Origin of the sequence: Flavobacterium sp. JLP, from assembly GCF_015350755.1 — a bacterium.
In the GTDB taxonomy this organism is placed as follows: Bacteria; Bacteroidota; Bacteroidia; order Flavobacteriales; family Flavobacteriaceae; genus Flavobacterium.
This window is the reverse complement of the sequence record NZ_JADKPS010000005.1, coordinates 1-115,343: the sequence shown is the minus strand read 5'-3', so window position 1 is coordinate 115,343 and position 115,343 is coordinate 1. Positions and strand designations below refer to the sequence as shown.

The 115,343-nt window shown below is 33.2% G+C and carries 106 protein-coding genes (1 of these 106 running past the window's edge); 51 read left to right on the top strand and 55 right to left on the bottom strand.

Annotated elements, in window-relative coordinates; all coding sequences use genetic code 11:
- The 6 genes from IRZ83_RS13625 to IRZ83_RS13600 form a co-directional block, all read left to right on the top strand.
- A protein-coding gene (locus IRZ83_RS13625) for a sensor histidine kinase (protein WP_194569524.1) crosses the window boundary here: on the top strand, positions 1 to 179 show its 3' end. 1,447 nt of this gene lie to the left of the window's left edge; only the last 179 of its 1,626 coding nucleotides appear in the window; the start codon falls outside the window, past its left edge; its stop codon occupies positions 177 to 179.
- A 278-nt stretch (positions 180 to 457) separates the two neighbouring features.
- A complete protein-coding gene (locus IRZ83_RS13620; RefSeq protein WP_029272495.1) occupies positions 458 to 841 on the top strand; it encodes a response regulator in 384 nt (127 codons plus the stop codon).
- Positions 842 to 971: 130 nt separating this feature from the next.
- Entirely contained in the window at positions 972 to 2,420 is a 1,449-nt protein-coding gene (locus IRZ83_RS13615; protein WP_029272494.1) for an ATP-binding protein, read from the top strand.
- Positions 2,417 to 2,848 carry a response regulator gene (locus tag IRZ83_RS13610; RefSeq protein ID WP_194569522.1) on the top strand — a complete coding sequence of 144 codons (432 nt, stop codon included), beginning with the start codon at positions 2,417 to 2,419 and terminating at the stop codon, positions 2,846 to 2,848. The genes IRZ83_RS13615 and IRZ83_RS13610 overlap by 4 nt, the downstream gene beginning before the upstream one ends.
- Positions 2,849 to 2,918: 70 nt before the next feature.
- Positions 2,919 to 9,278 carry a HAMP domain-containing protein gene (locus IRZ83_RS13605; protein WP_194569520.1) on the top strand — a complete coding sequence of 2,120 codons (6,360 nt, stop codon included), beginning with the start codon at positions 2,919 to 2,921 and terminating at the stop codon, positions 9,276 to 9,278.
- Between the two features lie 20 nt (positions 9,279 to 9,298).
- Complete coding sequence (locus tag IRZ83_RS13600) at positions 9,299 to 10,525, top strand: sensor histidine kinase (protein WP_194569518.1); 1,227 nt, start codon at positions 9,299 to 9,301, stop codon at positions 10,523 to 10,525.
- A gap of 9 nt (positions 10,526 to 10,534) precedes the next feature.
- Here the strand turns inward: IRZ83_RS13600 and IRZ83_RS13595 are convergent, their stop codons facing one another.
- The gene (locus IRZ83_RS13595; protein WP_194569516.1) at positions 10,535 to 11,584 is read right to left on the bottom strand and encodes a glycoside hydrolase family 130 protein; all 1,050 of its coding nucleotides are present in this window, start codon (positions 11,582 to 11,584) and stop codon (positions 10,535 to 10,537) included.
- Between the two features lie 238 nt (positions 11,585 to 11,822).
- Between IRZ83_RS13595 and IRZ83_RS13590 the strand changes: the two genes are divergently transcribed.
- On the top strand, positions 11,823 to 11,993 hold the full coding sequence (locus IRZ83_RS13590) for a hypothetical protein (RefSeq protein WP_194569514.1): 171 nt from the start codon (positions 11,823 to 11,825) through the stop codon (positions 11,991 to 11,993).
- Between the two features lie 184 nt (positions 11,994 to 12,177).
- Entirely contained in the window at positions 12,178 to 13,506 is a 1,329-nt protein-coding gene (gene xylA / locus IRZ83_RS13585; RefSeq protein ID WP_194569512.1) for a xylose isomerase, read from the top strand.
- Between the two features lie 68 nt (positions 13,507 to 13,574).
- On the opposite strand, the gene IRZ83_RS13580 is transcribed toward xylA, so the two are convergent.
- Positions 13,575 to 15,155, bottom strand: a complete 1,581-nt coding sequence (locus IRZ83_RS13580) for a Na+/H+ antiporter (RefSeq protein WP_029272488.1) — start codon at positions 15,153 to 15,155, stop codon at positions 13,575 to 13,577.
- A gap of 158 nt (positions 15,156 to 15,313) precedes the next feature.
- Entirely contained in the window at positions 15,314 to 16,438 is a 1,125-nt protein-coding gene (nagA, locus tag IRZ83_RS13575; RefSeq protein ID WP_194569509.1) for an N-acetylglucosamine-6-phosphate deacetylase, read from the bottom strand.
- Positions 16,439 to 16,820: 382 nt separating this feature from the next.
- Between nagA and IRZ83_RS13570 the strand changes: the two genes are divergently transcribed.
- Both IRZ83_RS13570 and IRZ83_RS13565 read left to right on the top strand, forming a co-directional pair.
- On the top strand, positions 16,821 to 18,455 hold the full coding sequence (locus IRZ83_RS13570; protein WP_194569507.1) for an NADP-dependent glyceraldehyde-3-phosphate dehydrogenase: 1,635 nt from the start codon (positions 16,821 to 16,823) through the stop codon (positions 18,453 to 18,455).
- Positions 18,456 to 18,475: 20 nt separating this feature from the next.
- Positions 18,476 to 19,243, top strand: coding sequence for a methyltransferase domain-containing protein (locus tag IRZ83_RS13565; RefSeq protein WP_194569505.1), 768 nt, complete (start codon positions 18,476 to 18,478; stop codon positions 19,241 to 19,243).
- A gap of 60 nt (positions 19,244 to 19,303) precedes the next feature.
- On the opposite strand, the gene IRZ83_RS13560 is transcribed toward IRZ83_RS13565, so the two are convergent.
- Together IRZ83_RS13560 and IRZ83_RS13555 are read right to left on the bottom strand one after the other, a co-directional pair.
- Positions 19,304 to 19,498, bottom strand: a complete 195-nt coding sequence (locus tag IRZ83_RS13560; protein ID WP_194569503.1) for a hypothetical protein — start codon at positions 19,496 to 19,498, stop codon at positions 19,304 to 19,306.
- A 314-nt stretch (positions 19,499 to 19,812) separates the two neighbouring features.
- Entirely contained in the window at positions 19,813 to 20,751 is a 939-nt protein-coding gene (locus tag IRZ83_RS13555) for a ring-cleaving dioxygenase (protein WP_194569501.1), read from the bottom strand.
- A 312-nt stretch (positions 20,752 to 21,063) separates the two neighbouring features.
- On the opposite strand from IRZ83_RS13555, the gene IRZ83_RS13550 reads away from it, so the two are divergent.
- Positions 21,064 to 22,641 (top strand): sigma-54 interaction domain-containing protein, encoded by a 1,578-nt coding sequence (locus IRZ83_RS13550; RefSeq protein WP_194569499.1) that lies wholly within the window; start codon positions 21,064 to 21,066, stop codon positions 22,639 to 22,641.
- Between the two features lie 6 nt (positions 22,642 to 22,647).
- On the opposite strand, the gene IRZ83_RS13545 is transcribed toward IRZ83_RS13550, so the two are convergent.
- The 16 genes from IRZ83_RS13545 to IRZ83_RS13470 all read right to left on the bottom strand — a co-directional run bounded on the left by IRZ83_RS13545 (position 22,648) and on the right by IRZ83_RS13470 (position 37,796).
- The gene (locus IRZ83_RS13545; RefSeq protein ID WP_194569497.1) at positions 22,648 to 23,265 is read right to left on the bottom strand and encodes a TMEM175 family protein; all 618 of its coding nucleotides are present in this window, start codon (positions 23,263 to 23,265) and stop codon (positions 22,648 to 22,650) included.
- A 237-nt stretch (positions 23,266 to 23,502) separates the two neighbouring features.
- Positions 23,503 to 23,853, bottom strand: coding sequence for a hypothetical protein (locus IRZ83_RS13540; RefSeq protein ID WP_194569494.1), 351 nt, complete (start codon positions 23,851 to 23,853; stop codon positions 23,503 to 23,505).
- Positions 23,853 to 24,470, bottom strand: a complete 618-nt coding sequence (locus IRZ83_RS13535) for an alpha/beta hydrolase (protein WP_194569492.1) — start codon at positions 24,468 to 24,470, stop codon at positions 23,853 to 23,855. The genes IRZ83_RS13540 and IRZ83_RS13535 overlap by 1 nt, the downstream gene beginning before the upstream one ends.
- A gap of 333 nt (positions 24,471 to 24,803) precedes the next feature.
- On the bottom strand, positions 24,804 to 25,094 hold the full coding sequence (locus tag IRZ83_RS13530) for a GNAT family N-acetyltransferase (RefSeq protein ID WP_113678950.1): 291 nt from the start codon (positions 25,092 to 25,094) through the stop codon (positions 24,804 to 24,806).
- Between the two features lie 6 nt (positions 25,095 to 25,100).
- Entirely contained in the window at positions 25,101 to 26,459 is a 1,359-nt protein-coding gene (locus tag IRZ83_RS13525; protein WP_194569490.1) for a sigma-54-dependent transcriptional regulator, read from the bottom strand.
- A gap of 9 nt (positions 26,460 to 26,468) precedes the next feature.
- Positions 26,469 to 28,748 carry a histidine kinase dimerization/phosphoacceptor domain -containing protein gene (locus IRZ83_RS13520; protein WP_194569487.1) on the bottom strand — a complete coding sequence of 760 codons (2,280 nt, stop codon included), beginning with the start codon at positions 28,746 to 28,748 and terminating at the stop codon, positions 26,469 to 26,471.
- A gap of 55 nt (positions 28,749 to 28,803) precedes the next feature.
- The gene (locus IRZ83_RS13515) at positions 28,804 to 29,466 is read right to left on the bottom strand and encodes a YoaK family protein (protein ID WP_194569485.1); all 663 of its coding nucleotides are present in this window, start codon (positions 29,464 to 29,466) and stop codon (positions 28,804 to 28,806) included.
- Positions 29,467 to 29,471: 5 nt separating this feature from the next.
- A complete protein-coding gene (locus IRZ83_RS13510; protein WP_194569483.1) occupies positions 29,472 to 29,945 on the bottom strand; it encodes a Dps family protein in 474 nt (157 codons plus the stop codon).
- 193 nt (positions 29,946 to 30,138) lie between these two features.
- On the bottom strand, positions 30,139 to 30,573 hold the full coding sequence (locus tag IRZ83_RS13505) for a DoxX family protein (protein WP_194569481.1): 435 nt from the start codon (positions 30,571 to 30,573) through the stop codon (positions 30,139 to 30,141).
- A gap of 10 nt (positions 30,574 to 30,583) precedes the next feature.
- Complete coding sequence (locus IRZ83_RS13500) at positions 30,584 to 32,470, bottom strand: amidohydrolase (RefSeq protein ID WP_194569479.1); 1,887 nt, start codon at positions 32,468 to 32,470, stop codon at positions 30,584 to 30,586.
- A 2-nt stretch (positions 32,471 to 32,472) separates the two neighbouring features.
- On the bottom strand, positions 32,473 to 33,204 hold the full coding sequence (locus tag IRZ83_RS13495) for a M17 family peptidase N-terminal domain-containing protein (RefSeq protein WP_194569477.1): 732 nt from the start codon (positions 33,202 to 33,204) through the stop codon (positions 32,473 to 32,475).
- 198 nt (positions 33,205 to 33,402) lie between these two features.
- The gene (locus IRZ83_RS13490) at positions 33,403 to 34,791 is read right to left on the bottom strand and encodes an alginate export family protein (protein ID WP_228520697.1); all 1,389 of its coding nucleotides are present in this window, start codon (positions 34,789 to 34,791) and stop codon (positions 33,403 to 33,405) included.
- Between the two features lie 73 nt (positions 34,792 to 34,864).
- Entirely contained in the window at positions 34,865 to 35,497 is a 633-nt protein-coding gene (locus tag IRZ83_RS13485) for a hydrolase (RefSeq protein ID WP_194569475.1), read from the bottom strand.
- A 137-nt stretch (positions 35,498 to 35,634) separates the two neighbouring features.
- Complete coding sequence (locus tag IRZ83_RS13480) at positions 35,635 to 35,958, bottom strand: hypothetical protein (RefSeq protein ID WP_029272468.1); 324 nt, start codon at positions 35,956 to 35,958, stop codon at positions 35,635 to 35,637.
- Between the two features lie 64 nt (positions 35,959 to 36,022).
- Complete coding sequence (locus IRZ83_RS13475; protein WP_029272467.1) at positions 36,023 to 36,841, bottom strand: alpha/beta fold hydrolase; 819 nt, start codon at positions 36,839 to 36,841, stop codon at positions 36,023 to 36,025.
- Positions 36,842 to 37,541: 700 nt separating this feature from the next.
- Positions 37,542 to 37,796 carry a hypothetical protein gene (locus IRZ83_RS13470; protein ID WP_194569473.1) on the bottom strand — a complete coding sequence of 85 codons (255 nt, stop codon included), beginning with the start codon at positions 37,794 to 37,796 and terminating at the stop codon, positions 37,542 to 37,544.
- Positions 37,797 to 38,218: 422 nt separating this feature from the next.
- On the opposite strand from IRZ83_RS13470, the gene IRZ83_RS13465 reads away from it, so the two are divergent.
- From IRZ83_RS13465 to IRZ83_RS13390, 16 genes are all read left to right on the top strand, one after another.
- Positions 38,219 to 39,232, top strand: coding sequence for a LacI family DNA-binding transcriptional regulator (locus tag IRZ83_RS13465; protein ID WP_228515184.1), 1,014 nt, complete (start codon positions 38,219 to 38,221; stop codon positions 39,230 to 39,232).
- Positions 39,233 to 39,503: 271 nt separating this feature from the next.
- A complete protein-coding gene (locus IRZ83_RS13460; protein ID WP_194569470.1) occupies positions 39,504 to 42,830 on the top strand; it encodes a SusC/RagA family TonB-linked outer membrane protein in 3,327 nt (1,108 codons plus the stop codon).
- Positions 42,831 to 42,861: 31 nt separating this feature from the next.
- Positions 42,862 to 44,427 (top strand): SusD/RagB family nutrient-binding outer membrane lipoprotein, encoded by a 1,566-nt coding sequence (locus IRZ83_RS13455; RefSeq protein WP_194569468.1) that lies wholly within the window; start codon positions 42,862 to 42,864, stop codon positions 44,425 to 44,427.
- A gap of 170 nt (positions 44,428 to 44,597) precedes the next feature.
- Positions 44,598 to 45,167 (top strand): Crp/Fnr family transcriptional regulator, encoded by a 570-nt coding sequence (locus tag IRZ83_RS13450; RefSeq protein ID WP_194569466.1) that lies wholly within the window; start codon positions 44,598 to 44,600, stop codon positions 45,165 to 45,167.
- 130 nt (positions 45,168 to 45,297) lie between these two features.
- Positions 45,298 to 46,092: a type 1 glutamine amidotransferase domain-containing protein gene (locus IRZ83_RS13445; protein WP_228520696.1), complete on the top strand. Its 795-nt coding sequence runs from the start codon at positions 45,298 to 45,300 to the stop codon at positions 46,090 to 46,092.
- Positions 46,093 to 46,181: 89 nt separating this feature from the next.
- Complete coding sequence (locus tag IRZ83_RS13440) at positions 46,182 to 46,490, top strand: putative quinol monooxygenase (protein WP_194569464.1); 309 nt, start codon at positions 46,182 to 46,184, stop codon at positions 46,488 to 46,490.
- 140 nt (positions 46,491 to 46,630) lie between these two features.
- Positions 46,631 to 48,025 carry an aldehyde dehydrogenase family protein gene (locus tag IRZ83_RS13435; protein WP_194569462.1) on the top strand — a complete coding sequence of 465 codons (1,395 nt, stop codon included), beginning with the start codon at positions 46,631 to 46,633 and terminating at the stop codon, positions 48,023 to 48,025.
- 373 nt (positions 48,026 to 48,398) lie between these two features.
- Positions 48,399 to 50,117 carry an FAD/NAD(P)-binding protein gene (locus IRZ83_RS13430; RefSeq protein ID WP_194569460.1) on the top strand — a complete coding sequence of 573 codons (1,719 nt, stop codon included), beginning with the start codon at positions 48,399 to 48,401 and terminating at the stop codon, positions 50,115 to 50,117.
- A 235-nt stretch (positions 50,118 to 50,352) separates the two neighbouring features.
- The gene (locus IRZ83_RS13425) at positions 50,353 to 50,721 is read left to right on the top strand and encodes a hypothetical protein (RefSeq protein WP_194569458.1); all 369 of its coding nucleotides are present in this window, start codon (positions 50,353 to 50,355) and stop codon (positions 50,719 to 50,721) included.
- A gap of 163 nt (positions 50,722 to 50,884) precedes the next feature.
- Positions 50,885 to 51,712: a tetratricopeptide repeat protein gene (locus tag IRZ83_RS13420; RefSeq protein WP_194569456.1), complete on the top strand. Its 828-nt coding sequence runs from the start codon at positions 50,885 to 50,887 to the stop codon at positions 51,710 to 51,712.
- A 397-nt stretch (positions 51,713 to 52,109) separates the two neighbouring features.
- Positions 52,110 to 52,493 carry a hypothetical protein gene (locus tag IRZ83_RS13415; protein ID WP_194569454.1) on the top strand — a complete coding sequence of 128 codons (384 nt, stop codon included), beginning with the start codon at positions 52,110 to 52,112 and terminating at the stop codon, positions 52,491 to 52,493.
- Positions 52,494 to 52,959: 466 nt separating this feature from the next.
- On the top strand, positions 52,960 to 53,559 hold the full coding sequence (locus IRZ83_RS13410; RefSeq protein WP_194569452.1) for a hypothetical protein: 600 nt from the start codon (positions 52,960 to 52,962) through the stop codon (positions 53,557 to 53,559).
- Between the two features lie 358 nt (positions 53,560 to 53,917).
- On the top strand, positions 53,918 to 54,277 hold the full coding sequence (locus IRZ83_RS13405; RefSeq protein WP_194569450.1) for a hypothetical protein: 360 nt from the start codon (positions 53,918 to 53,920) through the stop codon (positions 54,275 to 54,277).
- Positions 54,278 to 54,837: 560 nt separating this feature from the next.
- The gene (locus IRZ83_RS13400) at positions 54,838 to 55,209 is read left to right on the top strand and encodes a hypothetical protein (protein ID WP_194569448.1); all 372 of its coding nucleotides are present in this window, start codon (positions 54,838 to 54,840) and stop codon (positions 55,207 to 55,209) included.
- Positions 55,210 to 55,540: 331 nt separating this feature from the next.
- Entirely contained in the window at positions 55,541 to 55,981 is a 441-nt protein-coding gene (locus IRZ83_RS13395) for a hypothetical protein (RefSeq protein ID WP_194569446.1), read from the top strand.
- 860 nt (positions 55,982 to 56,841) lie between these two features.
- On the top strand, positions 56,842 to 57,327 hold the full coding sequence (locus tag IRZ83_RS13390; RefSeq protein ID WP_194569444.1) for a hypothetical protein: 486 nt from the start codon (positions 56,842 to 56,844) through the stop codon (positions 57,325 to 57,327).
- Between the two features lie 89 nt (positions 57,328 to 57,416).
- Here IRZ83_RS13390 and IRZ83_RS13385 read toward each other — a convergent pair whose 3' ends face one another.
- The 3 genes from IRZ83_RS13385 to IRZ83_RS13375 all read right to left on the bottom strand — a co-directional run bounded on the left by IRZ83_RS13385 (position 57,417) and on the right by IRZ83_RS13375 (position 59,825).
- A complete protein-coding gene (locus IRZ83_RS13385; protein WP_194569442.1) occupies positions 57,417 to 57,704 on the bottom strand; it encodes a hypothetical protein in 288 nt (95 codons plus the stop codon).
- Positions 57,705 to 57,893: 189 nt separating this feature from the next.
- Positions 57,894 to 59,414 carry an ATP-binding protein gene (locus IRZ83_RS13380; RefSeq protein WP_194569440.1) on the bottom strand — a complete coding sequence of 507 codons (1,521 nt, stop codon included), beginning with the start codon at positions 59,412 to 59,414 and terminating at the stop codon, positions 57,894 to 57,896.
- Between the two features lie 114 nt (positions 59,415 to 59,528).
- A complete protein-coding gene (locus IRZ83_RS13375) occupies positions 59,529 to 59,825 on the bottom strand; it encodes a TIGR03643 family protein (protein ID WP_029272443.1) in 297 nt (98 codons plus the stop codon).
- 286 nt (positions 59,826 to 60,111) lie between these two features.
- Between IRZ83_RS13375 and IRZ83_RS13370 the strand changes: the two genes are divergently transcribed.
- Together IRZ83_RS13370 and IRZ83_RS13365 are read left to right on the top strand one after the other, a co-directional pair.
- Positions 60,112 to 60,795 carry an SDR family NAD(P)-dependent oxidoreductase gene (locus IRZ83_RS13370; protein WP_194569437.1) on the top strand — a complete coding sequence of 228 codons (684 nt, stop codon included), beginning with the start codon at positions 60,112 to 60,114 and terminating at the stop codon, positions 60,793 to 60,795.
- A gap of 14 nt (positions 60,796 to 60,809) precedes the next feature.
- Complete coding sequence (locus tag IRZ83_RS13365; protein ID WP_194569435.1) at positions 60,810 to 62,234, top strand: SDR family oxidoreductase; 1,425 nt, start codon at positions 60,810 to 60,812, stop codon at positions 62,232 to 62,234.
- 51 nt (positions 62,235 to 62,285) lie between these two features.
- Here the strand turns inward: IRZ83_RS13365 and IRZ83_RS13360 are convergent, their stop codons facing one another.
- From IRZ83_RS13360 to IRZ83_RS13350, 3 genes are all read right to left on the bottom strand, one after another.
- On the bottom strand, positions 62,286 to 62,615 hold the full coding sequence (locus IRZ83_RS13360; protein WP_029272440.1) for a YegP family protein: 330 nt from the start codon (positions 62,613 to 62,615) through the stop codon (positions 62,286 to 62,288).
- A gap of 113 nt (positions 62,616 to 62,728) precedes the next feature.
- Positions 62,729 to 63,379, bottom strand: a complete 651-nt coding sequence (locus IRZ83_RS13355) for a flavin reductase family protein (RefSeq protein ID WP_194569433.1) — start codon at positions 63,377 to 63,379, stop codon at positions 62,729 to 62,731.
- A gap of 15 nt (positions 63,380 to 63,394) precedes the next feature.
- Positions 63,395 to 63,811, bottom strand: a complete 417-nt coding sequence (locus tag IRZ83_RS13350) for a DUF2452 domain-containing protein (RefSeq protein ID WP_194569792.1) — start codon at positions 63,809 to 63,811, stop codon at positions 63,395 to 63,397.
- 578 nt (positions 63,812 to 64,389) lie between these two features.
- Here IRZ83_RS13350 and IRZ83_RS13345 point away from each other — a divergent pair.
- From IRZ83_RS13345 to IRZ83_RS13315, 7 genes are all read left to right on the top strand, one after another.
- Positions 64,390 to 65,175, top strand: a complete 786-nt coding sequence (locus IRZ83_RS13345) for a polysaccharide lyase (RefSeq protein ID WP_194569431.1) — start codon at positions 64,390 to 64,392, stop codon at positions 65,173 to 65,175.
- Between the two features lie 232 nt (positions 65,176 to 65,407).
- Positions 65,408 to 65,572, top strand: coding sequence for a hypothetical protein (locus IRZ83_RS13340; protein ID WP_194569429.1), 165 nt, complete (start codon positions 65,408 to 65,410; stop codon positions 65,570 to 65,572).
- Between the two features lie 91 nt (positions 65,573 to 65,663).
- Positions 65,664 to 66,176: a PRC-barrel domain-containing protein gene (locus tag IRZ83_RS13335; RefSeq protein WP_029272436.1), complete on the top strand. Its 513-nt coding sequence runs from the start codon at positions 65,664 to 65,666 to the stop codon at positions 66,174 to 66,176.
- Between the two features lie 419 nt (positions 66,177 to 66,595).
- Positions 66,596 to 67,255, top strand: coding sequence for a BON domain-containing protein (locus IRZ83_RS13330; protein WP_194569427.1), 660 nt, complete (start codon positions 66,596 to 66,598; stop codon positions 67,253 to 67,255).
- Between the two features lie 20 nt (positions 67,256 to 67,275).
- Complete coding sequence (locus IRZ83_RS13325; protein WP_194569425.1) at positions 67,276 to 67,947, top strand: BON domain-containing protein; 672 nt, start codon at positions 67,276 to 67,278, stop codon at positions 67,945 to 67,947.
- Between the two features lie 20 nt (positions 67,948 to 67,967).
- Positions 67,968 to 68,678, top strand: a complete 711-nt coding sequence (locus tag IRZ83_RS13320; RefSeq protein ID WP_029272433.1) for a TIGR00730 family Rossman fold protein — start codon at positions 67,968 to 67,970, stop codon at positions 68,676 to 68,678.
- 168 nt (positions 68,679 to 68,846) lie between these two features.
- Positions 68,847 to 69,296 (top strand): hypothetical protein, encoded by a 450-nt coding sequence (locus IRZ83_RS13315; protein WP_194569423.1) that lies wholly within the window; start codon positions 68,847 to 68,849, stop codon positions 69,294 to 69,296.
- 134 nt (positions 69,297 to 69,430) lie between these two features.
- On the opposite strand, the gene IRZ83_RS13310 is transcribed toward IRZ83_RS13315, so the two are convergent.
- The 5 genes from IRZ83_RS13310 to IRZ83_RS13290 all read right to left on the bottom strand — a co-directional run bounded on the left by IRZ83_RS13310 (position 69,431) and on the right by IRZ83_RS13290 (position 72,361).
- Complete coding sequence (locus tag IRZ83_RS13310; protein WP_194569421.1) at positions 69,431 to 70,261, bottom strand: universal stress protein; 831 nt, start codon at positions 70,259 to 70,261, stop codon at positions 69,431 to 69,433.
- A gap of 22 nt (positions 70,262 to 70,283) precedes the next feature.
- Entirely contained in the window at positions 70,284 to 70,763 is a 480-nt protein-coding gene (locus IRZ83_RS13305; protein ID WP_194569419.1) for a hypothetical protein, read from the bottom strand.
- A gap of 56 nt (positions 70,764 to 70,819) precedes the next feature.
- Entirely contained in the window at positions 70,820 to 70,984 is a 165-nt protein-coding gene (locus IRZ83_RS13300; RefSeq protein WP_157495070.1) for a hypothetical protein, read from the bottom strand.
- Positions 70,985 to 71,104: 120 nt separating this feature from the next.
- On the bottom strand, positions 71,105 to 71,773 hold the full coding sequence (locus IRZ83_RS13295; RefSeq protein ID WP_194569417.1) for a BON domain-containing protein: 669 nt from the start codon (positions 71,771 to 71,773) through the stop codon (positions 71,105 to 71,107).
- Between the two features lie 75 nt (positions 71,774 to 71,848).
- Entirely contained in the window at positions 71,849 to 72,361 is a 513-nt protein-coding gene (locus IRZ83_RS13290) for a general stress protein (RefSeq protein WP_194569416.1), read from the bottom strand.
- A gap of 332 nt (positions 72,362 to 72,693) precedes the next feature.
- On the opposite strand from IRZ83_RS13290, the gene IRZ83_RS13285 reads away from it, so the two are divergent.
- Positions 72,694 to 73,131, top strand: a complete 438-nt coding sequence (locus tag IRZ83_RS13285; RefSeq protein ID WP_194569414.1) for a hypothetical protein — start codon at positions 72,694 to 72,696, stop codon at positions 73,129 to 73,131.
- Positions 73,132 to 73,268: 137 nt separating this feature from the next.
- On the opposite strand, the gene IRZ83_RS13280 is transcribed toward IRZ83_RS13285, so the two are convergent.
- From IRZ83_RS13280 to ppsA, 6 genes are all read right to left on the bottom strand, one after another.
- A complete protein-coding gene (locus IRZ83_RS13280; RefSeq protein ID WP_194569412.1) occupies positions 73,269 to 74,624 on the bottom strand; it encodes an MBL fold metallo-hydrolase RNA specificity domain-containing protein in 1,356 nt (451 codons plus the stop codon).
- Between the two features lies 1 nt (position 74,625).
- A complete protein-coding gene (locus IRZ83_RS13275) occupies positions 74,626 to 75,456 on the bottom strand; it encodes an ATP cone domain-containing protein (RefSeq protein ID WP_194569410.1) in 831 nt (276 codons plus the stop codon).
- 71 nt (positions 75,457 to 75,527) lie between these two features.
- On the bottom strand, positions 75,528 to 75,977 hold the full coding sequence (locus IRZ83_RS13270) for an Hsp20/alpha crystallin family protein (RefSeq protein ID WP_194569409.1): 450 nt from the start codon (positions 75,975 to 75,977) through the stop codon (positions 75,528 to 75,530).
- A 117-nt stretch (positions 75,978 to 76,094) separates the two neighbouring features.
- Entirely contained in the window at positions 76,095 to 77,144 is a 1,050-nt protein-coding gene (locus tag IRZ83_RS13265) for a response regulator (RefSeq protein ID WP_194569407.1), read from the bottom strand.
- A complete protein-coding gene (locus IRZ83_RS13260; RefSeq protein WP_029272422.1) occupies positions 77,137 to 78,327 on the bottom strand; it encodes a PAS domain-containing sensor histidine kinase in 1,191 nt (396 codons plus the stop codon). The genes IRZ83_RS13265 and IRZ83_RS13260 overlap by 8 nt, the downstream gene beginning before the upstream one ends.
- 107 nt (positions 78,328 to 78,434) lie before the next feature.
- Positions 78,435 to 80,837 carry a phosphoenolpyruvate synthase gene (gene ppsA / locus IRZ83_RS13255; protein ID WP_194569405.1) on the bottom strand — a complete coding sequence of 801 codons (2,403 nt, stop codon included), beginning with the start codon at positions 80,835 to 80,837 and terminating at the stop codon, positions 78,435 to 78,437.
- A gap of 264 nt (positions 80,838 to 81,101) precedes the next feature.
- Here ppsA and dinD point away from each other — a divergent pair, with 264 nt between their 5' ends.
- The 4 genes from dinD to IRZ83_RS13235 all read left to right on the top strand — a co-directional run bounded on the left by dinD (position 81,102) and on the right by IRZ83_RS13235 (position 83,572).
- Positions 81,102 to 81,986, top strand: coding sequence for a DNA damage-inducible protein D (gene dinD, locus IRZ83_RS13250; RefSeq protein ID WP_194569403.1), 885 nt, complete (start codon positions 81,102 to 81,104; stop codon positions 81,984 to 81,986).
- Between the two features lie 41 nt (positions 81,987 to 82,027).
- The gene (locus tag IRZ83_RS13245) at positions 82,028 to 82,450 is read left to right on the top strand and encodes an MgtC/SapB family protein (RefSeq protein ID WP_029272419.1); all 423 of its coding nucleotides are present in this window, start codon (positions 82,028 to 82,030) and stop codon (positions 82,448 to 82,450) included.
- 89 nt (positions 82,451 to 82,539) lie between these two features.
- Entirely contained in the window at positions 82,540 to 82,980 is a 441-nt protein-coding gene (locus IRZ83_RS13240; RefSeq protein WP_194569401.1) for a hypothetical protein, read from the top strand.
- Positions 82,981 to 83,113: 133 nt separating this feature from the next.
- Positions 83,114 to 83,572, top strand: a complete 459-nt coding sequence (locus tag IRZ83_RS13235) for an RNA methyltransferase (RefSeq protein WP_194569399.1) — start codon at positions 83,114 to 83,116, stop codon at positions 83,570 to 83,572.
- Between the two features lie 76 nt (positions 83,573 to 83,648).
- Here IRZ83_RS13235 and IRZ83_RS13230 read toward each other — a convergent pair whose 3' ends face one another.
- The 3 genes from IRZ83_RS13230 to mnmE all read right to left on the bottom strand — a co-directional run bounded on the left by IRZ83_RS13230 (position 83,649) and on the right by mnmE (position 86,490).
- Positions 83,649 to 84,005: a hypothetical protein gene (locus tag IRZ83_RS13230; RefSeq protein WP_029272416.1), complete on the bottom strand. Its 357-nt coding sequence runs from the start codon at positions 84,003 to 84,005 to the stop codon at positions 83,649 to 83,651.
- A 266-nt stretch (positions 84,006 to 84,271) separates the two neighbouring features.
- Positions 84,272 to 84,904: a nitroreductase family protein gene (locus IRZ83_RS13225; protein ID WP_194569397.1), complete on the bottom strand. Its 633-nt coding sequence runs from the start codon at positions 84,902 to 84,904 to the stop codon at positions 84,272 to 84,274.
- Between the two features lie 185 nt (positions 84,905 to 85,089).
- Positions 85,090 to 86,490, bottom strand: a complete 1,401-nt coding sequence (mnmE, locus tag IRZ83_RS13220) for a tRNA uridine-5-carboxymethylaminomethyl(34) synthesis GTPase MnmE (protein ID WP_194569395.1) — start codon at positions 86,488 to 86,490, stop codon at positions 85,090 to 85,092.
- A gap of 184 nt (positions 86,491 to 86,674) precedes the next feature.
- Here mnmE and IRZ83_RS13215 point away from each other — a divergent pair, with 184 nt between their 5' ends.
- Positions 86,675 to 87,508, top strand: a complete 834-nt coding sequence (locus IRZ83_RS13215) for a universal stress protein (protein WP_194569392.1) — start codon at positions 86,675 to 86,677, stop codon at positions 87,506 to 87,508.
- A 66-nt stretch (positions 87,509 to 87,574) separates the two neighbouring features.
- Positions 87,575 to 89,347: a MutS-related protein gene (locus tag IRZ83_RS13210; protein ID WP_194569391.1), complete on the top strand. Its 1,773-nt coding sequence runs from the start codon at positions 87,575 to 87,577 to the stop codon at positions 89,345 to 89,347.
- Between the two features lie 169 nt (positions 89,348 to 89,516).
- Here IRZ83_RS13210 and IRZ83_RS13205 read toward each other — a convergent pair whose 3' ends face one another.
- From IRZ83_RS13205 to IRZ83_RS13180, 6 genes are all read right to left on the bottom strand, one after another.
- On the bottom strand, positions 89,517 to 90,146 hold the full coding sequence (locus IRZ83_RS13205) for a DsbA family protein (RefSeq protein WP_029272411.1): 630 nt from the start codon (positions 90,144 to 90,146) through the stop codon (positions 89,517 to 89,519).
- Between the two features lie 594 nt (positions 90,147 to 90,740).
- Positions 90,741 to 91,859 carry a DNA polymerase III subunit beta gene (gene dnaN, locus IRZ83_RS13200; RefSeq protein WP_026730732.1) on the bottom strand — a complete coding sequence of 373 codons (1,119 nt, stop codon included), beginning with the start codon at positions 91,857 to 91,859 and terminating at the stop codon, positions 90,741 to 90,743.
- Between the two features lie 107 nt (positions 91,860 to 91,966).
- Positions 91,967 to 93,652 carry a gliding motility-associated ABC transporter substrate-binding protein GldG gene (gene gldG, locus IRZ83_RS13195; protein WP_194569389.1) on the bottom strand — a complete coding sequence of 562 codons (1,686 nt, stop codon included), beginning with the start codon at positions 93,650 to 93,652 and terminating at the stop codon, positions 91,967 to 91,969.
- The gene (gene gldF / locus IRZ83_RS13190; protein ID WP_194569387.1) at positions 93,652 to 94,377 is read right to left on the bottom strand and encodes a gliding motility-associated ABC transporter permease subunit GldF; all 726 of its coding nucleotides are present in this window, start codon (positions 94,375 to 94,377) and stop codon (positions 93,652 to 93,654) included. The genes gldG and gldF overlap by 1 nt, the downstream gene beginning before the upstream one ends.
- 162 nt (positions 94,378 to 94,539) lie before the next feature.
- Complete coding sequence (locus tag IRZ83_RS13185; protein ID WP_194569385.1) at positions 94,540 to 94,836, bottom strand: putative quinol monooxygenase; 297 nt, start codon at positions 94,834 to 94,836, stop codon at positions 94,540 to 94,542.
- A 293-nt stretch (positions 94,837 to 95,129) separates the two neighbouring features.
- Entirely contained in the window at positions 95,130 to 95,957 is an 828-nt protein-coding gene (locus IRZ83_RS13180; protein ID WP_029272407.1) for an S-adenosyl-l-methionine hydroxide adenosyltransferase family protein, read from the bottom strand.
- A gap of 317 nt (positions 95,958 to 96,274) precedes the next feature.
- On the opposite strand from IRZ83_RS13180, the gene IRZ83_RS13175 reads away from it, so the two are divergent.
- From IRZ83_RS13175 to IRZ83_RS13155, 5 genes are all read left to right on the top strand, one after another.
- Positions 96,275 to 97,225: a PhoH family protein gene (locus IRZ83_RS13175; protein ID WP_026984005.1), complete on the top strand. Its 951-nt coding sequence runs from the start codon at positions 96,275 to 96,277 to the stop codon at positions 97,223 to 97,225.
- 151 nt (positions 97,226 to 97,376) lie between these two features.
- Complete coding sequence (locus IRZ83_RS13170; protein ID WP_194569383.1) at positions 97,377 to 97,859, top strand: hypothetical protein; 483 nt, start codon at positions 97,377 to 97,379, stop codon at positions 97,857 to 97,859.
- Between the two features lie 226 nt (positions 97,860 to 98,085).
- Complete coding sequence (locus IRZ83_RS13165) at positions 98,086 to 98,916, top strand: Cof-type HAD-IIB family hydrolase (protein WP_194569381.1); 831 nt, start codon at positions 98,086 to 98,088, stop codon at positions 98,914 to 98,916.
- 169 nt (positions 98,917 to 99,085) lie between these two features.
- Positions 99,086 to 101,434 (top strand): S9 family peptidase, encoded by a 2,349-nt coding sequence (locus IRZ83_RS13160; RefSeq protein ID WP_194569379.1) that lies wholly within the window; start codon positions 99,086 to 99,088, stop codon positions 101,432 to 101,434.
- A 152-nt stretch (positions 101,435 to 101,586) separates the two neighbouring features.
- On the top strand, positions 101,587 to 102,543 hold the full coding sequence (locus IRZ83_RS13155) for a phosphoribosylaminoimidazolesuccinocarboxamide synthase (protein ID WP_194569377.1): 957 nt from the start codon (positions 101,587 to 101,589) through the stop codon (positions 102,541 to 102,543).
- A gap of 63 nt (positions 102,544 to 102,606) precedes the next feature.
- Here IRZ83_RS13155 and IRZ83_RS13150 read toward each other — a convergent pair whose 3' ends face one another.
- The gene (locus IRZ83_RS13150; RefSeq protein ID WP_194569375.1) at positions 102,607 to 103,146 is read right to left on the bottom strand and encodes an SRPBCC family protein; all 540 of its coding nucleotides are present in this window, start codon (positions 103,144 to 103,146) and stop codon (positions 102,607 to 102,609) included.
- Positions 103,147 to 103,525: 379 nt separating this feature from the next.
- Here IRZ83_RS13150 and IRZ83_RS13145 point away from each other — a divergent pair, with 379 nt between their 5' ends.
- Entirely contained in the window at positions 103,526 to 103,909 is a 384-nt protein-coding gene (locus IRZ83_RS13145) for an ankyrin repeat domain-containing protein (RefSeq protein WP_029272401.1), read from the top strand.
- Positions 103,910 to 104,048: 139 nt separating this feature from the next.
- On the top strand, positions 104,049 to 104,546 hold the full coding sequence (locus IRZ83_RS13140) for a hypothetical protein (protein ID WP_194569373.1): 498 nt from the start codon (positions 104,049 to 104,051) through the stop codon (positions 104,544 to 104,546).
- A 3-nt stretch (positions 104,547 to 104,549) separates the two neighbouring features.
- Here the strand turns inward: IRZ83_RS13140 and IRZ83_RS13135 are convergent, their stop codons facing one another.
- The 7 genes from IRZ83_RS13135 to IRZ83_RS13105 form a co-directional block, all read right to left on the bottom strand.
- On the bottom strand, positions 104,550 to 105,152 hold the full coding sequence (locus IRZ83_RS13135) for a DUF2238 domain-containing protein (protein WP_194569371.1): 603 nt from the start codon (positions 105,150 to 105,152) through the stop codon (positions 104,550 to 104,552).
- 144 nt (positions 105,153 to 105,296) lie between these two features.
- Positions 105,297 to 108,395, bottom strand: a complete 3,099-nt coding sequence (locus tag IRZ83_RS13130) for an efflux RND transporter permease subunit (RefSeq protein WP_194569369.1) — start codon at positions 108,393 to 108,395, stop codon at positions 105,297 to 105,299.
- 3 nt (positions 108,396 to 108,398) lie between these two features.
- On the bottom strand, positions 108,399 to 109,484 hold the full coding sequence (locus IRZ83_RS13125) for an efflux RND transporter periplasmic adaptor subunit (protein WP_194569366.1): 1,086 nt from the start codon (positions 109,482 to 109,484) through the stop codon (positions 108,399 to 108,401).
- Positions 109,485 to 109,496: 12 nt separating this feature from the next.
- Positions 109,497 to 110,744, bottom strand: a complete 1,248-nt coding sequence (locus tag IRZ83_RS13120; RefSeq protein ID WP_029272396.1) for a TolC family protein — start codon at positions 110,742 to 110,744, stop codon at positions 109,497 to 109,499.
- Between the two features lie 129 nt (positions 110,745 to 110,873).
- On the bottom strand, positions 110,874 to 112,235 hold the full coding sequence (locus tag IRZ83_RS13115) for a sensor histidine kinase (RefSeq protein ID WP_194569365.1): 1,362 nt from the start codon (positions 112,233 to 112,235) through the stop codon (positions 110,874 to 110,876).
- A complete protein-coding gene (locus IRZ83_RS13110; RefSeq protein ID WP_194569363.1) occupies positions 112,232 to 112,912 on the bottom strand; it encodes a response regulator transcription factor in 681 nt (226 codons plus the stop codon). The genes IRZ83_RS13115 and IRZ83_RS13110 overlap by 4 nt, the downstream gene beginning before the upstream one ends.
- A 64-nt stretch (positions 112,913 to 112,976) precedes the next feature.
- The gene (locus IRZ83_RS13105) at positions 112,977 to 114,065 is read right to left on the bottom strand and encodes a M42 family metallopeptidase (protein WP_194569361.1); all 1,089 of its coding nucleotides are present in this window, start codon (positions 114,063 to 114,065) and stop codon (positions 112,977 to 112,979) included.
- Between the two features lie 81 nt (positions 114,066 to 114,146).
- Between IRZ83_RS13105 and IRZ83_RS13100 the strand changes: the two genes are divergently transcribed.
- A complete protein-coding gene (locus IRZ83_RS13100) occupies positions 114,147 to 114,827 on the top strand; it encodes a DUF4294 domain-containing protein (protein WP_194569359.1) in 681 nt (226 codons plus the stop codon).
- Positions 114,828 to 115,343: the final 516 nt, after the last annotated feature.

Genomic DNA, 115,343 nt, shown 5'->3' with positions numbered 1-115,343 from the left:
ATTCAGGACGTATTTTCGATATGTTTCAGCGACTGCATCAGAGGGATCAGTTTGGCGGTAACGGAATCGGACTTGCGTTATGCAAGCGAATTATAGAAAATCACGGCGGTGTTATAAATTTTACAAGTAAGCCCGACGAAGGAACAACTTTTTGGATTTACCTTCCAAAAAGAGATTGATAGTTGTAGGATGAAATTTAATGTTAGAAATTAATTTAACGATTTTTGTAAGTTTTACTTTAAAAATCATGAAATTAGAGTGCTTATTTCTAATACTTGAGTATTTTGTTGAGGTTTAAATTACTACATTTGAGTAAGTAAGATGCTATTTGTTTGTAATAATGCAATTTAGGCAAATGCAATTTTAAATAGCTAAACGATTTTCAAATAATGAAATTAACGTTTCTTGAAATGATTTAGCTGAAAATTTATTTTTAAAATTAAAAAAAATAAGCGTGATGACTTATAAAAATATACTTCAAATTGATGATGATTGTGACGATTGCGATTTGTTCATGGAAGCATTAAATGCTGTTTCTTCTGCGGCATATACAGCAATTTACAGTCCTGTTGAAGCATTGCGCAAATTGATGCAAAACGAAATTATGCCCGATGTTATTTTTCTTGATTTAAATATGCCAATTATGTCAGGACTGGAATTTATGACAGAAATAAAAAAGGAAGACAGACTTAAACAAATTCCTATTATTATCTTTTCGACCTCACAGTTAGATGATATTATTCAAGAGGCAAAAGAGCATGGAGCAGATGATTTTATTTCAAAGCCAAATAACTTTAACGACTTAAAAGAAATATTGAGCAGATATACTTACAGCGCATAATCTTTAGTATTGGTAATCTTTCGCAATACGTTATCTTATTAAAATTATTCAATGAACTTTTTGTTTTTTTTTTCTTATTTTTATTAAGAAATAAAGTGTCTGATATTCAGGCGTATGTTAATTGTTGCCGATGAAATTATCTACTCAAATTCTTTTAGCGTTTACTGTAATAATTTTATTGTCTGTGGCGGACTCGTATACAAATTATATGTTGTCTAAAAAGGTACAGCGCAACTCTCAGTTTCTTGCCAGATCTGAAGAAATTATTCGGACTTCAAATAAAACTCATAAAGCAATAATAGAGATGCAGAGTGCTTTTCGCGGTTATCTTCTTACAGACGATCAGACTTTTTTAGACTCTTATTTTAAAGGGCTTAAAATTGTGCCTTTATTAATAAAAGAACAACAGTTACGAATTGGAACTCATAACAAACAGCGTATTATTTTAGATTCTATTAACCTGCGTCATAACGACTGGCTGAAATATTCGGCACAGCTAATAGAAATGCGAAAAAAAGGACCTGATTCTTATCGAAATCTTTTTGAAAATACACTTAAAAAACATGTAGGGAAGAAAATAAATGATGAGATAGCCGGCAAGTTTTCTCGATTTGATAGAATTGAGTATAAGATGAGAAAACATCATACAGATATGCTTCTGACCTCAATCAAATACGCTCGTACATTTTCTTTAATTTTCTTGACACTAACGATTATCATCGGAGTAGGAAGCACTGTATTTATTGTTTTTCTTACGACTAAAAGAATTAGTTCGATGATTCATTTGGCAGAAAATATCTCAAAAGGTAAATTTACTATAGTTAAAGATACACGAAACGATGAATTGACTGCTTTAGAAATTTCACTCAACAGCATGTCTCTTAAATTAGATAAAAATATTCATGAGCTGAAAAATAGAAATGCAGAACTTAATAAATTTGCCTATGTTGTTTCGCATGATCTTAAGGCACCAATACGCGGTATTCATAATGTAGTAAGCTGGATAGAAGAAGATCATTCAGATGAACTTTCGCCTGAGCTTAAAAAATATCTTAATATTATTCCGCAGAAAACCAGACGTATGGAAGCTTTGATAAACGGTTTGCTCGATTATGCTAGACTTAATCTTAAAACTCCAGCCGAACATATCAATACAAATGCACTGGTTCATGAAATTGCAGATTCGATTGTTCCTAGAAATTTTAAATTAGAAATAGATGATCTTCCTGATTTGTTTACAGAACGAATAAAACTCGAACAAGTTTTTGCTAATTTAATTAGTAATGCAGTAAAATACATTCCGCAGGAGGAAGGCCATATTCACATAAGCTGTAAATATTTTTTACCTATTTATGAATTTTCTGTAAAGGATAATGGAATTGGAATTGCACCTGAATATCATCGAAAAATATTCGAAATTTTTCAGACATTGAGGGAACAGGATGAACAGGAAAGTACCGGAGTTGGACTGGCAATTGTAAAGAAAATAATTGATGATCAAGATGAAAGAATCATCGTTAAATCTGAATTAGGAAAGGGAGCTGAATTTATTTTTACTTGGAGAAATAATAAGTTATGAAAAAACCAACAATATTACTGGTAGAAGATGACGGGCTTGATATTATAAGTGTGGAGCGGTCTTTAAAAAAGTTAGAAAGTGAATACGTTCTTCATACGGCATATAACGGAATCGAAGCTTTGAAAATTTTACGAGATCCAAATGCAGGTTTGGTTCCGGATGTTATTCTCTTGGATATTAATATGCCAAGAATGAACGGAATAGAATTTTTGAAAGTGATTAGGGAAGATAAAAATCTAAAAGATTTAAAAGTGTTTATAATGACTACTTCTTCAGAAGGAAATGACAGGTCTCAAGCAGAAAAGCTTGGGATTTCAGGCTATATTATAAAGCCCTTAAATTATACTGAAAATACTAAAAGATCGGATTCAATGGATGCTTTTGTTCAGTTTCATTTGCGAAAGATATTACTGGATGAAAGTTTATAAACAGACCTTTTAGTACTAAGAAAATAAAATAATGTATCAGATTTTTAATCATTCTATAAAGAATTGAGATATGAAAAAAATAAAAGAAAATAATAAGGTAAATACTGAAACTATTGTGGCACTTCCAATAGTGGCAGGAGAAAAACCAGCAAAATCCAAACAAAAGAAAATCGAATCTGAGGAATCTATTTTGAATGATGCAGAATTTTTAAAGATTTTGCTTAAGGTTAAAAATGGAAATTTCACACAGCGTTTTCCAACGGATCAGAATGGAATTAAAAGATCGATCTGTGATACATTAAATGAAATTATTGATCTGAACGAAAGAATGGTTTTCGAGTTTCAGAAGGTAGGAAAAAGTATTGGTAAACAAGGAAAACTGACTAACAGAGTAGCTTTAGATGGTGCAAGAGGATCTTGGAGTTCATGTGTTGATTCTGTTAATACCTTAATCTCAGATCTGGTGCATCCGACTATTGAAATTGCGCACGTAATCACATCGGTAGCAAAAGGAAATTTATCTCAGGAAATGCCACTTTCTATTGAAGGAAACCCGCTTCAGGGAGAATTCCTCAGAATTGCCAAAGAGGTAAATGGAATGGTAAAACAGCTGAATTTATTCTCGATGGAGGTGACCCGTGTGGCGCGTGAGGTGGGTACCGAAGGAAAACTGGGAGGTCAGGCAAAAGTGCGAGGTGTTGGTGGAGTTTGGAAAGATTTGACCGACTCTGTAAATAAAATGGCATCGAACTTAACGGGTCAGGTACGTAATATTGCCGACGTAACAACGGCGGTAGCAAAAGGGGATTTATCTAAAAAGATTACAGTAGACGTAAAAGGAGAAATCCTGGAACTTAAAAATACCATCAATACGATGGTGGATCAGCTGAACTCGTTTTCATCAGAGGTAACGCGTGTGGCAAGAGAGGTAGGAACCGAAGGAAAACTGGGAGGACAGGCACAGGTAAAGGGAGTTGGTGGAACTTGGAAAGATTTAACAGATTCTGTAAACCAGATGGCGTCAAACCTAACAGGTCAGGTTCGTAATATTGCCGATGTAACCACAGCGGTAGCAAAAGGAGATTTGTCTAAAAAAATTACGGTTGACGTAAAAGGAGAAATTCTGGAGCTGAAAGATACGATTAACACCATGGTGGATCAGCTGAATTCCTTTTCTTCTGAGGTAACGCGTGTGGCAAGAGAGGTGGGTTCTGAAGGAAAACTGGGAGGTCAGGCAAAAGTTCGAGGTGTTGGTGGAGTTTGGAAAGATTTGACCGATTCCGTTAATCAAATGGCATCGAACTTAACAGGTCAGGTACGTAATATTGCCGAGGTGACAACCGCGGTAGCAAAAGGCGATTTATCTAAAAAAATTACGGTAAACGTTGCGGGAGAAATCTTGGAACTTAAAAATACAATCAATACCATGGTGGATCAGCTGAACTCCTTTGGTGCCGAGGTAACCCGTGTGGCACGTGAGGTAGGTTCAGAAGGAAAACTGGGAGGTCAGGCAAAAGTAAAAGGAGTTGGGGGAACCTGGAAAGATTTAACCGATTCCGTGAACCAAATGGCCTCGAACTTAACGGGTCAGGTACGTAATATTGCCGAGGTAACAACAGCGGTAGCAAATGGCGATTTATCTAAAAAAATTACAGCTGTAGCCGAAGGAGAAATTCTGGAGTTGAAGAAAACCATTAACACGATGGTGGATCAGCTGAACTCGTTCTCATCTGAGGTAACGCGTGTGGCACTTGAGGTTGGTACGGAAGGAAAACTGGGAGGTCAGGCAAAAGTAAAAGGAGTTGGAGGAACCTGGAAAGATTTAACAGATTCTGTTAACCAGATGGCATCCAACTTAACCGGTCAGGTGCGTAACATTGCTGAGGTAACGACAGCGGTAGCAAAAGGTGATTTGTCACGTCAGATTACCGTAGATACAAAAGGAGAGATTCTTGAGCTTAAAAACACCATTAATACGATGGTGGGCCAGCTGAACTCATTTGCATCAGAGGTAACTCGTGTGGCACGTGAGGTGGGTACCGAAGGAAAACTGGGAGGTCAGGCTCAGGTAGAAGGTGTTGGAGGAACGTGGAAAGATTTAACAGATTCGGTAAACCAGATGGCATCGAATCTTACAGGTCAGGTACGTAACATTGCCGAGGTAACAACTGCAGTTGCAAAAGGCGATTTATCATTACAAATTACAGTAGACGTAAAAGGAGAAATCCTTGAGCTTAAAAATACAATTAATACCATGGTGGATCAGCTTCGAGGCTTTGCTTCGGAGGTAACGAGGGTTTCACGTGAGGTTGGTACAGAAGGAAAACTGGGAGGTCAGGCGAATGTGCCGGGAGTTGCGGGAACCTGGAAAGATTTAACCGATTCTGTTAACCAGATGGCGGGTAACTTAACTGCTCAGGTACGTAATATTGCCGATGTGGCGATTGCCGTAGCAAACGGAGATATGTCTCGAAAAATTACGGTTGACGTTCGTGGAGAGATTCTTCAGTTAAAAGAAACCTTAAATACGATGGTAGATCAGCTTCGTGAGTTTGCATCAGAGGTAACTCGTGTGGCGCGTGAGGTTGGTACCGAAGGAAAACTGGGAGGTCAGGCGAATGTACCGGGAGTCGCGGGAACATGGAAAGATTTAACGGATTCTGTTAATCAGATGGCGGGTAACTTAACCACACAGGTACGTAATATTGCCGAGGTAACGATTGCCGTAGCAAACGGAGATATGTCGAAAAAAATTACGGCCGACGTTCGTGGAGAAATCCTTCAGTTGAAAGAAACGGTAAATACGATGGTGGATCAGCTTCGTGCCTTCGCATCAGAGGTAACTCGTGTGGCGCGTGAGGTAGGTACTGACGGAAAACTGGGCGGACAGGCATTCGTGCCCGGAGTTGCAGGAACCTGGAAGGATTTAACAGATTCGGTGAACCAGATGGCATCGAACTTAACGGATCAGGTACGTAATATTGCTGAGGTAACAAAAGCCGTAGCCAATGGCGACCTTTCGAAACCTATTACGGTAGACGTAAAAGGAGAGATTTTAGATTTGAAAAACACTTTCAATACGATGGTGGAACAGCTGAACTCGTTTGCATCAGAGGTAACTCGTGTGGCGCGTGAGGTTGGTACCGAAGGAAAACTGGGAGGACAATCTGAAGTAAAAGGGGTTGCCGGAACCTGGAAAGATTTAACAGACTCTGTTAACTTGATGGCATCGAACTTAACGTCCCAAGTACGTGGAATTGCAAAAGTTGTAACATCCGTAGCAAAAGGAAATCTAAAACAAAAATTATCTATTGATGCTAAAGGTGAGGTTGCACAACTTACAGATACCATCAACGAAATGATTGATACTTTGGCAACGTTCTCCGATCAGGTAACTACGGTTGCCCGTGAGGTTGGAGCCGAAGGAAAACTAGGAGGCCAGGCAAATGTACCGGGAGCTTCGGGAACGTGGAAAAACTTAACAGAAAACGTAAACCAGCTTGCGGCGAATTTGACGACTCAGGTGCGTGCGATTTCTGAGGTGGCATCTGCGGTAACACAAGGAGATTTAACGCGAACAATTGGTGTTGAAGCAAAAGGTGAGGTAGAAGCCTTAAAAGATACTATTAACCAGATGATTTCGAATCTTAAAGCGACGACTTTAAGAAATCAGGAACAAGACTGGCTGAAATCGAATTTGGCGAAATTTACTCAAATGCTTCAAGGGCAAAAAGAGTTGAATTCGGTTACCAAAAAAATCCTTTCTGAGCTTGCAACGGTTGTAACCGCACAGCATGGACTGTTCTATATTTTACAGGAAGATGAAAACTTTGAGGATTCTAAATTAAATTTAATTGCTTCTTACGCCTATATCAAAAGAAAAAATTCGCCTACGCAATATGCAATGGGAGAAGGACTTATTGGTCAGGTTGCGATAGAAAAAGAAAGAATTATTTTGAGCAATGTTCCTAAAGATTATATCAGAATTAATTCTGGTTTGGGAGATGCAAAACCGCAGGACGTAATTATTTTGCCTGTATTGTTTGAAGGACAGCTTAAAGCAGTTATTGAATTGGCATCGCTTGATACCTTTAGCCAGACACACTTAGATTTCTTGGAAGGATTGACAGAAAGTATCGGAATTGTATTGAACACAATTGAGTCGAATTCAAGAACGGAAGAACTTTTGGTACAGTCACAATCGCTGGCAGGCGAGTTGAAAAGTCAGCAGGAAGTATTGAAAAATACCAACGAAGAATTAGAAGAAAAAGCTTTCTTATTGGCAAATCAGAAAGAAGAAGTGGAGTTGAAAAATCAAGAGGTTGAGGTTGCAAGAAAAGCTTTGGAAGAAAAAGCAGATCAGCTGACTTTAACATCAAAATATAAATCGGAGTTCTTGGCGAATATGTCGCACGAGCTAAGAACACCGCTGAACAGTTTACAGATCTTGGCCAACGAATTAATCGCCAACAGAGATGGAAATCTTTCTGAAAAACAGATTCAATTTGCCAAAACGATTAATTCATGCGGAGATGACCTTATTCAGCTGATTAATGACATTTTAGATTTATCAAAAATCGAATCCGGATATATTTCTGTCGATTACAATCCGATTAGTTTTGCCGAAATCAGCCGATTTGTTGAATCTACTTTTAATCCTATTGCAGAAGCGAAACACCTTCGTTTTAAAATCAGTATGGATGATGAACTTCCTGAATTGATGGAAACCGATTCACAGCGATTAAATCAAATCTTAAAAAATCTTTTATCTAATTCATTTAAATTCACTGAAAAAGGTGAAGTTCAGCTAAAAATATACCGAGCAAGCAACAACTGGAAAACGACTAATGCAAGCTTAGAAAATGCAGAAGCAGTAGTCGCTTTTGAAATTTCAGATACAGGAATTGGTATTTCTAAAGAAAAACAAAACATCATTTTTGAAGCTTTCCAGCAAGCCGAAGGTTCAACAAGCCGAAAATATGGAGGAACGGGATTGGGATTATCAATCAGCCGTGGGCTTTCTGATTTATTAGGAGGAAGTATTGAACTGGAAAGCGAGACCAACATTGGAAGTAAATTTACACTTTTCCTTCCTTTGCAATATGTTGACATTTCTGAAATAGAAGATATTGAATTTACAGAGGAACCAGATGTAAAAGGCCGAATCAAATCACTGCCATCGGAAAAATTTAATCGATCTGATATTGATTTATTCTTTGTTGATGAGGTAGGTGATGACAGAACAGATATTAAACCAGGCGATAAAGTATTATTGATTGCAGAAGATAATTTAACTTTTGCTAAAATTATGCTTGAGCAGGCGCATATTAATGGAATTAAGGCAATTGTAACTACAAAAGGAAATGATGTTATTGATTTTATAAACCAGTTTCATCCTCATGCTATTACAATGGATCTTAATATGCCGGATACGAGCGGATGGAAAATCCTGGACAGGCTTAAAACCGATTTTAACCTGCGTCATATTCCGGTTTACATCATTTCTGGAGAAGATGAAAGAAATAAAGGGCTTAAACGAGGCGCGAGAAACTTCTTTCTTAAACCCGTAAAAAATGATTCCCTGGCTTATCTTTTTAACGATATTCACGATTTCAAAAATAAAAAAGCTAAAAACTTACTAATTGTAGACGACAATCAGCAGGAATTAGACAGAATTTTGCAAGCAGTGAACGGCGAAGACATAACTGTTTTCAGTGCAAAAACGGCTGCTGAAGCAGTTGCACTTATAAGAGAAAAATCATTTGATTGTATTATCTTAGATTTAGTATTGCCAGATGCAGATGGACTTGATCTTATTACCGATCTTGAAAATAATATTGCAGGACAAGAAACGGCAATTATTATACATTCCGCAGGAGATGTTGATAAGAAACAAAAGGTAAAATTGAATCGATTTGCTCACAGTATTATTACAAAAAGCGCAAATTCTATGGATGAACTTATTGATCAAACAGCTTTATTTATGCACCGTGTACATAAAGAACTGCCAGTTGCAATGAGAGAAACAATTGAATCTTTTTATTTGAAAGAAGATGTATTAGTCGGCAAGAAAGTATTGCTGGTTGATGATGACGTTCGTAATTTATTTGCATTGACAACTGCTCTTGAGCGTTACGGATTGGATGTTATAAGTGCCGAAAGCGGTCAGGAAGCAATTGATCTTCTTAATGAAGATCCTGCAATTGATATCGTTTTAATGGATATCATGATGCCAGAAATGGACGGATATGAAACCATGAAACGCATTAGAAAAGATGCCAAACACAAAGATTTAACAATCATAGCAGTAACAGCAAAAGCAATGAAAGGTGATAGACAACGCTGCATAGAATCAGGTGCCTCAGATTATATGACAAAACCAGTGAATGTTGAACAGCTTTCCTCTCTTATGCGTGTATGGCTTAAATAATAATTATATTCAAAAGTATAATGGTAGAGAATGCAATTAAAATCTTAATAGTCGATGACAAAAAAGAAAACCTACTTTCTTTGCAAGTCATCCTGGCAGATCGCGGTTATCAATTTGTTGAAGCAACATCTGGAAAAGATGCATTGCGGATATTATTGAAAAATCAGGATTTTGCTATTATACTTATGGATGTTCAAATGCCATTGATGGATGGTTTTGAAACAGCCGAACTCATTCGCCAAAGTGATAAACTAAAACATGTTCCTATCATTTTTTTGACGGCAAATATGAATACTACTGAATACATTTTCAAGGGATATCAATCTGGTGCTGTTGATTATATGATTAAACCTTTGTCTCCAGAAATATTGCAGGCAAAGGTGATGGTTTTTACTGAATTGTTTAAGAAAAATAGAGAATTACAAATTAAGGAAGAAGAGACAAAAGCCCTTAATGAAATAATTTTAAAATCGAATTCAGAACTTGCTTCACAATATGCAGCAATTGAAAAGCACGCAGAAGAACTCAGAAAGAAAAATATGGAATTGGATGCTTTTACTTATATATCAAGTCATGATCTTCAGGAACCTTTACGAAAAATCCAGACCTTTGTCAATCTTCTTCTTTCCAATGAATACCCAAATTTATCTGAAGACGGTAAACATAAGTTTAACAGAATTCTCTATTCGACAAACCGAATGCGAGAGCTTATAAACAGTCTTTTAACTTTCTCTCGTACTACTATTGTTGATCGCAGATTCGAAAAGGTTGATTTAAATACTGTTATTTCTGATGTAAAAATAGCCTTGCACGAAAATTTGTTAGAGAAGAATGCAACAATTACAACTGATTTTCATGGAGTACTTACTATAATTCCTTTTCAGTTTGTTCAATTAATGGAAAATTTAATACATAATGCCATAAAATTTTCGAGAACAGAAGTACCGCTTGAAATAAATATTAAAAGTCAGCTCGTAAGTGGAGCCAATTTAGAAAAAGAAAAATTAGCCCCAAATGTTGACTATTGCCACATCAGTTTTGGCGATAATGGAATCGGATTTGAACCGCAGCACAGTGAAAAAATATTTGGCGTCTTTCAAAAATTACATAGTAAAGACATGTATGATGGAACAGGGATTGGTCTTGCGATTGTCAAAAAAATAGTTGAAAATCATAATGGTCATATCAACGCAACGGGCGAACCCATGAAGGGCGCAACTTTTAATATTTATATTCCTGCTAGCTAATAATTGTATTTAAACTTCTAAATAAGAAAGTATTTCATTTATAGAAAAATCGGCCCCGCAGACAAATTCATCAGCAGCTCCATAGTAAATAGTCAATTTATCACCATTTACAACGTGTCCATTTGTGAAAACGACATAACCAAAGAAACCGCTCAATTCATAATTTTCCTGCGGAAGCATAATAGGTTCTAATGTGCGGGCAAGAACTTTAGATGGATCTTCGAGATCCATCAAAAAGGCGCCAAGACAATATTGATGTTCAGCATTTGCTCCGTGATAAATTTCGAGCCAACCTTTATCTGTTTTAATTGGCGCAGCTCCAGCACCAACTCTCGCGCTGTCCCAAAGTCCTTGTCGTGTTTTTATAATACATTTGTGATTTCCCCAATGAATGCCATCTGGTGATTCAGAAAGCCAAATAAAATTCCCTCCAATTTCTGGGCTGGAAGGACGATGCAAGGCATAGAATTTTCCGTTTACCAATTCTTCAAAAATAGCACAGTCTTTATTATGAGGTGGGAAAATCATTCCTTTATTTTCAAAGCTTTTCCAGTTTTTAGTAGTTCTAAGTCCAACACCAACACCGTTTTCAGAAACTGCCGTATAAGTAAGGTAATAAGTGTCTTCTAATTTACTGACCCTGCAGTCTTCTATACCAAATTGTTCTAAAATCCCAGAACCCATTAATAATGCATCATGCTCTGGCTCATAGAATTTTCTGCCGTCATCACTGCAAAGCAATCTAAGATGCGAAAGTGTGGTCAGGTAGTCCAACCCTTTATATTTAATTACTCGCGGGTCATTCGCCACAAGATCTGGGTCATTCAAGGGAATTTCAATAATTTCTACTTTACCCAATGCATTAATGACAGGAAAAAAAATAACACCTTCTTTTTGAGCTATCGATTCTGCTACTCTGACCAACAGCCAAGTCTTATTTTCAAAAACAAAAACACCAGGATTTAAAAGGCTTATAATTTGAAGTTCTGTACTGCTGGCTTTTAGATCTTTTGGCATCAGCAATGGATTCTCGGGAAAACGTCTGGCAATGTCGCTCATAATAACTTTATTGTATAAGTGTATAATGTTTAAAGTTATGGAATTTTCAGGAGTATGTATTTATATAATGATCGCAGTATTTTGCAAAATTGAAAGTTTAACCAGCTGATTTCAATACTGCTAAATCATATAAATTGAGCAGATAATGATATAAAATAATACAGATCAATAAATTTAATTTTACTTCATTCAAATGATAACACATAAATTTTTTAATAATATTTAAATAAAAGAAATCATGTTTAAAACAGGACAAAAAGTACGACAAGAATTTGGCAATCAAGTTATGAAGGTAATAGGATTCGAACCAGAACTTATTGAAAATGTAGTTACACAATGGGAGGATGAAATTGGGAATATCAATACAGGAAAATTTATTGAAGATCAACTCGTGCCGGCAGAGGAATAAAAATTCAATTTTTAATCGAAACCCTTCTTCTCATCAGATAAATCAAAGCAAATATTTGATTTTTTATTTAATGCCGAATTCCAACAAATTTTTTATTTTCAACCAAATTTTAACTTTTCATATGCTAGGTTAAAGTATATCTTTGGCCTCAAAAAAAATAAAAAATAGGTTAAAAATTATTAAGATGAGTGATGTTTGGGGAGATAAGGAGTATTACAAAGGAATAGGAAAAATTAATTATGAAGGAAAAGATTCCGATAATCCTTTAGCGTTTCGATATTATAATCCAGATCAAGTAGTTGCTGGTAAAACAATGAGAGAGCATTTTAAATTTGCAATTTCATATTGGCCCAGCTTTGGCGGAAACGGTTCAGATCTTTTTGGACAAGGAACACACCAATTTGCATGGAACGAATTCAGAGAACCTATTCAGGCGGCAAAGAAAAGAGCAGATGCAGCATTTGAATTTATCAGTAAAATGGGCTTTGATTATTTTTGCTTTCATGACTACGACTTGGTTCAGGAAGGTCAAAGTTTTACACAGTCAGAACTTCGATTGAGTACAATGACAACGTATTTAAAGGAGAAAATGGATTCTTCTGGCATAAAAGTTCTTTGGGGAACTGCCAATTGTTTTTCAAATCCGCGTTATATGAATGGCGCTGCAACAAATCCTGATTTTAAAGTATTGGCCAGAGCCGCAGGACAAGTTAAGTTAGCGATGGATGCGACCATTGCTTTAGACGGAGAAAATTATATTTTTTGGGGAGGAAGAGAAGGTTACATGACGCTCCTTAATACAGATATGAAAAGAGAATTGGACCACTTAGGACAATTTCTTGCTCAGGCGCGTGATTATGCTAAAGAACAAGGTTTTAAAGGAAATTTTTTAATAGAACCAAAACCTATGGAACCTTTAAAACATCAATATGATTTTGACTGTGCAACGACAATTGGCTTTTTGCGTGAATACGGACTTGAAAAAGATTTCAAATTAAATATTGAAGTAAATCACGCTACACTGGCACAGCATACATTTGCTCATGAACTTGAAGTGGCTTCAAAAGCCGGAATGCTCGGCAGTATTGATGCAAATCGAGGAGACTATCATAATGGCTGGGATACAAGTCAATTCCCTAATAATGTATATGAAGTTACAGAGGCTATGCTGGTTTTTCTTAAAGCTGGCGGGATTCAGGGCGGTGGAGTAAATTTTGATGCAAAAATTAGAAGAAATTCTACAGATATTGAAGATATCTTTTTGGCTCATATTGGTGGAGCAGATACTTTTGCAAGAGCATTACTCACCGCTGATAAGATTATTACCTCTTCGCCTTATGAAAGTTTGCGACAACAGCGTTATAGTTCTTTTGATACTGGCAAGGGAAAAGAATTTGAGGAAGGAAAATTAAACTTTAAAGATCTGTACGCAATTGCTCAAGAAAACGAGGAAATAGAATTGAAAAGCGGTAAACAAGAACTTTTCGAAAATATTATTAACCGATACTTATAAATTTTCAAATTTAAGAATTATCCATTTTATTGAATGAAATGGATAATTCTTATTAGAATAAAACATTTTTAGATATAGCGCAGTTTTTCTTCTTCGATATCTAAATAATGCATTTGCCGTCTTATAATTGACTCGTCTAAAGTTTTATCTTCCTTATTTTTATTTATAAGCCACTGCCTCTGCTGTACTAATAAATCAAGATAAATATCTTTAAGATCTGTTCCTATAGACTCGTCATCAACACCATTATTGCGATGTTCCCATTTCTGAATAAGATGCTGTAACGAATTATTGCTCTTAACCTGCTCGCTGTAATTTGTTTTCAAATAATTTAAAGTGTAAGCAGTAAGCTCTTGTTTAATGTTATTAGCAGCTTCATCTCGAGGAATAGGATCGTAAATATCTGTCAGTTTTATTTTTTTAATGAAATAAGGCAATGTCAATCCTTGAATCAGTAAAGTCAGCAGAATAACAATAAAGGTTATAAATAAGATTAAATTACGCTGTGGGAAACCGTTGCCATTGTTGAGATAAACTGGAATTGATAAAGCTGCGGCCAATGAAACCACACCTCTCATTCCGGTCCAGCCCAAAATAAAGGGCGTTTTCAAACCAGGATTTCTGCTGTCAGCAACAGTAATAAAATTTCTGGCAATCAATGTAACTACTACCGCGCCATAAGACGATAATATTCGGCCTACGATTAAAACTGCTGTTATTATAACACCATATCCAATTGCTGTTGGAAGACTAATATTTACTTCTTCAAGCCCTCTTGTAATTTGCGGCAAATCTAATCCGATCAGCATGAAAACCAATCCATTTAAAATAAAACAAAAACTTTCCCAAACATTGATTCCCTGCAGACGAGATCTGCTGTTCAAAAAACGATGTCTGTTATTCGATAATAACAATCCGCCGCTTACGACTGCTAATACACCAGAGCTGTGAATTTCTTCCGCAGCGAGATAGATTATATAGGGTGTAAGAAGTGACAAAACGATATCTGCATTAGCATCAGTAGGCAGATATTTATGCGCTTTCATAAAAAGCCATCCAATTAATAAGCCAATGCCTACGCCGCCAAAAATCATCCAGCTGAAACTCGCCGCGGCTTTATAAAATAAAAATTGTTCTGTTGCAACTGCGATCATTGCAAATCTGAAAATAATCAACGATGAAGCGTCATTCAATAAGCTTTCTCCCTCTAAAATTGACGAAATTGTTTTGGGTACTTTTACAAATTTTAAAATAGCGCCAGCACTTACTGCATCTGGAGGAGAAACGATTCCACCAAGTACAAAACCTAATGCTAATGAAAATCCAGGAATAAGATAATTGGCTACTAAAGCTACAGATAATGCCGACAGAAAAACAACGACAAATGCAAAACTTGTAATAATGCGGCGCCAGCGCCATAATTCTTTCCAAGAAACTGTCCAGGCTGCTTCATATAGTAATGGAGGCAGGAAAATAAAGAATATAAGTTCGGGTTCGATGTTTATAACAGGTACGCCAGGAATAAAACTTATAGCAAGTCCTGCCAATACAAGCAGTACAGGATAAGCTACTTTTATTTTATTGGCAAGCATTATCAGCAATAAAATAATTATTAAAAGGCCTAAATAAAAAGGAAAGTTTTCAAGCATTCTTTTTGGTTTGTAATTGAAATTTATAATAGAATCAAGATATAAAAATAAAACTTTAAAAGAAAGATTTAGCTCAAATAAGAATTAATTATTTGAGTATTATTGTATTAAAACTGACTTTTATGCTATTGAAAGCTCAAGTTTCATTATCAAATTATTTATTTGTTTGAAAAAATAAATGTTTCTATTTCAGACAAATCATCATTAAATTTCACAAAACTTGCAGGAAATCCAGATTTTATTTTTCCTATTTTATTTTCTAAACCAATTGCGTTTGCAACATTTGAAGTTGCCATTTTTATAGCTTCATCTACAGAAACATCTAAATGATTATACGCATTTTGAACCGCTTCTAACATTGATATAGTGGCTCCAGCCAAATTACCATCTTTGTTTCTGTAAAAGCCATTTTCTAAATGGGCATCAAAATTATCCCATTGAAAGCTGTCGACTTTTCGGCCTAGAAATGTAGCATCGCTTATTAAAAAGAATTTTTCGTGTTTGAGTTTATATGCAACTTTTGCAGCCGCATAGTCACAATGTGCACCATCTAAAATAACGGGAGCATATACATTTTCATTTTCAAAAACAGCTCCAACCAAGCCTGGTTCACGATGACCAAACTGTGTCATCGCATTAAATAAATGAGTGACGAGTTTTACGCCTTTCGAAAAATAAACCTGAGCTTGTTTATGTGTAATAGTCGAATGTCCGATAGAAATAATGATGTCGCTTTCTAACAACATCTGCAACTGTTCGTCTGTAAAACATTCGGGAGCAATTGTGATTACTTTTATAACATCTTTCCCGAGTCTGATAATCTCTTCAAGTTCTGCATTCGTAGGTTTACGAACCTGATCGATGCTGTGTGCCCCTCGTTTTAACGGATTCAAAAACGGACCTTCTAAATGCATTCCGATAACGCCATTGTTATATTTTTCTCGATAATGACGGATTGCTTCAATTCCTTTAAGAATCGTTTCATTTGAAGAAGATATCAAACAAGGAAGCATATATGTTGTACCATATTTAAGGCTAGAATCGTAAATATCCTGAATCGTTTCTTCGGTAGGATTTTGACTAAAATAGTGTTTTTCTCCTCCATTTATCTGAATGTCTACAAATCCAGATGCAATATGTTTTCCTTGTAAATCGATGGTTTCAATATCATTTGGAATTTCTTTTTGTACCGAAATAATGATTCCGTTTTCAATGATCACTGCGCCGTTATTAATTATTTCATTTCCTGTGTGCACAATAGCATTGACAATTGCCTGTTTCATTGTTCAATTTTATTTCTTGATTATTTTATTATCAATTTTAGAATTTATGTCGTTTGCATTTAAAAAATAAGTAACTTGAATAAAATACGCCAGCAAAATAAAATTGTGGTTTTGTCTGGTGTTTAAAGGTGTTGATTGAGTAAGTTTAACTGAAACTATTTTATATAAAGGTACAAATGTATCAATATCATTTATCAATCGATTTTAGAGAAAAGCAAATTTATTCAGCAGATGAAGTTTTCGTATTTTTATAAGAAACTCAAAATTGCCTTAATACAAATAATGTTGCCATCATTTAATATCTGGAATCTAATGTGGAAAATTAGCAAAATAAAATAAGACAACAATTTTTTTTGAAAGTTACAAGATTAAATAATTGCATATGGAAAATTTAAAAGCATCCTTAACAGCTATCGATAGTCTGTTTATAGAAGAAAATCTTATTCCTCAAGAATATAAGATTTTAGAAATTCATCAGCGGGAATACCTGCTAAATGGTCAATTAGTTCCTTGGAATGGTGAAGTAACGGAAGTATTTTCTCCGATTTTTGTTCCAGGTGCAGATGGACTTAAACGCAAACTGGTAGGTACAATACCGCATACTACTGCTAAAGAAGCATTAGAATCGCTGGATGCAGCAGTAGAAGCTTACAACGACGGACAAGGGATATGGCCAACAATGAGTGTTGAAGACAGAATTAAATGTATGCAGAAATTTGTATACCTAATGATTCAGCAGCGCGAACCCGTTATTAAATTGCTGATGTGGGAAATTGGAAAAAGCCTTCCCGACTCAACTAAAGAATTTGATCGAACAGTAGAATATATCAACGCTACAATAGATGCTTTAAAAGATTTAGACAGACAGTCTTCCAGATTTGAAGAATCAGAAGGAGTTTTGGCTCAGATTAGGCGATCTTCATTAGGTGTTGTTCTTAGTATGGGTCCTTTTAATTACCCACTTAATGAAATTTTTACCACATTAATTCCCGCACTAATAATGGGGAATACCATTTTATTTAAATTGCCTAAACATGGTGTCTTGGCACATTATCCTTTGCTTAATGCCTTTAAAGAAGCATTTCCTCCTGGAACTGTAAACACGCTTTACGGCAGAGGTGCAGAAATTATTTCGCCATTAATGGAAAGCGGTAAAGTAAATGTGCTGGCTTTTATTGGGTCGAGTAAAGTAGCAAATGGCCTTAAAAAATTACATCCAAAAGCAAATAGATTAAGATCAATATTAAGTCTTGATGCAAAAAATGCAGCGATCGTAACGAAGCACGCAGATCTAAGTGTTGCAGTAAATGAGTGTCTGCTGGGTGCACTATCTTTTAATGGACAACGTTGTACGGCATTAAAATTGATTTTTGTACAGAAAGAAGTAGCAGATGAGTTTGTACAAAAATTAAGTGAGGCTGTGGCGACTCTAAAACCGGGACTTCCTTGGGATAAAGATGTGAAAATCACACCGCTTCCTGAATTTGATAAACCAGATTATCTTAAAAGTTGTTTGGATGATGCATTATCAAATGGAGCCAAAATAATAAACGAAAATGGTGGTTATACTAATAATTCATTCGTGTTTCCGGCCGTTGTTTATCCTGTAAATGATAAAATGAAATTGTATCATGAAGAACAATTTGGTCCAATTATACCAATTGTGCCTTTTGATTCTATTGATGAACCTATAGAATATCAAATCAATGCTTCACACGGTATGCAGGTAAGTATTTTTAGTGAAGATCCGAAAGAAGTAGCAAGCTTAATCGATCCGTTTGTGAATTTAGTAAGCAGAGTAAATATTAACTGCCAGTCACAACGTGGACCAGACGTTTTTCCGTTTACCGGAAGAAAGGACAGCGCAGAAGGAACTTTGTCAATATCAGATGCATTGCGCTCTTTTTCAATTCGTTCACTTGTTGCTACTAAAGCTACAGATGCCAATAAAAAGCTGTTTAATTCGATTGTAAGAGATCATGATTCTAACTTTTTGAGTACGGATTATATATTTTGATTTAACCAAAATACTTTAATATGCCATGGAATCCAGAGATTTATAATAAATTTAAAAACATTCGCTATCAACCTTTTTATGATTTGGCAGCATTCATTCAGCCAGTAAAAGGGATGATAGCTATTGATTTAGGTTGCGGTACCGGAGAACAGACCGCAATTCTAGCCAATAAATTTAAAGATGCGAATTTTATTGGTATCGATTCTTCTGCTGAAATGCAGGAGCAGTCAAAATCTTTGGAAACTGAAAATTTACATTTTCGAAGAGCAACAACAGAAGATATGCTGTTGTCAGTAGAAAAATGGGATTTGATTTTTAGTAACGCAGCTTTGCAATGGTCTGATAATCATGAAATATTATTTCCAAAATTATTAGAAATTGTTAATTCTAAAGGACAATTTGCAGTACAAATGCCGGTACAGCCAGAAAATAAGCTTAATAAAATTTTATCAGAGTTAATAGAGGAAGAACCTTTTAAAACTTATTTCAAAGGATATAAAAGAGATTCACCGGTTCTGAGTATTGATGAATACGCACAAATGCTTTTTGATGGCGGTCTTGAAGATATTCAGATTATGCAAAAAGTGTATCCCATAATTGCAAAAGACCATGATACGCTATATGATTTTATTTCAGGGTCTGCTTTAATTCCTTACATAGAGCGATTGGAAAGCGAACAGGCAAGGCTTTTTATTAAAATATATAAACACAGAATAGCGATAGAATTTCCTAAGCTTCCAGCAATTTATTCTTTTAAAAGAATATTAATGTACGGAAGAAAGGCATAAAATTAGGATTGTAAATCCAGGATAAAATAAAAATATGTAATAAAAGCAACATTGCTTTTATTACATATTTTTATTTTCCATCAAGTCATAAGAAGTCTGATTAGAAGATGCACTTTCAGGCAAATCGTCCCAGTGTCCCCAGTCTCCTTTATAAGCTTTTCTGTAAATGAAATCATTATTGCTTGCTACATAAATTTCACTGTGAATTGGACATCTATTAAAATCCTTCTCTTGGTAGTTGTTTAAATTTTCCATGGCTGTACTGTTTTATGTTCATTAACGAGCTCAAAATTAAGATTATAGCAATAGGTTTTCTTATATGATATTGCGGAAATGTTGTCAAATTAACATGTTGCATTCAATTTTTGATGTAGTAATAATATAAATTAGCGTCGCTGGGGAATAATGAGCGGTATTAAAGAATTTTTTTTATAAAAGCAAAAGAAACTCCAAGATGATTGGAAGTTGCAGTTCTTCGGTTTAATTTTTTTGAAGTTGCGATAACAATTCCATAAAACAAAAAAGCTGTCAAAACAGACAGCTTTTAAGAACAGGGTATACGTTTAAAATTAATTAATTTTCACCAAATGCGCTTCGATAGCCGCTCTGTCACCTTCGTATTGTGCAGGAAGTTTTAGGTTTTTTCCCAATTCTTCTAAACTTTCATCTACTGTAAAACCAGGGTTTTCTGTAGCGATTTCAAATAAAACTCCTCCCGGTTCTCTAAAGTAAAGAGAATGGAAATAATTTCTGTCAATCTGTGGCGTAATAGACAATCCGTAAGCTTCGATTTTTTCACGGAAGTGCATTAATATTTCATCATTTTGAACACGGAAAGCTACATGGTGAACAGATCCGTTTGCTACATGACCGCGTTTTTCATCAGTCAATTCTACTAAGTCAACAATGGCAGCATTTTCTACAGCATCTGTTGCATAACGATAGCGGTTTACATCTTGGTCAATCAATTTATAACCAAATATTTCGGTTAAGATTGCAGCTGTTGCTTTTATACTGTTTAAAGTCAAAGTAATGTTGTGGAAACCTCTTGTAGCCACATCTGCTTTTACTTCATCGGTTTCCCAAGGTTTTCTGTTATCGTCTGTTTTAGATTCGATTAACTCTAATTTTAATCCGTCTGGATCTAAGAAAGTCAAATATTTTTCTCCAAATTTTTCAGCCGGTTTATTGTAAATTACATTATACTGTTCAAAACGTTTCTGCCAGAAATCCAAACTTCCTTTTGGAACAGAATAACCAATTTCAGTTGCCATTCCAGATCCTTTTCTTCCTTGTTGGATTCCTTCTCCCCAAGGGAAAAAAGTTAAGATAGTTCCGGCACTTCCTACTTCATCTCCAAAGTAAAAATGGTACGTTCCAGGATCGTCAAAATTCACCGTTTTTTTGATGAATCTTAATCCTAATATGTTTGAGTAAAAGTTGAAATTACGTTTAGCGTCACCTGCAATTGCAGTAATATGGTGTAAGCCTAAAATTTTATTTTCCATGGTTTTTATATGTATTAAATTGTTATTGATTTTCTTTTACAAATTTACGCCTGTTATAGTCCTGCATCGATTAACCTAGATTAAGAAATAAAAAGCCGTTAAATTTTTATCAGTCAAACAATAACCAAATAATATTCCATTTAACTTAAAGTATTGTAAGTTAATGATTTAATGCTAAAGTATTGTCTTTGTGACTACGATATATCGTAATTTTATTATCCCAACCTGTTTTATTTAGAAAATCGATAGCAATTTAGTTAGGGCTATTTCTTAAATTTACCCTGTTACCAAATACCACATGAATTATTATTTATGGAAAAGCCGACAGATCAAACTGCAGTTTTAATGAACCGACTGCAGGAAAGAGAGCGAGAACAGACGTTAATTACGTCGATTTGCAGCGCACTTTCTCAGGCTTTAACGAAAGAAGAATTTGATCATGTAATTAGTAGTGTTTTAAAAGATGAATTTTCTTTTGATGATTTTATTCTGGCTTCTGCCGATGAGAATGAAACCGAGTACCATATTTTCTATCAATTTTTGCAGAAAAATTCCAAGTCAAAAGGACTAATCATTAAAGATGGTTTTTTTGATTTATGTATGGATTCGGCTGATACGGTTGTTTTTGATCTTAATGCTTTAAACGGAAAAAAAATTCCAGAACCTATTACTTTACCAAATAATAAAGGTTTTAAAAGCGGAATAGGAATTTGTCTTCCTTATATTAAAGGAAACAGAAATGTTCTTTTTCTTTTCTTCAAAAATGCTAAAACGTTCAGCAGGGAATCTAACCGAGTTATTATAGGAATTGCCATGCAGCTTTCTATTACGGTGAGAAATATTATTTTGACCCAAGAATATGAAAGTAAGATTGATGTACTTTCAAAATCGAAAATTAATCCGCCAGAAGAAAATGAAGCACCTATAATTAAAAACGAAGGTTTTCATGGAATTGTAGGAAACAGCGATGCCATGCAGAATGTTTACGAATTGATTTCGCAGGTTGCTTCTTCGCAATCTACCGTTTTGATTTCTGGAGAAACAGGAACGGGAAAAGAACTCGTAGCAAGCGCCATTCATAATTTATCATCGGTTTCGAATAAAAAAATGGTAAAAGTAAATTGCGCTTCGATTCCGGAGAATCTGATTGAAAGTGAATTATTCGGACATGAAAAAGGAGCTTTTACAGGTGCTTTAGAAACGAGAATTGGAAAATTTGAACAAGCCGAAAACAGCACCATTTTTTTGGATGAAATAGGAGAGATGCCTTTAGAACTGCAGGGAAAACTGCTGCGTGTGCTCCAAGAAAAAGAAATAGAAAGAATAGGCGGCAAAAACACGATAAAAGTTAATGTTCGTGTAATTGCGGCAACCAACAGATTACTAGAAAAAGAAGTTGCCGAAGGCCGATTTAGAAGTGATTTATATTACCGATTGAATGTTTTTCCGATTCCGCTTCCTCCTTTGCGTGACCGCGCAGAAGATATTGAAGTTTTAGGGAATTTTTTCCTGGAAAAACATTCGAATAAAATCAATAAAAAGATAAAAGGTTTTTCTAAAAAAGTATTGAACAGCATGACGGCAAATGCATGGCCGGGAAATGTTCGCGAGCTGGAAAATATGGTGGAAAGAAGTATTTTGTTTGCGAAAGACGAAACGATCAAAGAAATGAGTTTTCCTGAGATTTTTAAAACCGAATCTACAGTTTCTGAAAATGAATTTTATACTAAAACATTACAGGAAATAGAGCGAGAACATATTTTAAAAGTAATTAAAAAATGCAACGGAAGAATTTCGGGTCCGCAAGGTGCAGCAGTTTTATTGGACTTACCCGGAACAACACTAATTTCTAAAATGCAGAAATTAGGGATCAAAAAAAAACATTTTTAGATTCATTTACTCGTGAATCATTTTTATTTTTCCAGAAGAAACTGCCCAGAAAACCAATAAAAGCATGCTGATCGCCAAAGCAATTGTCGGATATTGAAATGAAATTCCGAATGCAATTAAGTAAGTCGGCAATCCATATAAGTAATTATTTCGGATTTTAATTATTGCCGAATTTGTGATTTCAGGACGTAAAAGTTTTTTGTTGTGGCTTGCAATAAACCACAATAAATTATACGAAAGATTGATAAGCACAAATATTCCTGTATAAATCGCTACAGCAATATTCGACGCTTCTCCGTCAAAAAATCGTGCTAATAAAGCCGTAGGATATGAAACTGCCGTTACCAGAAAAAGAATCAATCCGTTTGCAAACATTATAGCTGTATTACGGCTGTAAATCTGCTTGAAAATCTTGTGATGATTCACCCACATGATAAAAATGCTGAAAAACGAAAGCGTAAAGGCAAGATACGTTGTCCATTCTCCTTTTAGAAAAGATAGTAGTTCAGTTCCGTTTTTTATAGTAGCAGCACTTGGAGCATGAAGATCCAGAACCAAAAGCGTAATTGCAATCGCAAATACGGCATCACTGAAATTCTCTATTCTTACGGTTTCTTTTTCCATTTTATTTTTTTTATTTTAACCGCTAAGTGCGCTAGGATTTTAGACAATCCTGGAGTTATAAATAATCTATTCTCATTTTATGTCATTTCGACGAAGGAGAAATCACACACGGTAATCGACAAAGATTGGAGAAATACTTTGTAGAGTCTCAAGTGTGATTTCTCCTTCGTCGAAATGACAAACTTAACGGTTAATAAGAAAAACCTTTGCGTGCTTTGCGGTTAAATCCGTATGCAATTATAATTTTATAAATATTGATTTTCGAAGTTTCGGCTCCAAATTCTTTGTTTTATGTCCTTTTCCTTTGGTGTCTTCAACTAACAAAATTGACCCGGTTTCAAAGCTTCTTTTTTCTCCTAATGAGGTTTCGATTTCTACACCGCCATCCAGTAAAACAATATATTGTCGGTCTGGCGCATTATGAAAATCATAATCGTAAGAAGGTAAGACTTCTCTAAAAACAATTGATCTTACAGGTTCATCATCAGATAAAAATCCGATGTCGCCGTTGTTTTTCAATGGAACTTCGAAGTCTTCAAAATGACTTTCTCCATTTGCATCGCTGAAAACTTTAGTGATCTGAATCATTATTTTGTAAAAATAAGTTGGTTGACCAAATCAACTTCGTCCTGACTTATGGTATGGCCCATATTTTCGTAGATTTTTTTGGTAACATTAGCGCCCAATTTTTTAAGAAGCGCTTCAGATTCATTTACCCTTTCTACAGGAACATGAAAATCAGGATCGCTTGTGCCGATGAAAATTGGAGTGCCTTCGAAATTTCCTGAGTAATGGTCTTCATACACTTTATCGCCAATAAGTCCGCCGGTAAAAGCAACAACGCCACCGTATTTTGCAGCATTTCTGGCTGTAAATTCTAAAGCAAGACAAGCTCCCTGCGAAAACCCAAGGAAATAAATATTCTCTTTTTCAATTCCGTTTTGCTGGATCGCAATAACAACCTGATGAATTGCATCTAATGATTTTGAAAATGAAGGCTCGTTCTCTTCAAGCGGTACTAAAAATGAATATGGATACCATGTTCTGTTTTCTGCCTGTGGTGCAACCAATGCAAAATTTTCTACATTTAGATGTTTTGCAATGGAGAGAATATCATGAGCACCTGCACCGCGACCGTGAATCATAATTAAGGCTTTTTTAGCTTGATCTAAGGGTTTACCGTCTGTTATAATTTCTGTATTCATAAGTTTTTTTTAATTGTTGTGTGTAGTTATTTTTTCTCGCAGATTTTGGAGATTTTGGGGATTTTTTAATTCGTTATTCTATTGATTCGTGGAGTCAAATAAAGTATTTACCCCAATCTTGTCATTTCGATCCCGAGGCTTCGGGAGAGAAATCGCACTCGTATATCGACAAAGATTGGTAATTGTATTGCGGATTTTCTTGTGTGATTTCTCCCCCGAAGACTCGGGATCGAAATGACAAACTTTGACGACAAACTTTGACGACAAACTATGCCGACAAATTTGAATCCAAACTATGGCGACAAATTTGAATCCCAACTTTTTAAAAATTATTTATCTCTTCCAAATATCCTGATATTCATCCGGATGTCTTTTGAACTGCGCATGAACATAAGGACAAAGCGCTATAACCATCATATTATTAGCACGAACATACGAAACCATTTCTTCGAGAAGTTTTTTGGCGTAGCCTTTTCCTTCCGCTTCTGGTTCAACTCCTGTGTGGTAAACAGTTAGAACATCATCTTTGATGCTTACTGTCATTTCGCCAAGCTTTTTATCATCAACATAAAGATTAAAAGCGCCGTGTTTTTTTTCGTCTAATTCTAATTTTATTGTTTCCATATCTTTTTAATTATATCCTTGTTTTATATCTAATTTTTTCATTTTCGAATACAAAGTCTGCGGTTGTATTTTTAGCAATTCTGCCGCGCCGCCCGGACCAGAAACTTTTCCGCCACAAATTTGAAGCGCATTCATAATATGCTCTTTTTCCATTTCTTCCATCGATTTCATTTTCCCGCTATTTACTTCTAACGGTTTTGCATTATTTAGTGGAAGATCAAATTTTTCGATTTCATTTGTTTTGGCCAACAGTACATTTCTTTCGATTAAATGTTCTAATTCTCGAATATTTCCAGGCCAGTCATATTGCATTAATTGTTCTAGAGCCGTTGCACTGATACTGCTTACATTTTTACGGGAACTTGTTGCGTATTTTTTCAGAAAATAATTGGCCAATGCCTCAATATCTTCTTTGCGTTCTTTTAATGTTGGAAGCTGAATCGGAAAAACATTTAAACGATAATACAAATCAAGTCTAAAACGGCCTTCTGCAACTTCTTTTTCCAATGATCTATTCGTTGCGGCAACTATACGAACATTGATTTTAATCGTTTTATTGCCGCCAAGTCTTTGGATTTCTTTTTCCTGTAAAACACGCAATAATTTTACCTGAGAATCGAGTGGAAGCTCTCCAATTTCATCCAGAAAAATGGTGCCGTCATTCGCTTGTTCAAACTTTCCGATTCGTTGCGAATTGGCTCCGGTAAAAGCACCTTTTTCATGTCCAAATAATTCTGATTCGATCAAAGAATGTGGCAGCGCCGCACAATTGACAATTACAATAGCATTTGATTTGTGCGCCGAAAGATCGTGTATAGAATGTGCTACTCTTTCTTTTCCGGTACCGCTTTCTCCGAGAATCAAAACTGAAGTTTCGGCTGGAGCTACAATTTTTATTTTTTCTATAACTTCTTGTAAAAGAATACTTTTTCCAATGATTCCCTCAATTTCTTGGTTTTGAGTATCATTTGGAATTTCTGCTAAAGTTCCGTTTTCCTGACCAAATCTGTATTTGGCAATATCAAGCATCACAATAAGATCTCTCTCTCGAAACGGTTTTACCATAAAGCCGTAAGGATGAGTTGCTTTGACAGCTTCTAGGGTCGATTGATTCGTATTGGCAGAAATATAGAGAAACGGCAATTGCATTTCACGAAGTTCCCAAGCCAGGTCAATTCCGGTAAGATCGCCTTTTAGCATAATATCCAGTAAAACCCAGTCGGGCCTTTTTGTCTCGATCAATTTACGGGCTTGAACCACAGAAGAAGCAATTCCGGTTATTTCATAACCAGCCTTTACCAACATGATTTTTAGATCATTTGCTACTATAAATTCATCTTCAACAATTAGAATTTTCTCCTTCATCACCATAAGTTATATTATTTGAGAATTTTCAGTTGATCCTTCAAATTCTGTATTTCGTGTAAATGTAATTTTGATGCTCAATCCGTTATCGTTTTTCATATCAAAAGTTCCATCAATCTGATCGGTTAATCCCATCATTAAATTCATTCCCAACGAGTTTCTTTCTGTATCTTCAAAATTCTCAGGAAGACCTACACCGTTGTCGGCAATTACCAATTGATAATTATTTTCGCCGATATTTTTAAGTTCAATATGCACATCTCCTTTTTTGTCAAGTGGAAAAGCATATTTTATGGCATTGTTAATGGCTTCATTTATAATTAATCCAAGCGGAACTGCTTGCGCTACATCAAGATATACTTTTTCTGTGTCCAGAACAAAATTGATTTTTTTATCAGTATCAAAACATTCTCTCATATAAGTGATGAGCTCATAAATATACCATGACATATCAATATTAGCCAGATTATCAGATTGATATAATTTTTGATGAATCAGCGACATCGCATGCATTCTGTGCTGGCTGTTTTGAATTGCCATTAAAGCATCTTCATTATCCAAATAAGCCGATTGAGTGTTCAATAAACTAATCACAATCTGAAGATTATTCTTTACACGATGATGGATTTCCTTTAAAAGCCATTCTTTTTCAAGCAGCATCTTTTTGTTCAGTTCGTTCTGCTCATTAATCTGCTGACGCTGCATTTCCAATTCTTCATTCTTTTTCTTTTTAGACCTGAAACTATTGTATAAAAATGCCAGAAAAAGTACCAAAACGACAACACTTCCAATAAAAACGTAACGGATAATCTGATCGTTATGAATTTTTATTTCCTGTAATTTTCCTTGCTGTGTAAGCAGTTTGATGTTTTTGTCTTTTTTTTCTGTTTCAAATTGAAGCTGTAATGCGGCAGATTGTTTCAGTTTTTCTACATTAAAAATAGAATCTCTTAAAAGTTGATGCTTCTGCAAATGTTTTATAGCCGACTCGTATTTTTTGCTCGCGTGATCAGACTGAAAAGACAAAAGTTCGATTTGTGAATACAAAATAAGCTTATCCGATTTTTTAGCAAATTCTTTGAATTTTTCGATATAAGCATACGTTTTTTCGACCTGACCAGACTGTTGCAAATAAATGATAATTGCTGTCAGTTTATACGCAAGACCCGCATCAGATTCCTTATAATCTTTTAGTATCTGCTCGTAGTAAGGCTTTGCATTGTCAAGTTGTTTGAGCATGGAATAACAAACTACAAATATAAAGCGCTGTCTTACTTTCGTTATTTCATCGTTTGGAGGATAATCTTTGGCAGTTCGTTTTAGCGTGCGTAATGCTTTTGGATAATTTTTCTGCTGACAATATAATGAAGCCAGATTATAGCTTATAGTATTGATATCACTTGTGTTTTTATTTTCTAATGCAATATTTAAAGCTTTTTCAAAATTAGAAAATGCCAAATCATATTTGAGAAGATCATAATATGCAAGCGCAAGATGATTGTAAATGGTGCACAGCTGATAGCTCGTATCATGAACTTCTTCGGCTGTTTTTTCTGCCATAAGAGCATATTGCAGTGATAGTTGCGTATTTTGTAAAATTCCGTAATTGTCAGACATTAAGGTGTAAACTCCCTGAAGACCTTTGAAACCAATAGCTTTATAAACTGCAACTGCATTTTCTAAAAGCACTAATGCTTTTTGATTTTCTTCTATGCTTCCGTAATAATCGGCAAGATCTTTTAAGGCATCAGCTTGTTTCTTGTAAGCTTTACTTTTTTTGTAAAGCGGCACTGCAATTTCAAGATATTTTATTTTGGCTTCTGTATCTTCTTTTTCATAACCTTTGTAAGCGCAAAGTTCCCTGTAAGCATCTGCTTTTACAACTAATAAATTGTTTTTTTTAGAATAGGCGAGTGCTTCATTGGTTTTCTTTAATCCGTTTTTTGAATCTCCTTTTTCTCTGTAAATCTGACCTTCCAATAAAATGGCTTTTCCTTTTCCGAGTTTATATCCTAAAGTATTACTTAACTTTTTTGCTTCAAAATTTAAATTATTGGCACTGTCAAGATCAGCTTTAAGTTCACCCGGTTTAGTAAGATAATAAGAGCTTAAGGTCAAAAGTAATTCTACTTTCTGACTGTCACTTTCTGCTGCATCAATTTTCTTTTTTAATTGATCAGGATCTTCTTTGGACTGTGCCATTCCGTTAAGGGAAACAAATAAAAAGAAAGACACTGTACATAAGATGCACAGGCGGTATTTGGCAGAAATAAAAGGGATAAAATTCATTTTTTAAAGATAATATATTATCAGAAATCCGCAACTTTACAGCCACCTTTGTTTACTATTCACGATGGTAGAGGTAACATATTATCATGGCAATTCCAGGCAGAATCAAAGTGCCTAATCCGAAAAATTTTCCGGCAACGGCTCCTAAAAAACATCCCACAAGAAACCCGATTATAGTAACTAATTGTTTCTTAAAGCTTAATAGCACCTCAGCATCTTTTAACCCGTTTTTTAATAAATTTCCCAAATCAAGAGAAGCTTGTGTTACATTACCTGTCATCATCGTTGTTGGTCCGTGTGTTTCTTTAGCATACAATTTTCCAAAAGCATTTTGTAGTCCCATTGCAAAAACGGTTGTCATGGCAACGGCGTACATTGCCCATTCAGTAAAAATTTCGAAATAACCGAAAACGTACGAAGCAATACCGCTTAAAAACAATATTACGCCTTCCCAAAACAAGATTGTATAATGATTTATGCTTTTTAAAGCAATTCTTCCGCCCACAATAACGGCTAAAATAAAAACAGGAAAAGTCAATAATTTCACCCACGCATGCAGATCAGAACCTTTAATGATTTGATAAGCGAAAACAATAAAGTTACCTGTAACGTGTGCTGAAAATATCGAATCTGCTGCGACAAAAGTTACGGTATCACAATACCCTGCTATCATGGTGAGAAGCAGGGTAACGTACCAAATATTTTTTTGTATTTCCATAATTTTTAGTTCAAGTGAGCGCGAAGCATCCACGCCATTTTTTCGTGATTTTCTAAAAGTCCTGTGATATAATCGCTGGTTCCGGCATCGTGAAGTTCTGAAGCAAAATTGTTAATGTTTTCACGTAAGTGTATCAAGATGCTTTCATGATCCAAAAGCAATTCTTTGATGTACCCTGTGCTGTCGTTTTTTTCTCTTGATTCTTCTGTAAGATGTGTCAGCGCTAAAAATTCTTTTAAAGTTCCCGGCGCATAATGTCCTAACGTTCTAATTCTTTCTGCAATGGTGTCGACAATTTCGTCAAGCGCTTCATATTGCTGTTCGAAGAAAAGGTGTTTGTTGTAAAAATCCGGACCTTCTACATTCCAGTGTGCTTTTTTTGTTTTGGTATAAAGTACAAATTCGTCAGCCAAAACTTTAGTTAAAACCTCAACTACTTTTGAGATGCTTTCTTGTTTAATTCCGATGTTTGCTTTCATTTTAAATTAGGTTTAATAAATATTGTTAGTGATAATTATAAATAAATCAAACACATAGAAACATAGATTTTCTTTCCTTTTGAAAAAGTATACAAAAAGAAACTAGTTTCTCACACATAGATATATGTTTGTTTAAACAAAGTAAAATACCTTTTTATACGTCTAAAAAATCTATGTCTCTATGTGTTTAAAATTAATTGTTCATAATGCTTAATAAATAATAATCAAGTGAATATGTTCCTGCTCCAAGCGCAAGAATTAGTAATAGTGATAAAGTATACATGTAAGGAACATCGCGTACTTCGAGTGAATCTTTCCTGTGCACCACAAAATATCCTACGGCTGTAACGCCAATTGTAGGCAGTACAACAAGTCGGGTTCCGATACCCAGAATAATAAGAAACGGAACTACAGTATCAGAAAAAGTGGCCACTAATCCGTTTAATTTTTCAGGCAGATGAAGTGGATTCGGAACATGTTCTCTTTGTCCGTTTTCAACTCTAAATTTCTTCATTCCGTGAACTCTAAAAAGCTCTACCGCAAGTAATACTCTAAAAACTAAAAGTGCAGTATTATTGAAAGATGTTCCTAAATCTGAATAAAGGATTTGTTTTATAATTTCTATCATTTTTTTAAATTTAAAAAGCAAAGCAAGAACACCCAAGAGCGCCCCAAAATGCATTATAATTATTTACAGGAACGTTGCTCATTCTGGCAATATCGTGGCTGTGAGCGTGAACATCACAACTGCCGCTGCAACTGTGTATCTGCGAAGTCAGGCTTGGTTTTGCATCTGCTTTTGCATTTTTTTCAATCGCACTCTGGAAATTACTTTTACTTGGATAACCGTTGTAAATATTCGTTGGCGACCAATCCGGCAAAATCGGAATATGCGGCGGCGAAAAGGATGAAAAATCACCATTGGCATAGACAATTTTTCCGTCGACAATCGTCAAATCGGCTTCGATTTTTTTAATGTCTTCATCAGCAACAGTAAAATAGTCACTGTCGAGCACAACTAAATCGGCAAACATTCCTTTTCTGATATCTCCTTTTTTAGCCTGTTCCTGCGAAAACCAGGCACTTCCTCTGGTGTATAATTCCAGAGCCGTTTCTCTGCTTAATCTGCTTTCATTGTACAATTGCAGACCTCCAACGGTTTTTCCAACTGTCATCCAATACATGGAAACCCACGGATTGTAACTGCTCACTCTGGTTGCATCAGAACCTCCGCCAACGGGAACTTCCATTTCGAGCATCTTTTTAATTGGAGGTGTACTTTCGGCTGCTTTTGCACCGTATCGATCTGTGAAATATTCACCTTGATAGGCCATTCTGCTTTGTACCGCAATTCCTCCGCCTAAATTTTTGACACGCTCAATATTGCGTTCGTCAATCGTTTCGGCATGGTCAAATATCCACGGCAATCCGTTAAACGGAATTTCCTGATTGATTTTTTCAAAAACATTTAAAAATCTTGTAATGCTTTCGTTATAAGTCGCGTGAAGTCGAAACGGCCAGCGATTTTCTACCAAAAGGCGGACAACTTTTTCCAGTTCTGCTTCCATGTTTTCAGGAAGATCAGGTCTTGGCTGCAGAAAATCTTCAAAATCTGCCGCAGAAAAAACTAACATTTCACCCGCACCGTTATGTCGGTACATATCATCGCCCTGATATAATTTTACCGTATCAATCCAATCTTCAAAATCTTCAAATTCGTGTTTTGGTTTTTGGGTAAAAAGATTATAAGCGATTCTAACTGTTAATTGTTTTTTCTCATTCAATTCATTAACGACTTTATAATCGTCTGGAAAATTTTGAAATCCGCCTCCTGCATCGATAACACTTGTGATTCCGAAACGGTTCAACTCTTTCATGAAATGACGTGTAGAATTGATCTGATGTTCATAAGAAAGCGTTGGGCCTTTTGCTAAAGTCGAATACAAAATCATTGCATTTGGAGTCGCAATGATAAGTCCGGTTGGTTCGCCTTTAGAATCTCTTTCAATTTGCCCTCCGGGAGGCGCTGGTGTATTTTTAGTATAACCAACGGCTTTTAATGCCGCTCTATTCATAATCGCTCTGTCATACAAATGCAGAATGAAAACTGGAGTATCGGGAGCAATGGCGTTGATTTCTTCTAAAGTCGGCATTCTGCGCTCTGCAAACTGAAATTCAGACCAGCCGCCAACCACACGAACCCATTGCGGATTTGGTGTACGATCAACTTGCTCTTTTAACATTCTAAGTGCATCAGCTAAAGAAGGAACTCCATCCCATCGTAATTCCAAATTATAATTTAAACCGCCTCGAATAAGGTGAATGTGAGAATCGTTGATTCCCGGAACAACTCTTTTATTATGAAGGTCAATTATTTTGGTTTCTGCAGATGCAAATTCCATTACACTGCTGTCATTTCCAACTCCAATAAATTTTCCGTCTTTGATCGCTACAGCTGTAATATTTGGCGTTTCCGCATTGAAACTATGAATTTTACCGTTGAATAAAATTAGATCTGCTTTCATAATTATTTGGCGTTAAGTTTAGCAATCGCTTCTTTAATTCCTTCGCCTGCAACACTATAAAAAGCAGGTCCGGCAAGCAGAATAATTTTAGTTAAAGGCTTGTAATCGGCTAATTTTTTCTCTTTTAAATAGGTCTGCGTTCTGTAAGCTTCAAAAGAGCCTAAAACTACATTTGTTGCTACTAAAGCTGTTGGCGAATCAATTCCGGCATCTTTAATATCACTTGCAAAAGAATAATTAGAAACTCCCAAACGTAAAGCTTCACGCATTGCAGTGCTTCCCACGCTGATCATTAAATCTGGCGTAAATTTATTGCGGTCCCCAAGACCGATAAGCAATAATTGTTTAGAAGCCAAAGTACCTTTTGGAGGTGTAATCAATAAAGTTTCAAGTGAATGTCCTGCAAATTTTCCGCTTTTGCGTAATTCGGTAATAATCCCTTTTAAAGCGTCGTCTAAATGCACCATTCCGTTTAGGTTTGCAGGAAGGGCAGGAGGGTTGAAGATGTCACCTTCGGTATATTCAAAAACGCAGGCAACTTGTAATTCTGCTTCTGCTGCAGATGGTCCCTGAACCAATCCGTTTACGGCAACTTCGTCTACTTTACCCCAAGTAGTAGTCGAGCCAAGAGCAGCCATTTGTGCAAAAGCAGTATTTGCAAATAATATTGTGATAAATAGAGTTAGAGTAGAATTTCTAAATCTGTATTTTGAAAGAATGGATATGTTTTTCATGGCTTTTGTTTTAATTGTAAAAAATATTTAAACACATAGGGACATAGGTTTTATATGCTGTTATGAATAAAAAAGAATATAAAAAGAAACAAGTTTGTCACACATAGTCCCGAAGCTTCGGGATTTACTGATGTAAGTGAAATGCCTTTTTTAAAGTATAGAATCTATGTTTCTATGTGTTTAAATTTAATTGTGTTGTTAAAATTTAAATCCAAGTCTGGCATTAAAAAAAACGCCGTCTTTCGAATTTGGAATGATATCGTCGATAAAAGCACCAGTTTTAAAATATTGGATACCGCTTACGACTGAAATATATTTGTTTACGCTGTAAGTAAAATTGGCAAGATAAGCAGTCCCGATATATCGCTCTTCTGATGAACTTCCTGGAAGATTCAGCGAACCGCTTGGTCTGTAAACACCGTCCTGCAGTGAATATCTCCAGTTAAAAACCACATCGACCTGCATCTTTAGCTGTGGCAGTAAATCCATTGTGGCGTAAGGATGAATGTCGATAAGGTTTACCGGACCAACCTGCGGGCTGAAACCAAAGTATCCTCCTTTTGGATACAACGGATTGAACGTCTGCAGACTTCCATCGCCTTTGTTTTTATCTCCTGAAATATAATCATTTCGAAGGTTGATCGTTGGCTTAAGTTTCACGTTTTCAAAAGAGTAGCCAATGTCAATTGATCCTGTCCAGGCATTTATGTTTCCCGAACCAAAAGTTCCAAATTGATAAGCCGCTTCCAGATTGTAGATAAATCCACCGCCATATTTCCAAAATCTTGTTCCAATGGTGTGTCGTCTTTCTGGTGCAATTCCTTCTTCAAAAAGGGATTCGTCTCTTCTGATTCCGAGATAATATAAATCCAGATTTCCTGCTTTTGGAAATATAATTTTAGAATAAGCTCCCCAAAGATTCAGCTGTTTCGACATTTTATTATCAAAAGCTCCTGTATAAATCGTGTCAGCCATCATCGCAAATCCGTCAATGGAGAATCGGGAAGAAGTGTACATTACTTTTCCTCCCGTAAAATAAAGTCTCGCATTTGGACCTTCTCTTACCGAAATTAATCTTCCGGATCCATAATCCAATTCTTGTCTTCCGGCGCGAATAGTCAGTTTTTTATCTTCTTTCTGATATAAATTCACATCTAAAAAAAGATTCTGAACATTCAGCTGATCTTCGTCAATGCCACGCGGCCCGTTAATTCGTCCGTCCTGCAAGGCACTTCTCAATTGAGCAAATACTCTAAAGGTTTTTCCTAAATGAATATCGGCTCCAAGATCATAACGCTGTAATAAAAAGTTATTATGTCCAATATTTAATCTTCCCCAATCTTCATTATTGAAATCGACATATTCATATCGGGCTTCGCCTCCAAGAGAGATGTAAAAATCTTTCTCTTTGTTTAACGGAATGAACTTTAAATTCTCATAAAAGTTTCTAGTGGAGTCTTTTAGAAATTCGTAGTTTTCGTCATAACGCAAAAGTTTAAAATTTTGTGCCGATGCAAAGCTTCCAATCAAAAGAAAAGAAAGAACAATGGTCTTAAAGTTTAGCGATATGAATTTTGATGATTTCAAAATAATGAAGCGTAAAAGGTTTGTATTTATTTAAGGTTTCAGTTCCGAAGCTTCGGGATCAGGTTGAAATGAATTAGTGTTTCAACATGTTGTGTGCGTAATGAATACCTAAACCGTAAGAACCGCCGTGTTTTTTCATTAAGTTCGTCACCGGAACATAGGTTTCCTGACGCGCCCAGTCTCTTTGCAATTCTAATAAATATTGGATAGAAGTTATAGGCTGCACACCAACCTGAATCATTCTTTGAATCGCACGTTCATGAGCTTCGTTACTTACGTCTCCACAGGCATCTGTAATTACATACACTTCGTAACCTTCTTCAATTGCTGAAAGTGCTGGTCCAACGATGCAGACACCTGTCCATAATCCGGCAAGAACTATTTTTTTCTTGTTTGTTCCTGTAATAGCTTTATAAGCATTTTCATCTTCCCAGGTATTCATTGTAGTACGGTCAATATATCCTGAAGTTGCGATTGGGTAAAACTCCTCAACTTCTGGGAAAACAGGTCCGGAAAAACTCTCTTCTGCAACAGTAGTAACTATAGTTGGTACATTAAAGATTTTTGATGCTCCAGAAATAATGGCAACGTTATTACGCAATTCGCTTAATGCAATGCTGTTTGTAGCAAATGCCATTTGCCCTTCAAAGTCAATTAATACTAATGCGTGATTGTCTGGTGATAATAAGTTTACTGATGGTTTCATAAAATCGTTATTTTTAATATTATTAATTATGCCAACAAAATGCCAAATTTATAAATGCTTGTTTTGTTGGTGTTTATGGTTTAAAGCGATACGTTTTACTTACGATATTTCGTGAATTTATTATCGTATTATGAAAATTATCGGGAATGTGTTGAAAGTTTTTTTATCATTTCTGTAGAAATAGAATCGGCATAAATTCCAAACGCACTTGTCAAAACACCTTTTATGCTATAAATCTCAGATACAATTCCGTAAACTATATCTTCATCTCCTGGATCTGTATCTCCTTCAAAACGAAATAGATATTCAATTTTAAATTCTTCCGGAGACATTGTTTGTGTGTTATTATTATAACGGATACAATTTTCATCAAGATTAAAGTTTTCCGTAAAACCTTGATTGTTTAGCCATTGTAAAGCCTCGGTAACTGTATCAAAAGCGGGTTGTTGAAATGAATTCATAATTGGAAGAGATTAACTGCCCGCAAAACACGGGCAGTTGTGATTACTTTTTAGGACTATATGCTTATGCTTTAATAAAGTCTAAAATGTCTTTATTAATTGTGTCTGCTTCTGTAGTTGGCATACCATGAGGAAAACCTGGATAAGAAATCAATTTTCCGTTTTTCAAAAGTTTTGCAGCTCTTGGTGCCTGACCAAAAGGAACGATTTGATCATCTTCTCCATGCAAAACCAAAACAGGAATATCTAAACTTTTAAGATCTTCAGTAAAATCTGATTCAGAAAACGCTTTTATTCCTTCATAATGAGCTAATACTGAACCCATCATTCCCTGACGCCACCAGTTGTGCTTAATTCCTTCTTTAACCGTTTGGCCTTCGCGGTTCCATCCGTAAAACGGAATAGGGAAATCATAAAAATATTGTGCTCTGTTAAATCCTGTACCTTGTCTGATTTCGTCAAAAATTGCTAAAGGCACACCTTCTGGATTTGATTCGTTTTTAATCATAATTGGCGTTACAGCGCTAATAATAACTGCTTTTGCAACACGTTCTTTACCGTATTTTGCAGCATAGCGAATTACTTCACCGCCACCAGTTGAATGCCCTACGTGAATAGCATTTTTTAAATCAAGTGCTGCTGTCAATTCAGCAATGTCAGATGCATATGTTTCCATATTGTTTCCTTCTGAAGTTTGGCTAGAGCGACCATGACCGCGTCTGTCGTGTGCAATAACTCTGTATCCTTGTTTTAGGAAAAACATCATTTGTGCATCCCAATCATCACTTGATAATGGCCATCCGTGGTGAAAAACTATTGGCTGTCCTGTTCCAAAATCTTTGTAGAAAATTTCTGTTCCGTCTTGTGTTTTAAATGTGCTCATTTTTTTATGGTTTTAGATTATTAAATTTAGAAATGAATAGTTGTTGTTATTTTCTTTTACAAACTTAGATTAAGTTCGAAAGTCTGTCGATTAACCTAGATTAAGAAAAAACTTAATTTTATTAATCTGCTTGGTTTTCATTTGTTGTTTCATGTTTACAATTTTTATTAATGTTGATGCCAAACAATAGCCAAACAATATGCCTTAAATGTTAACTGTTTGATTTTAAGATAAATATACTATTTTTAAAGATGTTTTAATTTACGATATTTCGTAATTTTATTAGTCTCTTGTCTGTTTTGTATGTAGTAAGGCGATTTTATTGCATGAAAAGGCAAATGGAAAAATCCATATAATGTAGTTTAGAAAAAAACCAGACGCGAAAAGAAGAATCTATTTTTGATTATTTTGTTTATGACAAAAGAAATAATTTAGTGATGGCATCAGGCACAAAATTTTATAACATATGAGCTAACATCTTCATAAAATAGGATAAAAAGGAAAAATTATAAACGAGCTGGATAAATCAAGATTATGTTTTTCAGTTATGATAATCAAGTTATGATCACAAAAATGTCATACATAAATAGATTATAGTTGATGGTACAACTGCGTGATGTTTTGCATGTAGAAAAGCGCAGCTTTCAGAATGATAGCTTACTTAAAGCAATATTATAAATCTAAGATTGCAAATGTATGATTACAGATCAGATTTGTCTTTCTGATTAAAATCCATGTCATTGCGTTCTTTAGTATTGGTATTATTTAATAAATCTTCATCATCCCATTTAAGAGCATTGCTTTTTTTAAAACTTGGACAACTATTATAATCATTTATAATAGTTATAGAATCATATAAAGAAGAAGGTTTTAAATTATGTTTTCCCAACTTTGCATTTTTACTGTGAAAATCCTTATCATGCCGATTGTGATTTTCTTTTCCTTCACAATTCATAATCGTTATTTTTAGGGGTATTTTCTTATTCAGTATAAATATAAAATAGGTTATTAAAATTATTTTACATTTATCTCTTACACAATTATATAGTCTTCATGTGTTAGCTGTTATTAGCTCAATTTTATGTTATTTTATACATAAATACTTTTGGTTTAGAAAATTCATCTTTACTATTATTCTATTAACATTTTAAATTTAACAATTGAGTACTATATTTTAGAAAAACGATTTTGTTTTAGATAAATTATATTCGTTTATTTTTACTCAATTGCCTGTATTTGTTGATATTTTTTATTTTTAATGTTAAAAAACATATTTACATCTAAAAAAAAGTACTAAAACGTTTTTGTAAATCGTTTTATTAAATATATATTTGTTTTAACAAATTAACTAAGTTTTAATATAAACTTAACATTTCTATGATAAAAAAGATCACGATCAAAGACATAGCGAAAGCTGCAAATGTATCTATTACTACAGTTTCGTTTGTTTTGAATGATAAAGGAAAGGAGAAAGGTATAAGCAAAGAAGTGATCAAGAAAGTTTTTAAGGTTAGTGAAGAAATGAAGTTCAAACCCAATATGATGGCCAGCAGTTTAAGAACTGGTAAAACAAGATCTATTGGTCTTATTGTGGAAGATATTTCAAATCAGTTTTTTTCTGATTTGGCAAAAGTGATTGAAAGAGAAGCAATCGATTTAAATTACAGAGTGTTTTATTGTAGTACAGGAGGAAATAATGAACGTGCGATTGAATTAGTGAATAGTTTACTACAGGCAAATGTTGATGGTTTTATTATTACGCCTACTGAAGGTATGAAAGCAACTATCGATCGATTATTGGAACTTCAATGTCCAGTTGTCTTAGTTGATAGATATTTTGAGGGTCAGGAAGTTAGTCATGTAGTACTTGATAATTTTGAAGGAGGCGAAACTGCTGCTCGTTATTTTTTGAAGAAAGGATTCAAAAAAATTGCATTTGTTACTAATTCATCTCAATTGATTCAGATGAATTTTAGAAAACAAGGATATAGTAAGGCATTGAGAGATGTGGGCTTGTACGATGATTCTAGAATTCTAGAATTAGAATATGATATTACGGAAGAAGAAAGAATAGAAAAAATTTCAGATTTTTTGATCCTCAACCCTAAAATTGATGCTATTTTGTTTGGTGCTAACTATTTGCTGCTTGCCGGTTTACAATCATTAAGGAGATTAGGGCATAGTATTCCTGCTGACAAAGCTGTAATTAGTTTTGATGATCATGACAGTTTTAGGCTGCATTCTCCTTCTATAACTGTTTTGTCTCAGCCAATCGAACAAATTGGAAAAAAGACTGTAAGACTATTAATGAAACAAATGACTGACGGAAGTAATTATGAGATTATCAAGGAAAAGAAAAAGGGAAGCCTAACGATAAGAGAATCGGTTTAAAAAATAAGCCTTTTTTTAGAATTATTTACTAAAACGATTTAGTACAAAAAAAACTCAGAGTAATTAGATAAATACTAAATAAATAAATACCGCTTATGATATAAATAAATAGAGATGTTGACCAAGAAACTTAATTATTACCGAGATTCTGAGAGAGAAGCTGGTAATAAAAAAATTAAAGGTTTTAGTATTCAATATTTTTCTTTAAATCAGAAACTTTTAATTAAACACAAACAAAATCAAAACAAATCAAACCAAATTAATATTAATTATGAAAAAACTGCTATATCAATCATTGTTAGTTTTTCTAACGGTATTTTGTTACCAGGGAGTTAATGCACAAGACAAAATAATTTCCGGAACAATTACAGATAATGCAAATATGCCTGTGCCATTTGCCATTATAAAGGAAAAAGGAACAAAAGCACAAACGAATAGTGATGAAAATGGAGATTTTAAAATTTCAGTAAACGAAGGCGCTACAATCATCATTAGTTCGATAGGATTTAAAACAATAGAAATAAAAGCTGTTGATGGATTAAAAGTTAAGTTGTCAACTGATACTAACGAGCTTGATGGTGTTACCGTTACGGCTTTAGGACAATCTAAAAAGAACAAATCAATTGGTTATGCTACAAGTATCATCAAATCTGATGCGATAACAAAAACGGCTTCGCCAACAATTGCAAATTCTTTATATGGTAAAGCGCCAGGTGTACGTGTTTCTTCAACTCCAGGTGGAGCGGGAGCGATCAACATACAGATTCGTGGATTAAACTCTATCACTGGTAAAAATCAGCCTCTGATAGTTTTAGATGGTGTGCCTATTCGTGATGGTGAGGTGAATAATAATGATTACTGGAATGCACCACGTGTTAAAAGTAATGGATTAGCTGATATTAACCCTGAAGATATTGAGAATATCTCTATTCTTAAAGGAGCTTCTGCTGCTGCATTATATGGTTCTGAAGCTGTAAATGGTGTTGTATTGATTACTTCTAAATCTGGAAAAGGCAAAAAAGGTTTAGGCGTTGATTTCAGTACAAGTTACTCTAACAATTCAATTGCATTTTTACCAAGATTTCAATACGAAAGAGGTCCAGGTTATTCTAATCCAGCGTATTCTACTTCTGCATTTTTAGCTCCAGACGGTTTTGCTCATTATGACACAAACGGAGATGGAATTGCTGATACGAGAGGAGTTTCTAACGGAAGTTCTAACTTCGGAATGTGGTTTGACGGTCAGCCTATTATGTCTTGGGATGGAGTAGTGCGTCCGTATTCAGCTCAAAAAGATGGATATAAAAATTTATTCCAAAATGCTTGGGACGGAACAACTAACATAGCACTTTCTAACAATACAGAAAATGCAAGTGTTCGTTTTTCATATACACATACGGAATCTGAAGGATTGAGTATGGGTAATAATAACAAAAAAAATACTTTCAATTTAAATACATCATTTAAAACAGGTAAAAATTCTAAAACTGATGTTATAGTAAGTTATATGAATCAAAATATTCATAACCGTACTTATGCTATGGATCGTTTGATCAATAATTTTACAGGAATGCTTAGTCCATTTGATAATGGAGATTGGTATAAAGCTAAATACCAAACAAGTTTAGGATACAAATATGTTACAGGAACCAATCAAAGTTTAACTCCAAACGAAAACATTATACGTAATGGTTTCAAAGCAGATATTGGTGACTATTTCTGGAATATTAACGCAAATCAACAAGACGAGATCACAAATCGTTTGATTGCAAGTCTTACTGAAACGCTTACTCTTACTAAAGATTTAACATTACGTGGGCGTGTGTCTACCGATTTAACTTCAGTAAATACAGAATCTAGAAATCCGGTTGAAAAACCTTTAATTTACGGATTTGGACCTGGTTCTTATTTAATAGATTCTCAAGATTATAATATTCTTTACGGTGATTTATTGTTGACTTACAATAAAAAAATCACAGAAGATTTTAGTTTAAATGCTCTTCTTGGTTATTCAGGATCAGATGAAACAGGTAAAATGTTATCTCGCTCTACAAATGGCGGTTTAAGTGTTGAAGGATGGTACGATATGAATTCATCTGTAAATACTCCAACAAGTACTTCTTCAAAATATGAAATAGTAAAAGATGCCGTTTTTGGAACTTTAAACGCAAGTTTTAGAAACTATTTATTTGTTGAAGGAACTATCAGAAGAGACAGAACTTCTACAATGAACCCAAATAATAATGCATTTACGTACCCATCTGTAAATTCAAGTTTTGTATTGTCAGATGCAGTTCAATTGCCAGAATTTATCAGTTATGCAAAAATGCGTGGTTCTTGGGGTATTGTAGGTAACTATCCAGATCGTTATGCAGCCAACATTGCATTCTCACAAACTTCGTTAGGAACTCAAGGAACTACAACTCCAGTATTGATTACTACTTCTCCAACAAAATATGGAAATGAGGGAATCAAACCTGAAATGAAAACGGAGTATGAATTTGGTTTTGAAACTAAATTCTTCGACAGAAGACTTGGCTTAGATTTCTCTTATTATAATGCAACAGTTAAAGATCAAATCCTTGATTTGACTTTGGCGCCAACTACCGGAGCAACTTCTATTTTAGCGAACGTGGGTGAATTAAGTAATCAAGGGTTTGAAGTTGCTTTTACAGCTTCTCCTTTTAGAACAGAAGATTTTTCTTGGGATGTAACTTTAAACTGGGCAAAAAACATAAACAAAATTGTAAAATTAGCTAACGGTGCAACTGAATTATTGCATGCTGATTATGATGGTTCTGCAGCTCAATTGAAATCAGTAGTTGGAGATCCGATGGGAGGTATTTATGCACACCCTGTTAAGACAGATGCTGAAGGTAATAAAATGGTAGATTCTGATGGATTTTATATGATTGATGGAGACAAATGGGAAAAATACGGAACAGCTACACCAAAAGGTGTGGGAGGTTTGATCAACTCATTTACTTATAAAAGTTTGACATTAGATGTAAACATTGATTATTCTTACGGAGGTTATTTAATGCCAACTGGAGTTAACTGGATGAAATCTAGAGGTTTGACAGAAGAAACTTTGAACTTTAGTACTAATGAGCGTGGTGGTTTAACTTACTACAAAGATGCTAACGGTCAAGGAGTTCAAGTTCCTAATAGTTCTACTTCAGGACCAGGAGGTCAAACATTATACCGTGATGGTATGATAATGGATGGTGTAACTTCAAGTGGTGCAACAAATACAAATGTTATCTCTCAGGCAGGTTACTATAATATGACTTACAACTGGGGTGGACCTCAGTACAGCAGTTCACGTTATGATTTATATATTCAAAAAAATAACTACGTTAAAGTAAGAGAAATATCATTAGCATATAATATGCCAGCTGTCTGGGCGAGTAAAATTGGAGCATCTAAATTAAGTTTTTCTGTTTTTGGACGTAATCTATTTTATATCTACAGAACTATTAAAGATATGGATGCAGAGGCAACAACTTCAGGATCAAGATGGTCTCAAAACGTTAACAATGCAGGTTTAACTCCAGCAACTAGAAGTTTTGGTGCAATGCTAAGAGCATCTTTCTAATTTTATAAGTTATAATTAAAAAAACAACAACATGAAAAAATTATTATATATATCATTAGTGGCGGCAGCTGGTTTCTTCGGCTCTTGCTCGCAAGGTGATTTCGAAGATGCATACAAAGATCCGTCTACAGTAACAACGACAACTGTACCGAAACAGTTTGCAGGTTTTATGAAAATTAACTTTGAGGATGTAATTCCGTCTTATTGGAATTATTATACTGTTATAAGATCAACTTCTTTAACTTATACACAGGCTCATGGATTTACCAACATAACGGGACGCTATATTCCTGGACCTGCGGTAAATGACAGATGGAAAAGATATTACAATTTCATTACTCAATATAGAGAACTAGAAAAAGTGATGGCTTCTTTGTCTGCAGCAGAACAGACAGAAAATAGAATCTATACTATTACTTCAACTATTTATCTGTATGATCATACTGAAAAAATGGTGGATAACTTTGGAGATATTCCTTTCTCTCAAGCGGGTAAAATTAGTTCAACAGGAGGTAATTATGCTAATGCAGCTGCTAAGTATGATAACCAAACAGAGCTTTATATCAAAATGTTGGATGAATTGAAAGCGTTCTCTACTGAATTGAATTCGATTGCTTTGTCTCCAAAGGTAGATCTGGAATTTAAAAATCAAGATTTGATTAATAAAGGAGATCTAGTAAGCTGGAAAAACTATTGCAATTCTTTGCGTTTGAGGATTTTAAACAGAGTTTCTGCGGTTCCTTCTTTGGCTTCTAGAGCAAATACTGAAATTGCTGAAATCATTGCTGAAGCTAAAATTGTAGACGAAAACTCAGAAAATATTGCATTTAAAGTTTATACTCAAGATATTGATTTGGATAGTGCAGGTTTTATAGATGCTTTAGAAGGTGCTAACAATAATGTTGCTCCAAAACCAATGATTGACCACATGAATGCCAATGGCGACCCTCGTGAAGCTTGGTTGTTCGAAAAAGGACAAACAGCAACAGTTTTTACAGGACTTGACCCAACGCTGACTTCAGGTGTTCAAGATCAATTAATAGTTGATGGTAAAATTGCAATCTACAACAGATCTGTAATCAGCAGAAACAAATGGCTTCCAGGAACATTAATAAATGCTGCTGAAGTAAATTTGATTCTTGCAGAGTATTATTCAAGAAACGGAAATGGCACAACAGCTAAAACGTATTTCGAGAAAGCGATCAGACAATCAATTGAATATTATGTTAGATTAGGTGATAAAGCTGATGTACTTACTTGGAAACCAACTACAGAACCTACAACTGCAGAAATTGAGGCTTACATTCTTAAAATTAACTTTGCAGGAGCTGTAACTGCCGCTGCTCAATTAGAATTGATTGCTTTCCAAAAGTATATTCATTACAACATAATGCAGGCTGATGAATCTTGGGCAGAGCAAAGAAGATTGAAACTTCCTGCTTTGGTATTCCAGGAAGATGAAACAAGTACGGTTAGAAAAACACCGCCAACGCGCTGGACATATCCAAATTCTGAAAGTGTTTATAATACTGATAATTATAATGCGGTTAAAGCAAATGATAATTTAAGTACTAAAATTTTCTGGGACGTAAAATAGTTAGTTTTTAATATTTTTGTTAGTACAAGTAAAACCCTTGATTGAGAATTTCTCAAATCAGGGGTTTTTGATAATATAGGCATAGCAGTTTTACAGCAAAACCAGTTTGAATCTTTAGATTTAACCAAACACCAATAAATCTTTTATCTTTGATTTGGCAAAATACAATTATGGAAAAACTTAGAAAACATATTGAAGAAATTATCTCCATCAGTGATGAAGAGTTTGAATCGATCAAGCCCTTTTTTACAATAAGAAAGGTTTTGAAGAATCAATATTTAATTCAGCAAGGTGATGATGCAAAATATGAATACATTATTATGAGCGGTATTTTTAGAGTTTTTTATCTTGATGAAGATGGGAAAGAACACATCGTACAATTTGCAACAGAAAATTGGTGGATGTCTGATTATATTTCCTATTTCAATCAAAAACAGGCAAATATGAATGTTTTATGTATGGAAGCGGGAGAGGTTTTATGCCTCACGCTTGATGGAAGGGAACAATTGTCAACTGCACTTCATAAAATGGAACACTTTTTCAGGGTAAAATTAACTAAAGGATATATTGCGCTTCAGCAGCGCGTTATTTCGTTACTTTCAAATAATCCGCAGCAGCGATATAAAGAATTTGCAGACCTTTACCCCAATTTAATGCAGAAAATTCCAAAAAAATATATTGCAGAATATCTTGGAGTCAGCCGCGAAACCCTTAGCAGGCTTTACTCCAGCAATAAATAACATAACTGTTTTTTTCAAAGTGTGATTTTCATCACACTTTTTTTGTGACTTTTCTCCTCGTATTGAGGAGTAGAGCTGGCATAAATTTGCCCTATAAATAATTCATTAACAACCTTTAAAATTTATAGAAATGAAAAAACTTATTATCGTGGCAATGGCTTTTGCCTTTTTTTCTTCTCATGCCCAAAATCAAAAAGATAACACATTAGTAAAACAAAAAACAAACCTTAAAAACGAAACAAAAATGAACAAGAAAATTTTAATTATTGTGTCTAATGCCAATGCTATTGGACCAAACAACAGAAGAACAGGAACTTTTCTTCCAGAAGTAGCGCATCCTTATGCAGAATTTGAAAAAGCAAATTACCAGATTGATTTTGCTAGCTTAACAGGAAATACTCCGTATTTAGATGCCCTTAATTTGGCAAATGATCCTGACAATCTTGCTTTTTTAACAGGCAAAGGTTGGGAAAGTATGCAGAAAGCCGTTAAACTTTCAGATGTTGATGTGAGTAAATACGATGCCGTTTTTGTTCCTGGAGGATTAGCGCCAATGGTGGATATGCCCGAAAATCAGCTTCTTAAAAAAGTAATTAAAGAAACGTATGAAAGAAATGCTGTTGTAGGAGCGGTCTGTCACGGTCCTGTATCCTTATTAAATGTAAAATTAAGCAACGGATCTTATTTAGTAAATGGTAAAAATATTACTTCTTTTACAGATGAAGAAGAGAGAGGTTACGCTATCGCAGATGTGCCTTTCCTGCTTGAAACTGCATTAACAAAACAGGGTGCAAAATTCCACGCAGCTGCAGTATGGTCAGCGCACAGTATTGCAGATGGCAATTTAGTTACCGGTCAAAACCCTGCTTCTGCAAAAGGAGTTGCTGAAAAAATGATTGTTATCTTAGAATCTGCTAAGAAATAATATTAAATTGTATTGACCTTCTTCAAAATCTGAATGAAGGTCAATATTATTCATGATTAAAATTGAAAAATAATTATAAAAAATCAAAAATGAAAAATCAAAAACCAATTCATGTTTTTGCAACATGGAAAGTTATAGAAGGCCAGATTGAAAATGTTTTAAATCTGCTCGAAAAAGTACAAGAAGAAAGTGTTAAAGAAAGTGGCAATCTGTTTTATGAAATTCATCAAGGCAATTCGGATCTACATACAATCGTTTTATTTGAAGGGTATAGTAGTGAATCTGCGATAGAAGAACATCGAAATTCATCTCATTTTCAAGATTTAGTTTTAGGAAAAATTGTTCCTTTATTAGAAAAAAGAGAAATTATTTTAACTACTCCCGTAACTTATTTGTAAAAGCTGTCAAAGTTTAATATTGTGTTATTTGGCATTGTAATCATCGATAATTTGATTAAATTTAAAAAACAAATCATGTTTAAATGAATTTCGTTACAATTGAAACATGGTTTTAAGCTTATATATTAAAAAAAATATTTATGGAAAATACCACAAAAATAATATTCCCCTACGATCAAAGTCTTGTAAAAGAACTTCCGTTGGTCAATAAAGATGATATTGAAAATGCTTTGCAAACTGCTCAAAAGTTATTTAACGATCAATCGAATTGGCTTCCGGCTTATAAAAGAATAGAGATTCTCGAAAAAGCAGCCTCAATAATGAATGAAAGGAGTGAGGAATTAATACACTTAGCCATTAGTGAAGGCGGAAAACCATATAAAGATTCAAAAGCAGAAATAATAAGAGCTGTTAAAGGTGTAAAGTTAGCAGCCGAACATATATCGCAAATTAAAGGCGAACAGATTCCTATGGGACTTACAGAAGCTTCTTTAAACAGAATTGCTTTTACGACAAAAGAACCTATTGGTGTTGTTGCTGCAGTCAGTGCTTTCAATCATCCGTTAAATTTAGCGGTGCATCAAATCGCAACTGCTGTTGCCGCCGGCTGTCCTGTTATTTTTAAACCATCAAGCAATACACCATTATCAGGTCTTGCACTCGCAGGTATTTTAAAAGAAGCCGGTTTGCCAGACGGTTGGGTGCAAGTGGTATTATGTGATAATGAAACGGCAGAATTGCTAGTTACAGATTCTAGAGTTCATTTTTTAACTTTCATAGGTTCAGCAAAAGTAGGCTGGTCTTTAAAAAGCAAATTACCTGCGGGAACAAGATGTGCGCTCGAACATGGCGGTGCAGCACCGGTTATTGTTGAAAGTGATGCTGCTTTTAGTGAGATGATTCCAGATTTGGTAAAAGGAGGTTTTTATCACGCAGGCCAAGTTTGTGTTTCTGTTCAGAAGATTTATGTAAATCAGGAAATTTGTGATCAGTTTGTTGAACAATTTTCTGAAGCAACCAGCAAATTAATTGTTGGAAATCCGTTTGATAAAACAACAGATGTCGGTTCGCTTATTACGACAAAAGAAGTTAACCGAGTTGAAGAATGGGTGAATGAAGCGATAGAAAGTGGCGCTAAATTAGTTACAGGCGGAAAAAGAATTTCTGATACGTGTTTTCAGCCAACAGTTTTGCTTAATCCATCAGAAGATGCTAAAGTATCAACGAATGAGATTTTTGGCCCTGTTGTATGTATTTATTCTTTTACAGATAGAGAAGAAGCAATAAAAAGAGCAAACGCTTTAGATGTTCATTTTCAAGCCGCTGTTTTTACAAAAAATGTTGATATCGCTTTAGAGGTTTCAAAAAAATTAAACGCCACTGCTGTTATGATTAACGACAATACTGCATTTAGAGTCGATTGGATGCCCTTTGGAGGAAGAGATGCTTCTGGCTTAGGAATGGGTGGCATCTCCTATACAATAAATGATATGACAAGAGAAAAAATGACCGTTTTTAAAAGTAAATATTTGTAATTATTTTTAAAATTTTATATAGAAAAAGCAACAGCCATTATACTGTTGCTTTTTTTTTATTATAAAATGCTTTGGTTTAATTTTTAAGAAGCAAAAACACTAGTGTAAATATCATCATAGCTTTAAAACATAAATTGGGTTTTGGCTTATCTCTTAAATTTTATAATTTCTGCATTAAATCATATAACAAAAATTAGACAGCGTATTTGATATTTGTAAATGCAGTATGGCACCTTATAGGCATATTTTTGAATAGCGATGTAATTTATATTTTTTATATCTCTGTTATCAGCCTCTGCAAAGTAGATTATTGTCTCAAATAATACTATTATTCTTTAACTAAAAGATAAATAATATTCAATATTTAAATCGAATGGATATCAAAAATAAAAAACGTATTGCAATTTTAGGAGGTGGTCCGAGCGGTCTTTTTGTTTATAAAAGGCTGATTGAATCTGGAACCAATGATTTTGAGATTGATATTTTTGAGAGAAAAGCAGAGCTTGGCTCGGGAATGCCTTACAGCAGTGAAGGTGCAAATGATGAACATATAACAAATGTATCGGATAATGAAGTTCCTAATATTGTAACTCCAATGTCAGATTGGATTCACACGGCGCCAGCTGCATTATTAGAGCGATTTAAAATCGACCCAAATAAATTTAACGAATATAAAGTAGTGCCAAGATTGCTTTTTGGCCAATATCTTTCGGCTCAATTTGAAATACTGCGCAAAAAGGCATCAGAATTAGGAATTATTACAAGAACTCATTTCCAGAGCACAGTTACAGATATCAGTTATAATTTGGAAGATAAAACTGTAACGGTTGAAATATTAAATGGAGATAGCGAAGAATTTGACTTTGCCATTATCTGCACGGGACACAAATGGCCAATACGTCACGAAGGCAAAATACCAGGCTATTATGATGCTCCATATCCGCCTCAAAAATTGGTGCAAAAACTAAATCACGCTATCGCGGTAAAAGGATCTTCTTTAACTGCAATTGATGCTATTAGAACACTTGCAAGACATAACGGGTCATTTGAAAAAGGAACTGATGGCAATCTTTCTTTTCAATTACTTCCTGAAAGTCGTGCATTTAAAATTATGATGCATTCTAGAAGTGGTATGCTTCCTGCGGTGCGTTTTCATTTAGAAGATTCTCATCTTTCGAATAAATCTCTTTTGACTCAGGAAGAAATAGAAAATCACAGAAAAAATAATAAAGGATTCTTATCGCTTGATTTTATTTTTGAAAAAGACTTTAAAGATATTTTTAGAGATCGAGATCCTGATTTTTATCAGCGTATTAAAGACCTCTCAATTGAGGATTTTGTGGCAGAAATGATGGAACTGCGTGAAAATCTAGATCCGTTTCAACTTTTAAAGGCTGAATATGTTCAGGCAGAGAAATCAATCAAAAGACACGAGTCAGTTTATTGGAAAGAAATGCTGGCCGTTCTCAGTTTTGCGATGAACCATCCTGCTAAATATTTATCTGCAGAAGATATGCAGCGCCTTCAAAAAGTTCTAATGCCTCTAATTTCGATTGTAATTGCATTTGTTCCGCAGAAATCTTGCGAAGAATTGCTTGCACTTCATCAGGCCGGTGTTCTGGATCTTGTTCCGGTTGGTGCTGACAGTACAGTTGAACCTCAAAATAAAGGAGGTATTCTATATAATTTCACTGACAGCAATAATAAAAGTCAATCTGTTTATTACAAAACATTTATTGATTGTGTGGGACAGCCACATTTATCTTATAATGATTTTCCTTTTAAGAGTCTGCTTTCCCAAAAAGCAATTAGTCCCGCCCGCCTAAAGTTTAAATCGACACAAGCTGGACATGAAGCATTTACGCAAGATCAAGAAACCATTCAGAAAGATGCACACGGAGATTATTTTATGAATGTTTCTGGAATAGCAATTAATGACAATTTTCAGATTATCGATCAATACGGCGCTTATAATAAAAACCTTTATATTATGGCAGTGCCTTACATTGGCGGACTTAATCCGGATTATTCAGGCCTTGATTTTTGCGAAGCGGCTTCGTTGCGTATTGTCGAGGATATTTTGAGGGATTAGAAATCCGTTAATTTTGTTGTAAAAGTGGCGCAAAGTCAGATATACTATTAAAAGGAAAATAACTATAATAACATTAGCAAGAAATAAAGTTTTGAAAAACAAAATTAGTTGAAAACTATAAATACCTGTTTTGAATTTATTCTGATAATATATAATTGCTTGATCTAAAATATAATACAATAAAGTAATAACTAAATAAGTAAATTGTTATTTTTACTGTATCTCAATTCTATTTATGAAGAGTTTTTACTTTTTTGTACTTCTAATGCTTGGCTTTTTCCTGACGCCGGGCTATGCTTTTGCGTGTGGAAATACACCGAAAAAAAATCATGCTACTACAGAAATTACATTAAATAAAGATAAAAAAAATTGTTGCGATGCTAATGGTCATTGCGAAAAAGAGAAGCACCATTCTTGTGACGGCAATTGCAAACATTCTAAATGTATTTGCACAGCTTCATCTGCTATTTTTTTAGTGTTTGCTCAAAGTGTTTTAAAAATCAACGACTTTGATTTTTCTGATAAAAATCAAAAATTCAATACTCCCGAAACTTTTATTTCTTCGGGTTTCTCTTCTCTTTTTCTAAAACCTAAAATAGGTTAAAACAAAAATTGACAGCCATAAGTTTGTCAAATTAGCAGCAAAATTGCTGGAGTATATCAATTCAATTTTTCAGTTAATTTAAATGAATTCGAGTTGTGTTTTAGGCAACTCGCTTATCATTTATTGACTGAACTTTTTTAAAAACTATAATACATTCATTTAAATGAAATTAACAACAATATTATTTTTCGTGATACTGCTAAGTATTTCGAAATCTCAGGCAAAAGTAAAGTTACAAGCGAACTATGAAAATAGTCACTCAGAAACATTAGATACTTTACGCGATTGGTTTAATTTAAAAAAGAAAAACACAGCTAATCTCATCAAAGGGAAAAGTCCGGATATTGTGCTAAACTTTTACGAATATTATCTGCAGGAAAAAGATAGGAGAAGAGCTGATTCTTTAGTATCTAATATATTAAAATCAACGAATGAAGTTTCTTATAGGTATAAAATTAGTTTACTATCATATAAATATACTTTTGATACAAAGACGCATCTTCTTTTTCTTTCAGATACAAATCGGGTTAAAGAATACCGAAACTATTTTTTAAAATCCGGTATTTCATCATTGAAATCAAATGGAGATTTGCGCGCTCACTATCTTGATTTGACAGCATTGGATTCTGCTTACTATAAAAGTACCCCGGACAGTTTGGTAAAAATACAAATGGGACATCATTATAATAGTCTTGCCTGGTATAGTATCTTAACTCAAAAACTTAATGATGTTGAGTATTATTTAAAACAAAGCATCAAGTATGACCCGACTTCTAAATATCCGTATTCTAATATGCCACTTTTTCTTTTATTAAAAGGGCGATATGAGGAAGCCAAAGTACTCTATACAAAACTTAAAGATGAACCTTTTGACGGACCTGATTCAACTTTTAAAACTGAGTTTCTAGAAGATTTCAGATTACTGGAAGCAGAGGGAATTAAAATCAAGAATAAGGAAAAAATCATACTCTTATTGCAATCAAAAAAATAGTTTATAAAACCCCGCTCCTCAAAGAGTTCCTTCTGAAAAAAGCTGTGCAAATGTCTTTGACTTTGGACATTTTTTTTCTTTTTAGAAATTGTAAACAATGTAATAACAACGTAACTTTTATTTGAGTTTAAAATCAGATACTTTGTTGCGTTTTTATATATTTGATTTTGTAAAAGTGAAGCAAAGTCAGAGACATTTGCGCAACGCTGAAACTGAAGACTTTGCGGAGCGGGGAATATTTATTAAAAGAAACAATCCAATTGAGAGATATTAATATTGGAAGATGGTTGGCTGCTCCATTAGATGGCAATACTGGTGGATTGTCACTGGAACTTTATTAAAGATATTATAATTAAACTAATACTATGAAACCGAAACTCAAAAAACCATTCTAATTATGTTCAATTTTTTTAAAAATAAACAAAAAACATTAAAGTTATCAGATTGTGATTTGCAAAATTATATAAGAATTTTAAGCAAAATATTAGATGTACTAAGCGATGAGAAACTTAGTGCACAAGCCAATATTATTTTAAATTTAATTGATTTAATTCAATTTAAGCATCTAGATGAGTTTAGGAAAAACATCAATGGAATTGATATGTGGGGCGGATCTGGAGCAGTTTGGGAAGTTTATATAGAAGATAAACTTCAATCTATAAAATTTGAAAGATCCATCATTGAATTAATCAATTTTATGGAAACTACAAAAATTTTGGGAAGTGGTATAAAACCAATAAAAAAAAAATTTATAGATAATTTACAAAATAATGAAGGGTAATGTATCAATTGTGTGGTTTTTATTTTTTGAAATGAAAAGACATTGATAATCAGTGTTTATTGAATAAAGTTAGCTTAAAGGGATGAGTATTATACTCATGCCTTTTACTTTTATAGATTTATATAAAGGATGGAAACATAATGTTTTAAATCCGACACCCCGCTCCGCAAAGAGTTCCTTCTGAAAAAAGCTGTGCAAATGTCTCTGACTTTGGACATTTTTTTTCTTTTTAGAAATTGCAAACAATGTAATAGCAACGTAACTTTTATTTGAGTTTAAAGTCAGATGCTTTGTTGCGTTTTTATATATTTGATTTTGTAAAAGTGACGCTAAGTCAGAGACATTTGCGCAGCAATGAAACTGAAGACTTCGCCGAGCGTGGGGGCTTGGTCGCTGTCCGAAACTAAAGCGCATGATTGGGAAATTTACATGAGCCAACACTTATTAGAATCTTAAATTGTAAAATATGAAATATGTATTAATTTTTATTATTTTGTTTTTGTGCATTAGTAATGAAGTAATCAAAAAAGAAGAATTAGAATTTAGAATTGTAAATAAATCTATCACTAATGGTAGTAATATAGATGTTGAATTAGTAAATAATAGTAAAAAAGATTATTATCTACTCCTAGACACAACTAGTTTCTATAATAAGCTTGCGCCTTTCAATGCTTCCGAATTTTTACAATTAGCAAATATTGGTATTAAGGATAATTATAATAATGTTATTGACTTAGAATTTAAAGATTATCAATGCTATAATAATTTGGAATATAAAAATCATGTAAAATCAAAAAATATTTTAAAAATAAAATCAAACCATAAGGTATATTTTAGTATCCCATTTAAATTAAGAACTGACATTAATGAAAACTGCTGGTATGGATATCAAATCCAAAAAATGAAAATTGATAGAAAATATTTTTGCTTTTTAATGAATGTGAAGCCTGATGAATATCTAAGACAAAAATTACCAATGGAAGTTAAAGATTCTTTAATGCAAATGGGTTATGAATTGTATGAAAAAGAAATTATATCCAATAAAGTAGCATTAATTTTAAGATAGCTTATGTTATTAGAAGTCCTCATTATAAAAGCTGCGTTATGTCACAGCTCCGCAAAGAGTTCCTTCTGAAAAGTTGCGCAAATGCCTCTGACTTTGCGCTTTTTTTTTCTTTTTAGAAATTGCAAACAATGTAATAGCAACGTAACTTATTTGAGTTTAAAATCAGATACTTTGTTGTGTTTTTATATATTTGATTCTGTAAAAGTGACGAAAAGTCAGAGACATTTGCGCAGTATTGAGGCTGAAGACTTCACGGAGCAGGGGGAGCTTCGGTTGGATTTCGTACGCCAGGTGCTGGAGTTTATGGAGGAGTTTCTTTTTCAACACCTTCATTTGGAACTAAAAAACGATTTTAAATATGAAAAAATGGATATTTTTTTTAGTAATTTTTCTAATAGCTATTGTTGGATTTATTTTTATAAATGTATTTATAAAATCACGTCATGAGTATTGTAAAAAGTATGATTTTATCATAACTAATATCGACGAAAATGTTAAGGGAGATTTAATATTTTATGACAGTTTTAATAATAAATATTTTTTTACAAACTATAGATTTAATGAATTTGACAAATTAGGAATTTCCGTTGGAGATAAAATATTTAAAGATCAATATTCAGAAAGTTTGACTATTAGTCGAAAAATAAAAAACAAATATAAAATTTACTATATACAACAGCCTAATGGTTTAATTCCTTTTACATTTTATAACTATTAAATAATTTGTAAAACAAAGTTGCTATTGATGATATATTGGTATTTCTCCCCGGTGGCGCGAGCGTCTCGCTCATGAACACAATTAAAATAAAAGTAACCCATTCTTCAAAAGGATAGTTTTTACTTTTTAAAAACAAAAAATATATGTTAGCAGTCCGATAGAAACAGGTTTGTAATGAATCCGGCAGATTGGAAATATAGTTCAGCGAGAAACTGTGGAGAGGATGATCAAACTGTTTTAGAAATTGACATAAATTGATATTGATTACTTTCACGAGCGGGAAACCCCAGCTCCGCAAAGAGTTCCTTCTGAAAAGTTGCGCAAATGTCTCTGACTTTGCGCATTTTTTTTCTTTTTAGAAATGGCAAACAATGTAATAGCAACGTAACTTTTATTTGAGTTTAAAGTCAGATGCTTTGTTGCGTTTTTATATATTTGATTTTGTAAAAGTGGCGCAAAGTCAGAGACATTTGCGCAGCAATGAAACTGAAGACTTCGCGGAGCGGGGGTATTAATGAGTCATTTAAATATAACAAGATATGCAATCAAAAATCCTTAAAATGAGTATAGTATTATGTGTCTTACTAGTAGCTATATTAATTTCAAGTTGCAAAGGGAAGAGTGACTTAGAAAGCCAAATTACTATAATAATAAATTCAGTTGATAATAAAACAAAACAAAAGAGAGTTAATATGTTTGACACTATTGATGTTAGAGTAGCAGAATTCGGCATTCCAACGCGAAAGTATGTTAAAGTAGCAGAATATACTACAGATTCTACAGGTTCGGTTAGAGTTAAACTTGATAAAAATGAAGAATACCACTTTATACTTGGTGGAAAAAACATCTATGGATCAACAGAATTTTCGAAAGGAGAGCTAAAAGATGGTCAAGAGGTAAATATAGAAGTTATATCTCTTGAAAATAGGTAAATATCTTGATGAATTTAAAACAGGAAAACCCGAGCAAATGCTCGGGTTTTCCTGTTTTAAAGCGAAGCTATATTTTTAGCAAAGAAGTCTTTGAATTTCTTTTGAGTTAAAAAAGTATCGACCATTTTAAAGACCATATTTTTTTCCCTCGCTAGCGCGAGCGTCTCGCTCGTGAACGCAATTAAAATCAATTAGCATACTCCAAATGGGTATGTTTTTTTTAAACAAAAATTTCGTTTTACGTTTAAGTCTGAAACTTGCAGTCTTTTTATATATTTGATATTATAATGAAGATCAAGATTTCATGAAGCAATGATAATTATAAATAAATATGAAAAAAACCGTATTGTTAATATCGATATTTAATCTGATAATTAGTTGTCAGGAACCAAAAGATACTGATAACTGTCATTATAAAATTAAATTTAAAAATAATACAAATAAAGTTTTATATGTTTATAGTGTTTCAGATTCGGTTATGCCAGAAGGAGACTTTCGTACAGATCCATACTTTGAGCCTATTCCTGCATTTGCGGGTAATGGAAATATAAAGATTGGAGAAATTCGTTTTATTGGTGGTGGTCGACCAACATGTGTCGAAGACATAATGAGTACTGAAAAACAGCTTTATATTTATGTTTTTGATTCTGCTTATATCGCTAAAAAAGATTGGAATGAAGTTTTGAATAATAACCTCATTGATAAACGGATTGATTTAAAAATAGAACAATTAGTAGAAAATAATTTTACATTGGATTATAACCAAAAATAAAATATTGCGCAGGATGTCATAATTAAAAGGGAATTTACACAATTGCTCCCCGCTAGCGAGGGCAAAAACAGCAAAAGATTTGGTCTGCCTTTATGCAAAAACTTATTATAAGAAAGAATTTAAACTTATAGAAAAAACAGACAATTTTTACAAAATTACATTTAAATGAAAGCCATATTAAGAGTGATTATTATTTTAATTGAATCGTTTACTATTTTATTTACAAATCTATACATCCAAAAAATAATTGTTGAGTATATTGACACCCATATTAAACATATTTTTTCATATGTATTTCAAGATGTACTTGCATATATATCTTGTATATTTTTACCAATTGTTTATTTTTTTATAAACTGCTTTTTTGTTTTTAATAGAAAAAAACATTTTTTATCTATTTCTTTATTTATTTTATTTTTATATGAAATCATTTTCAGGAAATTATTTTTTAAATATTTTCTATACCATTCTATTATAGTTTCTCTATTAATAATTATGAACATAGTAGTATTCTATATTTTGTATTCTTCATTCAATCTATATAAAATAAGGTATTTAAAAGATGCAGGTTGGTTTAAACATTATACAAGCAGATAGAGAAATTAGAGGTAAAAAAATATATTAATGGCTCTAAAGGGAATCCCCAGTTAGCGCGAGCGTCTCGCTTGTGAACGCAATCAAAATCAATTAAAGCATACTCCAAATGGGTATGTTTTTTTTTAAACAAAAATTTCGTTTTACGTTTAAGTCTGAAACTTGTTGCGTTTTTATATATTTGATTTTGTAAAAGTGACGCAAAGTCAGAGACATTTGAGCAACATTGAGGCTAAAGACTTTACGGAGCTGGAGATAAATAAATTATGACAGAAAAATATAAAATAGCAGCAGAAAATCTTGCCAAAGCCGCCGATATAGCAATAACAGTATTTCAAAAATTTCCTCCACAAGGATGGAAAGAGCATTACGTTAGTAAAGAAAAAAAACAAATTACTCATTTTATAGATTTATATAAAGAATGGAAACATAATTTTTTAAATCCGCAACCAAAATTTGCTACAATGCAAAGTCTAAAATATGATATTGACTCTATCTTTACATATTTTCAGGAAGGTCACGGAAATTGTGTAGAAGAATTTTGGAAAGAAATTAAATCTCAAAATTTACCTTACAAACGTGAAAATAAGATGGTAAAAATCTTAAAGAGAAAAAAAATTAAAGATATCAATGAATATGATTTTGTGATAGACGTAATTGTACCTTATGAGCAGGAAGGTCTTATTACTCACGATCAAGTTACTCTTTTGAATGATTTCATAGCTCAATTTGAAGCTAAGAAAAAGAAATAATAACAAATTATTTTATGAGTTAAATATTAGCAAGAGATGCGCGAAATGTTACAAAAAACAGTTCCTCCGCATCTCATGCAAATAAAATATTAAGCCTCAAGTGCTGTGTTTATCACATTCGCTGACTGTTGCTGAAAATTTTCTAGTTCTGATTTTAAAAGGTCTTTGTATTTTGCAACTCCTATGCCAATGATCGGAATAGTTAATTTTCCTATGACAGAGCCAGCCTGCTTATGGCCATTTTTATTAAGATAAGAAGATAAAAGCAAAGCGCCGACTGCTCCAAACAATATAAGTTCGCCGGGAACATCACTGATTTTGTCTTCTATAAATTCTCTGATGTCTTCAAGATTTTCCTGATTGATTAAGTTTTCCATAATTATATTTTTTTATGATTTTATACTTGATGTTATAAGTATAAAATTAAAACTTAAACAAGGTTCAATATTATACAATTAGAAGCTCTAATTATATAATTATCAGTCTTTATGATTTTATATAAGATGCTGGTAAAATCTATGTGAATGTCTCTAAGTAGTACTCTTTTATCTTTTGCTTTTCGAATATTAAATAATCACTTCGTTAAGAAGCTTATCTTGTTTTAAGGGCAAGGTTACTATGAATTCTGCTCCATTATCTTTTTCACCAGTGGCCGTAATTGTTCCATTATGGCGTTTGGCAATTTTTCGGCATAGAGAAAGTCCAAGACCATTTCCTTCGTACTCATCTTTAGAATGCAGTCTTTCAAAGGCATTAAATATTTTTTCTGCAAAAGCGGCATCCATACCTATACCATTATCTTTGATTGAAATCTGTACTGCTTCAGCACCGTCAATAGTTGTTGAAGAGCAGGTAATTATTACTCTGGGAGGCTCTTCAGCTTTAGAGAATTTCAATGCATTTTGCATCAGGTTATAAAAAAGCTGGCTTATAAGAATAGGAACTCCTTCTATTTCTGGAAGATCACAACCAACGAATATGGCTCCTTTTTCTTTGATAATAAGTTCAAGATCTATTTTTATATTTTCAATAATTTCATTAAGATTAATGAGTTCATTCGGCTGTGTGTTCTTACTTAAAGTCGAATAGGAGAGAATACCTTCAATAAGATTTTGCATTCTTTGAGTACTCTGATCTATTTTATTTAAATACTTGATGCAGTTGTCATTAAAATCAATGTCTTTTTCATTGCGCAAAAGAGTATTAAAAATTTTTATTTTTCGAACAGGTTCTCTCAGATCATGGCTCACCACATTGGCAAAATGCAAAAGATCATCATTAGATCTCCTTAGCTCTTCCGTGTTGCTGGCTACCTGTTTTTTTAGTTCATCCTCGAATTTTCGCTGTTCATTAATGTCCTGAACAACTCCAATAATAGTAGTTGGAATATTGTTTTCATCTTTGATAATTTCACCCTTAATTTTAGCCCATTTTATGGTATCATCATTATCTATAATGCGTGTTTCATAACATATCTTTCCCGTTTTGACTGCTTCTTCATGAGCTTTCTCACGTACGGGCAAGTCATCAGGATGAAGCTTTGCAATGATTTCTTCATTAGAAATTTCGCCCTCCACAGACCATATTGAATTAAAATTACCAGATGTTTTTATTTTTTTTGTAACCAAGTCTATTTCATAAGTGCCAAGACCAGAAGCATCGATTGCCATTCTCAGCCTTTCTTCTGAGTTTTTTATCTGCTGTTGTGCCAAGTGCAGCTCTGTAACATCTGTACCTGTATTCATAACGCCATAAACAGTTCCATCGGCATTTTTAAGCGGAATAAAGCTGTAGTTGAAATAATGGGTGGTCATAACACCTTCGATAATTAAATCTACTCTTTTATTATTGCCATGAAAAGGTATGCCGGACTTCATTACAGTTGTGGCCTGTTCAAAAAAGTCCTCTTTTTTAAGTTCTGGCAGCACATCGAGGTAATTTTTTCCCAGGACCTGATCGCCTTTTCCCCATGTTTTGATCATAGATGTATTTGCAAGTTCTATTTTGAGATTATTTCCTGAGTACACTGCAATGGGCAAGGGTGTATTGTCCACTATATCATTTAAGAGCCCCATATTTCGGTACATAGCTTTTTGATTTAGTTTTGTTGGTGAATTTATTTTGTTTTAAAATCCTTTCATTACATTAGTTTAGTAAAGTGTTTCACAATTCCAATCCGGAATTTTCTTATAATATACTGATTATCTTCCTCTTCGTTTCGAAATTTTGTTGTTAGATATCATACGCTGTTGATCTGATTTAAAGCGATCGATTGTCTGTAGGCGTTTTTCTCTATGTTTAGTACTGCAATTTTCAACTCTTTTTCGCCATAGTTTATAACTGCTGAATTTTAATTCTTTTTTCATGAGCTTTCTAACGTCTGATTCAGTTAAATTAAACTGAAATTTTATAGCGTCAAAAGTGGTTCGGTCTTCCCAAGCCATTTCAATAATGCGGTCGAGTTCGATAGGCGAAAAATCATTATTATTTGGTGTCATAATTTAATGTGGTTTTAAAAATGCTATTATATAAAATCCAAATTTAGAAATGATTATTAAAGTTATATTTCTAACCATCCCTAGCTAAGGTAATAAATTAGATTTTATTTTGTTTAGGTTTTTTTTAAAATAGTTAAACATTTTAGTATCTTTAACAATGTATAACTGCAAATTTGAAATTACTTTATATAGCAGTTCTAATTTAATAATGAAAATCTCATTTTCTTACTGAATCTTAATCTAAGAAGATTGAGAGAGCATAATGAAAATATTAAATTTTAAAAAAATGAATAAGATTTTAATTATCGGCGGGAGTAAAGGAATTGGAAGTGCAATTCTGCTGCAGCAACTCGAATCTCAAATTGTTTATAATATAAGCAGGACTGTGCCGGACATTTCCCATCCAAACTTAATAAATTTTCAGGCAGACGTACTTCACGATGAACTGCCTGATATTGAAGATATTGATACCTTGATTTATTGCCCAGGATCTATTAATCTCAAACCTATTTTAAGTTTAAGCATAGCAGACTTCAGGGATGATTTTGAAATTAATGTAATTGGGGCTGTGCGTGTTATTCAAAAATATCTGCCTGTTTTAAAAAGAGGGGACAATCCTTCTATTGTGTTGTTTAGTACGGTTGCAGCAAAGCTTGGTATGCCTTTTCATGCCAGTATCGCCACGGCTAAGGCAGGGGTTGAAGGGTTAGTAAAATCACTTGGCGCTGAGCTGGCTCCCGTAGTAAGGATAAATGCTATTGCGCCAACGATTACTGAGACTTCATTATCGGCTTCGATTTTGCGAAATGACCGCATGAAAGAAAACATGAGGGATCGCCATCCGATGAAAAACTATTTGAAAGCAGATGAAGTTGCACAGCTCACAGATTATCTTATTTCAGAAAAGGCTGCTTCGATTTCTGGACAGGTTTTTCAAATGGATTATGGTTTGGTGAGTTTTAAATTATAATAAAAAATAAAAACATGAAAATTCTTCTTACAGGTGCGACAGGTTACATAGGCAAACGGCTCTTGCCCTTGCTATTAGGCAAAGGCCATGAAGTTGTTTGCTGTGTAAGAGACACCAAAAGATTTTACTATGAAGAAGAATTTGCAAGTAAAATAACGGTTGTTGAAGTAGATTTTTTAGATTCAAACACACTCCAAAATATTCCGAATGATATTGATGCTGCGTACTATCTTATCCATTCAATGTCAGGTGCTGCTTCAAATTATGATGAACTTGAAAGTATTGCTGCGCGCAATTTTACGCTGTATCTAAACCATACCAACGCCAAACAGATTATTTACCTGAGCGGCATTGTAAATGACAGCTCATTATCCAAACATTTGTCTTCGCGAAAGGCAGTAGAGAATATTTTAAAAAGCGGATTAATTCCAGCAACTACATTAAGAGCTGGAATTATAGTAGGATCGGGAAGTGCCTCATTTGAGATTATTAGGGATTTGGTTGATAAACTTCCTGTAATGATTACTCCAAAATGGCTCAATACAAAATGCCAGCCTATTGCCATTAGTGATGTTTTAGAGTTTCTGACGAGATCACTTTTTAATACAGCAACTTACAATCAAAGTTTTGATATAGGAGGACCTGATATATTAACCTATAAAGAAATGCTGTTGGAATTTGCAAAGGCAAAAAAGCTTAAAAGGTATATTTATACTGTACCTGTAATGACACCAAAATTGTCTTCATACTGGCTCTACTTTGTAACGGCAACATCATTTAAATTAGCTTCCGCCTTGGTGAGCAGTATGAAAGTTGAAGTGATATGCCGTGATAATCGCATCAATTCTCTACTAGAGGTAAATCCGATCTCGTATGAACAGGCACTAAAAAGAGCCTTATTGAAAATAGAGGAGGATGATATCCTTTCGAGCTGGAAAGACTCTATGATCAGCGGCCGATTTATCGGTAATGTCACGCAGTACCTTAAAGTTCCTAAAAAAAACTGTTTTATAGACAGGCGAAAAAGAGTAATCAAAGACAGGGATTATACTATTGAAAAAATCTGGTCTATAGGTGGCGAGACAGGATGGTATTATGGAGACTGGCTTTGGAGTCTGAGAGGACTTATTGATAAAATTTTTGGAGGCGTGGGACTTAGAAGGGGAAGGACTCACAAAACAGTAATTTATCCGGGCGATGTAGTAGATTTCTGGCGTGTAGTGTATGCCAACAAAAAAGAAGGAAAATTGATTTTGTATGCCGAGATGAAAATGCCAGGCGAAGCTTGGCTGGAGTTTAAAATAATTAACAATACGCTATATCAAGCTGCTACTTTCAAGCCCGAGGGAATTCTGGGTAAATTATACTGGTATTCTGTTTTGCCTTTTCACGGCTTTATTTTTAAAGGTATGATACAAAATTTAATAGGGAAATCGTAAAGCATAGATTACCCTGTAAAATTAATTCTTTGAGTTATTAAATCTTAGTCTTCAGCAGTGATCTTCTACAGCGGCAATTGGAGCAATTTTTTTTACTGTGTTTATTGCTTTTTCGCGAGCGAGATAAGTATTGTAATTTATACTTGTGGCTATGGGTTTGCCTTGAGCTGTTTTAAGATAAAAATAGAGTTCCCATTGTACAGTTGTCCTTTTTTGAAAGCTATTCTTGTCCTGAGCATAGGCTCTGAATTTTTCAATTGCTTTTTTGCAGCTTATCTTAGATGAATATTCTTGTGAACACAACAGGACCTTGCCTGTTTTTGATTTGAGCTGCACCTGAAATTTCGCTTCTGTTTTTTTGGTAATAACAAATGTTCCCATAATCTATTGGATTTGAGTTATTATTATCAATTTGGAGCGGCAGGTTAAAATTACAAAAAAAATGAAAGCATCATTTAAGTAATTGAAATATTATGATTAAATAATTATTAAATTTAATTTTTAATCAGTGATGTTATTTCCATATTAGGTTTTGCATAGCTTAATCGGTCTAACTGTATGGTTTTATGATAACTGTCTAAACCGGAACAGGTAACAGTATTTGCTTTTTCTAAGTTGACAAAACCATCCTCAGAGAAGCAGTCTTCTGGAACGAAAACTTGGACTATTTCACCGATAACCATCGTGGTATTATTGATTTGAATGTCTATTTTTTCTTTAAATTCAATCCCCAGCTGTACGTTGCTTTCGAGTACAAAAGGAGCGAAAAAATTATTTTTATACTCTTTACTAAGTCCAGCCGCTTCAAACTCAGAGATTTCACGACTATATCGAGCCGATGTCTGATGTGACTGTCTGTAAATATTTTCATTGATATGATTAATAGTATAAAAACCCGAATCAATAATATTTCGCATAGTATCTCGCTCAGGCGGACTTGGTCGAAAAATCATTCCTATTAATGGAGGATTGGCGCCAATATGAAAAAAAGAACTAAAAATGGAAAGATTAGTGTTTCCTTCCAAATCAGAAGTTCCTACTAAGGCTACACTTTTAAAGCCTCCTAAACTATTTATTAGATGTACAGCAGTTTGCTTTTCCATTTTTTGCAGATCACTGCTCGTGAAATTTAATATTTTTTTCATTAGATTAAGATGTATTTAAAAAATGGGATTTTTAAGATCGAGTAAAACCCATTTTTTATCACTGTTAAGCTGAAAAGTTCCAATATGTTCTTTGTTCCATTCGTTTGGCCCTATCAGCGAAAGAAAGTTAAAACCTTCATTATCTTTATAAAGATGATATATTTCTCCAACAATTGGTTCAAAAGAAAACTTGGCATTGTAAACCAATTCATTCCATTGAAATTCTTCGATTAGATTCTGGTATTGAATCTTAAGTTCATTGAATTTGCTTTGAAATTCTTTGTTTACTTTATTAATTCCTATGTTTTTCCATCCTGCTAAATCATCTGCTTTTATTACAGGCGCACTTACATTGGTAGCATACGGCAGCCTGCTTGCATTATAGCCTTGTTCGGTAGAAAAAACAACATTATCAGGTTTTTTGTTTTTTATCATTATAAATATTTTTGTTAGTGCTAAAAGAGCTTAACTATTAAAGTTGCTATATTTTATGAAAGCTTATTAGTAGCATGCAAGTAAATGCGAACAGCCAGCTTATCAGGTATTTGGTAATTGTTAAATTTTAATTTGTTTAATGTTATTTTAAAAATATTAAACAAAAATAATCAATTTATATTTAAATAATGCCCCAGAACATAAATTAGTGAATCGGAAACATTCGCTTTTCTTTTACATTTCTTTTAAATTAAATTATTAAATCTAAAACGTACATAAAATATCTAAACTGGATTTTTTTGTATCTAAAAACGTACTTTTTTACTCTCCATTAGAATTGTTATTACTCAACTTTGTAATGTCATTACAAATTGCCAAACAGATCTAGATCTGATTTAAAATAAACAACAAAATATAACTGCATGAAACATAGGTAAATAAAACAATCTTTTTATTTACTTATCTATTAACTGTTTTGAAAATTGGAAAAAGTCTTCTGTTTAGGCGTAAAATAATGTATCACTATCTATCATTTACTAACCATTAATTATTTACTAACCATTAATTTGTTCAAAATGAAAAAAAACCTGAAATTATTAAGTTTACTGTTTATTACAGTATTAGTGTTTAATTCCTGTGAAAAGGAACAAGATTTGAATGTACCGCAAGCCGTCAAAAATGAAGTTTCACAAAGCGCAAGCAAAGAGGTACAGCAGAATGCCAACAAAGATGCCGCTGTCGCTGCAGGCGGTGGTGCAGGAGCGAGAACTATCACATTACAGACAAATACATTATCATGTCCAGGCGGTTTATGCACATCTTATGGTGTATGGTCAACTGGCGTTTATACTGTTTGGTTCCAAATGAAATTTAATTCTGGATTTTATTGGAGCAGAGGTGGTAAATGTGGTTATGGTATTTTAATTGGTGATCAGAATACCGGGGTCGACCCAGGATGGGATGGAAATGGAGGCAGTGCAAGATTTATGTGGTATTGCCCAAATGGATCAAATACAGCCAAAGGAAGCGGTGCTTATCTTCAGCCTTATGTATATTATCGAGATCAGCCTGGGCAATTTGGCAATGATTTTGGAAAAAAATATTACATACAAGAAGGAGTAACATATAATTGTCAGATATCTGTTAAGTTAAATACTGGCTCCAATACTAATGGATATGTCAAATATTATGTAAATGGTACAGAGATATTGAATCAAACAATTCGCTGGGTTACTAACGATTCTAAACGAAACGTTAATGCAGTAAGCCTTCATACTTTCCGTGGCGGCAGTCAAGATTACTGGACAGCACCCGTAACAAGTTCAATTTATTACGCAAGTGCAGCTTGGGATGCTCAATAAAATTATTTAAGAGCAATTTCTCATTGAAATTAATTGATTTAAACTAAAAAAGATCCCGTAACATTTTGTAACGGGATCTTTATTTTTTATAAAAATTGATGCGGCTGATTTTCCATATTAGATTAATATACTGGGAATTGTATAACTTCTGAATGAAATTAAATACTTTTTAAAGCTATCCTCATTTGTACCTTTAGTAAAGTTAAAATTTTATTACAAAAACAAATAAGTTATGGCAGAAATTAAAATTGAGAAAAAGAAGGCTGTATGGCCATGGATTGTAGTAGTTCTGTTAATCTCAGCACTTGTATACTATATATTTTTGAGAGATAACGATACTCAGGGTGAAAGAAGGGTAGAAATCGAAAACACTACAACTTCGGGAACTACAAATTAATTAAGTTACTGGCAGGAATAATAAACGCTGCGATCAGTGGTTTCCTGCTATAAACTTAGAGGGAAAACAATTTAATATTAAAAAAAAAGGTATGGAAAATAAAGATAGAAATTTATACAGACTGGATGAACTTTCGGGCTATAAAGTTGCTTCAAACTATTCTGATGTAACAGGATGGAAAATAGTAGACGCTGACAACAGAACTATTGGAAAAATTGATAATCTATGGGTGAATAAAGATATGCAGCGCGTTGTTTATCTGGACGTAAACGTGGATAAAGGCTTAATAGAAGATAGCAAAAATGAAGTTCATGATGCTATAGCAAACGACAATGGAAATGAATTTGTATACAAAGATGGAGACAGCCATATTATCATACCAATTGGATCTGTCAGCATAAATAAAGATACTAAAATTGTTATGGCTAACAATATAGGATACAACACCTTTAGAAAAACAAGCAGATACAATCGAGACCATAATTTTGACAGAAACTATGAAAGAAAAACATTAAGGTCTTATTACCCTGAAAGTGAGTCACGCCTTGAGTCTGAAAGCGATGATGATACTTTTTATAACCGCAGAGAATTTGACAACCACTAATGCTGCTTCTTTAATGCGGAAACGACATATTATAAAAATCAATTAAAAGATCAAACGTTTAAAAATGTTTGGTCTTTTTTATTTTTCTATGCTTTATAACTAAAATAGTGTCTTTAAAGAAATCGTTACTTTAGAGAAATTGCATATACTGGTTTAACAATTCTTCGATATAACTCTCAATTTTGAGCATCTATTACTGCTTCAATACAATCAACAGATAGCTGGAAACATTTTAAAAATAAGATTTAATTTTTATTTAAAATTATAATGCATTCAACCCCTAATATATGTTTTATATCACATTTCAGCTTGATAAAGATCATTTTTCCTGTTGTTCTATTATTACAATTTTGCTAAATAATAAGTGGCTGAAAATGCCTTAAAATATTAATTAAAGTGAAATTTTAAAAATTTTCAACATGAAAAAAAGTAATGATATTTTGCGTAAAGAAGTAATAGAGGCTATAGAATGGGAACCTCTTTTAAGCTCTAATGAAATTGATGTTAGTGTTCAGGATGGTATTGTGACTTTGGAAGGAACGGTAGATAACTATATTCAAAAAAGAGAGGCTGAACAAGCAGTCAAAAATATTGCCGGAGTAAAAGCAGTAGTAGACGACGTAAAAGTTGATTTATTTTTTTCGGCTATTAAAAGTGATACAGACATAGCCAGTTCTGTAATTAAGGCACTAAAAGAAAATTGGGCTGTTCCTGATCATAGAATACATGTAACTGTAGAGAACGGATGGGTAACACTTGAAGGAATTTTACACTGGAATTTTCAAAGAAAGGCTGCAGATAATGCTATTCGTCACCTGCCGGGTGTAAGAGGGGTAATTGATAAGATAAAGATAGAAGCTGAGTTAAAAAATGAACTAAACCAAGAAATCGTTGAGAAAGCTCTTCATCGCAGCTGGATTCTGGATGTTGATAATATTAAGGTTAGAGTTGAAGGTAAAACAATATATCTAAGTGGTATTGTTGATTCTCTTTTTCAAAAAGAGGAGGCAGAACGAATTGCATGGAATACACCGGGAGTATGGTACGTAGATAATGAACTTCTGGTCGAATTTGATTAATATTTAAAGAACTATAAGCTATGAAAAGTAATGAAGTTTTACAGAGAGAAGTTCAGGAAGCTATTAAATTTGAACCTTTGCTGCACGCCGCAGAAATTGGTGTTATTGTAAAAGATGCAATAGTTACGCTTACGGGGAATGTAAATTCTCTTATAAAAAAAACAGAAGCCCTGCATGCTACAAAGAAAATTAAAGGTGTTGCAGCAATTGTAGATCAAATTCAGGTAATTATTGAAAAAGCATCAATGGTAACAGATCAACAAATTGCAGAACAGCTTGTTAACAATTTTAGAGAGCATCATATTGTTCCTAAAGATACCGTAACCTTAACCGTAGAAAAAGGATGGGTCACACTTGAGGGAATATTGCCTTGGAATTTTCAGAGAGATATTGCACGAGAGACAGCAGAAAATCAAAAAGGAGTAAGGGGAGTAACAAATAATATAAAACTTAAAAGAGAACTGTACGATCAGGTAGAAAAAGAAATGCTTGAAAAGGCACTGCAACGACATTGGGCTTTTGATCTGGATGAAATTAATATTCAGGTTGCAGGTGCAACAGTTCAACTATCTGGAACTGTTGGCTCTATTTTTCAGAAAGAAGAAGCTGAACGAATTGCTTATAAGACTCCTGGAATAATTAAAGTCGTAAATCATTTAAAAGTAAATCTGGAACAGCCTTATCTATGTTAAAGGATCAAATAGTATAAATTATGATAAAGCGTAAATCCCAAGGTGATAAGTCAGAAATTCAATTTCTAGAAGGTCCGCAATCGAGATTTACCGAGCTTAAATTCATAATAGCTACTTTATGGGAACTTATAAGATGTTTTAGAAAACTTTACAATATTGGCCCTTGCATTACTTTTTTTGGATCTGCCCGTTTTAAAGAAGATCATCCTTACTATGATTTTACCAGAAAAGCAGCTGGTGAATATGCCAAGCTCGGCTTTACAATAATGACGGGCGGTGGTCCGGGACTTATGGAAGCTGCAAACCGTGGAGCAAAAGAAGTCGGAGGTCGGTCGGTAGGATGCAATATTAAACTTCCCGTTTATCAGATGCCTAATTCATATCTCGACAAATGGGTTGTGGCAAAACATTTTTTTATTCGAAAAATACTTTTGGTAAAATATTCTTTTGCATTTGTTGTAATGCCAGGTGGTTTTGGAACTCTAGATGAATATTTTGAAGCACTTACCCTTGTACAGACCGGAAAAATTAAAAACTTTCCTATTATCATCTTTAATACTTCGTATCATAAAGCACTGATTGAACACCTTAATAATATGAGAGAGCAGGGTACTATAAATGACTCAGATTCAAAATTATTTATGATAACAGATGATATTGAAGAAGCAAGACTTTTTATAATGGAACACAGTATTAAAAATTATGATTTAAAACCCAAATTTCAGGTTTAACATGCAGATTTTTTACGCTGTTGAAGCTTGAAAAGTTAATGGAATGAATAGTGCACAAATCAAATAAATGCCTTCTAAACTTCTGTTATTATTAAAAAAGATCTTTTAATTGATTACGTGTATTTGATCCTTAAATCTAAAAAAACAGCACGATTAAAATCAAATTATATGAAAACGAAATTTAGTATTTTGGGTCTTATAACAGTATTGTTATATTATTCCTGTCAGGATAAAGCTTCTTTGGTTGAAGACAGTGTTGATTCAGATTCAGTAATGACAAGCAAAAATATAGAGCAGCAAACTCTTAAAAAGTGGTTCTCGTTTAATAAAGAATCGGATAGTATAATTACATCAGCTGAATTAATTATTAAGCAACAAGAGCAGGATATGGTCTTGCAATCTAAAGATAGTAAAAAGGAAAAGAGACTTCATGAAGCCCTATATCACCTTGAGGAATTAAAGAAGAGAGTAAATTACATTAAAGAGTATGAAACTCGTACTGAAAGTTTTGATTCATCAGTTGTAAACAAATTAGATTCACTAAAGCTTGATTATTTAAAAGAAAAGCTTAAACTTGAAGCCGCCTTATGCGAATTTCAGGAATTTAACATTCCTTAGTATTTAACTATTAAAAAAACTTTTATAAGAATTATTTCTAGTGAAAAGATAGAAAAATAAATACAATAGTTTGGAAGAAAAAATCGATAATTTAAACAAATTGACCGGTAGTCAAAGCGATTACCGGTCAATTGTTATTTTCTAAATACCATCATTGGTGTTTTAGTGTCAAAGCCTTTTTCGGAGGTCTTAAGAGACTGAAAAAGCTGTTCGAACCAGGTTCGGTTTTCTTTAGCAAACATGGCAATTATAGATGGTTTGGTTTTTATGATGTCTAATTGCAAGTGACGCAATAGAGATACGTCTGGATTTAATTTCTTAAATTGAAAAGATACTTTCTCAGACTTAAATTTATTTTCTATTTTGTTTGTTTTTTTATTAATCTCATCCTCATCTGTAAAATAATCGTAATGATATACTGTTACAGGTGCATCAAACGCAGCGGCAAACTTTTTAATCACTGGGAGTTCTGTACTTATATTTTCAATATCAGATGGGTATAAAACAGAATTCAGTTTTTTCATCCTGTAATATTTTGGGACAACCAGAACAGGAACGGTGGAATCATGTAAAATTTTGTTGGTATGACTGCCTAATAACTTATTGGCGAGACCACCACCTCTTGTACTCATGCAGATGTAATTTGCCTTTATTCTTTTTGCACAGTCTAGAATAGCCTCATTTACGTCAAGCTTATTTTCAGCTATATAATTTACTTTTCCAGGTTGTTTACGTGCTTTTCTGTACAAAGTATGTATAAATTTTATCAAACTTTGTTCTTGTATTTTTGTATCAGATTCTGGAAGACCCACGAAAGTAACAGCTGAAAAAGGATCAATAATAATTGAAGTGTTTACAAACAGAAATGTAAGTTCATATTCTGCCTGTGAAGCAAGTTGTATTGCAAAGCGTACAGCTGGTTTGGAGTTGTAAGATAAGTCAGTTGTAACAAGTATTTTTTTCATATTTTCTAATAATTTAATGTTCCTAATTGGAAGCAAACTTCATTTCATTTACATACAGATTTAATTTTTTCCATTGTTTGTGATTAATTTTATTGGTATCTATATCCGTAGTCCAATCGAATCCTGGAAATAATTTTAATCTGTTTATAACTCGCTTTTTGTATCCAAAAGAAAAACGGTCGCCCCTCATTTGGAATTCTATTGTATTATTGTCATTCGTTAGGTTTCGATAAAGAATTGTTTGTGTTTTCCAGTCACCTCCCCAAGTCAAAAAGGACTGTATAAAACATACAAATACAACAATTAATACTGTAAGCAATCTTGATTTTACAGTTTTTAATTTTCCAAATACCTGTCCTAAAATTAGAATCAATGTAATTGACGCTATTATGAGTAATATAAAATGTGTTATTGAATTATTAATATACAAATCTGAGTAACGATTCAAAAAGAGTAATGTTGATGCAAATAGGAATGCGATGTAAAATGTCAAAGTTTTCATTTTATGTATGTTATTAATAAATTTACTTGTCTAGACTACCATTTACATTATAATTATTATTGCACATCATTTACTTCAGATTGATCCTCATAAAAATTTGAAGGCTTGTTTAAATCATCCTCGTAAGCCTTTCTGTCTTTTTTGTTTTGTCTGAAAATATAAATCATCATGATTAATACTATAATACCGGTAAAAGTTAATATGATCCAGCTTGGTTCCATAATATTTGATTTTTTAAATTAAAATTTTGCTTAAATTAGAATTTAGGAATTACGAGGTTTTTTGAAAGGATTTCTCCTTTTCTCAGTAAAAAAGGGAGATCAAATCTCCCTTTTCTAAATTTACAGTACAGGAGTATATTTATATTCTACCACAAGCTGATTGTCTACAGCCCAGATACCAGGAGTTTTCCATACTATTTTTTCGGCTAATTCTTTCTGATGTAATGAAGAAACACCTCCTGTCAGAGTAACTTTTGTCCCGTCTACTTTAACAAGGATGTTTTCAGAATGTAAGGTCCAATTACTGGCCAAAGCTCGTTTAATATTTTTTTTCTCAATCTCATTTTGTACTTCAGCCTTAATCTTGATGCGGTTCGTTACACTTTTAACTCCGTTAAGATGCTCAATAGATTTACTTGCAGCTTCTTTTTGATAATTCCAAGTAACCTGGCCTTCAAGTGTAACCCAGCCTTTCTCAACTTTCACCTGGATTTTTTCCTGAGGAACATTCCAGCTATCAATTAAAGCTTTTAAAATATCACTTGCAATATCTTCATCAGTCCTACCGCTGTTAGAATATTTTACTTCAATTTCTTCAACAACTGCTTTTACGCCGTCAACATTTTTGGCAGCATTTTCAGCTTCAGTTTTTTTATAATATGCATCTACAGTTCCCATAAGGGTTACAATTCCATCCTTAGCAGTTACTCCAATTTCTGCGGCATGCAACTGTGGTTCCCATTTGATAGCATTTTGCACGTCTCTTTGTAATTCTTCATTTGTTTTCATTTTGTTTGTATTGTGTAGTTAATTAATAAGGTTTCTGAGTTTTAATTTTTTCAATTCCTTCCGAGATGCAAAGTTTTAATTTTCTAAAATCATCTGGTTTTCTTTTTCTGCTATTGAGTTTTCTTTTGGAATATGAATCTGCAATATGTTTCTTATTACTTCAATTTTCGCAACATTATCTTGAGCAAAGAGCATGAATTTTCTTGCCTTTACTTCTGTTTTATATTTTATGTTTTTTTCTTTTGAAAGTGCCATACCAATTAAAGGCAGCATAGCTCCTAAAAGTATAGCGATACATGCATATATAATTGGAATTTTAAAATAAGGAAGGTTTACAGCGAAATTAAAAATAAATGAAAATCCAAATATAAGTCCACATAAGCCGATAGCAAATAACCCAACCGTGCTCCATTTTTCCATTTTGTCGTAAATGTTAAAATATCCTACAATGCTTTGTTCTATATAGCAATCTGTTCCTACTATAGTCAAATTTGTAATATCGTAACCACTTTTTTTTAGTTTTTTGACAGCATCTTCAGCTTGGTCCATTGTTTTATAATTTGCTACAAATAGTTTTTGATTTTCCATTACGTCTATTTTTTAGTTATTATAATTTTTACTGAGATTTTTTTTTATTAATGCTAACCTTAAAGCCATATTTAATAAGCTATAATTTGTTACAAGTGAATAAAAAAAGTCTTTTAATTTCTTTGATAAAATTCCAATAAAACGTAAAAAAATAAAATGATCTGAATCATGGATAAAAATGATCTTTACTACTTTTTGTTTGCAATATGGTAGCATTATAGTGTGATGAAAATCATTTCTTATAAAATGACAATGAATTAATTTAGTTATTGCTAGAAGCAAAATAAATGACCTGAACAGACAACTTTAGATACTACCTAAAAAAACGTTATATGGAAAATGCAGAAGAATATCAGGTAAATTTAGATTGGCAAGAAAATAAAAAAGCACTATTAACATCGGTGATTTTTAACAACACTATTGAAGTGGCTCCATATTCGTGTTTAAAAAAAATAGATGAAGATGTATGGTCGTCTGAGCATTTGTTTATTGCATCTATAGAAAGTTCTTATATGACGGCATTTTTTAGAGCAGCAAAAAACAAAGGCATTATATTTAAAAGTTTTAAGAGTACGGCACGAGCTTCTATACTTATATCCGATGAATTTTCAGAAATAACAGATATTGTGATTCGCCCAACAGTTATTATTTCAGAGAGTAATCATATTAATAAGATTTTAAAGCTTTTTTCTGTATGCAAGGATCAGGGTTTAGTTTTAAACGCTTTAAAAGTGAGACTGCATATATTTCCATCTGTTTGTGTAGGATAGTTAAATTTTATCACAGCTTTATTGGGAGCTTAGAACTGACCACTTTTTACCAGTTAAAATTTTGTTTTATCTCATAAGGATAAGTAGCTGTTTTTATTGTTTTAAGGGAATAAAAGATCAAGAGAAATAAATGATTTCTAAATTTCTATTTCCGTTCCCATAAACGGAACAGTGCATGTAAAACCATATCTATCTTGAATTTTAATTCGAAGTTCCTCTGATGGAAGGTTTTCTCCATGAACCAAATAAATGCACTTTGGATTATTTTTAAGAGCAGAAAGCCAGTTTAGCAAATCTTCTTGATCACCATGCGCAGAGAACCCTTCAATTTGTGTAATTTTAGCTTTTACAGGATAATATTTTCCATAAATTTTAATTTCATCAGCTCCTTCAAGAAGCTTTCTTCCACGAGTACCTTCTGCTTGATAGCCAACAATTATTACTGTGGTTTTTTCTATACTTATATATTGTTGCAAGTACGATAATACACGGCCTCCTGTAACCATACCGCTTGCTGCGATAATTACTTTTGGCTGAGGATCTTCAATAATACGCATGGTTTGATCGAATTCAGAAACGATTCTGAACATTTTGAACATTTCATGACAATCATTAACAGAAAGCTTATGCCATTGCATATTTTCCAAAAAAACATCAAGTACGCTGGCGCCCATAGGAGTGTCAAGGATGTAGGGGACGTTAGGTATTTTTCCTTCTGTTTTAAGTTTCCATAAAAGATACATTATGGATTGCGCTCTCTCGACAGCAAAACCAGGAATAATTACAGTTCCGTTTTTTTCGATAGTACTATTGATATAGGTTTCCAGCTCTTTTTTTACGTCGAGATCAGGATGCAGCCGATTTCCGTAAGTACTTTCTAAAAAAATATAATCTGCCCTTGAAGGTTTTGTTGGCGGAAACATTAATACGTCATCATCTCGCCCAATATCGCCAGAAAAAATCAAAGTTTTCCCCTCAATAGTAAGCGTAATACTGCAGGCACCAATAATATGTCCGGCACTCGAAAAAACGGCAGCAATATCATTTGCCACAACAATTGATAGATTGGGTTGTATCACTTTAAAAAAAGGAAGAACATTTTCTGCCTGAACTACCGTATAAAGAGGTTCTGCTTTTTCATGTTTAGAATAATGTTCTTTGTTGGCTTTATTAGCTTCTTCTTCCTGAATTTTACCACTGTCTAAAAGAACAAGCTCAGCCACTGCTTTGGTGGGACTCGTGCAATATATATATCCTTTAAATCCTTGCGCAACCAATCTTGGCAGCCAGCCGCAGTGATCAAGATGACCGTGGGTTAATAAAACATAATCTATAGTAGAGGGTAAAATTGGCAAGGGTTCCCAATTGAGTTCTCTTAGAGCTTTAAGTCCTTGAAAAAGACCACAGTCAACCAATATTCTGACACCATTGCTTTCGATCAGAGTTTTGGATCCTGTTACAGTTCCTGAACCACCTATGAATTTTATTTTCATCTCAGATAAGTTTACAAATTTGTGAAGCTTCTTTCAATACATTTCGAACCCGGTTTTCGCTAAGGCCAATTTTATGAAGACTATGAGAATCGTTAATAAGATCTTTTACGAGTAATTGATCCAGAATCAGCAATTTTTCCTTTTCTACCATTGATAAGGTAGTGAGACAGGTAATAGGGTAGAGTGCACCTTTATCGATTTTACTTTTGATGTTGTTATCTTTTGGATAATCCCAGCTTAATAGCGATATTCCACTGCAGTTTGCGAAACTTTCCGCATCTTTAGTAAATCGGTTATTGGTCACTATTATACAGGAATTAATAGTTTCGCTGCTCGAAAAAATACTATGCTGTTTCACCTTAAGGTCATTAAAACGAGATAGAATATACATAGGAACTTTTACATCAGAAGAACCTTCTCTGCTGCTGTGAAATTTACATTCAATCATCGAAATTAGATTCTCTTTTTTCAGCATTACATCTACTTCATGCGAGACACATTTTCCCTGCAGCGTTAAGTTGGTTCTGGTTTTAAAACCGTCGGCAGCATATAGTCGTGCTATAAATTTTTCGAAGAAAAAACCAGCCGGACCAAGCATTTGCAGGGCAGAGCGCAAATTATACCGCGCAGCATGACCATTCGAAGCTTTTTTTAAAATAGCATAAGCCATTTTGTATATCTGTTTGGTTGTTATTCCTTCATAAATCTGGTTTTGTATTTGAGCCAGCGATTCCTGAATTAGGTCAGGTGAAGCACCGGATTTTTGAAGAGATATCTTTAATTTTTCTACATCAAAAGGAACAATATGTCCCGAGTGCTTAATTACTTTCATGGTTGCTTTTCCAGTTTAAAATTATAAAATACCTGCAGAATTGTTTCTGCAGGTATTTTATAATTTTACTATTATCCAATTTTAATTTGTTTTACAGGTGTTTTAGGGCTGCTGTTCTTTTTAGGAAGCGTAAGTTTTAAAACTCCATTTTTATAATTCGCATCAATTTTATCAGCTGCTATATTTTCAGGAAGTATAAATGAACGACTGAAAGAAGTATAGCAAAATTCTCTTTTTCTATAATTTTTATCTTCTTCTTTGAATTCTTCTTCTTTTTGTGCACTGATATTTAATACGCCATTATTAACTTCTGCTTTAAAATCCTTGTTTTGGAGTCCCGGCGCGGCCATTTCAATCTCAAAATTATCTGTGTTTTCTATTACATTTACATTAGGAATGAAAGCCCCTTTTTGATTTGCAAAAGCAAAAAATGGAGGAACATCAAGAAAACCATCATTAAAAAAATCTTCAAAAATACTTGGTGAAGAACCATTTTTTTTAGTTGGGATTAATGTTGTCATGATATAATAAATTTAAATTAAACATTTGTTGATTTGTTTAATCAAAATTATGATAGATTAGTGCAAAATAGAATGATATAAATCATGTAACAATATGATAATCATCACATTGTTCGCTTAGTTTTTTATTTTTCCTAATTTATCTAAATTAAGTACACGAATGGTACTGGCTGTTTTCTCAATTAATCCTTCTGCTTTAAAATCACTTAAGGTACGGCTCACTGTTTCTGGAGAAGTTCCAGAAAATGCCGCAAGGTCATCTCTGCTGAACTTGATACTGGAATCATCTGCACCGTGCTGTAACAGTAAATGAACGATACCTTGAGCAATTCTTTTTCGCACTGACATATAAGCAATTTGCAGGAGACGAGCCTCTTTTTCTCTCATATCGTTAGCGAGAATTTTAATAAATTTTGTACCTACATCAGGATAAAGAAACAGAAGTTTGTCGAGTTGTTGGGTTGGCAGAAAACTTAAAACAGTTTCTTCTAAAGCGATTGTAGTGTCATTGTAAGTATCGTTAGAAAATAAAATGCTGATATCGAGGTAATCATTTTCTTTATATACACCCGTAATAAGCTCACGCCCATCTTCTGTAAGTTTTACGGTTTTTACTTTTCCACTAATGATGTAATAAATGCCTGTTACATGATCTCCTTCATAATGAATGTATTGATTTTTTTTATACTGTCTGGTGTTGCGGTCCAGCATGATTTCCTTCAGTTTAAGAAGTCCATCTTCTTTAGAAATAAGAGTGTTGAGGTTTTCAGCAGTCTGTCCGTAAAACAGTTGTTGCAGTTCTCTTTTTTTTAATCTGGCTTCAATGGCTCTCAAAAGTTCTAAGTCGTCAAAAGGTTTAGTTAGATAATCATCAACACCTAATTCCATGCCTTTTCTTATATCCACTCTTTCTGCTTTTGCGGTTAAAAATATTATAGGTGTTGCCTGTGTCTCTGGATTTTTATGAAGAATGTGTAATACACCATAACCGTCAAGTTCAGGCATCATAATATCGCACAGCACAATATCTGGTTTCATTTTAAGCGCTATTTCTACTCCAGTTTTTCCATTATCTGCTTCAAAAACTTCATATCCTGAGAGTTCAAGTATCTCAACAACATTTTCTCTGATATTGTCATTGTCTTCAATAATAAGTATTTTAGTCATAACGTGGTAATTCAATAGTAAATAAAGTTCCTTTATCAACAGCACTTTTAAAAGATATAGTGCCCTTCATGAGCGATACATAACGCGAAACAATATGTAGTCCTAGACCAGTTCCTGGAATATTACCTGTATTGTGAGCCCTGAAAAAAGCTTCGAATAAATGCTCATGATCTTCCTCAGGAATTCCTATACCATTGTCTTTTACGTTAATCGTTATTATATTATTGTTCATTGAAGTCCAAAGCTCAATTTCCGTTTCTTCTCCCGAATACTTTATAGCGTTAGACACAAGATTAATAATACAATTTTTGAGGAGATTTTTATCTAATTTTACCAAAGTAACATCCGTATTCTGTTTGCTAATTATTTTCTGCTTTTTTTTAGTGAGAAGTTTGAGCTCTCCAATAATTTCCTTTATAAAATCCTGAAGATTAAAGCAGGATATCTGCAGTGTAATTTTATTCGATTCAGCTTTTTCAAGAAGCAGAAAATCATCGAGTATTCCGGTTAAATTTGCTATTGCACTTTTTATTTTAAGGATATGTGCTTGAATTTTTGAATTATTTCCATTTTCTGCATAACGGTGAATTAAAGAAGAAGAAAGTTGAATTGTACTGAGCGGAGTGCGAAATTCATGCGAAGCCATAGATAAAAGCCGGCTTTTAATTTTATTAAGCTCCTTTTCTTTTTCTAATGTACTGCTGACTTCTTCTTGTGTTTGGGTTAATGCCTCAATTGTTTCATTTAGAGTATGAGTACGATCTTTTACTAATTCCTCTAAATGCTGTGTATATTGCATTAATCTGCTTTCTGCTTCCTTTTGATGGCTCATGTCATGAATAAAACCTGCAAAAATTCTTTCTCCTTCAAATTTAACTTCGCTGACTCCAAGTCTGAAGGGGAAAATATTGCCATCTTTTTTTCGTCCAAGAACATCTCTGTCATGACCTATAATATGCGGAATTCCGGAGGATTTATAATTTTCTAAGTAAGAATCATGTTTTTCTCTATCAGGAGAAGGCATCAAGAATGCAATGTTTTTTCCAATGATTTCTTCGGGAGTATACAAAAAAAGCCTGCATGCCGAGGGGTTTATCGACTCTATAATTCCTTTTTCGCTAATCGTTATGATCCCATCTATAGCATTTTCAATAATTGCATTTAGAAGTGCCTGATTTTTCATATAACAAATCGATATTGGTATTGCCAAATGTAATAATAAATATTTATAAAAATTTTGGTAATCAGTAGTTTATAATAGTAGATATTATTTCAAAAATAATTACAGCGCTAAATAATACAATCTTTTTCTTGACAAGATTTATGTAATGCTTGGTTAATATTATTAATACCACTTATCACAGAATCAGCATTAAATGAGATACTGGTGATTCCTGCTTTTACCAAAAAAAATGTAAATTCTGCTGAGTCACTCGGTGCTTGTCCACACAAACCAATTTTTTTATTCATTTTATTTGCTGTTTGTATCATTTGACGAATTAGTGTTTTCGAAGCTTTATTTTGCTCATCAAAAAGATCAGCTATTAATTCGGAGTCTCTATCTATACCTAAAGTCAGTTGTGTTAGGTCATTAGATCCTATAGAAAAACCATCAAAAATTTGAGCAAATTCTTCTGCAAGTAACACATTAGATGGTATTTCAGACATGACATATATTTCTAGTCCGTTTTCGTGCTGTTTTAAACCGTATTCTGCCATAAGTGCAATAACTCTTTTTCCTTCTTCAGGAGTACGGCAAAACGGAATCATGAGTTTTACATTGGTGAGTCCCATTTCATCACGAACTACTTTCATAGCCTGGCATTCGAGCTTAAATCCCTCACGATATTTTTCATGATAATAACGAGAAGCACCGCGAAAGCCTAACATTGGATTTTCTTCCTGTGGTTCAAAAAACGTACCGCCAAGAAGTCCTGAATATTCATTACTCTTAAAATCGCTCATTCTTACTATAACTTCTTTTGGATAAAAAGCTGCAGCTATTGTGGCAACACCCTGCGATAGTTTTTCGATGAGATAATCTTCTTTAGTATTATAATTTTCCGTGAGTTTATTAATTGCTAGGCTTTGAGTTGGATCAGTAACTTTTTCGGGATGAATGAGTGCCATTGGATGTGTTTTTACATTATGAGTTATAATAAATTCAATACGAAGCAATCCCACACCATCATTAGGATAAAAAGAAAGCTCAAAAGCTTTTTCCGGCTCAGAAACAATAAGCTGGACTTTTGGTTTTTCAGGCAGTTTAATTTTATCAAGGGCGGTGGTTGTTTGAATGTATTTCAATTTATCTTTATATACATATCCTGTTTTTCCTTCGGCACAGCTTATTGTAATTAAATCACCATCTTTGATTAACTCCGTAGCATTTTCTGTTCCTACTATAGCGGGAGTTCCAAGTTCACGAGCGACTATCGAAGCGTGACTTGTTCTTCCTCCTTTATTAGTGATAATTCCGGCCACTTTTTTAAGGATAGGATCCCAGTCTGGACTAGTAAAATTGGTAATAAGGATATCTCCCTTATGCAATTCTAAAGCTTCTTCGGGAGAAAACAATATTCTGGCACAACCGCTGGTTATAGCATTGCCTATAGCTTCTCCCGTTATAATGACTGATCCTTTTTTCTCTAATTTATAAGAATTGATTGATAAGGTCTTTATCTGTGAATGGACAGTTTCTGGTCGGGCCTGAATGATATAAAGCTCACCATTTAAACCGTCTTTTGCCCACTCAAAATCCATTGGCTTTTTATAATGATTTTCTATAACTAGCGCCCATCTGGCCAGTTTTTCAATTTCATAATCGTCAAGAACAAATTGATTGCACCATTTTCGTGGCGTTACTTTTAGAACAGTTGAATTTATTCCGGCTGAATTTTCATTGTAAATAAGCATCTTAGTTTTTGTACCAAGGTTTTTTTGTAATATGGCTCTTTTATTATTTTTAATAGAAGTCTTAAACACAAGAAATTCATCGGGTGTTACAGTTCCCTGAACAATTGTTTCGCCCAAACCCCAAGTACCCGCAATATGAATCAAATCACGAAATCCAGACTCGGGTTCAAGCGTAAATCCTATTCCTGAACAAGCCAAATCTGAACGAACCATTTGCTGAATTCCTACCGAAAGAAATACTTTGTCATGATCAAAACCTTTATCCTGTCTGTATTTAATGGCTCTATCTGTATAAAGTGATGCAAAACAGCATTTAACCGCATATATAAGTGGCATAGTTCCTTTTATGTTTAAAAACGAATCATGCTGTCCTGCAAAACTTGCATTAGCAAGATCTTCTGCTGTCGCACTGCTTCTTACTGCAACCGCAAGTTCATTGCCTTCAGATAAGCTGTTGTAAGCAGATGAAATAGCAGTTTGTAAATCCAGCGGAAACTTTGCATCTAGTAATAATTTTCGGGCTTTTAAACCGATTTCACTCAAGTTCGTGAACTCTTTCTTGTCCAAAATTTTCATTAGTTCGTCTAGTTGTGCACTTAGATTATTATAAATAATAAAATCTTTATAAGCAGTTGTAGTAATGGCAAAACCATTTGGAATCCTAATTCCTTGCGGAATAAGATTGTTGTACATTTCTCCCAAAGAAGCATTTTTACCTCCTACTTTATTAACATCATTAATCTCAATTTGATTAAATTTTAAAATATACTTTTCCATTTTCATTGCTTTTAAAATCTTGTTTTACGGCTCTAATTTTTATAATAAAGATAAATTCAAACGCAATTATTAGAAAATGACGGCAATCATGCAATGATTTTTTTTTTAGTTTTTGACTTTATAATATGTGATGCAGATCATTTTACAGAACTAAATAATAATTGACATTTGTCACATCATATTAGATAAATACAAGGAATTTGTATATAATTGATTTGTGACGAGATCAATTTTAGCAATTTCATAATTGAAAAAATCTGTAGCATGAAAACAAGGAAATCACAAGCAAAAAAGAGATCTGTTTTTGAAAAACTCCGAAAAACAGATAGGGCAGGTCATGAATATTGGAGTGCTAAAGAGCTTTCAAAATTGCTGGATTATTCTAAATACAGTTTGTTTTTGAAAGTATTAGACAAAGCAAAAGCGGCTTGTATCAATGCTAGTCAAGATACGTTTATACATTTTAAAGATGTCAATCCAATAAAATCAGTCGGGGATGACTTGCAAAGGAATAATGGAGAGGTAAAATTATCACGTTACGGCTGTTATCTCGCAATTCAAAATGCAGATCCAAATTTTAAGCCCGTTGCACTGGCGCAGGCCTATTTTGCATCACAAACTCGTTTGCAGGAACTAAAGCAACAACAGCAGCGTAAAAATTTAAAAATTATAAAAGAAAGAAGGTATTTTCTTCGCGAGGAACTGGCTAAAAGAAATCTTCAACTGGCCGGCGCAGCGCGCAAAGCAGGTATTACAACCCCGAGTGATTATGCATTTTTTCAGAACCATGGTTATAGAGGGCTTTACGGAGGACTAGATGTAAAAGCAATCCGTGAGACAAGACATCTTGATCCTGATGAAAACATTTTGGATCATATGGATATTACTGAGCTGTCAGTCAATTTATCTCGTGTTACGCAAACTGCCGAGAAACTAAACCGTGATCAGATACATGATATTGTTGATGCCAATAGTATTCATTATGCTGTGGGATTAAAAGTTCGTAAAGCTCTCGAAGGCACAGGAAATACTTTGCCAGAGAATATGCCAGTATTAGAAAATATAACGCTAAAGAAGCAAAAAGATAAAGAATTGACTTCGCAAAAAAAAAGCAAAAAAGAGTTTACAGTAAATTCGATTAGTAAATAAACTTAGAAGGCAAATGTTTAACCCTTAAAAAATAAATAATTTTGACTATAATAGAATTTTCATTACGATTGGTAGTGGCTTTAATCGCAGGATTAATTATTGGTTTTGAGCGACAATGGCATCACAAAGAAACGGGTCTTACAACAAATATGCTTGTCGCTACAGGAGCAGCAGCTTTTGTGTTATTATCTATAAAGGTTTCAGCAACAGCAACAAATATTGATGTCACCAGAATTACTGCTCAAGTTGTTATGGGTGTTGGTTTTCTAGGAGCGGGAGTTATTTTTAGAGAAGGACCAAATGTACATGGACTTAACTCTGCAGCTACAATATGGTGCAGTGCAGCTATTGGCTGTATTACTGCGTCAGGTTATTTTATAGAGGCTTTATTGTGTACACTTTTAGTTACCATTGTAAATACTGTTCTAGAACCATTAGATCAATGGCTGCGAAACAGGAAATAGTGACATCAGCAATTTTCTTTTTTAAAAGCAGATACGTTCTGCAATCAGCTTAAATAATAACCGCAGGAAGAATTAAATAAAGTAATTATATGAAAACAAAGTTCTATGTATTGGCTGTAATTGTGGTACTGTTTTATTGCTGTCAAAAAAAGGATTGGACAGGTTCAGATGAAAATGGTATTCAGACAGATTCAGTTGAAATCTCTGGAGTCAATAATGAGATGCTTAAAAAATGGTTCTCATTGAATAGGGAATCAGATAGTATTATGAATGCAGCAGAACTTATTATTCATCAACAGAGAGAAGAATTAGAATCCCATCCACAGGATGAACGAGAGTACATTAATACACATATCAATGAAGCGGAAGAGCATCTTGAGAAAATGAAAAAAAAACTACGATATATTAAGAAATTTGCTTCTAATATCGAAAGTTATGATCCCGCCTTACAGCCTAAAATTGACTCATTAAAAGAAGACTATATTAACGAGGAATTGAAGCTTAAGGACGCATTAAAACAGTTATGGTAGTTTGAATTTTTTTGAATTTCTATCTTATAAAATAGTATAAATTCAAAAAGCAATATAGAATAGGCAATGAATTTACTCCGTTTCAGCTCAATAAAAATTGACTTATGTGCTTACAGTTTGTATTTTTGCCCTTATGAATGATAATTTTATAAATGAATATTTCGGGATAGGAATACAAAATGGCAAAACTCCTGAAAATTTGGGCGTATTGTGGCGATCGGCTCAAAACTTAGGTGCTACTTTTATATTTACCATAGGTAATCGATATGCCAAACAAGCCTGTGATACTCACGATGCTGTAAAAGCAATTCCTTATTTTCATTATGATACTTTTGAAGCTTTTTTTGAAAACTTACCGAAAGGAGCACGATTGGTTGGGGTTGAATTAGATGAAAAAGCTTCTGATTTAGAAACCTTTGAACATCCAAGACGTTGTGTTTATTTATTAGGTGCAGAAGATCATGGCTTATCCAAAAAAGTAATGGATAAATGCCACCACTTAGTAAAATTCAAATCTGCAAAAAGTTTAAATGTAGCTGTGGCAGGAACTATAATTATGTACGACAGAAACTTAGCTAAACCACGTTCTTAAAACAAAATTTACTAGTAATTATTTTCAATAAAAAAAGAGGTGATTTATTTTTCAACGCATTTTTAGATTTTTATAATTAGTTTAGATTTTTACTTTTAATTCTTAAACAGCGCTCCGTTCCTAAAAAAAGCGGATTTCCGTGTTTTTCAGACCAAAAACCTTCTAGTACATCTTTAGTTATGCATTTATAAACTGCAACTCCTTTATAGGTTTTATTTTCATCTCCTTTATAACTAAAATTAATGACTAAAATATTGTCTTTAAAGAAACCGTAACCCTTTTGTTGTTGAGTATTATTGATTAACCATTGCGCAATAATTCGATTATTTTCATCAAGAGATAAACTTAAAATACCTTTGTAAGTTATTTGGTCGCTCTCATCTTGATTACTTCCCGAAATAGAATAATCACCAATTAAATGTTGTACAGTCATTGCTTATTGAGGCAGAAATTTCAATCTCGTTTTAATATTTTTAAACATTGGACAGAACATCTCCAATAATTTTATGCAAAAGTAATAATTTCCAGATAATAGTAACAGCAATTTAGTGGCTGTAGAATTGTTTTAACTATGACAATTGTTTCAGATCGTTATATTCAAATACTACTTCATTCCATTTTATTCCATAATAAAAATTCTGAGCTGAAATTTTATATTCCGCTCAGAATTTCCATTGTAACTAGAGTATATTAAGTCTGTTACTTAATTTCTGTGATAAAAGTTTCTTTAGGCGTTCTAACTTTTTTCATATTTACAAGCCAGTCATTTGCCTCATCTCTATAGCCAAGAGGTAATAAAACAGCACTTTTCAATCCTTTCTCTTTTAATTCTAAAAGCTTATCTAATTCCGCTGGAGTAAAACCTTCCATTGGTGTTGCATCTACTTTTTGCTCTGCAGCGGCTGCTAATGCAGTTCCTAACGCAATATATGCCTGACGTGCTGCATGATTAGCATGCCATTCCTGCGGAAGAGGCTCATACATACCCCAAAGCGTTTTTTTATAATCATCCATTGTATTTGCAGGAAGCCCTCTTTCGGCAAGTGTTCTTGCAAAAACTTTTTCGATTCTCTCCAGAGAATAACCATCCCAGGCAGCGAAAACCAAGAGGTGAGAGCAGTCTGTGATTTGGCTTTGGTTCCATGCCAAAACTTTAATCTTTTCCAAAAGTTCAGGATTTGTGATTACAAATATTTCGTATGGCTGCAATCCAGAAGAAGACGCTGTTAGTCTTGTTGCTTCTAATATGTAGTCTAATTTTTCTTGAGGAACTACATTTCCATTCATTTTTTTAGTAGCATAGCGCCACTTCAGATCTTCTATTAAACTCATTTTTCAGTTTTTTATGTTATATCTGTAAATTTATAAAATGGTATGCTTTTACTATCTTTTAAAATCAAAAATAATTGTTAAGAAAATGGATTAGTAAACTGACCCTACAGAAATAGCAGATCCTTGTATTTGAATCGAAGTGATATAAAATCGTTTCTTGTTTATTTTGCTATCTTTTGTTAGCTTTATTTCCCAATACAAAAATTAGCAAAAATATTCCCCAGCAATTCATCATTAGAAACTTGCCCAGTAATGAGTCCAAATTGATATAAAGCTTCGCGAATATCAAGTGCAATCAAATCACTTGAAAGATTCGTTTCAAGACCAAATTTTACTTTCTGAATTTCATCTAATGCTTTCAATAAAGAATCATAATGTCTTGTATTAGTTACAATTGTTTCGTTATTGCGTAAAGCTCCAGTATTTACAAATGAAAGTAATTTATCTTTCAATTCTTCAATTCCAATATTTGCTTTGGCAGAAATTTTTAAAAGTGTTAAATCTAAAGTTTGAAGCTTCTCGTTGATTTTTTCAATTTCGATTTCGCTTAATAAATCGACTTTGTTTATTACGACTAATATAGGTTTTAACGGATATTTATTTTTAACCTTTTCAATTTCTACAATATATTCAGAACCTGAAGTTTGAAACTTGAAACCATCAAACAAAAAGATAACGACTTGTGCCTGATCTATTTTTTCAAATGTTTTTTTGATTCCAATGCTTTCTACAACATCTTTTGTTTCACGAATTCCAGCAGTATCAATAAATCTAAAGCCAATGCCACCAATTACAAGTTCATCTTCAATTGTATCGCGCGTTGTTCCGGCAATGTCAGAAACAATCGCTCTTTCTTCATTCAATAAAGCATTCAGCAAAGTTGATTTTCCGACATTTGGTTCGCCTACAATGGCAACGGGAATTCCGTTTTTAATTACATTTCCAACTGCAAATGAGTCAATTAAACGTTTTAAAACAAATTCAATTCGGTTTAATAATTCATGAAACTGAGTTCGGTCTGCAAATTCTACATCTTCTTCAGCAAAATCTAATTCCAATTCAATTAGAGAAGCAAAATTCAAAAGTTCTTCACGAAGTTTGGCAATTTCGTTACTAAAACCGCCTCGCATTTGCTGCATTGCAATTTGGTGCGAAGCTTCATTGTCTGATGAAATTAGATCGGCAACCGCTTCTGCCTGTGATAAATCAAGTTTTCCGTTTAAGAATGCTCTTAAGGTAAATTCTCCTGCATCTGCCATTCTGCAGCCTTTTCTCAATAATAACTGAATAATTTGCTGTTGAATATAAGTAGAGCCGTGGCATGAAATTTCGATTGTATTTTCGCCCGTATACGAGTTTGGTCCTTTAAAAACAGAAACTAATACTTCATCAAGTGTTTTTGAACCATCTACAATATGTCCTAAATGCAGAGTGTGTGTTTTTTGCTGCGTTAGATCTTTGTTTTTGATGGATTTAAAAACTGAGTTTCCGATCGAAATTGCATCAGAACCCGAAATACGAATGATAGCAATAGCTCCAGCTCCTGATGGAGTAGCTAATGCAACTATAGAATCTTGATTTATCATATTACAAAGGTATAAAAAAAGCCATAAAGTTTTGAGATTGAAGTAAAGCTGAAAATGGAATTTATCAATTCAAATGATTCAAATTTTAATAAATTGTTAAGTGTTAAATTACTGATAATTATCAGGTTGTTTTGTTTTTAGAATGCCTAAATTTGAGAGAAGATACCTTAAAATACTAAACAAAATGAAAAAGATATTATTTCCAACAGATTTTTCTGAAGCAGCAACAAATGCATTTGTACATGCTTTAGAGTTTGCTAAAATTGTCAACGCTGAACTTATTTTACTGCATACTTTTGAAATTCCAGTTTACGACAGTCAGTTTTTTCCAGAAAACTATGCGTCGATTTACAGCTCGATAGAACTGGCAAAGTTTGAGATGTTTAAAGATGAAATTCCGAAATTGAGAACTATTGCAATTGAACGAAAATTGGAAGATATTGTAATTAAGCATCGATTGATGGATGGCGATTTAATTTATAATTTGAAAAATGCTATTGAAGAAGATAAAGTAGATTTTGTAATTATGGGAACCACAGGTGTTTCTGACTGGACCAAATTCTTTATCGGATCAAATACAAATTCGGTAATTTCGGGTGTTAAAGTTCCTGTTTTGTGTATTCCGGTTACAGCAAAATTCAAAAAAATAAAACTTATAGGATTTACTACCCGTTATCGTGAAAAAGATAAACAAGAACTTCGAAAAGTACTTGAAATTGCCAAAAAAACGAATGCTAAAGTAAAAAGTTTATATGTTAGAACTTCAAATTCAGATGTTTCAGATGTTACGATTAAAGAATGGGAACATGAATTTGCAAATGAAAATGTTGAGTTTTTAGTCTTGCCAAGTGACGAAGTCAAAGAAACTATTCTAGATTTTATTCTTTATAAGGATATCGATATTTTAACCACGATTACACACAAAAAATCATTCTTTGAAAGTATTTTCGAATCCAGCTTTAGTCAAAAAATCACTAAAGAAGTTTCAGTGCCAGTTTTAATAATGCACGAAAGCTAAATTTGAAGATTTTAATATCGAAATTATAATGCAAAACCTATATTTGTAGTTCATCAAATTAATAAAATGGATTCATATCAAAATAAAGTCGAGCATTATTCTGAACTTTTTAATACAATCAATAAAAGATACAACAGTATAAGTATATTGCGCTTATTAAGTGTTTTTATTTGTCTTTTTATGTTGTTTTATTACATCAAGACTAATGATATGCTTTACGCAGCTTTTGCTTTTTTATCTTTTGTTGGTTTTATTTTTTTGATGCGAATTCATTCTAAATTATCCTTTCAAAAGGAAATTACGGCTGCAACTTTAAAAATTAATAAAAATGAAATCGCGTATTTAAATAGAGAAAAAATTCCTTTTGAAAACGGAATTGAATTCAACGATTTTCATCATCCATACGCTTACGATTTAGATATTTTTGGAGAACATTCTTTATTCCAAAATTTAAATCGGACTGCCACTTATGTAGGAAAAAAAACACTCGCAAATCAATTATTGAATCTTTTTTCAAATAAAGTAATTTTAGAAAATCAAAAAGCAATAAATGAACTTCAAACTAAGATCGATTGGCGTCAAGAATTCTTGGCATTGGCAACTGTCAGTCATGACAGTAAAAGCGCTTATGATTCGTTAATTAATTGGAATTCATTTAAAAATAATACTTTACCTAAAGTGTTAATTGCACTTTCATTTATAGTTCCCGCTTTATTTTTTGGAGTTTTAATTGCTTATTTTATTACCTCAAAAACGATATTATTATCTTATCTGACTTATATTTTTATTGGAAACATGATGATTATGGGGCGATCATTTAAACGCATTCAGTCAGAAATAGCAAAAGCTGATAATATTGACAAAATCATAAAACAATACAGTTTACTAGTTCAGAAAATCGAATCTGAAACTTTTCAATCTAAAAAATTAATTGATTTACAACAACAGCTTGTTTTTAAAAATGCAAAAGCAAGTGAACATTTAAAACAGCTTTCAGAATTATTTTCGAGAATGGATACGATTAATAATTTTGTTACAGCCATTGTTTTTAACGGAACCTTTTTATATAATCTGCATGTTTTGAAAGCACTTTTAAAATGGAAAGAAAGTCATTCTGAACAACTAGAAAAATGGATTGCTATCATTGGTGAATTTGAAGCTTTAAATAGTTTGGCAAATTTAGCCTACAATAATCCAGATTTTGTTTTTCCGGAAATCAATTCTGAACATAAAATTGGATTTGAAAATTTGAGTCATCCATTATTAAATCCGGCAACTAGAGTAGGGAATGATACGCATTTTTATCCGGAATCATTTATGATTTTAACAGGTTCTAATATGTCTGGAAAAAGTACTTTTTTGAGAAGTTTGGGAATAAATATGGTTTTAGGCGGAATAGGTTCAGTTGTTTGTGCTTCAAACGCTAACATTCATCCACTTCCTGTTTTAGTTTCAATGCGATTGTCCGATTCTTTGGCAGACAGTGAATCTTACTTTTTTGCAGAAATTAAACGTTTAAAACAAATTATGGACGCATTAGAAGATCGACCAGCTTTTGTTTTATTAGATGAAATTTTAAGAGGAACCAATTCTGATGACAAACGCAACGGAACTATCGAAGTAGTAAAAAAGATAATCGCTAAAAATGCAATTGGTGCTATCGCAACTCACGACATCGAAGTTTGTTTAACAACAAACGAATATCCAGATATTTTAACGAATCAGTGCTTTGAAGTTGAAATTAAAAATAACGATTTACATTTCGATTATAAACTAAGAAACGGAATCTGCAAAAATAAAAGCGCGACTTTCTTGATGCAGAAAATGGGAGTTATTTAGGATTTTAGAGTTGAGAGTTGAGATTTTGATCTAGTGGGATTAACCGCAAAGCACGCAAAAATTCTTATTCGCACGTTTGATAAAATCAAAAAGTTCGCAAAGCTTTATCTAAACTTCTAGAACTTTGCATAAATCTTTGCGTGCTCTGCGGTTAATCTAAAATCTAAAATTATTTAAGCACTTCCTTAATAGTATTCACAAAAGCTTCGACTGGCTGAGCGCCGGAAACAGCGTATTTTCGATCAAAAACAAAAAACGGAACACCTTGTACGCCAATTTCCTGGGCTTCGGTAATATCAGCTTTGACTTCTTTTAAAAATAAGTTTTCATCTTTTAGAACTTCTAAAACGTGATTCTGATCTAAACCAGCTTTTACAGCCAATTCTATTAAGGTTGGGCCATCATTTAAATCTCGTCCTTCTGTAAAATAAGCTTTAAAGAAAATCTCTTCCATTTCATCGCCTAATTTTTTACTTTTAGCCAATTGTATAATTCGATGAGATGTTAACGAATTTGAGATAATTGCTTTGTCAAAGTGATAATCTAAACCAACGCTTTTTGCGCGGTCTACGACACCTTTATGCATTTCTTTAGATTGTTCAACTGAAATTCCTTTTCGTTCAGCTAAAAACGTATAAACATCTTTTCCTGATTGAGGCGTAATGGTTGGATCAAGCTGAAAACTTTTCCACTCAATTTCAATTTCATCATTAGGAAACTGTTCCAAAGCCGTTTCCAATTGTCTTTTTCCGATATAACAAAACGGACACATGATGTCCGACCAAATTTCTATTTTCATACTACAAAGTTAAAGAAAAAATGTTTCAGGTTTCAATTCAACCGCAAAGTACGCAAAGGTCTACGCAAGGTTCGCTAAGTTCTTACATAAAGCTTTGCGCTCTTCAAGTTTGTGAATATAATCTGAGCACAAAAAACTTTGTGTGCTTTGCGGTAAAAATCAGCACAAACTATAATTGCATTTCAACTTGATCCCGAAGCTTCGGGACTGAAACCTGAAACTAGTAAACCCGACAGGTTTTTAAAACATGTCGGGTTTAGATTGTCGTTAAGTTAAATGTTATATAGTTTGTCATTTCGAGGAACGAGAAATCACACTAGTTGCTACGCAAAGTTAATTATCAATCCTTGTCGAATTACGAGTGTGATTTCTCGTTCCTCGAAATGACAACTTTGCGCAACCCGACAGGTTTTTAAACCTGTTGGGTTTAGATTGTCGCGAAAATCACCCTAAAATAAAAAACCGCAACCCTTTTTGAGAATTGCGGTTTTTAGGTATAAAAAATGGTTGGTTAATAGCGATGTTTTTTTTTACAATGATATGTCTTTAATTTGAAACTAAAAAAAATCCCTGTAACAAAAAGAAGTTTTGATGTTAACTATTTAACATTACGGGCATTACCAGCATTGTTACAGTTTCGCCTTCTTCTAAACCATCAACTGGCGTTAGAATTCCAGCTCTGTTTGGTAATGACATTTCCAACATAATCATGTCAGATTGTAAGTTGGTCAACATTTCAGTTAAGAAACGTGAATTGAAACCAATTTGCAAGTCATCTCCTTGATAATCACAAGTCAATCTTTCTTCGGCTTTGTTTGAGTAATCAATATCTTCAGCAGAAACGTTTAATTCTGCTCCGGCAATTTTCAAACGAATTTGGTGTGTAGTTTTGTTTGAGAAAATAGCAACACGACGAACAGAACTTAAAAATAAAGAACGGTCAATCATTAATTTGTTTGGATTTTCTTTTGGAATTACCGCTTCGTAATTTGGGTATTTTCCGTCGATCAAACGACACATTAAAATATAATTATCGAATGAGAAAGTCGCATTCGAATCGTTGTATTCAATTTTTACTTCAGCATCAGAACTTCCTAAAATACTTTTCAAAATATTCAAAGGTTTCTTTGGCATAATAAAATCAGCTACTTGAGAGGCTTTTACATCTGTACGAGCATATTTTACCAATTTGTGAGCGTCAGTTGCAACAAAAGTCAAGCCTTCTGGCGAAAACTGAAAGAAAACGCCAGACATTACAGGGCGTAAATCATCATTTCCGGCAGCGAAAATCGTTTTGCTTACTGCAGTTGCCAAAACATCGGCAGGAACCAAAGTTACAGACGGATCTTCAAGACTTACTGATTTAGGAAATTCTTCTCCAGCGGCGTATGCTAATGCATATTTTCCTGAATTAGAACTAATTTCAACTGTATTGTTATCTTCAACTGTAAAAGTTAAAGGCTGTTCTGGAAACGTTTTTAAAATTTCAAGTAAAAGCTTTGCAGGCACAGCTACGCTTCCTTTACTTTTAGAATCGATTGATAATGTTGCTGACATTGTAGTTTCAAGATCTGAAGCCGAAACAGTCAAGGCATCATTGTCTAGTTCAAATAAAAAGTTGTCTAAAATTGGCAACGTATTGTTACTGTTAATTACACTACCTAAAACTTGTAATTGTTTTAATAAGTACGAACTCGATACTATAAATTTCATCTGTTTTGTTTTATTTTTTGATGTGTTTTTTAGCAATTTGCAGGCTAAATATACGGATTACAAATATATCGTAAACAATCTTACTTTCGCAATTTTTTTATTAACATCTATTTACTGTATTTTCTTTTTCTCAAGTAAGTAAATACAAGTCCAAAAACCAATAAAATTAGAATTGGAAGTCCGATAGTTATGAATTGTGTTAATGTATAGTTTTCATAAACTTTCTCTTTATCTAATAAAGGCAAGTCAACATCTTTGCTTCTAATGTTAATAAGTCCGGTATCATCTAACAAATAATTGATGCAGTTCATGATAAAATCTTTATTATCATAAAGGTTTCCTGTTCGCTGGTCATAACCTAACTCAACTGGCATCATGTTTTTGTCTAATTGATTTCTGGCCAAATCTCCATCAGCAATTACAATCATTTTGTTTGGTTTTCCTTTTGACTGAAATGAATTTTCCTTGAAAGGCAAAACACGATTCTCAAATGCCGAATGAAAACTTCCTTCTAACAAAACAGAAAGCGGTAAATTTCCTTTATTCACATATTCTTGAGGTGAAGTATGTTCGGTTACACTATTCAAATTAATTTCAGATGGAGTTCCGATGGTTTTAGAATATTGAGAAGATTGTAATAAAACCGTCTTTTTGATTCCATTTTTTAAAGTGTCGATCGGACTCGCAAAATCAAATCTGATACCGCCTAAATTTTTTACAATTGGGTGTTTGCTTGTCGGGTAAACTTGAGGTGCAAATTTCCAAATAAAATCTTGATATTGAGTTGCGCTTCCTTGTTCTCCAGTTGCTAATTTTATTGGACTTCCTTGTTCATCTTTTACTAAATCAGGATTAATTCTGAATCCGTATTTAAAGAACATATCATTCAAATTCAAATCTCTCGGGTATGCCAACGTCGCTCCAGCTTGATTGTAAAGACTGTCCATGTCTGCTGCAACTTGATCAATCAGCCATAAAGTTTTACCGCCGTTCATGATGAACTGGTCTAAAACCTGTTTTTCTTCATCAGTAAAAGTTTGAGTTGGTTTTGAGATAATCGCTAAATCATATTTCTTCAAAGCGTCTAAAGTTCCGTTTGGATTTTGAGCTACTGAATCTAAAGTAAAAGGTCCGATATAATAGCTTTCGCGGATTTGCATCAACATTTTTGCAATGTGAACTTCGTTGATTTCGCCATTTCCTTTTATAATAGCTACCTTTTTTTGTTTGGCTTTTGTGATTTTATTAATAGCATCTGCAATTGAATATTCTAAATGCTGAATGGATCCAATTACTTTTTTCGTTGTCGAAGCGCCCATGATGTTTTTCAACAATGGAATATTAACTTCTTTATTATCATAAACGGCAACTGCCCAAGGAAAAACCATTGCTTGAGATTGTTTTCCTTTATCGTCAACAGTAATATTTATGGGAGTCATACCTTTTTGGTAAAGTGATTTTACCACGTCCATGCTTTCTTCTCCGTTTTCTAGCGGGTTTACGAATTCAAAAACTATATTTTTATTATAAGCTTGAAATTCTTCTAGTAATTGCTTCGTTTCCTGCTGTAAGCGTCTAAAATCTGCTGGCAAATCGCCTTGCATGTAGATCTTTATAGAAAGCGGATTTTTAACCTGTTTTACAATTTGGAGAGAAGTTTCAGATAAAGTATATCGTTTGTCTTTTGTTAAATCAAATCGGTGGAAAAATAAACTTCCTAATACATTTAAAACAATTAAAATGAAAACGGTAATACCTAATATTTTGATATTTTGTTGATTAGATGGTTTCATTACGCTTTAAAAGATTTTAATTGATAAACGGTAAAAGATAAAAACAATATAGTGATGCTTAAAAAGTAAATAACATCACGCGTATCAATAACGCCTCGGCTCATACTTTTAAAATGATCTTGCATTCCCAATGCAGAAACAATTCCAGAAACGCCAGGAACTAATGAAGCTATTCCTTCAAAACCAAAATAAAAGAAAAAACACAGAAAAACGGCAATGATAAAAGCAACAATTTGATTTTCTGACAGGGTAGAAGTAAAGATCCCTATTGCGGAATAAGAAGCAATTAAAAATAATAATCCAAAATAAGAACCAATTGTGCTTCCCATATCGATATTTCCTTCTGGAAGACCTAAATTCGAGATTACTTTTACATAAATAAAAGTTGGAATAATAGCTAAAACGATTAGAAGCAGCGAACCAAAAAATTTCCCATTTACAATTTCCCAAATTGATAATGGTTTGGTTAAAAGCAATTCAAGCGTTCCTTGTTTTTTTTCATCAGAGAAACTTCTCATCGTGACGGCCGGAATCAGAAAAATCAAAATCCATGGCGCTAAAGTGAAAAACGGAGTCAAATCGGCATAACCCGTATTTAAGATGTTGTAATCTCCTTCAAAAACCCATAAAAACAGTCCGTTGCTGATTAAGAAAATAGCAATGACCAAGTAGCCAATAGGAGAGCCAAAAAAGGATTTTATTTCTCGTAAAATTATAGACTTCATATATTTTGTTTCAAGTTTTTTGTTGTTTCAAGTTTCAAGTTGCTTTACTTTGCGAACTTTGTTTTAAAACTTTATAATTATATTATTTGCGTTCTTTGCGTTTAAATCGTCCCTAATTTCAGTTCCAGCATTATAACTTTAAACCTGAAACCTGAAACAATTTTAAACTAAAGAAACCACTTTATCTACGCTCCAAGCTTCTGGCTTTGCGTTGAATAATCTCTTTGTAAAATCCCAAACGGTGTTAAACAGTTCAGATTTTCTGTAATTTTCTAAATCTTCTTCGGTTTCCCAATAACTGTACGTAAAAAATATGCATTTGTCATTTTTGTCCTGATACAATTCTAAAAAACGATTTCCGTCTGCATTTCGTATTTTGTCTTTCACGGTTTCAAAATTCTCCAGAAAATCAGGAATTTTTTCTTCATGAAAACTCATTTTAACTATTCGAACAAACATGTATTCAATTTTAGATTTTAGATTGCAGTCCCGACACTTCGGGATAGATTTTCTAAATGCTGTTTCAGGTGGGCAAAAATACCAAAATTGATTGTTGTTTTTAGAAAAAAATAAAATATTATAAATTCATCGTTTTTTAGATTGATATTTCAAACATAGCCTTCGGTTTCAAACTCGGGCTATTTTTATAATGCAGTAAATAATTGGCCTGTTTTTAACGGCAAAAAAGAATAAATAATAATGTAAATCCGATCAATCGGCAAAATCTGCAAGCCATTTAAATAAAAAAAAATCTAAGAAAACTGAATCGTAATCACATCACGATAATTCAATCCCAACAAACTATTGGCAGAACCTACTTTTGATGGATTACTTCTAAAAATGGCAATTTCAAGAAAACCAGCTTCGTTAAAAATGGCCAGTTTTTCGCCTTCATACGTTTTTATCGGATATTTCTCAGAAGTAGCAATTGCAGAATAATTTGGCAAAATGGTTTTGATACTTTTTGGTTTCATCACAATTTCGTAGGGACGGCCTTTTGCCACTTCTAAAAATTGTTGTTTTGAAATGTTGGTTACAACGTTTCCGAAATGATCAATATAAATTACATATCCTTTTAGTGAATTTCCGTCGTTTGAAAGAACAGCCTGTAATTCTGTAATTTGTTTGATCTCCGCAATTTCTTTACCAATAACATTCAGTAATCCGCCTTTTGCAAGATGGCAGGCCACTTGAATAAAAATATCTAAATCGCTCGATTCACTCGGAAAACGGTCGTGTATGTTTATGGCAACAATTTTCTGCGGGACAATTTTCTGCGTAAGCATACTTAAAATACCATTATCGGCACAAATAAAGTAATGATCGTTCCATTGCATGGCAATGTGCAAATTCTCTTTATTGCGCTCGATATCGACTCCAATTAGATGCACAGTTCCTTTTGGAAAGCTTAAATAAGAAGCTCCAATAATATAACTCGCCTCAGCAGTGTTGAATGGATCAATATCGTGCGAAATGTCAACAATTTGAACCTCTGAATATTCAGAAAGTATTTTACCCTTCAGCGAACCAACAAAGTGGTCTTTTAAGCCGTAATCAGTAGTAAGGGTAATTATTGACATAATTTTGTTTATAACTATTGGTAGTATTTAAATCTAATTTTCATTAAATTTGAGAAATGCAAAGCTAATAATAGTAAATGCAAATTGAAAGAAAGAAAAGACAAAATATAATATTAGTCTCAGTTTTCAGTTTCAGTTTTCAGTCCGTAAAAAAGAATTGAATTTTGAAAAATAGTATTGCAGTAAAAATGGCTCAGTAAATTTTATTTAACTGTTCTTTTAAAACTATGACTGTGACTAAAAACTAAGACTAAAAAGATACCCGACAACCACCGATTTATTAAAACTGATTTATTTTTAATTTAAAATTACCTCATTTGAACGAAAGAATTATCGAGCTCATAGACATCGCTCCAAAAGACTTTTGGGGCGCTCAAGACTCTCATCTTGAAATAATTAAAAAGTATTACCCAAAGCTTAAAATAGTAGCAAGAGGGACAACTTTAAAAGCATTTGGCGAAAAAGAAGTTTTAGATGAATTCGAAAAGAGATTTCAAAGGCTTATGCTTCATTTTACCCGATACAACAACATTGATGACAATGTAATTGAACGCGTAATTATGAGTGATGGTCAGGATGAAAAAAAATCATACGATCATGACAAAATATTAGTTCATGGAGTGGGCGGTAAAATAATAAAAGCCATGACGCCTAACCAGCAGCTATTGGTAGATACTATAAAGAAAAATGATATGGTATTTGCTGTCGGGCCAGCTGGAACAGGAAAAACGTACACCGGCGTAGCAATGGCTGTTAAAGCGCTTAAAGACAAAGAAGTAAAAAGGATCATTCTTACCCGACCAGCAGTAGAAGCGGGAGAAAATCTTGGTTTTTTGCCTGGTGATATGAAAGAAAAACTGGATCCGTATATGCAGCCTCTTTATGATGCTTTGCGTGATATGCTGCCAAACGAAAAACTCGAAGATTACATTTTAAAAGGAATTATTCAGATTGCGCCATTGGCATTTATGCGTGGGCGCACACTCGATAACGCTTTTGTAATTCTTGATGAAGCGCAAAATACTACACACTCGCAAATGAAAATGTTTTTGACCCGTATGGGAAAAAACGCCAAATTCATGATTACGGGTGATCCTGGACAGGTCGATTTGCCGCGCAGAACTATCTCTGGTCTTAAAGAAGCGATTTTGGTTTTGAAAGACGTTGACGGAATCGGAATTATTTATCTGGATGATAAAGATATCGTGCGTCACAGATTAGTGAAAAAGGTAATCGATGCTTATAAACAAATTGAAAATCACGATTAAGTTTTGTGATTTTTTGTGAAATGTGAAATGTGAAATGTCAAATGTAAATCGTAAAATGTGTTTTGATGTTTAATGATATTCGTTTTCTACGTGATCTTTATAGAAATGTAGAAAACGAATATTTTTTTGGGCTGATTTTAAATGATAATTGATGACAAGTAGAATATTCAGTTTTTTGTTGTTTATAGGCTTAATTTCTTGCAAAAAAACAGAAGTTCATGTAAATAAATTTGTTGGTACATGGTATGATACAGAATATGTCATTCCAAATTTAACTATAATAAAAATTAAAGAAGATAGTACTTTTTCTTGCGTAAGTGGAGCTTGCACCTGGCATGGTTTTTCGAGAGGCAAATGGAAAGTTACAGGAGATTTTATAGAATTGAATACTGTAAAAATTGATAGTTGTTATGATGTTTTTCCATTTTTCAGTTGTCGTTTTTTTGATAAAAATAATGAAGCAAAAATGACAATCGAGGGTTGTAAACCAAAAAGTCCTGATTCTTATGTTATATTTGAAAACGAAAATTTTTATATTAAAAATGACTCATTAATTCTACAAATTAAACCTAGTTCTGGGTGTCCTGATACTTTAAAAATTGTTTTTGCCAAAACTCAAAAGATTAGAAAATGAAACAACAAGATGATTTCTACTTAAAACAAGTTACCAAAAGGTCTGTTTCTTGCATTAAAAGAAATTATGCTAAAATACAAGTTTAAAATATCCTATATTCAATCATTTAACGAAATAGTTAAATAAATAATAAACTTGCCGTATTTCGGGCTTTTAAAGCTTTCAGTTTTTTTTATTCTGAGCCTAAAACCGTAAATTTGCATATCATAAATACTTGATCTTTAATATGACAAAATTAAAAAATATAAAAGTTGTTGTAAGTGACTTAGACGGAACTTTACTCAACCCTCAACACAGAATATCAGATTATACTAAATCTATTTTTCAGGAACTTCATAATCAAAATTATCTTATCGTTGTTGCTACAGGCCGTCATCATCTTGATGCCACGGCTATTATTGAAACGCTTGAAGTTCCCGTTTATTTGGTAAGTTCAAACGGGGCTAGAATACATTCGCCAGAAAAAGAGGAATTATTTTCTTTTAATTTAGACAGTGATGTTGTAAAAGCAGCACTAAATGTCGAAATCGATCCAGAAATTACAGTAGTTTTATTCAAAGAAAATGTTTGGCAGACCAATAGAATAAGCGAAAAACTAAATGCTTTTCAAGCGGAATTAAAATATCATCCAGAATTAGTTGATTATAAAACTTTGGAAGATTTTGGAGCTATTAAAATTTTCTTCTCCTGTGATAATCATGAAAAATTAGTAAAATTAAAAGATGATATTTTAGCCAATTCTTCAGAACATTTGCATCATGCTTTTAGTTTGCCAACTTGCTTAGAATTTATGGACAAATCAATAGATAAAGCTGTTGCTATTGAAAGAGTTCTGGAGAAAAAAGGATTTACTTTGTCTGAAGCGGTTTCATTTGGAGACGGTTTTAATGATGTGCAAATGTTATCTGCGTCAGGAAAAGGTTTAATTATGGGCAATGCTCCCGCTTTATTAAAGGAAACTTTGCCAGATTTAGAAGTGATTAAAACCAATGCAGAAGATGGCGTTGCAAGATATATTTCTTCTAAAATTCTAAACAAGGAATTTGCTGCAGGTTAATTACGAATTTAAATCTTAGATTTTCAACAAAATTACAATCCTTGAAGTTAATTCTTCAGGGATTTTTTGTTTTAAGTATACAATTCACAAAGGATTTCGCAAGCAATTAGCAAAAACATTTTTTTAATAATTTTCAAAGTGTATTTTTGTTTTCTCAAAAACTACCACTATGACAAAAAACATTTTTATCCTTGCCTTTTTATTTCTTTCTATTTCCGGAAAAAGTCAAAATCTGAAGTTAGAAGAAATAATGAAAGGTGAATCTTTTATTGGAAATCAACCTACAAACGGACGCTGGTCACTAGACGGAAAAAAAGTTTATTTTGAATGGAATCCGAAAGATGAATTAGGAACAAATACTTATTCTTGGCAAAAAGGAGCTACAGCGCCAGTACTTGTTGATCCAACTGAAACTGTTTTTTCGAAACTTGATTTTAAAAGAAAAGACAATTCAGACATCGTTTATTATTTGAATAAAGGAAGTTTGTATTCGTACTCTATTAGTTCTAAAGTAATTAAAAAAATATACCAGCAAACTACTCCTGTTTCTAATCTTGAATTAGGTCATGAAGCCGGAATTTTATTTTTTCAGCAGAATAATAATATTTTCAAATATAACAGTAAGGAAGGAACTGTTCTTCAAATTACTAATTTTAGCAAAGGAGTTAAAAAAGAAAAAACACCTGAAAAAGATACTTTTCTAAAAACGCAGCAAAAAGAATTATTTCAATTCATTAAAGATAAAGAAGCCAGAAAACAATGGAATCTTGCTAAAAGCAAAGCGGTTAAGTCTGATTTTGCAAAAGAATATTTTTACGGAAAAGATAATCTTGTTGCTTTAAAAGCAAATCCAAACGGAAAATTTGCCACTTTTGGTTTAATTGAAGATAAAGAAGACAAAAAAGAAAAAATGGAAGTTTTTATAACTGATGACGGTTATAACCAAACTCCAGATACCAAAGAAAAAGTTTCTATAGCTAATTTGGTGAAAACGAAATTCGGAATCTATTCAGTTGCAAAAGATTCTGTTTATTATGTGAATTTCTCGACTTTAAGTCATATTCAAGATACTCCAAAGTATTATGAATCGTATGATAATTTAAAAAATAAACCAAAAGAAGATAAACTGATTGTAGCACAATCTCCTGTTTATAATGAAGACGGTTCATTGGCAATTGTTGAAATCAGAAGTCAGGACAATAAAGACAGATGGCTGGTGAATTTAAATCTTGACAATGGAACTTTTGAAGAAATCGAGCATCAGCATGACGAAGCTTGGATTGGCGGACCCGGAATTCCGTCTTACTCATTTTCATCAGGAAATTTAGATTTTCTAGCTGATAATGAAACCATCTATTTTCAATCTGAAGCGACTGGATATTCTCATTTATATACTTATAATATAAAAACAAAAAAGAAAACACAGCTGACAACAGGAAATTGGGAAGTTCGTGATGCAGTTTTATCAAAAGACAAAAAAGTATTTTATTTAACTACAAATACAACGCATCCAGGAAACAGAAGTTTCTATAAATTAGCTGTTGCTGATGGCGTTTTACAGCCAATTTTAACTAAAGATGGAGCACATGAAGTGGTGCTTTCGCCAGACGAAAAATCACTTTTAGTTCGCTATTCTTATAAAAATATTCCATGGGATTTTTATGTTGCGGACAATAAAAAGAATGCTGTTTTACAGCAAATTTCATCTTCAACAACTGAGGCTTTCAAGGCATATAAGTGGAGAGAACCTGAAGTAATTACATTTAAAGCGCAAGACGGAACTCCAGTAAATGCAAGAGTTTATATACCAAAAGCTGAAATTGCAAATAAAGCAGCGGTTATTTTTGTTCACGGTGCCGGATACCTTCAAAATGCTCACAATTATTGGAGCAATTATTACAGAGAATATATGTTTCATAACTTGCTGACTGATTTAGGTTACACCGTTTTAGACATAGATTACAGAGGAAGCGATGGTTACGGAAGAGATTTTAGAACTGGAATCTATCGTTTTATGGGCGGAAAAGATTTATCTGACCACTTAGACGGTAAAAAAGTATTGGTTGAAAAATATGGTATTGATGCTAATAGAGTTGGTATTTACGGCGGTTCTTATGGTGGATTTATTACTTTAATGGGAATGCTGACAACTCCAGGTGAATTCACTTCTGGTGCGGCATTGCGTTCTGTTACAGATTGGGCACATTACAATCATGGATATACAGGCAATATTTTGAATTTTCCAGAAACAGATCCAGAAGCTTACAAAAAAAGTTCACCAATTTATTTTGCGGATAATTTAAAAGGAAATTTAGTAATGCTGCACGGAATGGTTGATGATAATGTTGAATACAAAGACATTGTTCGTTTGTCACAACGTTTTATTGAATTACAGAAAAAGAACTGGAGTTTAGCTTCTTTCCCTGTAGAATCTCACGGATTTAAAGAAACCTATTCTTGGATTGATGAGTACGGAAGAATCTTGAATTTATTTAATTCGACACTTTTAAAACAATAATTTTTAAGTCACAGTTTCAGTTTTCAGTTAACGTTTTGCAGACTGGAGGCTGAGACTCCGACTGAATACTGAATACTTCTTTTTTTCTTTGCATGCTCTTTTAAATAGTTTTAAATTTGCATTCAAACAAAACAAAAATACAACTACATATAATGAGCAATACAATCACAACTACAAATTTTAATTTCCCGAATCAGAAATCAGTTTACCGTGGAAAAGTTAGAGAAGTTTACAACATTAACGACGAACTTTTAGTAATGGTAGCAACCGATAGACTTTCGGCTTTTGATGTAGTTTTGCCAAAAGGGATTCCGTACAAAGGACAAATTTTGAACCAGATTGCTACTAGATTCATGGAATTGACAGAAGATATTGTGCCAAACTGGTTGATAGCAACACCAGATCCAAATGTAGCAGTTGGACATTTATGTGAGCCTTTTAAAGTAGAAATGGTAATTCGCGGGTATCTTTCAGGACATGCTGCACGTGAGTATGCTGCAGGGAGAAGACAAATTTGCGGTGTTACAATGGCTGAGGGTTTAAAAGAAAATGATAAATTTCCAGAACCAATTATTACGCCAACTACAAAAGCTGATAACGGTTCTCATGACGAGGATATTTCGCGTGAAGACATTTTAGCTAAAGGAATTGTTTCTGAAGAAGATTATATAGTTTTAGAAAAATTCACTCGCGATTTATTTCAAAGAGGAACTGAAATAGCTGCAGAACGCGGTTTAATTTTAGTAGATACAAAATACGAATTCGGCAAAACAAAAGAAGGTGTTATTGTTTTAATTGATGAAATTCATACTCCAGATTCTTCTCGTTATTTTTATGCTGATGGATATCAGGAAAGACAACAAAAAGGGGAGGAGCAAAAACAATTATCAAAAGAATTTGTTCGCCGATGGCTAATCGAAAATGGTTTTCAAGGTCAAGAAGGCCAACAGATTCCCGAGATGACAGATGCTTATATCGAATCTGTTTCTGAAAGATATATTGAATTATACGAGAATATTCTAGGAGAAAAATTCGTAAAAGCTGATATTGCTAATATTGATCAGCGCATTGAGAAAAACGTAGTTGAGTATCTTGATACAAAAGAGTAATTTTTTAAGCCACGAATTTTAAGATTCGTGGCTTTTTTAATTTTATAAGAGCAATATAAATAGCTAATCTTCCATTTTAGCTTTCAGATTGTTCAGACCTTTTTGTAAATCATTTCCAATCATCTCATCCATTTTCATTATTGGCAACATAATGTTCATAGGATAAGGCATAACACCGCTGATTCCCCATTTTACCTTAGTTTGATTTCCTGCCTCAGATTCAGTAGACATAAAACCTACGGCATTATCTTCCATTGGTTTTTTAAAACGGAGTGCGAAATCAATACGTTTTCCTTTAGTAATTTTTGTAATTTCTTGTTCTCCAACCCCAACTTCTTTTACTTCGCTTTCCCACGCGGAGATTGATCCAACAGTACCATCAGTACCTTTATAAGTTGATTTCATCTTTGGATCAATATTTGCCCACACACTAAATTCATTTTGATTTTTTAAGTACTTCACATAATTAAAAACACTGTCAACAGGTTTATTGATTGTGATTTCTCTTTCGACAGCATATTTTTTAGGCATAAAAAGAGCTGCAATTAATACAATAGCTACAATTAAAATCAGAATGATTAAAATTTTTTTAATGATTCCCATAGTTTTTGGTTTTAAGTTAATAATGGTTATTATTTATTTTAATTAGTCGTAAAAGAAGGCTAATGAACGATATGTGCTAGTTTTTTGCAAAGTAAAGTTATAAAAGTTAAGCTTTCATTTTATGATATTTGAAATATTCAGTACAATTTTTTGTAAATTTTTGATTTAAACTGTAACATTTTGAGATTGTGAGCGTCTATTAGTAAACAAGTAACTTAACATTAAAATTAGTTTGCATTAGTTTTATTAATTGAATGTTAAGAATTAGTTAAAACATAGTACTTTGTAATACACAATACATGAAATAGAATTACATTTGTATAGAAATTAAAATCATCAATATAAAAATCATTATCAATCAATTTAACAATCAATCAACATGAAAAATTCAGTAATTATTTTAGGAGTAGCTTTAGTAGCTTTTGCCAATGTTTCAATGGCAGCAAATCACACATCATTAGTTGTAAACCCACAATTAGAAATAACAAATAGCTTCTCAGCTCCACTGCACGTTGCAGTTAGCAAAGGAGATGTAGAAGTAGTGAAAAAATTTATTGCATACGGTGCAGACGTAAATGAGAAATCAGAAGACATGACACCATTAATGATTGCAGCACGATACAATAAAGTAGAGATACTTAAAGTTCTATTAGAGAACGGTGCTCGTCCTTCTGATAAAAATGAACAAGGATTTACAGCTTTAAAATATGCGCAATTATCAAATGCAACTGAAGCAATCGCTATTTTAAAAGATTTAAAATAATAGTTTAAATCTAGTTTGAGTTAGTATAACAAACGACCTTCATTGAGCAGAAGGTCGTTTTTTGTTTTTAAAAGCATTTTAAGTTTCAAAAATTATTTACTTTTAGTAATAGTTTATATTATTTAAAACTTAATTTAAAATGAATAATATTTTAAAAATAGTAATTTTCACTTTTGTATTCTTAGCATCTATAAGCTGTAAAAAGGCTGAAAAGATAAATTCAGTAAAGTATAATGTAGTTACTGACGGAGAAATTTTAATTGCTCATAATATCAATACATTAATTGACTCCGTTGCTAGTTTTGATTTACGGTTTTTGGTTAAAGACAGTAAAGAACCTAAATTGACAATTGGCTTGATTGATTCCATTTCTATTAATGGAAATACTGCGAAATTAGAAGATAATACTATAGCATTTTATAGATCTTCGTATAAATTGAATTTGGTAAAGAAAAACAATTTTGATGGAAATATATTGTTTATTACATTTTCTAATTTTAAAATTCAAGGCGATCAAGCGTCTATTGTGGTAAAAAAAGTATTTGGAATTTCTATGATGCAAGCAATATTTTACTTCAAAAAAGAAAAGGGATTATGGGTTTTAGTTAAAAAACAAAACTTTGGAGCAATTGGCTAATTTCTAGAAATCTATTTTTTGAATTTGTTTGTCCTGAATTCTCGAAAATAAAATCAATGCAGAAATCGCTCCAATTGTGGCAAATAGCATATCAGACTGTGTATCCCAAACATAACCTTGCGTTCCCAAAAATGAGTCTCCACCATCCCCAGTTGCCAGCGAAACAACCCATTCTATAAATTCATAAGCCGCACTAATAGCTAAACAAATGCTCACAATAATAAAGTTGAAAAAGCTTTTATTATGGATTACTTCTTTGCGGATAAAGAGTTCTCTAATAATCATTGCAGGAACAAATCCCTGCGCAAAATGTCCTACTTTGTCGTAATTATTTCGGCTCTGATGAAAAATTTCTTTGATATAATCAAAAAAGGGAACTTCAGCATAAGTATAATGACCGCCAATAAATAAAATAATACAGTGTATTAATACTAAGGTATAAGTGAAATTAGTAAATCTAAATTTCTTGAAAGTGAAAGCCAAAATCAAAAATCCAATAATTGCTGGAATAACTTCTAAAAAACAAGTAAAACCTTCCTTTGGATTTATGATTGATGCTAATAAAGAAATTGAAAAAGTAACTATTAGAAAGTAAATATATTTCATAAACTGGGTTTTGCTAATTTGAGATTTACTGCAAGATATTAAACTAAAATGTAACAGAATCAAAAAAGCACCATTAAAAATAATGATGCTTTTTCTTTAACCAAAACCAAATTAATTTAACCAATTAATTTATTTTCAAATCTGTTATTCAATTCTAACATTTTTCTTGCGATTAAAAACCCAGAAGATAATTGGAAAAACCAGCAATGTTAATATCGTTGCCGTAATTAGACCACCAATAATTACAATTGCTAAAGGTTTCTGAGATTCTGAACCAATTCCTGTAGAAATTGCAGCAGGCATTAATCCTATTGATGCCATCAATGCCGTCATAACTACAGCTCTAGTTCTTGCTTTAACTCCCATAAAAATAGATTCTTCGAGCGTAAACTTTGCCTTAAGATTATGATGAAATTCGGATATTAGAATTACTCCATTTTGAATACAGATTCCAAGTAAGGCAATAAAACCAACCCCAGCCGAAATTCCGAAATTCATTCCTGTAATATGCAAAGCCATAATTCCTCCAATAATTGCAAACGGAACATTCGCTAAAACTAATAATGAATCCTTTATATTTCCGAACAAAATAAACAACAGGACAAATATTCCAATTAAACTGATCGGTACCACTTGAGCCAAACGCGCACTGGCACGAACCTGATTTTCAAATTCACCTGTCCAGCCGGTTGTATACCCTGCAGGCATTTTTAACTCGGCGACTTTTGATTGGGCTTCAGCAATTGTACTTCCTAAATCTCGATCACGAACAGAGAATTTTACACCGATAAAACGTTTAGTATTATCCCTGTAGATGAAAGCCGGCCCTGTAACCGTTTTAATATCGCAGATTTCTTTTAGCGGAATTTTTACGCCGCTTATAGTAGGAACTTTAAGTTCGGCCAAATCTTCTTCATCTTTGCGGTATTCTTTAGAAAAACGAACTCTGACATCAAATTTCTTTTCGTCTTCATATTTTTGAGTTGCTGTTTTCCCTCCAAAAGCCAATTCTAAAACAGCTTGAGCATCGCTTAATGTTACTCCGTATGCCGCCATTTTTTCTCGATCCAAAATCACACTGATTTCTGGCTGCCCAACGTTTCTCAAAATCCCAACATCTTTTATACCTGGTATATTTCTAATTTTAGCTAAAACCTCATTTGATAATTCATCAAGTTTATCAAGATCATCCCCGTAGATTTTTACTGCATTGGATGCTTTAAATCCAGCAACAGATTCGGCTACGTTATCAATAACAGGCTGTGAGTAATTATAAGTTATACCTTGATGAACTTTCAGCTTTTGATCCATTTCATTAATCAGTTCATCCATATTGATGTTTCGTTTCCATTCTGATTTTGGTTTTAAATCAACTTGCAGCTGAATAAATCCAAAACCATTCGGATCTGTTCCGTCATTGCTTCGGCCTGTCTGCGAAAGCACATTTTTAACTTCTGGAAAGCTCTGCAAATCCTTTCTGATCATTGCAGCAGTGTTTACGCTTTCAGGAAGAGAAGTACTCATTGGCAATTCTGCAGTAACCCATAATGCGCCTTCATTTAATTGAGGTAAAAATTCAGTTCCTAAAAAAGTTGCCGAAAAGAAAACAGTAACTAATATTGCTATTGAAACGATCAAGGTTTTTACTTTATGCTTAAATGTCCAGGCAAAACCTTTTCCAACAATTCTATCCCAAAAGTTTACAAATGGGTTGTGTTTTTCTTTTACATTTTTATTTAATAAAATATGCGACAAAACAGGTACCAATGTCAAGGTAAAAAGTAAGGCTCCCATTAAAGCAAAACCTAATGTGTAGGCTAGGGGAGAGAACATTTTTCCTTCTACTTTCTGGAAGGAGAATATGGGCAATAAAGCTGTAATGATGATTAATTTAGAAAAGAATATGGCTTTACCCATTTCAGTTCCTGTTTTTTTAATCAAGCTTCCTTTCGCAATTTTATTATATGCTGTCATTCCCAATTGATGTGCACGGTGGTCTAATACAACAAATAAGCCTTCAACCATTACCACCGCACCATCAATAATAATCCCGAAATCGACTGCACCTAAACTTAATAGGTTTGCACTCATTCCCATCAGTTTTAGGCACAAAAAGGCAAACAATAACGATAACGGAATTACAATAGAAACGGTAAAAGTAGTTCTCCAATCGGCCATGAAAAGAAACACAACACAAGTTACCAGTATAATTCCCTCAAATAAATTGTGCATTACAGTTTCTGTCGTGAAATTCATTAAATTATCACGATCATAAAAAGTTTCAATTTTTATGTCTTTTGGAAGAACATTATCATTTAAATCCTTTATTTTAGCTTTAATCAAGGCTAAAGTTTCCTGAGCATTTTCGCCTTTTCGCATTACAACAATTCCTTCAACGGCATCATCATTTTTTCCAATTCCGGTTTGTCCCACTCTAGGCATAGAACTTTCATAAACCGAAGCCACATTTTTTACCAAAATTGGATTTCCGCCAGCATCATCAACAATAATATTTTCAATATCCGGAATAGATTTCAAAAGCCCGACTCCACGAACGACAAAAGCTTGCCCATTTTTTTCGATTATATCACCGCCAACATTTAAGTTTCCAGCATTTACAGCATTATAAACTTGCAAAGGCGTAATGTTGTATTTTGCTAATTTTATAGGATCAACCCCCACTTCATAGGTTTTAGTCTGACCTCCAAAAACATTCAAATCGGCAACACCGGGAACAGAACGAAGCTGTTTGTCTATAACCCAGTTTTGATAAGTCAATAATTCTCTGCTGTCTCTGCTGTCACTTTTTACTAAATATCTAAAAATTTCCCCAGTTGGTCCATATGGAGGCTGAACATCTGGTTCGACATCTTCTGGAAGCGAAACATTTTTTAATAAATTATTGACTTGCTGACGTGCAAAAGTATCATCTACACCATCATCAAATATGATTTTAATTACGGATAAACCAAACATCGTAATACTGCGAACGCTGGTCTTTTTTTGTACCGAGTTCATTGAAATTTCGATAGGCGACGTCACAAAACGTTCCACTTCCTCGGCACTTTTACCGTTCCATTGTGTAATAATAATAATTTGTGTATTTGTTACATCTGGAAAAGCGTCAATTGGCATATTTTTAAAGGAAATGAATCCTGCAACGGCCAAAAGTCCTACCCAAAAAAAGGTAAATGCTTTATTCTTAAGCGAAAAAGCAATAATATTTCGTATGAATTTGTTCATGTCTTAATCGTTTAGAGCGCGATAAATAAATAAATGGTTGTTGGTAATGACTTTTTCATTTTCCTTTAAGCCACTTGATATGTATGTTGTTTTTCCAACAACGCTGTAAACTTCAACTTGTCTTGTTTCAATATTGTGACGATCTTTAAATACCATCACAAAGTTTTTGCTTTTATCAAAAACTATTGCATCACTCGGAATAGCAATCATCGATTTATCTTCTTTAAAAGACAATTTAATATTAGCATTCATATCAGGTTTTAGCAAATAACCAGGATTTTGCAATTTGATGCGTGCTTGCATGGCTTTGGTTTCAGGATCAATAACGTTGAAAATTTTATCAACTTTACCTTTAAAAACTTTGTCAGGATAACTTAAAGTTGTAACATCAGCATCAATTCCCAGTTTTACTTTATTAATATCCACTTCATTGATATTTGCCATTGCCCAAACCTCGCTAATTTCAGCAATATCAAAAATGTTTTCAGATCGATCGCTTCTTAAAAGCATATCTTGATTGATACTTTTTTGAATGATAAAACCACTGATAGGAGCAGTTACTTCATAGATGGATCCTGCTTTAATATTGTATATTTTATAGGTTTCCTGAATTTTACCTAATTGAGATTGTGCTTTATTTACTTCAGATTTTGCCTGAAGAACATCGCTTTCAGAATTTAATTTTCCGTCGAATAATTCCTGTGCAACTTTTAAATTGTTTTTTGCAACTAATAAATCACTTTTTGCGTCAAGAGATTGTTTTTCAAAATCAGCTATATCAGTACTTTTTATAGTGGCAAGAACTTGTCCTTTGCGTACATAATCTCCAAGTTCTACATTTACTTTAATCACGTTTCCGCCAACAAGCGGATAAACATCAATCATTTTATTGTTATCAGCTGTAATTTTTCCATAAAAACTCAATTCGTTTTTTACGGGCTGTGTTTGTGCTTCAGCTGTTGTTGTAGTTTTTAACATTGAGTCACTTAGCGCGAAAGAGGTATTAGTTTCAGGATTTTCTACTTCTTTTTTGCAGCTTGTAATCGATAGACTCAAGATTGCAGTTGCTATGATTAGTTTATGTTTCATCTTTATTTAGTTTTAAAATAAGTCTTTGTTGATTGTGCTGTTTAATTCTTCGCCAGAAAGCGCTAATTTTTTCTTCAATTCATTTACTTGAATAGTAGCTTGATTGTAACTTTCCATAAAATCTGTAAATTCTAATAAACTCACATTTCGTTTTTGAAAGTTGGTCAACATTCCGTTATAAACTGCTTCAAAATCAGAATTCACAGTTGGTTTTATAACTGTATAATTTTTACGCGATTCATCCCATTTATTCCAAGCCGATGTAATTTCAGTCTGCAATTGAAGCTGGAAGTTTTGCTTTTCAACTTTAGATTGATCTAAAATGGTTTGAGCGTATTTAATGTTTCCTTTATTTTTGTTCCAAAGTGGCAACGGAATTCCAAGTGTCAAATTAGCTTCTTTATTAAAAGCACCGCTTCTCTGATCGTAGTTCGCTCCTAAAGTAAGATCTGGAATCGAAAGTGATTTTTGCCATTTTACATTCAATTCATTAGCGTCAATTTCTTTTTGTTTGGCCAAATAATCTGGACGATTTGCGATGGCTTGATCTTCAAAAGATTTTAAATCAAAGTCAATAGTTTTAAGGTATTTATTGAATTCGTCTTTAGAAACATCTGGAACTACATTTTCTGTTGAATTCAATAAGAGTTTCAAATTGGCTTGCTCTTCAATATTATTATTTACAACCTCCATTCGTTCGTTTTTGAAGTTTAGATATAAAGATTGCAAACGAACAACATCTTTTAAGGGAATATTTCCTTTTTGAACCTGAACAGAATACGAATTAATCAAATCTTCAATATGTGCAAGCTGTTTATCTGTAGTTTCAAGGTTTTTAGTATTATAATATACGGTATAAAAACTCTTGCGAAGTTGGAGTTTTAAAGTCCTCAGCAAATCATTAAATTGAAGTTCAGCTAATTGTTCATTTGTTTGAGCTAATTTTACTTCATTGCGTTTTTTTCCGCCTAAATAAATTAATTGTTCGATACCAAACGCTTTCTGACCTTCTTTCCCGATATCAAAATATTGATTTCTTTCCGGATTGTAAGCATTTAACTCAGCAGTAAGCATGGGATTATCCCAAATACGCGCTTGAATCGTTAGTGCTTTTGCGGCATCAACATTATAATGTGAAGCTAACAAAAAGAGATTGTTTTTTAAAAATTGGCTTTCACAGTCTTCGAGTGTAACTGTTTTTTGAGCCAAAACTATTTGATTAAGAGAAATCAAAAATAGTAATGCAAATAACTTTTTCATTGTATCAGTTTTATTTGTTACAAATATGCTATCAACAGACTTTAAGACACCTTAATAAACTCCTTAAAAAGAGCTTAAAAAAGTATTAAAGCAAAAAGTAAATTATTGAAAATAAAGTTATTAAACTTTTTAATAAAAAATTAGTCGGAATAAGTTTATTTTTTCGTGAGGAATAGTGTAGGTGATTGTTGCCTTATGAAGAGTAAGTATACGTTGTACAATACGTAATCCTAAACCAAAACCAGTAGTTCCTTTAGAATTTTCGCCACGCATAAAAGGCTGAAAAAGATTCTTTTGTTCATTCTCATTTAAAGTTCTCCCTGTATTTGAAACAGAAATAATAAGATGACCGTATTCTGAAGTAGAAATTTTTACTTTAGCCTGTTTGTTATCAGAGTAAACACAGGCGTTTTTTAAAACATTACTCAAGGCAATTTCTAATAAGTTTTTATTTCCTTTAACTTCTAAGGCTGTATCTAAATTATCATTTTCTTCCATCTCAAAAAGAATTACAAAATCTGGAAAACTTTTATTTAAATTTTCAATAGCCGAAAACAGAATTTCATCCATTCGATGCACTTCACTGCTTTGATGGTTCTTATTATCAATTTTAGAAAGAATTAATAATGAATTAATTAATTCAGTCAATTGATTCACATCAGACAAAATGGTTTTTAAAAAAGTTTTGCCCTTAACTGATGTTTCAGAATCTGAAATAGTATTCTCAATTTGTGACGTAATGCGCGATAGTGGAGTACGCAGCTCATGAGAAGCGTGCGCGGTAAATTCTTTTTGTTTTTGATAAGAGATTTCAATTCGATCCATCATAAAATTAAATTCATTGGCAATCAAATCAATTTCATTTTTATTGCTTTTCGATTCAATACGAGTGTCTAGATTATTCTCGTTTATATTTTTTATTTTTTGATGAAAAATACTCAAAGGACTCATGACTTTTTTAACCATAAAAGATGTCAAGACCCAGCAAATACATGTAAAAAATATGTAAGATACAACTAAGGTATATCTTAAGAAAAGTAATTTTCGTTTGCCATAATCATCAGTCGCTGATATTAAGGCATAAAAATCTCGATCTTTTGTGTCGTAAAAAACACCATAAACTTCGTAGTTTCCTTGTTGTTTAAAAAAGGTTTTGTGCTTTTTAAGGTATTTTAAATCCTCAACAGACCAATTAATTTTTGCATCATCAATACTGCTGTAGATCAATTTATAATGAGAATCAAAGACTAATGTTTTTTCATCATACAATTTATTGATTGAATTTTGATCAATCATTTTCAAAAGCTGATCGTCGACTTCTTTTACATTTACTAAAAGTTTGATATTCGAAAGGGCTTTAATTTCTAGTCGATCTCTGAATTCTTCTTTTCTAAAATTAGAATACAAAACAAATATCACGGTAGAAGCCAACCCAAATAGGATTGTAAATAATAAACTAACTAAAAGTGATATTCTGTTTTTTAATGTCATTCTTGATCGCTTAAATAATATCCGTAACCAATTTTGGTGCGAATTAATTTTGTTTCGTGATCTTTATCGATTTTTTTTCTCAAAAAATTAATGTACACTTCAATGGTATTCTGATTGGTTTCAATATGATAATCCCAAAGTTTTTCAGCAATAAATTGTTTCGATAAAACTTTACCTTTTGCATGAGCCAAAATCATAATCAATTTAAACTCTTTTGGAGTCAATTTAATTTCTTCTCCAGAGCGGTATACTTTCATTTCTTCTTCTAGAATTTCTAAATCCTGAATCAAAATTTTCTTTTCAGTTTGTTGCGGAATTTCTTTTCTCCTCAATAAGGAGGAGCTTCTCGCATATAGTTCTTCAAAATGAAAAGGTTTAACTAAATAATCATCGGCTCCATTATCAAACGAAGCTAATTTATCTTCAATTTCACTAAAAGCAGTTAACATTATGATGGGAGTTTTTTTATCGACTTCCCTAATTCCTTTGCAGACTTCGATTCCATTTGTTCCAGGAACATTAATATCGAGGATTATTAAATCATATTCATAAGGAAAATATTTCTTTAGCAATAAAGAACCGTCATAATAAGGAACACACTCGAATTCTTTTGAAGTAAAGAATGCTGAGATTTCTTTAGATAAAGTAAAATCGTCTTCCAGTAATAAAATTTTCATCCTATTTTTTATTAGTTAATTCGGTTACTATATATAGGTAACCGAATTAACATATTAATGATTCTTATTTGAAGTAAGAAAAAGTTTCATTGTTTTCAATTTTCAGTAACGACTCATAAATTAGTTGAATCACATTTTCTACATCTTCTCGATGAACCATTTCTACAGTTGTATGCATATAACGCAGAGGCAATGAAATTAAAGCCGATGCTACACCGCCATTGCTGTATGCGAAAGCATCAGTATCTGTTCCTGTCGCGCGTGAAGTTGCATGACGCTGAAACGGAATGTTTTTTTCTTCTGCTGTATCAACAATTAAATCACGCAGTTTATTTTGAACAGCCGGTGCATATGCAATAACAGGACCTTTGCCCATTTTAAGATCGCCTTCAACTTTTTTGTCAATCATTGGAGTAGTAGTATCGTGGCAAACATCAGTAACAATAGCTATGTTTGGTTTAATAGTTTGCGCAATCATTTCAGCTCCTCGTAGGCCAATTTCTTCCTGTACAGAGTTTACAATGTATAATCCAAATGGAAGCGTTTTTTTGTTCTCCTTTAATAAACGAGCAACTTCGGCAATCATAAATCCGCCCATTCTATTATCGATGGCACGACAAACAAATTTATTTTCGTTCAAAATCATAAATTCATCTGGATACGTAATTACACAGCCAACATGAACACCCATTTCTAAAACCTGTTCCTTCGTTTCGCAACCCAAATCAATAAAAATATTACTGATTTTTGGGGATTCTTCTTTATCGCGCAAACGCGTATGAATCGCTGGCCATCCAAAAACACCTTTTACAATTCCTTTTTTAGTATGAATATGGACTCTCTTCGATGGCGCAATTTGATGATCAGACCCTCCATTACGTATAACATATAATAAACCATCGTCTGTTATATAATTTACATACCATGATATTTCATCGGCATGACCTTCAATCACAACTTTAAAAGGTGCATCAGGATTTATGACACCAACTGCTGTTCCGTAAGTATCAGTAATGAAAGTATCTACATAAGGTGTTAAATACTTCATCCAAAGTTTTTGCCCTTCACTTTCGTAGCCAGTGGGCGAGGCGTTATTTAGGTAGCTTTCAAGGAAAGTAATAGAGGTATCTTTTAAGATAGATTCTGTGCTCATAAAAATATTTTTTTGCTAATTTATAAATTTGGTATTAGAGTTGTATATAAATATATAATTTTACACTTAAATTATGATTCAATGAGATTTACCAACTGCATTTTATTCTTTATATTGATTTCGTTTACAAGTCAAGCCCAAGTTACTCCAAAAGAGAATCAGCAAATGGGCTATATATTAACGGAACAAGATTCTATCTTAAACGATACAATTGAATTGCCGGAGATTATTATTTCTAAAGAAAAGCTGGATCCGGAGGCACAAAAGCAATTTTTGATTCTTCAAAACCGAGTTTACAAAGTATATCCATACGCTAGATTAGCCGCAGATCGATTAACGGCATTAAATCAAGGAATGGCCCGTTTAAAAACCAATCGAGAAAAGAAAAAATATTTCAAGATTGTAGAAGATTACCTTAATAATGAATTCGAAGATAGACTTAAAAAACTTTCGCGCAAACAAGGTCAGATTCTGGTAAAACTTATTCATAGGCAAACCGGAATAACAACTTATGAATTAATACGAACTTTAAAAAGCGGTTTCAAAGCTTTTGTATCAAATACAACAGCCAATTTGTTCGATATAAGTCTGAAAACCGAATACAAGCCATTTGAAGTTAATGAAGATTATTTAATAGAGACGATTCTTCTCCGTGCATTTGAATCTGGTCGCTTAGTAAATCAGAAACCCGCAAATCCCGTAAACTACGATAATCTAATGAGTTACTGGGAATCAAAAGCTAAAGCTCCTCAAGATAGATAGTACTATTATTAGTTATAACAACCCGACAGGTTTTTCAAAACCTGCCGGGTTTATTTTTTCTACATTATATAGTATAAATTACAATATATTTAATACTGTAAAATAGATAAGGAGAGGAAAATCCTTGACCCATTTTCCGTAAAATAACCCTGTAGCAGTCACAGTGCAAAAACAGATAAAAAACTTTGTATTGTAAAAAACGCCATACCAGCGAGTTATAAAATATATGGAAAATATATAATAAAAAGTCTTGCAGATGTAAATAAAGGTATTACTTTTGCACCCGCAACAGCGACAGGCGTTCACTGAAATACTGACAAGTTATTTAAACTAAACGAAAAAATATTTTCAAAAAAAGTTTAAAAAAAGCTTGCGAGATTTGAAAACAGATGTTACATTTGCACCCCGCAAAACACGGAAAGTTCATTGACAGACTGGCAGACAAGGAGAAGAAAAAGGGAATGAAAATTTCTCAAAAAAACTTCAAAAAACATTTGCCGGTTAGAAATAAGTTTT

Bases quoted from the DNA above. Each gene is read 5' to 3' on its own strand.
- IRZ83_RS13155 (WP_194569377.1), top strand. From the start codon at position 101,587: ATGAGCAATACAATCACAACTACAAATTTTAATTTCCCGAATCAGAAA.
- IRZ83_RS13185 (WP_194569385.1), bottom strand. From the start codon at position 94,836: ATGTTTGTTCGAATAGTTAAAATGAGTTTTCATGAAGAAAAAATTCCT.
- IRZ83_RS13300 (WP_157495070.1), bottom strand. From the start codon at position 70,984: ATGGAACCAAGCTGGATCATATTAACTTTTACCGGTATTATAGTATTA.
- ppsA (WP_194569405.1), bottom strand. From the start codon at position 80,837: ATGGAAAAGTATATTTTAAAATTTAATCAAATTGAGATTAATGATGTT.
- IRZ83_RS13480 (WP_029272468.1), bottom strand. From the start codon at position 35,958: ATGAATTCATTTCAACAACCCGCTTTTGATACAGTTACCGAGGCTTTA.
- IRZ83_RS13285 (WP_194569414.1), top strand. From the start codon at position 72,694: ATGGAAAATGCAGAAGAATATCAGGTAAATTTAGATTGGCAAGAAAAT.
- IRZ83_RS13590 (WP_194569514.1), top strand. From the start codon at position 11,823: ATGTTTAAAACAGGACAAAAAGTACGACAAGAATTTGGCAATCAAGTT.
- IRZ83_RS13335 (WP_029272436.1), top strand. From the start codon at position 65,664: ATGGAAAATAAAGATAGAAATTTATACAGACTGGATGAACTTTCGGGC.
- IRZ83_RS13470 (WP_194569473.1), bottom strand. From the start codon at position 37,796: ATGAATTGTGAAGGAAAAGAAAATCACAATCGGCATGATAAGGATTTT.
- mnmE (WP_194569395.1), bottom strand. From the start codon at position 86,490: ATGATAAATCAAGATTCTATAGTTGCATTAGCTACTCCATCAGGAGCT.
- IRZ83_RS13100 (WP_194569359.1), top strand. From the start codon at position 114,147: ATGAGATTTACCAACTGCATTTTATTCTTTATATTGATTTCGTTTACA.
- IRZ83_RS13270 (WP_194569409.1), bottom strand. From the start codon at position 75,977: ATGACAACATTAATCCCAACTAAAAAAAATGGTTCTTCACCAAGTATT.
- IRZ83_RS13455 (WP_194569468.1), top strand. From the start codon at position 42,862: ATGAAAAAATTATTATATATATCATTAGTGGCGGCAGCTGGTTTCTTC.
- IRZ83_RS13140 (WP_194569373.1), top strand. From the start codon at position 104,049: ATGAATAATATTTTAAAAATAGTAATTTTCACTTTTGTATTCTTAGCA.
- IRZ83_RS13415 (WP_194569454.1), top strand. From the start codon at position 52,110: ATGTTCAATTTTTTTAAAAATAAACAAAAAACATTAAAGTTATCAGAT.
- IRZ83_RS13450 (WP_194569466.1), top strand. From the start codon at position 44,598: ATGGAAAAACTTAGAAAACATATTGAAGAAATTATCTCCATCAGTGAT.
- nagA (WP_194569509.1), bottom strand. From the start codon at position 16,438: ATGAAACAGGCAATTGTCAATGCTATTGTGCACACAGGAAATGAAATA.
- dnaN (WP_026730732.1), bottom strand. From the start codon at position 91,859: ATGAAATTTATAGTATCGAGTTCGTACTTATTAAAACAATTACAAGTT.
- IRZ83_RS13505 (WP_194569481.1), bottom strand. From the start codon at position 30,573: ATGATAGAAATTATAAAACAAATCCTTTATTCAGATTTAGGAACATCT.
- IRZ83_RS13495 (WP_194569477.1), bottom strand. From the start codon at position 33,204: ATGAAAAACATATCCATTCTTTCAAAATACAGATTTAGAAATTCTACT.
- IRZ83_RS13370 (WP_194569437.1), top strand. From the start codon at position 60,112: ATGAATAAGATTTTAATTATCGGCGGGAGTAAAGGAATTGGAAGTGCA.
- IRZ83_RS13400 (WP_194569448.1), top strand. From the start codon at position 54,838: ATGAGTATAGTATTATGTGTCTTACTAGTAGCTATATTAATTTCAAGT.
- IRZ83_RS13210 (WP_194569391.1), top strand. From the start codon at position 87,575: ATGGATTCATATCAAAATAAAGTCGAGCATTATTCTGAACTTTTTAAT.
- IRZ83_RS13405 (WP_194569450.1), top strand. From the start codon at position 53,918: ATGAAAAAATGGATATTTTTTTTAGTAATTTTTCTAATAGCTATTGTT.
- IRZ83_RS13525 (WP_194569490.1), bottom strand. From the start codon at position 26,459: ATGAAGGAGAAAATTCTAATTGTTGAAGATGAATTTATAGTAGCAAAT.
- IRZ83_RS13275 (WP_194569410.1), bottom strand. From the start codon at position 75,456: ATGAAAGTAATTAAGCACTCGGGACATATTGTTCCTTTTGATGTAGAA.
- IRZ83_RS13310 (WP_194569421.1), bottom strand. From the start codon at position 70,261: ATGAAAAAAATACTTGTTACAACTGACTTATCTTACAACTCCAAACCA.
- IRZ83_RS13500 (WP_194569479.1), bottom strand. From the start codon at position 32,470: ATGAAAGCAGATCTAATTTTATTCAACGGTAAAATTCATAGTTTCAAT.
- IRZ83_RS13315 (WP_194569423.1), top strand. From the start codon at position 68,847: ATGAAAACGAAATTTAGTATTTTGGGTCTTATAACAGTATTGTTATAT.
- IRZ83_RS13600 (WP_194569518.1), top strand. From the start codon at position 9,299: ATGGTAGAGAATGCAATTAAAATCTTAATAGTCGATGACAAAAAAGAA.
- IRZ83_RS13430 (WP_194569460.1), top strand. From the start codon at position 48,399: ATGGATATCAAAAATAAAAAACGTATTGCAATTTTAGGAGGTGGTCCG.
- IRZ83_RS13570 (WP_194569507.1), top strand. From the start codon at position 16,821: ATGGAAAATTTAAAAGCATCCTTAACAGCTATCGATAGTCTGTTTATA.
- IRZ83_RS13135 (WP_194569371.1), bottom strand. From the start codon at position 105,152: ATGAAATATATTTACTTTCTAATAGTTACTTTTTCAATTTCTTTATTA.
- IRZ83_RS13610 (WP_194569522.1), top strand. From the start codon at position 2,417: ATGAAAAAACCAACAATATTACTGGTAGAAGATGACGGGCTTGATATT.
- IRZ83_RS13120 (WP_029272396.1), bottom strand. From the start codon at position 110,744: ATGAAAAAGTTATTTGCATTACTATTTTTGATTTCTCTTAATCAAATA.
- IRZ83_RS13330 (WP_194569427.1), top strand. From the start codon at position 66,596: ATGAAAAAAAGTAATGATATTTTGCGTAAAGAAGTAATAGAGGCTATA.
- IRZ83_RS13440 (WP_194569464.1), top strand. From the start codon at position 46,182: ATGAAAAATCAAAAACCAATTCATGTTTTTGCAACATGGAAAGTTATA.
- IRZ83_RS13530 (WP_113678950.1), bottom strand. From the start codon at position 25,094: ATGGAAACAATAAAATTAGAATTAGACGAAAAAAAACACGGCGCTTTT.
- IRZ83_RS13395 (WP_194569446.1), top strand. From the start codon at position 55,541: ATGAAAAAAACCGTATTGTTAATATCGATATTTAATCTGATAATTAGT.
- IRZ83_RS13485 (WP_194569475.1), bottom strand. From the start codon at position 35,497: ATGAAACCATCAGTAAACTTATTATCACCAGACAATCACGCATTAGTA.
- IRZ83_RS13390 (WP_194569444.1), top strand. From the start codon at position 56,842: ATGACAGAAAAATATAAAATAGCAGCAGAAAATCTTGCCAAAGCCGCC.
- dinD (WP_194569403.1), top strand. From the start codon at position 81,102: ATGAAAACAAGGAAATCACAAGCAAAAAAGAGATCTGTTTTTGAAAAA.
- IRZ83_RS13305 (WP_194569419.1), bottom strand. From the start codon at position 70,763: ATGAAAACTTTGACATTTTACATCGCATTCCTATTTGCATCAACATTA.
- IRZ83_RS13550 (WP_194569499.1), top strand. From the start codon at position 21,064: ATGGAAAAGCCGACAGATCAAACTGCAGTTTTAATGAACCGACTGCAG.
- IRZ83_RS13260 (WP_029272422.1), bottom strand. From the start codon at position 78,327: ATGAAAAATCAGGCACTTCTAAATGCAATTATTGAAAATGCTATAGAT.
- IRZ83_RS13410 (WP_194569452.1), top strand. From the start codon at position 52,960: ATGAAATATGTATTAATTTTTATTATTTTGTTTTTGTGCATTAGTAAT.
- IRZ83_RS13560 (WP_194569503.1), bottom strand. From the start codon at position 19,498: ATGGAAAATTTAAACAACTACCAAGAGAAGGATTTTAATAGATGTCCA.
- IRZ83_RS13265 (WP_194569407.1), bottom strand. From the start codon at position 77,144: ATGACTAAAATACTTATTATTGAAGACAATGACAATATCAGAGAAAAT.
- IRZ83_RS13365 (WP_194569435.1), top strand. From the start codon at position 60,810: ATGAAAATTCTTCTTACAGGTGCGACAGGTTACATAGGCAAACGGCTC.
- IRZ83_RS13290 (WP_194569416.1), bottom strand. From the start codon at position 72,361: ATGGAAAATCAAAAACTATTTGTAGCAAATTATAAAACAATGGACCAA.
- IRZ83_RS13150 (WP_194569375.1), bottom strand. From the start codon at position 103,146: ATGGGAATCATTAAAAAAATTTTAATCATTCTGATTTTAATTGTAGCT.
- IRZ83_RS13170 (WP_194569383.1), top strand. From the start codon at position 97,377: ATGACAAGTAGAATATTCAGTTTTTTGTTGTTTATAGGCTTAATTTCT.
- IRZ83_RS13580 (WP_029272488.1), bottom strand. From the start codon at position 15,155: ATGCTTGAAAACTTTCCTTTTTATTTAGGCCTTTTAATAATTATTTTA.
- IRZ83_RS13520 (WP_194569487.1), bottom strand. From the start codon at position 28,748: ATGAATTTTATCCCTTTTATTTCTGCCAAATACCGCCTGTGCATCTTA.
- IRZ83_RS13340 (WP_194569429.1), top strand. From the start codon at position 65,408: ATGGCAGAAATTAAAATTGAGAAAAAGAAGGCTGTATGGCCATGGATT.
- IRZ83_RS13345 (WP_194569431.1), top strand. From the start codon at position 64,390: ATGAAAAAAAACCTGAAATTATTAAGTTTACTGTTTATTACAGTATTA.
- IRZ83_RS13105 (WP_194569361.1), bottom strand. From the start codon at position 114,065: ATGAGCACAGAATCTATCTTAAAAGATACCTCTATTACTTTCCTTGAA.
- IRZ83_RS13160 (WP_194569379.1), top strand. From the start codon at position 99,086: ATGACAAAAAACATTTTTATCCTTGCCTTTTTATTTCTTTCTATTTCC.
- IRZ83_RS13545 (WP_194569497.1), bottom strand. From the start codon at position 23,265: ATGGAAAAAGAAACCGTAAGAATAGAGAATTTCAGTGATGCCGTATTT.
- IRZ83_RS13445 (WP_228520696.1), top strand. From the start codon at position 45,298: ATGAAAAAACTTATTATCGTGGCAATGGCTTTTGCCTTTTTTTCTTCT.
- IRZ83_RS13375 (WP_029272443.1), bottom strand. From the start codon at position 59,825: ATGACACCAAATAATAATGATTTTTCGCCTATCGAACTCGACCGCATT.
- IRZ83_RS13435 (WP_194569462.1), top strand. From the start codon at position 46,631: ATGGAAAATACCACAAAAATAATATTCCCCTACGATCAAAGTCTTGTA.
- xylA (WP_194569512.1), top strand. From the start codon at position 12,178: ATGAGTGATGTTTGGGGAGATAAGGAGTATTACAAAGGAATAGGAAAA.
- IRZ83_RS13205 (WP_029272411.1), bottom strand. From the start codon at position 90,146: ATGAAAATAGAAATTTGGTCGGACATCATGTGTCCGTTTTGTTATATC.
- IRZ83_RS13605 (WP_194569520.1), top strand. From the start codon at position 2,919: ATGAAAAAAATAAAAGAAAATAATAAGGTAAATACTGAAACTATTGTG.
- IRZ83_RS13510 (WP_194569483.1), bottom strand. From the start codon at position 29,945: ATGAAAGCAAACATCGGAATTAAACAAGAAAGCATCTCAAAAGTAGTT.
- IRZ83_RS13110 (WP_194569363.1), bottom strand. From the start codon at position 112,912: ATGAAAATTTTATTACTGGAAGACGATTTTACTTTATCTAAAGAAATC.
- IRZ83_RS13240 (WP_194569401.1), top strand. From the start codon at position 82,540: ATGAAAACAAAGTTCTATGTATTGGCTGTAATTGTGGTACTGTTTTAT.
- IRZ83_RS13235 (WP_194569399.1), top strand. From the start codon at position 83,114: ATGAATGATAATTTTATAAATGAATATTTCGGGATAGGAATACAAAAT.
- IRZ83_RS13180 (WP_029272407.1), bottom strand. From the start codon at position 95,957: ATGTCAATAATTACCCTTACTACTGATTACGGCTTAAAAGACCACTTT.
- IRZ83_RS13565 (WP_194569505.1), top strand. From the start codon at position 18,476: ATGCCATGGAATCCAGAGATTTATAATAAATTTAAAAACATTCGCTAT.
- IRZ83_RS13230 (WP_029272416.1), bottom strand. From the start codon at position 84,005: ATGACTGTACAACATTTAATTGGTGATTATTCTATTTCGGGAAGTAAT.
- IRZ83_RS13125 (WP_194569366.1), bottom strand. From the start codon at position 109,484: ATGAAACATAAACTAATCATAGCAACTGCAATCTTGAGTCTATCGATT.
- IRZ83_RS13115 (WP_194569365.1), bottom strand. From the start codon at position 112,235: ATGACATTAAAAAACAGAATATCACTTTTAGTTAGTTTATTATTTACA.
- IRZ83_RS13385 (WP_194569442.1), bottom strand. From the start codon at position 57,704: ATGGAAAACTTAATCAATCAGGAAAATCTTGAAGACATCAGAGAATTT.
- IRZ83_RS13165 (WP_194569381.1), top strand. From the start codon at position 98,086: ATGACAAAATTAAAAAATATAAAAGTTGTTGTAAGTGACTTAGACGGA.
- IRZ83_RS13360 (WP_029272440.1), bottom strand. From the start codon at position 62,615: ATGGGAACATTTGTTATTACCAAAAAAACAGAAGCGAAATTTCAGGTG.
- IRZ83_RS13425 (WP_194569458.1), top strand. From the start codon at position 50,353: ATGAAGAGTTTTTACTTTTTTGTACTTCTAATGCTTGGCTTTTTCCTG.
- IRZ83_RS13380 (WP_194569440.1), bottom strand. From the start codon at position 59,414: ATGTACCGAAATATGGGGCTCTTAAATGATATAGTGGACAATACACCC.
- IRZ83_RS13280 (WP_194569412.1), bottom strand. From the start codon at position 74,624: ATGAAAATAAAATTCATAGGTGGTTCAGGAACTGTAACAGGATCCAAA.
- gldG (WP_194569389.1), bottom strand. From the start codon at position 93,652: ATGAAACCATCTAATCAACAAAATATCAAAATATTAGGTATTACCGTT.
- IRZ83_RS13295 (WP_194569417.1), bottom strand. From the start codon at position 71,773: ATGAAAACAAATGAAGAATTACAAAGAGACGTGCAAAATGCTATCAAA.
- IRZ83_RS13460 (WP_194569470.1), top strand. From the start codon at position 39,504: ATGAAAAAACTGCTATATCAATCATTGTTAGTTTTTCTAACGGTATTT.
- IRZ83_RS13540 (WP_194569494.1), bottom strand. From the start codon at position 23,853: ATGATTCAGATCACTAAAGTTTTCAGCGATGCAAATGGAGAAAGTCAT.
- IRZ83_RS13535 (WP_194569492.1), bottom strand. From the start codon at position 24,470: ATGAATACAGAAATTATAACAGACGGTAAACCCTTAGATCAAGCTAAA.
- IRZ83_RS13615 (WP_029272494.1), top strand. From the start codon at position 972: ATGAAATTATCTACTCAAATTCTTTTAGCGTTTACTGTAATAATTTTA.
- IRZ83_RS13595 (WP_194569516.1), bottom strand. From the start codon at position 11,584: ATGAGCGACATTGCCAGACGTTTTCCCGAGAATCCATTGCTGATGCCA.
- IRZ83_RS13355 (WP_194569433.1), bottom strand. From the start codon at position 63,379: ATGAAAAAAATATTAAATTTCACGAGCAGTGATCTGCAAAAAATGGAA.
- IRZ83_RS13225 (WP_194569397.1), bottom strand. From the start codon at position 84,904: ATGAGTTTAATAGAAGATCTGAAGTGGCGCTATGCTACTAAAAAAATG.
- IRZ83_RS13215 (WP_194569392.1), top strand. From the start codon at position 86,675: ATGAAAAAGATATTATTTCCAACAGATTTTTCTGAAGCAGCAACAAAT.
- gldF (WP_194569387.1), bottom strand. From the start codon at position 94,377: ATGAAGTCTATAATTTTACGAGAAATAAAATCCTTTTTTGGCTCTCCT.
- IRZ83_RS13465 (WP_228515184.1), top strand. From the start codon at position 38,219: ATGATAAAAAAGATCACGATCAAAGACATAGCGAAAGCTGCAAATGTA.
- IRZ83_RS13325 (WP_194569425.1), top strand. From the start codon at position 67,276: ATGAAAAGTAATGAAGTTTTACAGAGAGAAGTTCAGGAAGCTATTAAA.
- IRZ83_RS13515 (WP_194569485.1), bottom strand. From the start codon at position 29,466: ATGGAAATACAAAAAAATATTTGGTACGTTACCCTGCTTCTCACCATG.
- IRZ83_RS13555 (WP_194569501.1), bottom strand. From the start codon at position 20,751: ATGGAAAATAAAATTTTAGGCTTACACCATATTACTGCAATTGCAGGT.
- IRZ83_RS13130 (WP_194569369.1), bottom strand. From the start codon at position 108,395: ATGAACAAATTCATACGAAATATTATTGCTTTTTCGCTTAAGAATAAA.
- IRZ83_RS13420 (WP_194569456.1), top strand. From the start codon at position 50,885: ATGAAATTAACAACAATATTATTTTTCGTGATACTGCTAAGTATTTCG.
- IRZ83_RS13475 (WP_029272467.1), bottom strand. From the start codon at position 36,841: ATGAGCACATTTAAAACACAAGACGGAACAGAAATTTTCTACAAAGAT.
- IRZ83_RS13320 (WP_029272433.1), top strand. From the start codon at position 67,968: ATGATAAAGCGTAAATCCCAAGGTGATAAGTCAGAAATTCAATTTCTA.
- IRZ83_RS13620 (WP_029272495.1), top strand. From the start codon at position 458: ATGACTTATAAAAATATACTTCAAATTGATGATGATTGTGACGATTGC.
- IRZ83_RS13145 (WP_029272401.1), top strand. From the start codon at position 103,526: ATGAAAAATTCAGTAATTATTTTAGGAGTAGCTTTAGTAGCTTTTGCC.